The sequence below is a fragment of the Cutibacterium porci genome (assembly GCF_009696315.1).
In the GTDB taxonomy this organism is placed as follows: domain Bacteria; phylum Actinomycetota; class Actinomycetes; order Propionibacteriales; family Propionibacteriaceae; genus Cutibacterium; species Cutibacterium porci.
Window position 1 is genome coordinate 519,043 of the sequence record NZ_VUMG01000001.1, and the last position, 114,116, is coordinate 633,158.

Annotated in this window: 106 protein-coding genes, 3 tRNA genes, 1 other RNA gene and 1 pseudogene (2 of these 111 only partly in view); 75 read left to right on the forward strand and 36 right to left on the reverse strand. The window is 60.7% G+C overall.

Translation table 11 applies throughout. The features are described 5' to 3' along the window. From FYJ43_RS02105 to FYJ43_RS02115, 3 genes are all read right to left on the reverse strand, one after another. Positions 1-3,198, reverse strand: the 5' portion of a protein-coding gene (locus FYJ43_RS02105; protein WP_326833236.1) for a DUF6531 domain-containing protein. Its footprint begins 2,454 nt before the window's first position; the window shows 3,198 of its 5,652 coding nt (coding positions 1-3,198); its start codon is at positions 3,196-3,198; the stop codon falls past the left edge of the window. A 147-nt stretch (positions 3,199-3,345) separates the two neighbouring features. Continuing rightward, positions 3,346-3,430 (reverse strand) — tRNA-Ser (locus FYJ43_RS02110). Positions 3,431-3,507: 77 nt separating this feature from the next. After that, positions 3,508-3,873, reverse strand: a complete 366-nt coding sequence (locus tag FYJ43_RS02115) for an RNA-binding S4 domain-containing protein (protein ID WP_154562138.1) — start codon at positions 3,871-3,873, stop codon at positions 3,508-3,510. 127 nt (positions 3,874-4,000) lie between these two features. Here FYJ43_RS02115 and ffs point away from each other — a divergent pair. The 8 genes from ffs to FYJ43_RS02155 all read left to right on the forward strand — a co-directional run bounded on the left by ffs (position 4,001) and on the right by FYJ43_RS02155 (position 12,714). Then, positions 4,001-4,097: signal recognition particle sRNA small type (ffs, locus tag FYJ43_RS02120), an RNA gene on the forward strand. A 38-nt stretch (positions 4,098-4,135) separates the two neighbouring features. After that, positions 4,136-4,510 carry a hypothetical protein gene (locus FYJ43_RS02125; protein ID WP_154561519.1) on the forward strand — a complete coding sequence of 125 codons (375 nt, stop codon included), beginning with the start codon at positions 4,136-4,138 and terminating at the stop codon, positions 4,508-4,510. A gap of 94 nt (positions 4,511-4,604) precedes the next feature. Beyond that, positions 4,605-7,520, forward strand: coding sequence for a DNA polymerase III subunit gamma and tau (locus tag FYJ43_RS02130; RefSeq protein ID WP_154562140.1), 2,916 nt, complete (start codon positions 4,605-4,607; stop codon positions 7,518-7,520). A 105-nt stretch (positions 7,521-7,625) separates the two neighbouring features. Next, complete coding sequence (locus FYJ43_RS02135) at positions 7,626-7,949, forward strand: YbaB/EbfC family nucleoid-associated protein (RefSeq protein ID WP_154561521.1); 324 nt, start codon at positions 7,626-7,628, stop codon at positions 7,947-7,949. A 30-nt stretch (positions 7,950-7,979) separates the two neighbouring features. Next, a complete protein-coding gene (recR, locus tag FYJ43_RS02140; RefSeq protein WP_154561523.1) occupies positions 7,980-8,585 on the forward strand; it encodes a recombination mediator RecR in 606 nt (201 codons plus the stop codon). Between the two features lie 108 nt (positions 8,586-8,693). Beyond that, positions 8,694-9,269 carry a PadR family transcriptional regulator gene (locus FYJ43_RS02145; RefSeq protein WP_154561525.1) on the forward strand — a complete coding sequence of 192 codons (576 nt, stop codon included), beginning with the start codon at positions 8,694-8,696 and terminating at the stop codon, positions 9,267-9,269. Positions 9,270-9,274: 5 nt separating this feature from the next. Beyond that, positions 9,275-10,057 (forward strand): ABC transporter ATP-binding protein, encoded by a 783-nt coding sequence (locus tag FYJ43_RS02150; protein ID WP_154561527.1) that lies wholly within the window; start codon positions 9,275-9,277, stop codon positions 10,055-10,057. Between the two features lie 14 nt (positions 10,058-10,071). Then, positions 10,072-12,714: an FtsX-like permease family protein gene (locus FYJ43_RS02155; protein WP_154562142.1), complete on the forward strand. Its 2,643-nt coding sequence runs from the start codon at positions 10,072-10,074 to the stop codon at positions 12,712-12,714. Positions 12,715-12,717: 3 nt separating this feature from the next. Here the strand turns inward: FYJ43_RS02155 and FYJ43_RS02160 are convergent, their stop codons facing one another. After that, positions 12,718-14,184, reverse strand: a complete 1,467-nt coding sequence (locus FYJ43_RS02160; RefSeq protein WP_326833305.1) for a threonine/serine exporter family protein — start codon at positions 14,182-14,184, stop codon at positions 12,718-12,720. A 494-nt stretch (positions 14,185-14,678) separates the two neighbouring features. On the opposite strand from FYJ43_RS02160, the gene FYJ43_RS02165 reads away from it, so the two are divergent. The 4 genes from FYJ43_RS02165 (at position 14,679) to ileS (ending at position 19,948) form a co-directional block, all read left to right on the forward strand. Beyond that, positions 14,679-15,479 (forward strand): HAD family hydrolase, encoded by an 801-nt coding sequence (locus FYJ43_RS02165; RefSeq protein WP_326833237.1) that lies wholly within the window; start codon positions 14,679-14,681, stop codon positions 15,477-15,479. 9 nt (positions 15,480-15,488) lie between these two features. Further along, a complete protein-coding gene (locus tag FYJ43_RS02170; RefSeq protein WP_326833238.1) occupies positions 15,489-16,298 on the forward strand; it encodes a Cof-type HAD-IIB family hydrolase in 810 nt (269 codons plus the stop codon). 23 nt (positions 16,299-16,321) lie between these two features. Beyond that, positions 16,322-16,498, forward strand: coding sequence for a hypothetical protein (locus FYJ43_RS11990; RefSeq protein ID WP_195839854.1), 177 nt, complete (start codon positions 16,322-16,324; stop codon positions 16,496-16,498). A gap of 189 nt (positions 16,499-16,687) precedes the next feature. Next, positions 16,688-19,948 carry an isoleucine--tRNA ligase gene (gene ileS / locus FYJ43_RS02175; RefSeq protein ID WP_154561529.1) on the forward strand — a complete coding sequence of 1,087 codons (3,261 nt, stop codon included), beginning with the start codon at positions 16,688-16,690 and terminating at the stop codon, positions 19,946-19,948. A 69-nt stretch (positions 19,949-20,017) separates the two neighbouring features. Here ileS and FYJ43_RS02180 read toward each other — a convergent pair whose 3' ends face one another. Together FYJ43_RS02180 and FYJ43_RS02185 are read right to left on the reverse strand one after the other, a co-directional pair. After that, entirely contained in the window at positions 20,018-20,785 is a 768-nt protein-coding gene (locus FYJ43_RS02180; RefSeq protein ID WP_154561531.1) for a hypothetical protein, read from the reverse strand. Further along, the gene (locus FYJ43_RS02185; RefSeq protein ID WP_154561533.1) at positions 20,782-21,525 is read right to left on the reverse strand and encodes an ABC transporter ATP-binding protein; all 744 of its coding nucleotides are present in this window, start codon (positions 21,523-21,525) and stop codon (positions 20,782-20,784) included. Before FYJ43_RS02185 ends, FYJ43_RS02180 begins: the two co-directional genes overlap by 4 nt. 167 nt (positions 21,526-21,692) lie before the next feature. Between FYJ43_RS02185 and FYJ43_RS12445 the strand changes: the two genes are divergently transcribed. Together FYJ43_RS12445 and FYJ43_RS02195 are read left to right on the forward strand one after the other, a co-directional pair. Then, a complete protein-coding gene (locus FYJ43_RS12445; protein WP_195839855.1) occupies positions 21,693-22,949 on the forward strand; it encodes a sensor histidine kinase in 1,257 nt (418 codons plus the stop codon). Then, positions 22,943-23,593: a response regulator transcription factor gene (locus tag FYJ43_RS02195; protein ID WP_154561537.1), complete on the forward strand. Its 651-nt coding sequence runs from the start codon at positions 22,943-22,945 to the stop codon at positions 23,591-23,593. Before FYJ43_RS12445 ends, FYJ43_RS02195 begins: the two co-directional genes overlap by 7 nt. 15 nt (positions 23,594-23,608) lie before the next feature. On the opposite strand, the gene FYJ43_RS02200 is transcribed toward FYJ43_RS02195, so the two are convergent. After that, complete coding sequence (locus FYJ43_RS02200) at positions 23,609-24,631, reverse strand: Gfo/Idh/MocA family protein (RefSeq protein ID WP_154561539.1); 1,023 nt, start codon at positions 24,629-24,631, stop codon at positions 23,609-23,611. Positions 24,632-24,743: 112 nt separating this feature from the next. Here FYJ43_RS02200 and FYJ43_RS02205 point away from each other — a divergent pair, with 112 nt between their 5' ends. Genes FYJ43_RS02205 through FYJ43_RS02215 form a run of 3 tightly spaced genes read left to right on the forward strand, consistent with a single transcriptional unit; the run spans position 24,744 to position 25,665 of the window. Beyond that, positions 24,744-25,043 carry a WhiB family transcriptional regulator gene (locus FYJ43_RS02205; protein ID WP_326833239.1) on the forward strand — a complete coding sequence of 100 codons (300 nt, stop codon included), beginning with the start codon at positions 24,744-24,746 and terminating at the stop codon, positions 25,041-25,043. Next, on the forward strand, positions 25,040-25,213 hold the full coding sequence (locus FYJ43_RS02210; RefSeq protein ID WP_002549461.1) for a DUF4177 domain-containing protein: 174 nt from the start codon (positions 25,040-25,042) through the stop codon (positions 25,211-25,213). The genes FYJ43_RS02205 and FYJ43_RS02210 overlap by 4 nt, the downstream gene beginning before the upstream one ends. Continuing rightward, entirely contained in the window at positions 25,210-25,665 is a 456-nt protein-coding gene (locus FYJ43_RS02215) for a RidA family protein (protein WP_154561543.1), read from the forward strand. The genes FYJ43_RS02210 and FYJ43_RS02215 overlap by 4 nt, the downstream gene beginning before the upstream one ends. A 155-nt stretch (positions 25,666-25,820) precedes the next feature. Here FYJ43_RS02215 and FYJ43_RS02220 read toward each other — a convergent pair whose 3' ends face one another. Next, complete coding sequence (locus FYJ43_RS02220; RefSeq protein ID WP_407643721.1) at positions 25,821-26,522, reverse strand: Crp/Fnr family transcriptional regulator; 702 nt, start codon at positions 26,520-26,522, stop codon at positions 25,821-25,823. Positions 26,523-26,639: 117 nt separating this feature from the next. On the opposite strand from FYJ43_RS02220, the gene nth reads away from it, so the two are divergent. The 3 genes from nth to FYJ43_RS02235 all read left to right on the forward strand — a co-directional run bounded on the left by nth (position 26,640) and on the right by FYJ43_RS02235 (position 28,602). After that, on the forward strand, positions 26,640-27,368 hold the full coding sequence (gene nth, locus FYJ43_RS02225; RefSeq protein ID WP_154561547.1) for an endonuclease III: 729 nt from the start codon (positions 26,640-26,642) through the stop codon (positions 27,366-27,368). Continuing rightward, complete coding sequence (locus tag FYJ43_RS02230) at positions 27,365-27,958, forward strand: TlpA family protein disulfide reductase (RefSeq protein ID WP_154561549.1); 594 nt, start codon at positions 27,365-27,367, stop codon at positions 27,956-27,958. Before nth ends, FYJ43_RS02230 begins: the two co-directional genes overlap by 4 nt. Before the next feature lie 89 nt (positions 27,959-28,047). After that, the gene (locus FYJ43_RS02235) at positions 28,048-28,602 is read left to right on the forward strand and encodes an NUDIX hydrolase (protein WP_326833306.1); all 555 of its coding nucleotides are present in this window, start codon (positions 28,048-28,050) and stop codon (positions 28,600-28,602) included. 73 nt (positions 28,603-28,675) lie between these two features. Here FYJ43_RS02235 and FYJ43_RS02240 read toward each other — a convergent pair whose 3' ends face one another. From FYJ43_RS02240 to FYJ43_RS02250, 3 genes are all read right to left on the reverse strand, one after another. Beyond that, positions 28,676-29,209, reverse strand: coding sequence for a phage holin family protein (locus tag FYJ43_RS02240; RefSeq protein ID WP_154561553.1), 534 nt, complete (start codon positions 29,207-29,209; stop codon positions 28,676-28,678). Between the two features lie 93 nt (positions 29,210-29,302). Then, positions 29,303-30,559, reverse strand: a complete 1,257-nt coding sequence (nhaA, locus tag FYJ43_RS02245; protein WP_154561555.1) for a Na+/H+ antiporter NhaA — start codon at positions 30,557-30,559, stop codon at positions 29,303-29,305. Between the two features lie 185 nt (positions 30,560-30,744). Beyond that, a complete protein-coding gene (locus tag FYJ43_RS02250) occupies positions 30,745-31,416 on the reverse strand; it encodes a class I SAM-dependent methyltransferase (RefSeq protein WP_326833307.1) in 672 nt (223 codons plus the stop codon). Positions 31,417-31,646: 230 nt separating this feature from the next. On the opposite strand from FYJ43_RS02250, the gene ssd reads away from it, so the two are divergent. The 7 genes from ssd (at position 31,647) to FYJ43_RS02290 (ending at position 36,686) form a co-directional block, all read left to right on the forward strand. Beyond that, a complete protein-coding gene (ssd, locus tag FYJ43_RS02255; RefSeq protein ID WP_154561557.1) occupies positions 31,647-32,705 on the forward strand; it encodes a septum site-determining protein Ssd in 1,059 nt (352 codons plus the stop codon). Continuing rightward, positions 32,702-33,868 (forward strand): TadA family conjugal transfer-associated ATPase, encoded by a 1,167-nt coding sequence (locus tag FYJ43_RS02260; protein WP_154561559.1) that lies wholly within the window; start codon positions 32,702-32,704, stop codon positions 33,866-33,868. Before ssd ends, FYJ43_RS02260 begins: the two co-directional genes overlap by 4 nt. Beyond that, the gene (locus FYJ43_RS02265) at positions 33,865-34,635 is read left to right on the forward strand and encodes a type II secretion system F family protein (RefSeq protein WP_154561561.1); all 771 of its coding nucleotides are present in this window, start codon (positions 33,865-33,867) and stop codon (positions 34,633-34,635) included. Before FYJ43_RS02260 ends, FYJ43_RS02265 begins: the two co-directional genes overlap by 4 nt. Next, the gene (locus FYJ43_RS12450) at positions 34,632-35,381 is read left to right on the forward strand and encodes a type II secretion system F family protein (RefSeq protein WP_195839856.1); all 750 of its coding nucleotides are present in this window, start codon (positions 34,632-34,634) and stop codon (positions 35,379-35,381) included. Before FYJ43_RS02265 ends, FYJ43_RS12450 begins: the two co-directional genes overlap by 4 nt. 209 nt (positions 35,382-35,590) lie before the next feature. Beyond that, positions 35,591-35,878, forward strand: coding sequence for a DUF4244 domain-containing protein (locus FYJ43_RS02280; RefSeq protein ID WP_326833240.1), 288 nt, complete (start codon positions 35,591-35,593; stop codon positions 35,876-35,878). A gap of 89 nt (positions 35,879-35,967) precedes the next feature. Then, positions 35,968-36,285 (forward strand): TadE family type IV pilus minor pilin, encoded by a 318-nt coding sequence (locus tag FYJ43_RS02285; protein WP_154562152.1) that lies wholly within the window; start codon positions 35,968-35,970, stop codon positions 36,283-36,285. Then, entirely contained in the window at positions 36,282-36,686 is a 405-nt protein-coding gene (locus FYJ43_RS02290; RefSeq protein ID WP_154561565.1) for an Rv3654c family TadE-like protein, read from the forward strand. The genes FYJ43_RS02285 and FYJ43_RS02290 overlap by 4 nt, the downstream gene beginning before the upstream one ends. A gap of 126 nt (positions 36,687-36,812) precedes the next feature. On the opposite strand, the gene FYJ43_RS02295 is transcribed toward FYJ43_RS02290, so the two are convergent. Next, positions 36,813-39,113: a DEAD/DEAH box helicase gene (locus tag FYJ43_RS02295; RefSeq protein WP_326833241.1), complete on the reverse strand. Its 2,301-nt coding sequence runs from the start codon at positions 39,111-39,113 to the stop codon at positions 36,813-36,815. Between FYJ43_RS02295 and FYJ43_RS02300 the strand changes: the two genes are divergently transcribed. From FYJ43_RS02300 to FYJ43_RS02340, 9 genes are all read left to right on the forward strand, one after another. Next, on the forward strand, positions 39,101-40,618 hold the full coding sequence (locus tag FYJ43_RS02300) for a methyltransferase (protein WP_154561567.1): 1,518 nt from the start codon (positions 39,101-39,103) through the stop codon (positions 40,616-40,618). The two genes, FYJ43_RS02295 and FYJ43_RS02300, sit on opposite strands and share 13 nt — an antisense overlap. A 272-nt stretch (positions 40,619-40,890) precedes the next feature. After that, complete coding sequence (gene topA, locus FYJ43_RS02305; RefSeq protein ID WP_154561569.1) at positions 40,891-43,686, forward strand: type I DNA topoisomerase; 2,796 nt, start codon at positions 40,891-40,893, stop codon at positions 43,684-43,686. Between the two features lies 1 nt (position 43,687). Further along, on the forward strand, positions 43,688-45,175 hold the full coding sequence (locus FYJ43_RS02310) for a hypothetical protein (RefSeq protein WP_154561571.1): 1,488 nt from the start codon (positions 43,688-43,690) through the stop codon (positions 45,173-45,175). Then, positions 45,168-45,809: a dTMP kinase gene (gene tmk, locus FYJ43_RS02315; RefSeq protein ID WP_154561573.1), complete on the forward strand. Its 642-nt coding sequence runs from the start codon at positions 45,168-45,170 to the stop codon at positions 45,807-45,809. Before FYJ43_RS02310 ends, tmk begins: the two co-directional genes overlap by 8 nt. A 71-nt stretch (positions 45,810-45,880) precedes the next feature. After that, on the forward strand, positions 45,881-47,089 hold the full coding sequence (locus tag FYJ43_RS02320; protein ID WP_326833242.1) for a DNA polymerase III subunit delta': 1,209 nt from the start codon (positions 45,881-45,883) through the stop codon (positions 47,087-47,089). A gap of 132 nt (positions 47,090-47,221) precedes the next feature. Continuing rightward, entirely contained in the window at positions 47,222-48,019 is a 798-nt protein-coding gene (locus FYJ43_RS02325; protein WP_326833243.1) for a DoxX family protein, read from the forward strand. A gap of 86 nt (positions 48,020-48,105) precedes the next feature. Then, complete coding sequence (gene ricT / locus FYJ43_RS02330) at positions 48,106-48,756, forward strand: regulatory iron-sulfur-containing complex subunit RicT (RefSeq protein ID WP_195839884.1); 651 nt, start codon at positions 48,106-48,108, stop codon at positions 48,754-48,756. 244 nt (positions 48,757-49,000) lie between these two features. Continuing rightward, positions 49,001-50,443: an alpha/beta hydrolase gene (locus FYJ43_RS02335; RefSeq protein ID WP_195839885.1), complete on the forward strand. Its 1,443-nt coding sequence runs from the start codon at positions 49,001-49,003 to the stop codon at positions 50,441-50,443. Between the two features lie 86 nt (positions 50,444-50,529). After that, positions 50,530-50,862, forward strand: a complete 333-nt coding sequence (locus FYJ43_RS02340; protein WP_154561582.1) for a hypothetical protein — start codon at positions 50,530-50,532, stop codon at positions 50,860-50,862. A gap of 78 nt (positions 50,863-50,940) precedes the next feature. On the opposite strand, the gene FYJ43_RS02345 is transcribed toward FYJ43_RS02340, so the two are convergent. After that, positions 50,941-52,590, reverse strand: a complete 1,650-nt coding sequence (locus FYJ43_RS02345; RefSeq protein WP_154562158.1) for a DUF885 domain-containing protein — start codon at positions 52,588-52,590, stop codon at positions 50,941-50,943. A gap of 157 nt (positions 52,591-52,747) precedes the next feature. Here FYJ43_RS02345 and FYJ43_RS02350 point away from each other — a divergent pair. After that, positions 52,748-52,823 (forward strand) — tRNA-Thr (locus tag FYJ43_RS02350). Between the two features lie 94 nt (positions 52,824-52,917). On the opposite strand, the gene FYJ43_RS02355 is transcribed toward FYJ43_RS02350, so the two are convergent. Next, the gene (locus tag FYJ43_RS02355) at positions 52,918-53,358 is read right to left on the reverse strand and encodes a hypothetical protein (protein ID WP_154561584.1); all 441 of its coding nucleotides are present in this window, start codon (positions 53,356-53,358) and stop codon (positions 52,918-52,920) included. A 272-nt stretch (positions 53,359-53,630) separates the two neighbouring features. Between FYJ43_RS02355 and FYJ43_RS02360 the strand changes: the two genes are divergently transcribed. The 3 genes from FYJ43_RS02360 to FYJ43_RS02370 all read left to right on the forward strand — a co-directional run bounded on the left by FYJ43_RS02360 (position 53,631) and on the right by FYJ43_RS02370 (position 57,852). Next, positions 53,631-55,229, forward strand: coding sequence for an HsdM family class I SAM-dependent methyltransferase (locus FYJ43_RS02360; protein ID WP_195839857.1), 1,599 nt, complete (start codon positions 53,631-53,633; stop codon positions 55,227-55,229). A gap of 21 nt (positions 55,230-55,250) precedes the next feature. Then, the gene (locus tag FYJ43_RS02365; protein WP_154561588.1) at positions 55,251-55,973 is read left to right on the forward strand and encodes a PaeR7I family type II restriction endonuclease; all 723 of its coding nucleotides are present in this window, start codon (positions 55,251-55,253) and stop codon (positions 55,971-55,973) included. Positions 55,974-56,058: 85 nt separating this feature from the next. After that, positions 56,059-57,852, forward strand: coding sequence for a hypothetical protein (locus tag FYJ43_RS02370; protein ID WP_154561590.1), 1,794 nt, complete (start codon positions 56,059-56,061; stop codon positions 57,850-57,852). Between the two features lie 104 nt (positions 57,853-57,956). Here FYJ43_RS02370 and FYJ43_RS02375 read toward each other — a convergent pair whose 3' ends face one another. Together FYJ43_RS02375 and FYJ43_RS02380 are read right to left on the reverse strand one after the other, a co-directional pair. Next, the gene (locus tag FYJ43_RS02375) at positions 57,957-58,190 is read right to left on the reverse strand and encodes a hypothetical protein (protein ID WP_154561592.1); all 234 of its coding nucleotides are present in this window, start codon (positions 58,188-58,190) and stop codon (positions 57,957-57,959) included. 9 nt (positions 58,191-58,199) lie between these two features. Beyond that, on the reverse strand, positions 58,200-58,511 hold the full coding sequence (locus FYJ43_RS02380) for a hypothetical protein (protein ID WP_154561594.1): 312 nt from the start codon (positions 58,509-58,511) through the stop codon (positions 58,200-58,202). Positions 58,512-58,625: 114 nt separating this feature from the next. Between FYJ43_RS02380 and FYJ43_RS02385 the strand changes: the two genes are divergently transcribed. Further along, on the forward strand, positions 58,626-59,255 hold the full coding sequence (locus tag FYJ43_RS02385; RefSeq protein ID WP_195839858.1) for a hypothetical protein: 630 nt from the start codon (positions 58,626-58,628) through the stop codon (positions 59,253-59,255). 176 nt (positions 59,256-59,431) lie between these two features. Here the strand turns inward: FYJ43_RS02385 and FYJ43_RS02390 are convergent, their stop codons facing one another. The 5 genes from FYJ43_RS02390 to FYJ43_RS02410 form a co-directional block, all read right to left on the reverse strand. Continuing rightward, positions 59,432-61,579, reverse strand: coding sequence for a relaxase family protein (locus FYJ43_RS02390; RefSeq protein WP_154561598.1), 2,148 nt, complete (start codon positions 61,577-61,579; stop codon positions 59,432-59,434). Then, positions 61,576-62,103 (reverse strand): hypothetical protein, encoded by a 528-nt coding sequence (locus FYJ43_RS02395; RefSeq protein ID WP_154561600.1) that lies wholly within the window; start codon positions 62,101-62,103, stop codon positions 61,576-61,578. The genes FYJ43_RS02390 and FYJ43_RS02395 overlap by 4 nt, the downstream gene beginning before the upstream one ends. A 302-nt stretch (positions 62,104-62,405) precedes the next feature. Further along, on the reverse strand, positions 62,406-62,927 hold the full coding sequence (locus FYJ43_RS02400) for a hypothetical protein (protein WP_154561602.1): 522 nt from the start codon (positions 62,925-62,927) through the stop codon (positions 62,406-62,408). Between the two features lie 59 nt (positions 62,928-62,986). Further along, positions 62,987-64,387 carry a hypothetical protein gene (locus tag FYJ43_RS02405; RefSeq protein ID WP_154561604.1) on the reverse strand — a complete coding sequence of 467 codons (1,401 nt, stop codon included), beginning with the start codon at positions 64,385-64,387 and terminating at the stop codon, positions 62,987-62,989. 361 nt (positions 64,388-64,748) lie between these two features. Further along, positions 64,749-64,970 (reverse strand): helix-turn-helix transcriptional regulator, encoded by a 222-nt coding sequence (locus FYJ43_RS02410; protein ID WP_195839859.1) that lies wholly within the window; start codon positions 64,968-64,970, stop codon positions 64,749-64,751. A gap of 352 nt (positions 64,971-65,322) precedes the next feature. On the opposite strand from FYJ43_RS02410, the gene FYJ43_RS02415 reads away from it, so the two are divergent. Beyond that, positions 65,323-66,561: a tyrosine-type recombinase/integrase gene (locus tag FYJ43_RS02415; RefSeq protein WP_154561608.1), complete on the forward strand. Its 1,239-nt coding sequence runs from the start codon at positions 65,323-65,325 to the stop codon at positions 66,559-66,561. A gap of 75 nt (positions 66,562-66,636) precedes the next feature. Further along, positions 66,637-66,709: transfer RNA gene (locus FYJ43_RS02420), tRNA-Thr, on the forward strand. A 47-nt stretch (positions 66,710-66,756) separates the two neighbouring features. Here the strand turns inward: FYJ43_RS02420 and FYJ43_RS02425 are convergent. Further along, positions 66,757-68,001, reverse strand: a complete 1,245-nt coding sequence (locus FYJ43_RS02425) for an ROK family transcriptional regulator (RefSeq protein ID WP_154561610.1) — start codon at positions 67,999-68,001, stop codon at positions 66,757-66,759. Between the two features lie 294 nt (positions 68,002-68,295). Here FYJ43_RS02425 and FYJ43_RS02430 point away from each other — a divergent pair, with 294 nt between their 5' ends. The 4 genes from FYJ43_RS02430 to FYJ43_RS02445 all read left to right on the forward strand — a co-directional run bounded on the left by FYJ43_RS02430 (position 68,296) and on the right by FYJ43_RS02445 (position 72,790). Continuing rightward, complete coding sequence (locus tag FYJ43_RS02430) at positions 68,296-69,594, forward strand: extracellular solute-binding protein (RefSeq protein WP_229771566.1); 1,299 nt, start codon at positions 68,296-68,298, stop codon at positions 69,592-69,594. 111 nt (positions 69,595-69,705) lie between these two features. Continuing rightward, positions 69,706-70,635, forward strand: coding sequence for a carbohydrate ABC transporter permease (locus FYJ43_RS02435; protein ID WP_229771567.1), 930 nt, complete (start codon positions 69,706-69,708; stop codon positions 70,633-70,635). Further along, entirely contained in the window at positions 70,632-71,525 is an 894-nt protein-coding gene (locus FYJ43_RS02440) for a carbohydrate ABC transporter permease (protein WP_154561612.1), read from the forward strand. Before FYJ43_RS02435 ends, FYJ43_RS02440 begins: the two co-directional genes overlap by 4 nt. A gap of 44 nt (positions 71,526-71,569) precedes the next feature. Continuing rightward, positions 71,570-72,790 carry a family 20 glycosylhydrolase gene (locus FYJ43_RS02445; protein WP_195839860.1) on the forward strand — a complete coding sequence of 407 codons (1,221 nt, stop codon included), beginning with the start codon at positions 71,570-71,572 and terminating at the stop codon, positions 72,788-72,790. Positions 72,791-72,951: 161 nt separating this feature from the next. Here the strand turns inward: FYJ43_RS02445 and FYJ43_RS02450 are convergent, their stop codons facing one another. Then, positions 72,952-73,368 carry an iron chaperone gene (locus FYJ43_RS02450; RefSeq protein WP_154561616.1) on the reverse strand — a complete coding sequence of 139 codons (417 nt, stop codon included), beginning with the start codon at positions 73,366-73,368 and terminating at the stop codon, positions 72,952-72,954. Positions 73,369-73,431: 63 nt separating this feature from the next. Further along, positions 73,432-74,196 carry a trimeric intracellular cation channel family protein gene (locus tag FYJ43_RS02455; RefSeq protein WP_154561618.1) on the reverse strand — a complete coding sequence of 255 codons (765 nt, stop codon included), beginning with the start codon at positions 74,194-74,196 and terminating at the stop codon, positions 73,432-73,434. A 193-nt stretch (positions 74,197-74,389) separates the two neighbouring features. Here FYJ43_RS02455 and FYJ43_RS02460 point away from each other — a divergent pair, with 193 nt between their 5' ends. After that, entirely contained in the window at positions 74,390-75,739 is a 1,350-nt protein-coding gene (locus FYJ43_RS02460; protein WP_154561620.1) for a flavin monoamine oxidase family protein, read from the forward strand. A gap of 112 nt (positions 75,740-75,851) precedes the next feature. Here FYJ43_RS02460 and FYJ43_RS02465 read toward each other — a convergent pair whose 3' ends face one another. Beyond that, positions 75,852-76,190, reverse strand: coding sequence for a P-II family nitrogen regulator (locus tag FYJ43_RS02465; protein ID WP_154561622.1), 339 nt, complete (start codon positions 76,188-76,190; stop codon positions 75,852-75,854). Then, positions 76,187-77,587: an ammonium transporter gene (locus tag FYJ43_RS02470; RefSeq protein ID WP_229771568.1), complete on the reverse strand. Its 1,401-nt coding sequence runs from the start codon at positions 77,585-77,587 to the stop codon at positions 76,187-76,189. Before FYJ43_RS02470 ends, FYJ43_RS02465 begins: the two co-directional genes overlap by 4 nt. A gap of 262 nt (positions 77,588-77,849) precedes the next feature. On the opposite strand from FYJ43_RS02470, the gene FYJ43_RS02475 reads away from it, so the two are divergent. Next, entirely contained in the window at positions 77,850-78,728 is an 879-nt protein-coding gene (locus tag FYJ43_RS02475) for a hypothetical protein (protein WP_154561624.1), read from the forward strand. A 4-nt stretch (positions 78,729-78,732) separates the two neighbouring features. Here the strand turns inward: FYJ43_RS02475 and FYJ43_RS02480 are convergent, their stop codons facing one another. Continuing rightward, the gene (locus tag FYJ43_RS02480; protein ID WP_154561626.1) at positions 78,733-79,218 is read right to left on the reverse strand and encodes a SixA phosphatase family protein; all 486 of its coding nucleotides are present in this window, start codon (positions 79,216-79,218) and stop codon (positions 78,733-78,735) included. A 47-nt stretch (positions 79,219-79,265) separates the two neighbouring features. Here FYJ43_RS02480 and FYJ43_RS02485 point away from each other — a divergent pair, with 47 nt between their 5' ends. Further along, positions 79,266-80,255, forward strand: coding sequence for an acetylxylan esterase (locus FYJ43_RS02485; protein WP_154561628.1), 990 nt, complete (start codon positions 79,266-79,268; stop codon positions 80,253-80,255). A 12-nt stretch (positions 80,256-80,267) separates the two neighbouring features. Here FYJ43_RS02485 and FYJ43_RS02490 read toward each other — a convergent pair whose 3' ends face one another. Both FYJ43_RS02490 and FYJ43_RS02495 read right to left on the reverse strand, forming a co-directional pair. Continuing rightward, positions 80,268-81,281 carry a TRM11 family SAM-dependent methyltransferase gene (locus tag FYJ43_RS02490; RefSeq protein ID WP_154561630.1) on the reverse strand — a complete coding sequence of 338 codons (1,014 nt, stop codon included), beginning with the start codon at positions 81,279-81,281 and terminating at the stop codon, positions 80,268-80,270. A gap of 87 nt (positions 81,282-81,368) precedes the next feature. Continuing rightward, on the reverse strand, positions 81,369-81,923 hold the full coding sequence (locus FYJ43_RS02495) for an inorganic diphosphatase (protein WP_326833244.1): 555 nt from the start codon (positions 81,921-81,923) through the stop codon (positions 81,369-81,371). 107 nt (positions 81,924-82,030) lie between these two features. On the opposite strand from FYJ43_RS02495, the gene dacB reads away from it, so the two are divergent. From dacB to FYJ43_RS02545, 10 genes are all read left to right on the forward strand, one after another. Continuing rightward, a complete protein-coding gene (gene dacB / locus FYJ43_RS02500; protein ID WP_154562166.1) occupies positions 82,031-83,425 on the forward strand; it encodes a D-alanyl-D-alanine carboxypeptidase/D-alanyl-D-alanine endopeptidase in 1,395 nt (464 codons plus the stop codon). After that, positions 83,425-84,360 carry a tRNA lysidine(34) synthetase TilS gene (tilS, locus tag FYJ43_RS02505; RefSeq protein WP_154562168.1) on the forward strand — a complete coding sequence of 312 codons (936 nt, stop codon included), beginning with the start codon at positions 83,425-83,427 and terminating at the stop codon, positions 84,358-84,360. The genes dacB and tilS overlap by 1 nt, the downstream gene beginning before the upstream one ends. A 27-nt stretch (positions 84,361-84,387) precedes the next feature. Beyond that, positions 84,388-84,942, forward strand: a complete 555-nt coding sequence (gene hpt, locus FYJ43_RS02510; RefSeq protein WP_326833245.1) for a hypoxanthine phosphoribosyltransferase — start codon at positions 84,388-84,390, stop codon at positions 84,940-84,942. A gap of 140 nt (positions 84,943-85,082) precedes the next feature. Next, positions 85,083-87,242, forward strand: coding sequence for an ATP-dependent zinc metalloprotease FtsH (gene ftsH, locus FYJ43_RS02515; protein WP_154561632.1), 2,160 nt, complete (start codon positions 85,083-85,085; stop codon positions 87,240-87,242). A gap of 13 nt (positions 87,243-87,255) precedes the next feature. Further along, on the forward strand, positions 87,256-87,873 hold the full coding sequence (gene folE / locus FYJ43_RS02520) for a GTP cyclohydrolase I FolE (protein ID WP_154561634.1): 618 nt from the start codon (positions 87,256-87,258) through the stop codon (positions 87,871-87,873). Positions 87,874-87,908: 35 nt separating this feature from the next. Continuing rightward, positions 87,909-88,757, forward strand: coding sequence for a dihydropteroate synthase (folP, locus tag FYJ43_RS02525; protein ID WP_326833246.1), 849 nt, complete (start codon positions 87,909-87,911; stop codon positions 88,755-88,757). Between the two features lie 53 nt (positions 88,758-88,810). Next, on the forward strand, positions 88,811-89,173 hold the full coding sequence (gene folB, locus FYJ43_RS02530; RefSeq protein WP_154561636.1) for a dihydroneopterin aldolase: 363 nt from the start codon (positions 88,811-88,813) through the stop codon (positions 89,171-89,173). Continuing rightward, positions 89,170-89,727 carry a 2-amino-4-hydroxy-6-hydroxymethyldihydropteridine diphosphokinase gene (folK, locus tag FYJ43_RS02535; protein ID WP_326833247.1) on the forward strand — a complete coding sequence of 186 codons (558 nt, stop codon included), beginning with the start codon at positions 89,170-89,172 and terminating at the stop codon, positions 89,725-89,727. Before folB ends, folK begins: the two co-directional genes overlap by 4 nt. Continuing rightward, complete coding sequence (locus tag FYJ43_RS02540; RefSeq protein ID WP_154561638.1) at positions 89,724-90,263, forward strand: DUF3180 domain-containing protein; 540 nt, start codon at positions 89,724-89,726, stop codon at positions 90,261-90,263. Before folK ends, FYJ43_RS02540 begins: the two co-directional genes overlap by 4 nt. A 98-nt stretch (positions 90,264-90,361) precedes the next feature. Then, complete coding sequence (locus FYJ43_RS02545) at positions 90,362-91,039, forward strand: cell division topological specificity factor MinE (protein WP_154561640.1); 678 nt, start codon at positions 90,362-90,364, stop codon at positions 91,037-91,039. Positions 91,040-91,116: 77 nt separating this feature from the next. Here the strand turns inward: FYJ43_RS02545 and FYJ43_RS02550 are convergent, their stop codons facing one another. Continuing rightward, a complete protein-coding gene (locus tag FYJ43_RS02550) occupies positions 91,117-92,301 on the reverse strand; it encodes an NADH-quinone oxidoreductase subunit D-related protein (protein WP_154561642.1) in 1,185 nt (394 codons plus the stop codon). Between the two features lie 138 nt (positions 92,302-92,439). On the opposite strand from FYJ43_RS02550, the gene FYJ43_RS02555 reads away from it, so the two are divergent. Together FYJ43_RS02555 and FYJ43_RS02560 are read left to right on the forward strand one after the other, a co-directional pair. Next, positions 92,440-92,757 carry a histone-like nucleoid-structuring protein Lsr2 gene (locus FYJ43_RS02555; protein WP_154561644.1) on the forward strand — a complete coding sequence of 106 codons (318 nt, stop codon included), beginning with the start codon at positions 92,440-92,442 and terminating at the stop codon, positions 92,755-92,757. Positions 92,758-93,019: 262 nt separating this feature from the next. Next, positions 93,020-95,548 carry an ATP-dependent Clp protease ATP-binding subunit gene (locus FYJ43_RS02560; protein WP_154561646.1) on the forward strand — a complete coding sequence of 843 codons (2,529 nt, stop codon included), beginning with the start codon at positions 93,020-93,022 and terminating at the stop codon, positions 95,546-95,548. Between the two features lie 76 nt (positions 95,549-95,624). Here FYJ43_RS02560 and FYJ43_RS02565 read toward each other — a convergent pair whose 3' ends face one another. The 3 genes from FYJ43_RS02565 to FYJ43_RS02575 are packed head-to-tail and all read right to left on the reverse strand — an operon-like array spanning position 95,625 to position 98,388. Beyond that, on the reverse strand, positions 95,625-96,644 hold the full coding sequence (locus FYJ43_RS02565) for a DUF2891 family protein (protein WP_326833248.1): 1,020 nt from the start codon (positions 96,642-96,644) through the stop codon (positions 95,625-95,627). Beyond that, positions 96,641-97,627 carry a DUF979 domain-containing protein gene (locus FYJ43_RS02570; protein WP_154561650.1) on the reverse strand — a complete coding sequence of 329 codons (987 nt, stop codon included), beginning with the start codon at positions 97,625-97,627 and terminating at the stop codon, positions 96,641-96,643. Before FYJ43_RS02570 ends, FYJ43_RS02565 begins: the two co-directional genes overlap by 4 nt. Beyond that, entirely contained in the window at positions 97,624-98,388 is a 765-nt protein-coding gene (locus tag FYJ43_RS02575; RefSeq protein WP_154561652.1) for a DUF969 domain-containing protein, read from the reverse strand. The genes FYJ43_RS02570 and FYJ43_RS02575 overlap by 4 nt, the downstream gene beginning before the upstream one ends. Positions 98,389-98,509: 121 nt before the next feature. Here FYJ43_RS02575 and FYJ43_RS02580 point away from each other — a divergent pair, with 121 nt between their 5' ends. From FYJ43_RS02580 to FYJ43_RS02605, 6 genes are all read left to right on the forward strand, one after another. Further along, positions 98,510-99,280, forward strand: a complete 771-nt coding sequence (locus tag FYJ43_RS02580; protein ID WP_154561654.1) for a LamB/YcsF family protein — start codon at positions 98,510-98,512, stop codon at positions 99,278-99,280. Next, on the forward strand, positions 99,277-99,897 hold the full coding sequence (locus FYJ43_RS02585) for a 5-oxoprolinase subunit B family protein (protein ID WP_154561656.1): 621 nt from the start codon (positions 99,277-99,279) through the stop codon (positions 99,895-99,897). Before FYJ43_RS02580 ends, FYJ43_RS02585 begins: the two co-directional genes overlap by 4 nt. Beyond that, complete coding sequence (locus tag FYJ43_RS02590; RefSeq protein ID WP_154561658.1) at positions 99,894-100,763, forward strand: 5-oxoprolinase subunit C family protein; 870 nt, start codon at positions 99,894-99,896, stop codon at positions 100,761-100,763. The genes FYJ43_RS02585 and FYJ43_RS02590 overlap by 4 nt, the downstream gene beginning before the upstream one ends. 157 nt (positions 100,764-100,920) lie before the next feature. Next, positions 100,921-102,405, forward strand: coding sequence for a DHA2 family efflux MFS transporter permease subunit (locus FYJ43_RS02595; protein ID WP_154561660.1), 1,485 nt, complete (start codon positions 100,921-100,923; stop codon positions 102,403-102,405). 68 nt (positions 102,406-102,473) lie between these two features. Then, positions 102,474-103,373 carry a TIGR01777 family oxidoreductase gene (locus FYJ43_RS02600; protein WP_154561662.1) on the forward strand — a complete coding sequence of 300 codons (900 nt, stop codon included), beginning with the start codon at positions 102,474-102,476 and terminating at the stop codon, positions 103,371-103,373. After that, complete coding sequence (locus FYJ43_RS02605; RefSeq protein ID WP_154561664.1) at positions 103,370-104,263, forward strand: rhomboid family intramembrane serine protease; 894 nt, start codon at positions 103,370-103,372, stop codon at positions 104,261-104,263. Before FYJ43_RS02600 ends, FYJ43_RS02605 begins: the two co-directional genes overlap by 4 nt. A gap of 1 nt (position 104,264) precedes the next feature. Here FYJ43_RS02605 and FYJ43_RS12455 read toward each other — a convergent pair whose 3' ends face one another. Both FYJ43_RS12455 and FYJ43_RS02615 read right to left on the reverse strand, forming a co-directional pair. After that, entirely contained in the window at positions 104,265-104,918 is a 654-nt protein-coding gene (locus FYJ43_RS12455; protein ID WP_326833249.1) for a response regulator transcription factor, read from the reverse strand. A gap of 31 nt (positions 104,919-104,949) precedes the next feature. Beyond that, positions 104,950-106,206, reverse strand: a complete 1,257-nt coding sequence (locus tag FYJ43_RS02615; RefSeq protein WP_195839861.1) for a sensor histidine kinase — start codon at positions 106,204-106,206, stop codon at positions 104,950-104,952. Between the two features lie 151 nt (positions 106,207-106,357). Here FYJ43_RS02615 and FYJ43_RS02620 point away from each other — a divergent pair, with 151 nt between their 5' ends. Further along, the gene (locus FYJ43_RS02620) at positions 106,358-106,897 is read left to right on the forward strand and encodes an FxLYD domain-containing protein (RefSeq protein ID WP_154561668.1); all 540 of its coding nucleotides are present in this window, start codon (positions 106,358-106,360) and stop codon (positions 106,895-106,897) included. A gap of 88 nt (positions 106,898-106,985) precedes the next feature. Here the strand turns inward: FYJ43_RS02620 and FYJ43_RS02625 are convergent. Next, positions 106,986-107,411: pseudogene (locus tag FYJ43_RS02625) on the reverse strand (PRD domain-containing protein); the annotation flags it as partial. Positions 107,412-107,627: 216 nt separating this feature from the next. Between FYJ43_RS02625 and FYJ43_RS02635 the strand changes: the two are divergent. From FYJ43_RS02635 to FYJ43_RS12550, 6 genes are all read left to right on the forward strand, one after another. Further along, on the forward strand, positions 107,628-107,897 hold the full coding sequence (locus tag FYJ43_RS02635) for a hypothetical protein (RefSeq protein ID WP_195839894.1): 270 nt from the start codon (positions 107,628-107,630) through the stop codon (positions 107,895-107,897). Positions 107,898-109,099: 1,202 nt separating this feature from the next. Next, a complete protein-coding gene (locus FYJ43_RS02640) occupies positions 109,100-110,323 on the forward strand; it encodes an MFS transporter (RefSeq protein ID WP_154561676.1) in 1,224 nt (407 codons plus the stop codon). A 227-nt stretch (positions 110,324-110,550) separates the two neighbouring features. Beyond that, complete coding sequence (locus tag FYJ43_RS02645) at positions 110,551-111,567, forward strand: radical SAM protein (protein ID WP_154561678.1); 1,017 nt, start codon at positions 110,551-110,553, stop codon at positions 111,565-111,567. Continuing rightward, entirely contained in the window at positions 111,564-112,292 is a 729-nt protein-coding gene (locus FYJ43_RS12000) for a hypothetical protein (protein WP_195839862.1), read from the forward strand. The genes FYJ43_RS02645 and FYJ43_RS12000 overlap by 4 nt, the downstream gene beginning before the upstream one ends. Continuing rightward, positions 112,289-113,230, forward strand: a complete 942-nt coding sequence (locus FYJ43_RS02650) for a radical SAM protein (RefSeq protein WP_195839863.1) — start codon at positions 112,289-112,291, stop codon at positions 113,228-113,230. The genes FYJ43_RS12000 and FYJ43_RS02650 overlap by 4 nt, the downstream gene beginning before the upstream one ends. Next, positions 113,224-114,116, forward strand: partial view of a radical SAM/SPASM domain-containing protein gene (locus FYJ43_RS12550; protein WP_154561682.1) — the 5' portion only. It continues 16 nt past the right edge of the window; 893 of the gene's 909 nt are visible here — the first part of the coding sequence; the start codon lies at positions 113,224-113,226; its stop codon lies beyond the right edge, outside the window. The genes FYJ43_RS02650 and FYJ43_RS12550 overlap by 7 nt, the downstream gene beginning before the upstream one ends.

Sequence of the window (114,116 nt, forward strand, 5' to 3'; positions counted from 1 at the left end):
GAGTCGGCCACACCGGTCGTAGCCGTACTGCGAGACGCCACCAGCCGAGTTAGTCGCTGCCACCAGTTGGCCAGCAAGGTCGTAACTGAAATGACGCTGTCCATACACTAGGTCGCAACTGAACACGAGTCTGCCGCATGGGTCATATCGGTACTGGCTCACTCCCGCGCCAGGAACATGACTGAGCACAACACGTCCCATGGCGTCATACTCGTAGCGCGCGGTCTCGCCAGTTGGATCAGTTACTGTCGCCACCTGGAAATCTGAGGTGTAGGAATAGCGCGTCACGCGGCCTGCGGGATCGGTAACATCAACCATCCTCCCACACGCGTCATAGCTGTAACTCGTGCGCAGCCCGGTGGGGCTGACGAGGGCCACAATGCGGCCCGCTAGATCGCGCTCCACATGGGTCACCGCGCCAGACTCGTCCTGAAACTCAACCGGTCGGCCACACAAATCACGCGTGACGATCTGCTGGGCGCCAGTGACATCGGTGACGGCAGTAGTAAGACCGTAGGGATCGGCATCGACGCGGTGGAGTTGGTGCCCGCGACTATCCGAGGCGGTGCTGGCAGTGAGACCATCAGTAAAGACCCTGGCGAAACCGGCTGGATCAGTGACGCCGGAAAGATTGCCATCAACGTCATAGGCATACGTCCACCTGGCCTCGTCCGGTGCCACCACCTGCGTCAACCGCGATAGCGCGTCATGGATGAAGCTCCAAGCGCTGCCGTCGGGGAGCTGCATGCCCGCCAGGTTCCCCAAGTGGTCGTAGGAGTGTTCAATGACGCGCCCGAGAGGATCAATGACCCTGGAGATCTGACCGTCTGGGTGATACTCCCACTTTGTGACCCCACTATCGGGGGCAACCAACTCGATCAGATGACCGGCCACATCATAACGATGCTCCCATGTCGCGCCATCCGGTGTGACCACGGCAGCCAGGCGGCCAGCATCGTCGTAGCTGAACCGCGTCGTGGCGCCACCCGGCGAGATCGTCTCGACGATCCGTCCCGCCTCGTCACGGATGAGGCGGGAAGCCTCCCCATGGGCGTCCTCGACGCGCACCAATTCTGCATGATGGTCATAGGAAAACCTCAGGCTCACCCCGACAGGATTCGTGGCGCGCAGAAGCAATCCATCCTTCCACTCCGCAACGGTGACGCCACCGCACGGATCTGTGACGCGCACTGGATCACGCTCGGTGCCGTCATACTCGAAGGTGGTCTGGGCGCCATTGGCCAGGGTTGTGCTCACAAGCCGGTCCAGACCATCCCACGAACAGTCGATCGTGGCGCCAGTGGGAAGGTCCGTGTGCGTCAGTCTCCCTCGCTGGTCATAGCGGTGTGAGGTGACGTTTCCAGCCCGATCGACACAACGCACCATATTGCCGAAGGAATCGTAGGCCATCGAAACCTGGCCGCCATGGGCGTCGACCGCACCTGTGGTGCGACCGTGAGCATCACATATCCAGGTATTGGCATTGGTGCCATCCGCATCGCTGGCGGCGGTGACGCCCCCAGGCAGATACCTGAAATGGATAGTACGACCGTTAGCGGCTTGCTGGGACGTGATCCGGCCCCGGTCGTCGTAGCTGTTGATGCACTCCGCGTTGCCACATGCATCCACCACGGTCGTGATGAGTGTGTCATCCCACTCGTAACGCCGTGAACCGTCGGGCCTGTCCACCTGTACGAGTCGCTCTTGGTCGTCGTAGGAGTACCGGCAGCGACGGCCATCACTGGAAACAGCCGACATCACTTTGGTGCCGTCATACGACACCGAGATCCTGTAGCCCCACGACGTTTCCATCGCGGTCACGCGATCGCCTTCCCGCACGGTATGCACGACGTCTCTTTGCGAAGATCCGCTGCACACCCATGCGCCACCTTCAGTGAAAACCCATCGACCTCCCCGGTTGTCCGAGATCACCCACACCCATTTTGATGTGGCCGGATCGCGAAGGAACTCCGGAAGTTGAGAAGCAGAGACCCGACTGAGCCACAGATTCTCACCCTGAGCTCGCCACTGTTCGACAGGCTTTTCGTCTTCCTCTGCCGGATTGGGTAGCTGATTGGTCGTCGGTAGGACTGCTGTCGGTGCAGCCTCCACCGCGAAGGCGATATGCCTGCCATCCTCACGCACCCACTCGACGCACCCCGGCTTGACGAGCAGGCACTGGTCAAGGATGCTGGCCCACCCAGGGCCGAAAACCCCACCCTGTCCCCGAACAGCCTGAATAGAGTTGTACATCCTGCTGAGGGCGAGGGGGGATGACGCTGCCGCGAAGGCCAGATCGGTCTCGGGCTCGATGAAATTCCCGGTTGCCGAGTTGATGGGATCCTCAAGGTATCCAGTGCGCGGATCAATACCCGACAGCCTCGGGGATGTGATGTCGAGGTCGGTACGCCACAAAGGGGTTCCAGCAGCTCTCAAGGCAGCTCGCAGGGCAGAGTTAGGCAAGGTGATAACACCAGAGCCAGCAGCTTGAAAGGCCTTGGCTACCGCGTGCAACCACTCGACGTCTCCGTCATTGAGGTCCCGCCACCGATCCAGCTGCACGAACAGATCCCCGACCTCCACGGTGCCGTACTTGCACTGGGAGGTGAAGTCGTCGAACCAGCCCGCCAGGACTGATCCCGAGGGTACCTGTGCTGCGGCTTCCCCCAACACCTGCGCGGCACTGGTGAGATCCTTGGGGTCCGCCGCAGATATTCCACCCGATGAGCCTCGGATCGACCGATCTTGCTGACGCTGGCGTGTCAAAGGCAGGCGGAGCAGCTGGGGCGGCGGAGGCTCGGCGGGCGTGAGATTGGGCGGGACATCCACACCTGTGAAGAAATCCCGCACATGATCGCCAAAATCGTCATGCTGCGCCGCGAAGTCGCGAACCTTTTGTCGTCGCTCGTTCTCGAGTCGAGCCTGCTCGGTAAGATAGTCCACTATGTCAGCGGCGGCAGTCAATGCCTCCGACAACGCTTCGGCATCCGCCGAGCACACCTGCATGTTCTGCGCGAAGACAGTCGCGAAGAAACCTCGGGACTCTCTTGCAGCAATGGATTCGACACGAGGTGTACGCGCGTAGAAGATATTTATCCGCTGTGAAGTCCACCGTAGCTGGGACGAGAACCCCTCGGCGGTTGAGAAGTTGAATTCCACCGGATTTTGATAGTCGCCGAAAATACTGAAATCGACCACGTCATGATCCTTGCTGATCCGGAAAAGTCCTTTAGCTGATGGCGAAAGATTACCACCAGCCAAGACGAGCAGGCAGTGCGCACGCCCATCGCACCAGCCCGAAACAACACGAGCCCGCCCCTGGCGAACCGAGGGGCGGGCTAACTGCGGAGGATACGAGATTCGAACTCGTGAGGGCGTGAACCCAACCCGCTTTCCAAGCGAGCGCCATAGGCCTCTAGGCGAATCCTCCGCCGAGTAAGATACATGGGTTCGGCGCGCGGCGCCAATTTGCCTGCGAGTTGTGCTCCGGGGCCCGACGATGGACTCTTAGTAATGGGAGTCCCGACCTCGGAGCCGATCGATCTCGCGACGGTCCTTTTTGGTCGGTCGTCCAGCCCCACGGTCGCGGCGGGCGATGGGAGCAGAGAGGTATGCGGGCCGGGGGGCTGACAGATCCTCGTAGGCCTCAACTGCGAGCTTCGCACCGACGCGTTTGGCGATCGGGTTGATGACCTTGAGAATCCGGTCCCATCCGGGGGTATGGATGGTGACAGTATCTCCCGGTTTCACCTCATGGGAGGGTTTGATCGGGTCCCCATTGAGGCGAATATGGCCGCCTTTGACGGCGTCGGTGGCCAATAATCGGGACTTGTAAGCGCGCACCGACCATAGCCACACGTCGATCCTCGTCATCATGCCTCCCTTGCTGTGGAAAACGTGTCAGCAATGCTATGGCGAGCCACGCGTTGTTGCAGCCGATGATGATGCGCGCAGCATTACCACGGGTTGTTCCCTGGATAGGGCGTCGGTTAGAGTGGAACTCGGTTCCCCGTGCGGCGGCACCTGACTGAACTCCCCCAGGACCGAGAGGTAGCAAGGGTAGGTTGGCTCTACCGGGTGCGCGGGGAGCCCTTTTTCATGTCCGCAGTAACCATGCCTGACAAGGTTTCCATCGATGCCCGGGAGGAGGGCTATGGGCGATCAGCGACGCATCATTACCACCGATCGTGCCGGTGCCATCTGGGCGGGTATCACCTGGTGTTCACTGCTGCTCTTTATCATCGCGGGGATCGTCGGGATGATGGCCCAAACGATGTTGCCGGCTAATCTCGGTTACCCCCAGCTTCACGACAGTAGTGTGCCGGCCTGGCTGACGTGGACGGTCGTCGGCCTCGACGTCGTGGCCTTTTTCATCCCTCCGCTCGTGGCCACGTCGTGTGGCCGTAAAGCTAAGCGACTCGGTCACCCGGTGCGTTCTGCGGTTCAGATCGCGTGGGCCACCTTCGCCGTTGTGACGGTGATTAGCTTTTTGCTGGTTTTCTTTGGCTGAGGGTGTTCCGTCCGGAGCTGGTCGGACCGATGGGAATGTGTCGCAACTGTAAACTAGGGTTTACACCGTGGATGAGAAGGTGCCTGAACCGGGCATGGAGGACGAGGCCGTCGAGCCTGAGGTCTTCGAGCAAGGCGGTCCGGATCTTTTCGGTGACGAGGAGTCGCCACGCCCCGTCGTACTTCCTGACGAAGCCACCCCTGATGACGACCTTCCCTCGGATTCTCGCGACCCAGGGCTGCTGGACGGCCCCGAGACCCCTGATGAGCCCGATGGTCTCGAGACGGACGAGGACGTGGACGATAGTGCTGACGTCACTGAGCGGGTTCAGGAATTGATCGGGGAAGCCCCTGACAGCAACACGGATGGCGATTTCCTAGAGCCTCCACTGGCCCTGTATCGGCGTTACCGTCCCGAGACTTTTGATGAGGTTATCGGCGAGGACCACGTCATCGAGCCTCTCAAGCGCGCGATCCTCAATAACCGCGTTAACCATGCCTACTTATTCTCGGGTCCGCGTGGCTGCGGGAAGACGACGACTGCGCGCATCCTTGCCCGGGCATTGAACTGTGAGCAGGGCCCGACGCCGACCCCCTGCGGAACGTGTCAGTCGTGCCGCGATCTGGCCTGTGGTGGCCCCGGATCAATTGACGTCATCGAAATTGACGCCGCCTCCCACGGCGGAGTCGATGACGCACGTGATCTACGCGAACGCGCCTTTTTCGCCCCAGTACATTCGCGCTACAAGATCTACATCATTGACGAGGCCCACATGGTCACCCCGCAGGGCTTTAACGCCTTGCTGAAACTCGTCGAGGAGCCCCCGCCGCACGTCAAATTTATTTTTGCGACGACGGAACCAGAAAAAGTCATCGGGACGATTCGCTCCCGGACTCACCACTATCCGTTCCGGCTGGTGCCACCGAAGGTGCTCGTCGACTATCTAGCTGAGCTATGCGGTAAGGAAGGAATTGACGTCGACCACGCCGTCTTGCCGCTAGTAGTGCGCGCCGGCGGTGGGTCGGTGCGAGACAGCCTTTCGGTGCTCGACCAGCTTCTTGGTGGTGCCGCCGACGGCCACGTCAGTTACGAGCAGGCCGCAGCCCTACTCGGCTACACCCCTGAAGCCCTTCTGGACGAGATCGTTGATGCCTTCGCCGCTGGCGACGCCCACCAGGTTTTTGCCACGATCGACAAGGTGATCGAGGTGGGGCAGGATCCTCGCCGTTTCGCTGAGGACCTGCTACGTCGCATGCGCGACCTCGTCATCATCTCGGCGGTTCCCGACGCCTGCCGAACTGGACTTATCGACGTGTCACCCGAGCAGGGCATCCGGCTTACCCATCAGGTGGCCGGTTTCGGTGCCGGCGAGCTCACGCGTGCGGCTGAGGTATTGGCCACCGGGCTGACAAATATGCGTGGCACTACTGCTCCCCGGCTCCACCTGGAGCTGATGTGCTCGCGGATTCTGCTACCCGCAGCTGACACGGACGGTCGGGGCATCCATGCACGTTTAGAGCGGCTGGAGAGGAGAATTGGCGTCTCCGGGCCTGTCGATGACGCTGAACTCGCTGAGCGCGCGACCCCCGCCCAGCCAGTCTCGCGTCGTGTCGATGCACCCCAGCAGGCTGGTTCCCCTCAACACCGGCCAGCGGAGCGCCCCTCAAACCCAGAGGGTCGGTCCGCACAAACGCACCATGACGCCACGTCGGGGCAGCGTCCCTCAGGGCGTCCGCGTCCCAGCCGAAAAGGTTACCGGCCCGGCAATCAGCTGACTGAGTCGTCAAGCGGAGAACCCGGCAATATGCCGCAGGGGCCAGGGTGGTCCACTGAGCCGTCATCTAGCCAGCATCAGCCATCCCAGCAGGATTATCGCGGCGTTTCTCAACCGCAGCAATCGTCGGATCACCACGGCGGCGACGGCGCCATCGGCGCCATCGACGTCACGACGTTGCGTCGCGAGTGGCCGCAGGTCCTTGAGGCCGTCAAGGATGGTGGTCGCGTCGCATGGATGGTCCTCAGCAAGTACGCCCAGGTGCTTGAGGCTCATGGCAATCAAGCCACCCTGGGATTCTCTCATGCCGGGGCCCGAGAAAATTTCGTTGCCAGTAATTACCCAAAGATCCTGCACGACGCCGTTGTGAAGGTGCTGGGTGTGGACCTTACCTTCACGGCAGTCGTCGGAGAACCCCCGGCTGCCGTCCGCCCAGAGCCACATAGCCCAGAGCCACATCGTGCTCAGCCCCAACCCGCTGAGACCCAACCCCGTGAGCCCGACCGGCCCGAACCCCAGCCGGTTGTGCAAGAGCCACCGGACGACGACCCCTGGACGCAGGAACCATACAGTCAAGGTCCGGTTCGAGGCGATGGTCCACCGGACCCTACCGATCCCGGTCGCAATCCCCAGGACCGACCGGGTAACCGTCGTTGTGACGACACGTCAGGGCACGAACCTGACCCGTCAGCCAGTTCGCATCCCAGCGAGGATGACAGTTCGGTTCCTGATGCCACGACGGAAGACCAGTACGGAGATATCCGTGATGAGGTCGTCGAGGCGGGGCCAGTAGCTGGCGCACCAGATCCTGATAGCGGTGAGGCCGCCGACCCTGAGCCAGACCTGGTCCCAGGCGGGGACCACGTCGAGGCTGCCGAGCACGCCGAAGCCGGTGCGACTCGTCAAAGCGGTGGGTCCTCGCAGCGCACCGTCTCGGTGGCTGAAGGCAGTACCGCCTATGCAGGTGGCAATACTGGTCAGAGCGGCGATACTGGTCAGAGCGGGACGACTGGTCATGAAGGAGGCCATGCTCACCGTTGGAGTGAGCGCGCTAAAGGCAGCGTGCGCCCCCTTGAGATGGCTGCGCGACCCGTCCGGGCCGAAGAGCCGCCGAATGACGATGGGGATTGGGACGACACTGTTGTGGAGGAGTCCGCCGAAACCCCCATTGATCTCATCATGCGTGAACTAGGTGGTGTTGTCATCGACACTGGTGACGACCCAACCGTCAGATGACCCCAGGAACGTCGTACCCCACGATCCCGTCGCTGCTGGCGGCTACTGTGGGTCACGACACCGCCCCACTGGCGAGGAGCAGGGGCCATACTTACAGGAGACACTATGACCACTGGAGGATTCGACCTCGGCGGACTCGACATGGGCGCCTTGCTTGCTCAGGCCCAGTCCGTCCAGAGCCAGCTCGAGGCGGCGCAGAATCAGCTCGCGGAGAGCAGTTTTGAGGGTACTGCTGGGGGCGGTCTGGTACGCGCCACCGTCACTGGAACGGGCGAACTTGACGCACTGACAATTGCGCCGGAGGCTCTTGAAGACGCCGACGCCGAGACGCTTGCCGACCTCGTGGTGGCTGCCGTCAAGGACGCTACCGAGCAGGCCCACAGTATGCAGCAGTCCCTCATGCCTCAGATGCCCGGCCTTGGGCTGTGAGCTACCCCAGCACGCTAGACAGGAGAATTGATGTACGACGGTCCGCTGCAAGAACTTATTGACGCCCTTTCCCGCTTGCCGGGGATCGGGCCGAAAGGCGCACAGCGGATCGCTTTCCATATCCTTGACGCTCCCGCAGAGGAAGTCAATGAGCTGGCCGATGCTCTGCGTGAGGTTAAAGAGAAGGCCAAGTTCTGCAAAGTGTGTTTCAATGTGTCTTCTGATGAGGTGTGTCAGTATTGTCGCGATCCGCGCCGTGACCAGTCGATGATATGCGTTGTTGAGGAATCCAAAGATGTTATTGCGGTAGAGCGCACCCGGCAGTTCCGCGGTTTATACCACGTTCTTGGTGGAGCTATCTCACCGCTGGATGGGAAGGGCCCAGCGGACCTTCACATTCGGGAACTGTGCCAACGCTTGGCTGATGAAACGGTCACCGAGGTCATCTTGGCTACCAACCCGAACCTTGAAGGAGAGGCAACGGCAACATATCTCTCCCGTCTCATCGGTCCCATGGGCGTGACGGTATCCCGGCTGGCATCTGGCCTGCCTGTCGGCGGTGACCTAGAGTACGCCGATGAGGTCACTCTGGGGCGGGCCTTTGAGGGGCGCCTTCATGTGGGGGTCGGCGCGTGATGAGCGTCATGTCTCACTAAGTGGTCAAAAAGGTGGGTAATTTCTTGACTTAAGGATATCGCGTATGCGATAATTAAATGAGATCGAAGCACGGCATCCGGAGGTCACATGTCGATCAAGTTCGCCATCCTCGCGCTATTGGCTGAGAAGCCCCGTCATGGGTATGAGATCAAGAATGAGTTTGATCGACGTACAAATCACACGTGGCCTTTGAACATTGGACAGGTTTACACCACATTGGACCGTCTTGAACGCGATGGGTTGTGCTACCGCGGCGATGAAACTCCTGATGGCAGGGTTATTGCCACCATCAGTTCAAAGGGCCGCGAGGAGGTGCGTCAATGGTTCGCGACTCCGGTCGCCCCAGCTAACCCGCCCCGCAATGAGCTGGCCATCAAGATCGCCTTGGCAGCTACGTCGAGTGATGTTGACGTCGCTGCCCTCATTCAGGAGCAGCGTCACGCCACCATGCATCAGTTACAAGAGTTCCGACAGGCCCGCCGTGGCGTCGCTGACGATGACCTCGCTGGCCAACTACTCGTTGACGGAATGATCTTCGCGGCTGAGGCGGAAATTCGTTGGCTTGACCACTGCGAGTCTAAAGCGATACAAGCGTCTCACTCCCGCTCTTATCAGCCCGTTGAGGCAGTCGCTGAAGACTCTAAGACCGTTCAGAAGGCCTGAACCGGATGACGTCGACCCCGTCGCGCGCCGCTGACCACGTCACTTCTGCGGCGCAGCGCACCGTGCTGTCCTTAGACCACGTGAGTCGTTCTTTTGGTGCGGGTGAGCAGCGGGTCGACGCTATCGTTGACGTCAGCCTGGGTGTTAGCCCAGGCACTTTTGCGGCTGTCATGGGGCCGTCGGGGTCTGGAAAGTCTACTCTCCTTGGTTTAGCTGGCGGATTGGACCAGCCCACCTCTGGCACGGTGTCAGTGTGTGGTGAGCCCCTTAGTGGTATGTCGCGTGACGACCTCGCACGGGTGCGGCGTCGCCAACTTGGCTTCGTTTTTCAGGACTACAACCTCGTTCCTACCCTTACCGCCGTCGAAAACGTATCGCTGCCGCTGGAACTTGACGGAGTCTCGGCGACCAGAGCCCGCAAAGCTGCTGAAATCGCCCTCGAACGTGTTGGGGTTCCTGAGCTCGTTGATCGCCACATCGAGAAGATGTCGGGTGGGCAGCGTCAACGGGTAGCTATCGCGCGCGGCATCGTCGGTGACCGTCGTGTTTTGCTAGCCGATGAGCCCACTGGCGCGCTTGACTCGGCCACCGGCGACGAGATTATGAGCCTCATTCGGGCTCTCGCTGACGAGGGGGTCGCCGTCGTTTTGGTGACTCACGAGGCCCGCCACGCGGCATGGGCCGACCGGGTAATTTTCCTGCGAGACGGCAGACTCGTCGACGAGTCCCAGGTTGTCAGCGATCCTATGGAGCTGCTCAACGACAATCCGAAACGTGGCCAGTGGTGACGCCAACCCAGACAATGCCCGAAAACTCCTCGACTAGCACGGTTCGCCTTTCCGGAGACGCCATCGCCCGAGGGCGACCCCACCGTCGCCTCATCAATCGGCTGGCAGTGCGCGACGTCGGCAGGCACAAGATGCGCTCGCTGCTCATCGTGATGCTCATAGCCCTGCCGGTGGCCATCATGTCCGGGCTAGGGGTGCTGCTGCGTTCGGACGGTAGCATTTCTGCCGACCAAAGCGTCTCCAACTATGGTGACGCCGACATGGTCATTAGCCCGATGTCGAACTGGGACGGCCACTGTTTTCAGCAAGCGCCGTCTGACGCGTACTGCGCCGGCAGCGCTGAGCCAGATGCACGCCAACGAACCCAGCAGCAGGAAGCACTGGCCAATCTAGAGTTGCCGGGCCGTGAGATGCACCCGTTGAGAACCATTGAGGCAAGTGTCTCTTGGCGGCTCACCACGTTGCCAGCAACGGTCAAGGCGATGGACCTCACCACTATGCGTCCCTATCGCATGGAGCTGCCACGTGGGCCGATGCCTACTGGCAACAACATTTGGGTGACGACCGGCGCTGCGAAAGATTTCAGCTGGTCGGTGGGATCGCGGGTTACCGTCAACGGGCACCAATACGCCGTTACCGGGCTCGTCCGGGAAGGATGGTCGGGGCGTGGCCCCGTCATCTGGGTGGCCCCCAACAGCCCGTTAGCCCATGGCGGGGAGCTCAGCTACTACGTTAAAGGCGCATCTCTTACCAAGCAACAGGTCAAGAAACTCAACGCGTCGGGGGTCGGTGTGGCCGACCGTCGGGCCGACGAGAGCATTAACCAAGACGACTCCACCGAACGAATGGTATTCGCTCTATCGCTTGCTGCCGGGGTGCTCTCGGCTATCGTCGTCGCGACTATTGCAGCCGCAGCATTCGCTATTGGTGCTCGTCAGCAGCGACGGATGCTTGCCCTGCTTGGCATTACCGGTGCCGCTCGACGCGACCTCATGGGTGTGATGATTCATCAGGGATTGCTGTTGGGTCTGTCGGGAGCATTACTCGGGGTAGGCCTCGGGGTGGGCCTGGGTAATGGTGCGGTGGCGATCATTCGCACGATGAACCCCGACTACATCACCTACGGGGTTGACTGGGGATATGTCACCGTAGGATTCGTCGTCGGTTTGCTCGCCGCGCTGGCCGCCTGTTGGTTCCCGGCCCGTGACGTCGCCCGCCAAGACGTCCTCATGGGCGTCAAACATGCCGAATCCGCAGCACCGCCCGCGCGCCGACCAATCCTGGCGATCGTCATCGCCGTGATGAGTGTGCTCGCCGGAGTCGGGGGTGTCATATACAGCCATCGTGGCACGAACGGCGACGCGATGGTGCGCCTGAATATCGGCATCATCATCACGATCGTCGTGCTGTACGTGGCGGTTGTGTTCGCGTTGCCTTGGCTAGTGGACAAAATCTCCGGACGCAAATCATCGTCACTGTCGATCCGCTTCGCGTTGCGCGATCTCAACCGGAACCGGGGACGTGCCGTACCAGGGGTTGCCGCCTCCATGGCTATCGTCGTGCTGGCGTGCGCTGCCGTCACGTTATGCCAGAGCGTCGCCATCCAGGACAGAGCTCAATACCGCCCGGAACTTGGACAGCAAATTGGTGTTCTCACCGGCGAGCAAAATGACGGGCTCAGGGCCTCGGACAATCGCGTCAGCGAGGAGATACAGCGGGTCACCGCGGTCTTTGGGCCGCAGGTGAAATACCTGAGACCGGAAGTGCCGGTGACGTGCAGCCAGGACGGGAAATACTGCTACAGCAACCTAGAAGTTGCTGCCAAGGTACCTGACGCTGCCAACGAATCCACAGTGACGTCGTCTACGGTCATTATTGACGACGGCACCCTTTATGAGTTGCTGACTGGGGAGAAAGCAGACGGTCGGGTCATGAAGGCTCTCGACGAGGGAGTCATCCTGTTCTCGCCTGATGCCCCGCAAGTTTCGCAGGCTGTCATCTCCAACAACGAGGAGCCTCCCGGCACTGATACCACTGTCCTTCCAGCCATCCAGGCCCCTCGTCACGCCATGGGATATGGTATGCCCAACCTCATCAGCCGCAAGATGGCGGCGAAGGTGCTAGGGGTAAGCCCCGACAAGATGAAAACCCAATCCTCGACGGTGTGGTTGCGACTGCCGCACACTCCGACCGCACAGGAGGGCGAGCAGCTACAGCGTTCCCTTATGGACGTCACCGGGTCGCCCTCGGAATTCATGTGGGAAGTAGGTTACTCGGACGTCGCTGGGGCGGTGGTGCGCTGGGCGGCTGTGGTCGGTGCGGTGCTCGCGTTATGCGTCGGTGCTGTGGTATTGGCCTTGACATTGTCCGATTCGAGAAGTTCGCGCACCGGTATCGCAACAGTAGGCGCTTCGAAGGCGACCCTGAGGCGGATAGTGGCCGCGCAGACCCTTGTGACGACAGGGCTTGGTCAGGCCCTTGGCTTCCTTGTGGGATTCGTACCTGCCGTCGTCATGACGTGTCTCGGCTCTCATCGGCCAGCGCCAATGCCACTGCCGTGGTTGGCGCTTATCGTGCTGGTGCCCCCGGTACTGCTGTCCTTAGTGATGATGGTTGCCGTGCCAGTACCGCGACCAAAGATGCAGCGACTCGACTAACGCTTACCGTGCCCATGTTCCCGTCATAGAAGGGTCAGTCCCAGTGTTGTTGAGAGCCGGGTGGTGCGGGTCTGCGGGAGACTGAGACCGCCGCCGACGCCGCTCGCGGGGGACGGCCTGACCTGCACCCCAGGAAGCCAGGGTCGCCAATCGAGATCTCAGATCCTTCGGGAGGGTAAATGGACGTGCCAGCAGCGCACCGAAGCTGCCACCAACGGCTAGTGCGACGCCGACGAGTAGGGCCTCCAAGAAGAGAGCCCAGCCGTTATTCGAGGCACCGCCAGTGCCGTTTTGGGCATTGACGATCATGTACAGGGCCCGATACATCATGACGCCAGGCATGAGAGGGACGATGGCGATCGTCACCAAGCCAAGTTGGGGCACCTTCCAGCGTTTCGCTCCCAGCCCAGCGATGAGGCCTGCCACCGTCGCCCCGAGACCTGACGCTGCCGATACGGATGTCGTCAGTTGCATTCCCAGTAGGTATCCCGCCCAGGCGGCTGCGCCCAGGACTGCGCAGATAGCTAGGGTGCGGTACCCAGCATGGGAAGATATGCCGAAGGTTACGGCGATGACTGCGGCAGCGATCATCTGGAGGATCGGATCAGTAGAGAATCCTAACGAGGGTGATATGTACCCGGGTACTCCGAGCCTCAATCCGATCCACATCGTCGTGATAACGCCGAGGATGATGCCGCCGGTTTGGACAAACCCTTCCAGGAATCGTCCAGAACTCGTGACGACGTAGCCGTCGAGAGCGTCCTGAGAGGCTGCAACGAATGAGCCGCCAGCTAGCAGAGAGACGATTCCGGACGCGACGATGAGGGACGGGGACAGCGGCAAGGGGTGATCGGAAGCCGCCATGTACACCATGACGATCAGAGCAAAAGCGGTTGCGATGGCACCGCCAGCTGCTTGGGCGAAGAAGTTCGTGATCCGTTTGCGCGCCATCGCCTGAACAGCGGCGTCGACCATACACGTCGAAATGAAGCTCAACACACCGTCCAGCGCGGTCCCGCCGAATAGGGTGGATAGTCCCGCCCCCATAAAACCAATGTTCATCGTGACAAACCACTGACGGTACAACCTGGGGCTGCGCGTGATGGCCGCCAATCGGTCAGCCGCCCCCTCAAGCCCAACGGTCTTGTCGCAGATATCGTCGACGAGCAACTGCAGCTCACCGAGGCGCTGATAATCGCTGGTACGGGAACGAACCACCCGCAATGCCGTGATGGGATCTTCGTCCAGGCCTCGATGCTGGGTGACGATGACTGAGGTATTCGTGATGTCGATGTGGACGGTCACCCCGTACGTTGCTGTGATGCGCAGGGCCATTGCGACGGCTTCAGATGCGGATCCTCCCACCGAGATCGCCATGACCGCGATTCGGGTGACGAGGTCGACGACGCGTCGAGCCTGCATGGTTGCCATCTCGGAATTGCCCAGGTTAAGGGCCAGAGTCGGTTCCACCGGAGTCTCAGCCCGGAAGAGTTTCTCCAGCGGAACGCGTCGGGTTCGACGCGCCTTGGGTGGCCTGGAATTGCGGACTTTAGCCTTGCCGTTTTGAGCAGGGAGTGTCTGAGCAGAGATTGTCCCTGAACGAGTCAGCGGCCACGACGTCGAGGCGTTGTGTAGCGAGGCCATACGCGTCGGGCTGTCTTCTTCGACCGGGGGTTCAGGAGGGGTAGCGCTCGACCGTGGAGGGGTAGCGGGTTGGGCGGAAGCCTGGCCGGGACGAAAAATACGGGCGTCAATGCCGTCAGCAGTTCGTGGAACGGGGTCGTCGCTGCGCCAGGGCCGAGGATATGCGGGGGGCACGGACCCGCCATGAGCACCCGACCGCTTGTCCGCCATCTGACACCCTCCTTGCGCTGCACAGGAACGCCCTGCAGGACCATTGTGGTCGTCGCCGCCGACGGTACCCAAACGGCTACGGATTGTGGACTTCTCGATAGGGTGGCGGGGTGCTCATTGCGACCGATCTCGACGGAACCTTCCTCACACCCAATGCCACGGTGTCCTCGCGCAACCGGGCTGCTGTAGAGGCCGCCGAGGCCGCCGGTATTCGCGTTATCCCGGTGACAGGGCGGGCTGTTGGCGGGCTGCGCGTCATCGGCCCGGTTTTCCACCAATACGCCCTCGTATCTAACGGTGCTGTCGGGGCGGATATGTCCACCGGCGACACCCTCTTCACCGAGACGATGTCGACCCACACCGTGACGTCCTATGTCGACCAACTCACTGCCGAGTGCCCAGGGGTGGCGTTCTGTGCGGAGGTTGGGGATTCTTCAGTGTTCCTCGTCGAAGAAGGGTACGACGAGATTGTCCCCGCTTTCGAGTCCGAGAACGATCCCGCTGAACACGTCGTCGTCAGTCGTGACGAATTGTGTTCCACCGAGGCCGTCAAGCTCATGATCGTGCACCCGACGGTGTCTGCCTCAGACATTTATCAGCTATCAAGGCGTCTGCGGGTGCCCGGAGTTCACGCTACCTGGGCGGGGTTCACGGTGGCGGAAGCCGGACCGGCGGGTGTGACGAAGGCCAGTGGCTTAGAACGCATCTGCCAGCTCCTTGGGGAGGATCGTGCCAACGTTGTCGCCTTCGGTGATGGGGCCAATGACGTTGAGATGTTGCAGTGGGCTGGTGTGTCGTATGCGATGGGCGGCGCTAAGCCCGAGGCGATTGCTGCGGCGGATCGGCGTGCCCCCCGTTGTGAGGAGGATGGTTTTGCTGTTGTCGTCGAGGAGTTGCTGGCATCTCGATAACCTCGCAGTGTGCTCATCGCAACTGACCTTGACGGAACCCTCCTGACCCCTGGCGGCACGATCAGCCCTCGGACTCGTGAAGCCATTCGTGCCGCCCAGAAGGTCGGGGTGCCGGTGGTGCCAGTCACCGCGCGGCAGATTTACGGTATCGAGAAGTGGCGTGACGACTTAGGCCGCTGGGCACTGTGCTCTAACGGCGCCATTTGCTGGGACCTTCCGGCCCGCACCGTACTCTTTCGCCAACTCATGCCAAGCGCTGTGGCGAACGAGTTTGCTCACCGTCTCCTTGCTGCTGCTCCCGGCACCCGCTTCTTGACGATCAAAGACGACGGGTTCACTTTCGCCTCCCAGCGCGGTTACGCCGAGTTGACGACCTTCGCTGACCATTCCCGCGAGCCATCCGAGATGCCCGCCCTGGATCTCGACGAGGTGCTTGACGGAGATTGCCTCAAAATGGTCGCCCGGCACCCAAACCTGCCCATCGCGGAATTAATTGCTCGAGCCGAGAGCGTCGGCATGGCTGATGAGGTGCACGTCACCACGTCGGGAAAGTCGATGCTAGAAATTAGCGCTAAGGGAGTCACCAAGGATTCCGGACTGTCGATGCTGTGCGATCACCTGGGTATCGAGCAGCGCGACACCGTGGCCTTCGGTGATGGGGCCAATGACGTCGAGATGCTCGCTTGGGCGGGGGACTCCTACGCGATGGCTAATGCGGTGCCGCTGGCGGTTGCAGTGGCCCGTCACCGAGCACCGTCGAATGCCGAGGACGGGGTTGCGCGGGTCGTCGAGGAGCTGCTGCTGGCGAGAGGGATCTGAGGCGCTCCAGAGCAGGGTGCCAGATGCTGCGACCACGTCGACGTAACGAGGCTTTTTACGATGCGTGGTATTTCGGTGTGCAACGGTGGACTGTGCCATCTGCGGTGGCATGGACGGCACGCAGCGACATCATTGCCACCGTGTCCGGGGCTCCACCACTGTCCAGTTGGAGTAAGATGCTTGCGACCGCAAGGCAGTGATGGGGCGATCACCCCGGAGTCGCTGGAAGAACGGGCGAGTACATGCACCGCCTCAGTAGAACCAGCAGCGATCGACTAACCGAGAGGCCGGCGTCGTCGACGTCGCGCAAGGAGGGTGGTACCGCGGGTACCCGGAAAATCCGGTGTGCTCGTCCCTCGGTGACCCGAGACGAAGGACCACCCGCTGCGATGACCGATGTGAACCCAGTTCGCTCCGACAACTGTAGGCAGTACAACAACGTGCCGCCGCAGATTGACCTACCCGCGATGGACCACGAGATCATTGATCTGTGGGCTCGTCAGCACACTTTTGACAAGTCTTTAGAGGCCACCAAGGACGGCCAGCCGTGGACGTTTTTTGAGGGCCCACCGACCGCTAACGGACAGCCGGGCACCCACCACGTTGAAGCCCGCGTCTTCAAAGACATCTTCCCGCGTTTCAAGACCATGCAGGGGTTCCGCGTCGACCGCAAGGCAGGCTGGGACTGCCACGGTTTGCCCGTCGAACTGGCCGTCGAGAAGGAACTCGGGTTCTCCGGTAAACCCGACATCGAGAAGTACGGTGTTGAGCCTTTTAACGCCAAATGCCGCGAGTCCGTTACCCGCCACGTCGACGCCTTCACTGAGCTCACCGAGCGGATGGGTTACTGGGTCAATATGGACGAGGCGTATTGGACGATGAGCCCGTCCTACGTCGAATCAGTGTGGTGGGGCCTCAAGCGGATCTGGGACAAAGGGCTGCTTGGCGAGGACCACCGGGTGGCCCCGTACTGCCCGCGCTGCGGCACCACCTTGTCCGACCATGAGCTGGCTCAGGGCTACCAGGACGACCGTGACCCGTCGATCTATGTGCGATTCCCGGTGACGTCGGGCCCGCTAGCCGGACGCGCCAAGCTGCTGGTATGGACGACCACCCCCTGGACCCTAGTATCGAATACTGCCGTGGCCGTCCACCCCGACGTGCGATACGTCGTCGCCCACCAGGATCCGGTTCCGGAGGGATCTGACGCCGTCGCCACCGCCTCGGCAGAGGATCCGGCCTCCCAAGACCTCATCATCGCGGAGCCACTGTTTGAGAAAGTGCTGGGTGAGGGGTGGAGCCTCACCGGCGAATCCTTCCTGGGTTCGCAGATGGAGTTTTGGACATACCAGCGTCCCTACGACTTCCTGGAGTGGCCGAAAACAGAGCGGGTCACAGTTGATGGGCGTCCTACCCCTGCTGACGCCAACTTTGTCATCCTTGCCGACTACGTCACCGTCGAGGATGGCACCGGGCTGGTGCATCAGGCTCCGGCCTTTGGAGCCGACGACTTACAGACCTGCCGCCGCTACGGGTTGCCGCTAGTCAACCCAATTCGCCCTGATGGCACCTTCGAGGAGTCCGTGCCGTTGGTAGGTGGATTGTTCTTTAAGACTGCCGACAAGCCGTTGTGTGAGGACCTCGACAGACGCGGAGTTCTCTTCCGCTTGGAGATGCATTGGCACTCCTATCCGCACTGCTGGCGCTGTGACACCCACCTCATCTACTACGCCCAGCCTTCGTGGTATATCCGCACCACGAAAGTCAAGGAACAACTGCTGGCCCAGAACGAGGGCACCACATGGTACCCCGAGACCATCAAGCATGGCCGGTTTGGGGACTGGCTGGAGAACAACATCGACTGGGCCGTCAGTCGGTCGCGCTACTGGGGCACGCCGTTGCCGTTGTGGCGCAATGACGACGATCGTTCCGACGTCATCTGTGTGGAGTCGCTGGCCGAGTTGTCTCAATATGCCGGGCGCGACCTCACCGGGATGGATCCGCACCGTCCCTTCATTGACGAGGTGACTTTCACCCGAGACGGCCACACGTATCACCGGGTGCCTGAGGTGGCTGACGCCTGGCTTGATTCGGGGTCGATGCCTTTTGCCCAGTGGGGATACCCGCATGTGCCGGGGTCTAAGGAGAAGTTCGAGTCTCACTACCCTGGTGACTTCATTTGTGAGGCTATCGACCAGACCCGCGGTTGGTTCTACACCATGATGGCTGTCGGAACCCTGGTGTTTGATGAGTCCTCGTACCGCAACGTGCTGTGCCTGGGCCACATCCTCGCCGAGGATGGCCGCAAGATGAGCAAGCATCTAGGCAATATCTTGTTGCCTATTCCGCTCATGGACAAGCATGGCGCCGACGCCGTGCGCTGGTTTATGGCCGCTGATGGGTCTCCGTGGAGTGCGCGTCGCGTCGGCGATGAGACGATCCAGGAGACGGTCCGCAAGGTCCTGCTCACATACTGGAATACTGTGTCGTTCCACGCCTTATACGCGAGGGCTAATGGGTGGACGCCCGCCGGTCATACTGTTCCCCCCGCTGTGAAGGATCGCCATATCCTTGACCGGTGGTTGGCTTCTGCGACGAATGTCCTCGTGCGCGACGTCACCGCTGCGCTCAATGACTTCGACACCCAGCGGGTTGGCACCCTCATCGCTCAATTCGTTGACGAGCTGTCGAACTGGTATGTGCGCCGCTCCCGTCGTCGCTTTTGGGACGGTGACGAGGGTGCCCTGTGGACGTTGCATGAGACCCTTGAGACCCTCACCAAGCTCATGGCTCCTATGGTTCCGTTCATCACCGAGCGCGTCTGGCAGGATCTTTTCGTGGCGACGAACCCGCAGGGCCCGGAGTCAGTCCATCTGGCGAGCTGGCCGGTGGCCGATGATTCGGTTATCGACGAGGCTCTGTCGGAGTCGATGGATCTCGCCCGACGCATCGTCGAATTGGGTCGCGGTGCTCGTGCCGAGGCAAAAGCCAAGATTCGGCAACCCTTGTCGCGTGCCCTTATCTCGGGTGCAGCGTTGGCGAAATTGAGCGAAGACCTGCAGGCTGAGATCCGCTCCGAGCTCAACGTCATGGCGTTGGATTCTTTTACTGCTGCGGGTGACCTCGTCGATCACACCGCGAAGGGCAATTTCCGCGCCCTGGGGAAAAAGTTCGCCAAAGCTACTCCAAAGGTGGCTGCCGCCATCGCGGCTGCCGACCCTGAATGGCTGGCCTCTGAATTGGCTACTAGCGGGTCCGTCGAGCTGGGCGTTCCAGAGGGGGGTAAGGCCGTCGTGACCGTTGACGACGTCATCGTCTCTGAGCGTCCTCGGGAAGGCTGGAGCGTCGTCAACGAGCAGGGAGAAACGGTGGCCCTTGATCTGGAGATCACCCCCGATCTGGCTCGCGCCGGGCAAGCTCGTGAGGTTATCCGTTTCGTTCAGGACAGCCGCAAGAAGGCCGGGCTCGACGTCTCTGACCGGATTAGCCTGTCCTGGCAGGCTGATGGGGAGTTAGCCGAGGCGATTGAGGAACACCTCGACGAGATCGCCGGTGAGGTGCTCGCCACCACGGTGAACCGCGGTGAAGCCGATGACGAGTGGTTCCGTGACGGGGACCTCGGCTTGGCTGTGAAAATCGAGAGGGTTTGAGGTGACGTCTGGTCGTTGTGACTGTCAATACCCGGTCACAACGACCAGACGTCGAAGGTGTGTCTGGATTTATGGCTCGCGCACGTGTTGGCGCCAGAGCCCGATGATAATCGGCAGGGCGATCCACAGTCCGGTACTTGTGGCCAGGTGGGCCCACTCGACGCCGTGGATGGTGCCTGTAGTCAGTGGTCCTCCTGCCTGGAGATAATTGAGCCACGGGATGATGGGATGAAGTTGGTCGACGAGGGCGACCGCAGGTAGAACCGTCGTCGGGACAATGAGTATGACGGTGATCGCAGCTGGTGCATTGAGGAACGCCATACCCATGGCGAAGCCGACGAAGACATAGATGAGGTTGGCGATAGTGGAACCAAGTAACGCCTGCCAGTTGGCTCCGGTGAGGATGACGGAGTTTTTGGTGGCCGTGCTAACCAGCCCAGAAGCTGCTGCTAGGACGATAGCCAGTGCGGTGGCGATGACAGACGCGGCTGCGGCGACGATGCCTTTAGCGGCAGTCACCACGTGACGTCGTGGTGTCATGACGAATGTCATCAGTGCGGTTCGGTGGCTCCACTCGGCGGTGACCATGAGGATGGCGACAATGGGCAGCAGCGCATTGATAGGCATGACGGTAAAAGAGAACAATACTGACCAGGCGAGATCGCCTGAGATATGTGTCGTTATCGCCCGTCCGCTCACTGCAGCGACAATCAAGCTGAGGATAGCAGCGATAGACAACAGCCACACGCTTGCCCGGGTGTCAATGAATTTGCGAGATTCAGCGATTATGAGGTTTCCGAAGGATGCTTTTTCGTCAATGGTGGCGATGCCCGTCATGCTTCCTGTCCCCTCTGCCGTGAGTCTTGCGGGATTCGGCTAGCCGGCGTTGTAAGTTCAAAAAAGGTGTCTTCGAGATTTTCGTGGTGGGCAGTGAGATTGGCCAAGGTGTCGTCAGCGACGATGCGTCCCGAGCCGATCATGACGACCCGATCAGCGATGAGCTGTACCTCGTGAAGCAAGTGGGAACTCAGTAGAACAGCCCCGCCACGGTCGGCGTAGTCACGCAACAGAGTGCGTATCCAATGGATGCCCTGAGGGTCCAGACCATTGGCGGGTTCGTCAAGGATGAGGACCCTGGGGTTGCCCAGTAGGGCTACGGCGATTCCAAGGCGCTGTCTCATGCCGAGCGAGTAGGCACCGACTCGGCGCCGAGCCTCGTCCTGGGTGAGACCGACCAGGTCAAGGACTTTATCGACCCCGGTCTGGGGAGCTCCGATGACGGTTGCTGCGATGGTGAGTGTCTCGCGTCCAGTGCGGCCCGGATGCATGGCCGAGGCGTCGAGCAAAACGCCGATCTGGGACGCTGGGTTGGGTAGGGCCGCAAATGGCTGTCCTAGAACTGTGGCGGCACCTGAGGTAGGCCTTGCCAGGCCAACGATGCATTTCAGGGTGGTCGATTTGCCTGCCCCGTTCGGGCCGAGGAATCCGGTGACAGATCCGGCCGCCACATTAAAGGACACGTCATTGACGGCTGTAAACCGGCCATATTTCTTAGTGAGGTGTGAAACCGCGATCATGGTTGAAATATCACTCCGGCCATCCGGGTGAGCGCTAGTGGTGAAAGTCTGGATTCGATGGTCTTATGAGACCGCTGGCATCGACCAAGGTCGACGATGGTGATCCAAAGGTCGAAGTGCAGGACTATCGTGCTCGACTGACGGTACCGTGCCCGTAATCTGGGCTGGTGTTATCCACTCCGTTATTGCCTGATCGCCCCAATCAGGCTCTCCCTGTTGGGAAGAGGACCGAGGCCATGCCCGATGTCGGCATTCGTCTTGACACCCGTTGGCGTCCGGTTTCCCGGTGGGGGCTGACGTGCCGCTATGGGCTGTCTGTCCTTGGCTGGTTCGCTGGCTTTTCGGGTGTTTCGAGACTGCCGTGGTGGCATACAACCCTCGATTTAGTCGTGGGGGCGGGAGCCATATTCGTTATGAGGTGGAGGCGTCAGCGACCACTATTGGTGTGTTGGGCTGTCTTGGTAGCGGCGATCTGGTGTGTCTCGGTTAATGTCGTCGCTGTGTGGGCCCTGATGAGTTTGGCGACGCATCGACGCTGGCGTCAAATCGCTCTTTTCTCAGCGGTTGGAATCGTCGCTGCGCTGATCACGGGATGGGGCAGGAACGGCCAAGGGGTAATTGCTCTGATAGAGGGTCACCGGTGGAGCCACCTGTATGGATCCATCGCTTCGTTGACCCTGACGGTGGGCACCATGGTCGCGGTCGGCGTGTCGATTGGGGCGCGACGTGACCTCGTTGCCAGCCTCGAAGCGCGCGCCGAGACGGTCGAGCGAGAGCAGGAGCTGCGAGTATTGGCTGGCCAACAGGCCGAACGTGACCGTATCGCCCGCGAGATGCACGACGTCCTGGCCCATCGACTCAGCCTTATTTCCATGCATGCCGGGGCCCTGTCTTGGCGCGAAGACCTGGGCCTGGACGATACTCGACAGATCGCTGCGACGATCCGAGATAATGCCCACGAGGGTCTCGAGGAATTACGCGCCATGCTGGGCACTTTGCGCGATACAGATACCTCGGCGCGCCCCAACAAGCCGCAGCCGACCCTCGCTGATCTTCCGCAACTCATTAAGGAAGTCAGACTGGGAGGCCAACAGGTGAGAGTCCATAAAGAGGTAAACTCTTTCGACGGTTTACCGCCCACAGTAGGTAGACATGCCTACCGCGTCATTCAGGAAGGGCTTACCAACGCCCGCAAGCACGCCCCCAACTGTTGCGTCGATATCACAATCTCGGGTGGGGCGGGTCAGGGATTGGGCATCCTCGTATCGAACCCCCTCCCCTCAGTGACTCAAAACCATCCGATACCGGGTTCGGGGGCCGGACTAGAAGGATTGCGTCAGCGGGCCGAGATGGTTGCCGGACGCATCAGCGCCGGCGTCACTAGCGATAGCCGATTCGAACTGGAGGTGTGGTTCCCATGGTGAGGGTCCTCACCATCGACGACGATCCTTTGGTGCGGGCCGGATTGCGGCTCATTCTTGGTGGGTCGCCGTCTGTGCATGTTGTCGCTGAGGGGTCTGACGGGGACGAGGCTGTTGACCTGGTCAATGAACATCAGCCAGATGTCGTCCTCATGGACATCCGCATGCCTCGTGTCGATGGGCTTGAGGCGACGCAACGTCTTTTGGCTCTCCCTGAGCCGCCGAAGATCATCGTCTTAACGACTTTTGACTCTGATGATCTAGTGCTGCGGGCGTTGGCGATGGGCGCGGATGGGTTCCTCCTTAAAGACACCGCACCACGAAAGATGATTGAGGCTATCCTGCAGGTCGCCGCCGGCGAGCAGGCGCTTTCGCCGAGCGTCGTCTCCCAGGTCATCAGCCTGGCAACCCGTTCATCCACTTCTTCGCGTCAGAGGAGCGCTCGTCGGCTTCTAGAGCAACTTACCCAGCGCGAGCGTACCGTGGCCCTGGCTGTTGGCAGGGGAATGACCAACGCACAGATTGCCGAGCAGGAATACTTGTCGGTTGCGACCGTCAAAGCCCAGATCACCCGGATCCTTGGGAAACTCGGGGTGACGAACCGCGTGCAGGTGGCATTGATCATCCACGACGCTAACCTGGGGTGAGCAGGAACCCACTCGTCAGGACGGCAACTCAGTGTCGTCGTGGTTTTCCACGCCGAGTTGATCTAGCACTCGAGACATCGTCCTGGCTACCGCCAAGGTGTCGTCGAGGGGCATCGTCGAGCTCTCGGTGCGTCCAGCCCGAAGACATTCGCAAACCTCAATGAGTTCGTGAGCGTAGCCGCGTCCTAGAGCGGGGGTGTTATGGACCTCCGGGATGACCCCGCGACGGTGGATAAGGATGCGGCTGGGATGGTGGAACCGCGGTTCCACTTCTATCCAGCCGTCTGTGCCTTGAATAGTCATGCGTCCCGGGCCGTCGGAGGTAAAAGAGATAGCTAGCGTGGCGGATTTGTGTTCTGGGAAGGTCAGCAGCATTGAAGCGTCAGAATCTACCCCGTTAGGAAAATGGTTGCCACGGGCAATAACTTCGGTGGGCTCTCCAAAGAGGCGAATGGTGAAGTCGAGAGCGTAGACGCCGAGGTCGAGGGTCACACCGCCGCCTAGCGCGGGGGAGAACAGACGGTCCTCGGGGTCATAATCGCGCAGGGCGAACAAGTCTCCCTGGACGCCCGTCGGCTCGCCGATCTCGCCCCTGTTGACGGCGGCAATCATCTCAGTGACGACGGGTAAGAAGCGTGTCCACATTCCTTCCATGGCGAAGACCTTGTTGGTTCGAGCCGCCTTCGCCATTTCGGCAGCGGCATTCGCGGTTGCGGCGAAGGATTTCTCGACGAGAACGGCTTTTCCGGCTTCGATAGCGGCCAGGGCGATCGGTCGATGCTGAGGGTGTGGGGTTGCTATGTAAATGACGTCAACAGCGGGATTGGCGATCATGTCGGCATACGAATCGTGGGCGTCAGGGCGGGGACAATGGAGGCTCTGAGTCACGAGGTCAGCGAAGGCATCCGCGCGTGCAGCCGACCGCGACGCAATGGCGCTGATGCGCGCACCTGGGACGTGCGCGAAGTCATTGAGAATTGTGCGCGCGATACGTCCAGTCCCCGCTATTCCCCAACCGATAGTGGCCGTGGTGTCCATGGGATAACTCTAGACGTAACGGCAGGCGCTACCACGGTTTTGCCCACTGCGCACCCGGTTTGGGTGTTTCGTCCCTTGTCAAAAGGCATCCGTATCGCGTACCGTGTGGCTCGTGGGAAGCAACGAAGCTGACGATTGGACACTCCAGGCAAATTGCCGCGGTATGGCAGATGCCCTTTTCCCGGATGGGAAAGAGCAGCGCCGGGCGAGGCGGATTTGCGCAGATTGCCGTGTCCGTCCGGAATGCCTTGCTGAGGCCCTAGATAATCGGCTTGAGTGGGGAGTCTGGGGCGGCATGACGGAGCGTGAAAGGCGGCGCCTGCTGCGTGAGCGTCCGGACGTGACGAGTTGGCGTGACGTGTTACTTGCCGATCAGAGAACCATGTCGAAAACGGCTAGGGTGAAGTCATGACCCGATGGGAGTACTTCACGGCACCGATTTTGGTGCACGCCTCGCAACAGATCCTCAACAATTTTGGCGCCGACGGATGGGAACTTGTCCAGATCGTCCCTGGCCCGAATCCCGAGTCGCTAGTGGGCTACTTCAAACGTCCGCTGCCTGATCAGGAGCAGTCCCGATGAGTGCCACAACGAAGTGCGTCGAGTTGGGAATTACTCTTCCTCCAGTTGCAGCCCCGGTTGCCGATTACGTGCCGGCCATCCAGACAGGATCACAGATTCTTACCTCCGGTCAGCTCCCTTTCGTTGATGGAGAGTTGACTGCTATCGGAAAGGTGGGAGATACCGTCCCCGCCGAGCACGCTGCTGACGCCGCGCGTACCGCTACTCTCAACGCCATTGCAGCCGCAGCTGATGTTGCCGGTGGCTTGGACGCCATTAAGAGGGTCGTCCGGGTGGTTGTTTTCGTCAACTCCGCTCCGGATTTCACCGGTCAGGCGGGGGTTGCCAACGGCGCCTCGCAATTGCTCGGCCAGATCTTTGGCGAGCAGGGTCGTCACGCACGTAGCGCCGTCGGCGTCGCCACTCTGCCACTTGGATCGGCAGTTGAGGTTGAGTTGACCGTCGAGGTCTGATCGGGTTGATCCCAGAAGACGGCGATTTCGCGCCGCGTGTAAGAAACGACTTAGGCCAGTATTAAAAGCACGTTCGGGGCCAAGGCGTTAGCGCCCGGCCCCGAACGTGATGTTAAGCCCCGTGGTGTTAAGCCCGTTGTGCGGCTTTCGTAGCCTTAGTTAGCCCGCGCGGCCAACTTGTCCGGTTCCATAATGGTGACAACTTTGGGCCGCGCCGCGATCCATCCGCGAGCGGCAAAATCGGTCAGGGCTTTGTTGACGGTCTCCCGAGAGGAGCCGACGGCCTGGGCTAGTTCATGCTGGGTGAGGTCATGACGCACTACGATGTGCCCCGTTGCCGGGTTCGTCGTACCGAAGCGGTGTGCGAGATCGAGCAGGGTGTACGCCAATCGGCTTGGGACGTCACCAGAGACGAAGTGGGCGGTGTTGTCGTCAGCCTGGCGCAGGCGCTCCGACAGGCGTCCCAGCATTGCCAGCGCGACGTCGTGACGGCCTTCAACGAGCTCACGCATCTGCGCTCCTGGGGCTTTAAGCAAGCTACAGCGGGTGAGGGTGGTGGCTGTCGTGGATCGTGTGCCGCCATCAACGAGCGATAGCTCACCAAACATGTCACCGGGGCCCATAATCCACAGCAGGGAGTCACGGGGAGTGAGGTCTTCGGCAGTCGTGGATCGAGTGAGCTTCACTTTTCCCTCGACGACGAGGTACAAGTCATTCGCCGGGTCTCCAGCCTCGAAGAGCACCGTATTTCGTGGACAGACCGACGCCTCGCACATGGCCATAATTCGGGCAGCCGAGGCGGGCCCGAGAGTTGCGAAGAACGGTTGGGTCGCCGCCGTTGCCACCACATTTGCCATCCGAACAATCTCCCCATAAATAAGCAGCACCTGCATGGTTCGGCCGTTGGTGACCGAGCATATTTCCTATATTGTGGCAGGTGTCACATTCTGTGACGACACCGGGTCCCAATTCCTATGCTTAGATTCATGGCAGCATCCCCTACCGCACCTCAGCCTCGACGGCAGGACTGCCGAGCTTGTGCCAGCGAGGTGGCATCTCTTCTTGCCAAGGCTTATCCAGACGCGTGCTGCGAACTCAATTACGACGGCCCGTACCAGCTTCTCGTCGCCACGGTGTTATCGGCTCAAACGACGGATCGACGAGTCAACACCGTCACTCCCACGTTGTTCAACCATTGGCCTAGTCCCCAAGCCCTTGCTGGTGCCGACATCGGTGAGGTTGAAACAGTGGTGGCGTCGCTGGGTTTCGGGCCCACCCGCGCAGTACGTCTGGTGTCGATGGCAGCGAAACTCGTCGACGACTTCAACGGCGTCGTCCCTCAGGACCTTGACTCTCTTGTTACCCTGCCCGGGGTCGGCCGCAAGACTGCCAACGTCGTCTTGGGTAACGCCTTCGGTGTACCTGGAATCACCCCGGACACCCACGTCATGCGGGTATCTCGTCGCCTGGGCTGGACTGACGGGACGACTCCTGCTGCGGTGGAAGCCGACGTAGCTGAGCTGTTTGACCCGTCCGAGTGGGTGATGCTGTGTCACCGCCTGATCTGGCACGGGCGGCGGCGCTGTCATTCCCGGCGTCCTGCCTGCGGTGTGTGCCCGGTAGCTGAACGGTGCCCTTCCTTCGGAGAAGGCCCGACGGACCCTCAGATCGCCGCCGCGCTCGTCCGGGAGCCGCGCCGATGAGGGGGAAGACGATTCTCGGTGCGCTGATAGCCACCGTCATACTGGCTGGCTGCGGGGCAAACGCAGAGATGGCTCATCAGCGTGAGAGTGCCGGAATACCGGGGTGCTCGGCTCTGCCGTCGGGGCCCGGTAAAACAGGATCCGCGACGGCGACGGAAGGCCAGCCGATGCCCGATCGCGACTTGCCGTGTTTAGGTGACGAAGCGACAGTCTCCGTGGCACAAGCGACGTCGAAGGGCGTGACCGTCGTGACGATCTGGGCGTCATGGTGTCGGCCATGCCGTAGCGAGGCCCCACTCATAGCCGACGCATACCGCAGGTATCACGACCACGACCGGGTGCAATTTCTCGGCGTCGACTACGCCGAACCTGACGCATCTGAGGCCATATCGTTTGCCGGTGACACGGGTTTGATCTTTCCGCATCTTCAAGACCCTGATGGCACGATTAGAGGCGCCTGGCAGATCAGCGGGGTGCCCGTCAGCTTCATTGTGAAAAACGGAATCATTGTTACCCGCCACAGCGGCCAATGGCGCTCCCAGCAAGAGCTTAATTCGGCTATCGACAAGGCCATAGAGAGGACGTCATGAGTCACCTGACCACCCTCATTGCGACTCTCGGCCATGACGACCCTGACTTTTCTGCGCGACGACGACCCGGCGGCGGACAGCCCTCAGCGGTGTTGGCTCTTATCAGCGAGGGAGACAATGACATCGTCTTGACGCGGCGGCCACTGACCTTGCGCCACCACGCTGGCCAGGTTGCTCTGCCCGGAGGCCGCGCTGAAGACGTGGATCAGACGATCGTCGATACCGCCCTGCGAGAAGCGCGCGAGGAAGTGGGCTTAGATGAACGCCTTGTCACCGTCAGGGGAGTGCTTCCGACGGCACACGTGGCGGCCAGTAGCTCTGATGTCACCACCGTCGTCGCCACGTGGGATGGGACGGGCACAGTCGGGGTTGTCGATCCCGCCGAGGTAGCACTGGTCCAGCGGGTCAGACTAGCTGATTTGGCCAATCCAGCGGCTCGGGCCACCACGCGTCACCGGTCGGGGTATCGCGGTCCAGCCTTCGTCTTACCCAGCCTCTTTGTGTGGGGATTTACGGCCCACGTCCTCGACGCTTTGCTAGATCGCGGGGGATGGTCTCGTCCATGGGACCGGGAGCGCATAGTGGAGATTCCGGAAGGTTATGTGGGTGCTCGACGTTTGCCCGAGCGGACGGACATACCGTAAGCGGTTGACGTCTGCGTCATAGACAATGGCCCTCCCACTGTGTTGTGGGAGGGCCGCGACGTGTTACTAACTCTTAGCGAGTCGTGGCACTTCCGCTAGCGCGGCGGGGAGCAGAAGCTGTTGCGTCAGCCACCGGAGCGGCATGGGCGGGAGCGTTATTGGCGTCAATGCTGGGGGCAGTGGCGTTGTACTTGCCGCGGGCGACTGCCGACTTGACGGCTTCAAGGGTCGATTTGGCCTCGTCGACGACGCCGGTCGGGGCCTTGACCTGAGAGATCTGCCCCTTGCCGATGAGAGCGAGGATACCGGCCAGGATGAACAAGGCGACAGCCATCGTTGCAAAACCGACGACGAGCGAGAGCAGAATGCCCCAGCTGCCAATGTGCTGCCACATGAGAGAAAAGGCAAAAGCACCACACAACCACAGCAACAATGCGCCGACGATGCCGAAGTAGCCAGCGCCTCCGAACATGCCGGCGCCAATTCCGGCGTGCTTGGCGGCAGGCTTGATCTCCGCCGTCACCAAGGCCTTGGAGTCCTGGACGAACTTCTGGCCGTCCGTCTTGAGGTTGTCGATGGTATCGCCAACCGGGAGCTTGTCTGCCATGGGATGCCTCCGCGTCATAAATATGGTGATCTCAGCCTAACGGGAATAGGTTCGATCTGCTGTATCCGGGTTTGAGTTGTCGTCGAGCTGGCCTCAGTCAGTGGAACTGCCGGCAGCTACTGGAACCTCATGGGAGTGTTTAGCCTCCCATATGGCGTGTCTCTTGCCGCGATGATGCAACATGCCACCGCCAAGAATGGCCGCCAAGAAGGATGCCACGAGTACCGACGCCTTCGCTTCGTCGGCGAAGTCGTGATCAGTTGGGAAAGATAGGTCTGTCATTAGCATCGAGACGGTAAATCCAATGCCCGCCAACATAGCGACCGCGATGATGTCGCGCCACACGACGCCGCGGCCCAGCTCCGCCGAAGTGAATCGGGCAGTGAGCCAGGATCCGAGGGTAATACCGATGACCTTTCCTAGGATGAGACCGCAAATGATGCCCAGCGAAATCGGGTGAGTCCACAGGGCCAGGAAGGTGTCCGCACTGACGCTGACGCCAGCGCTCATCAAAGCGAAGAAGGGGACAACGGCACCGGCTGACCATGGCTCCACTCTGTGCTGCCAGCGATCGACAGGGTCGTTAAGGACGTCTTCTTCGGTGCGGGTCAGCAGGCCAAAGGCGACGCCGCCAATGGTGGCATGGATACCGGAGTGCAGCATGCACCACCATCCGGCGATGAAGATCGGCACGTACCACCAGCCGTTGTCGATATGGAAGTGCTGCATCACTCCCCACGCGGCGATGCAGGCGATGGCGCCGGCGAGCCACCAGATGTCCAAGCCCTCTGAGAAGAACACTGCGATCACGATGATGGAGCCGAGGTCATCGGCAATGGCCAAGGTGAGTAGGAACGCTCGTACCGCCTGCGGTAGACCCGATCCGACGATAGCGAGCACAGCTAACGCGAAGGCGATGTCAGTAGCCATCGGGATGGCCCAGCCTGCGGGATGTCCGTCACTGGCTAGCACATTAAAAAGCGTGTAGATGCCGGCGGGAAACACCATTCCACACACGGCGGCGACAATCGGGACTAACGCGTCGGCAGGCCGTGATAGTGAGCCTTCAACGAATTCGCGTTTGAGCTCTAGGCCGGCAATGAAGAAAAACACCGTCAGGAGGCCATCAGCCGCCCACTGTTCGATCGTGAGCGGACCGACAGTCAGTTCTCGGAAGACGTGGTACGAATGCGGGCCGAGATTGGCCCACAAGAGAGCTGCGACGGTGGCTGCCAGCATCATCATGCCGCCGGTGGTCTCGTTTCGGAAAATGTCGGATAGGTGAAGGGCGTTCGGGCCTGTCACCGGCCGGAGGATGCTCTTGCGAGGCCGCTCATGGGAGTCCGTCATAAATGCCTTTCGGGTACCCGCGGCATAGGCTCAGCGGGATAGGGAACAAAGTCACGCCGACCAGACTTCCCGGCACACCTAACGTAAGAGTTTACCAAATGGGTGTAACGTCACCAATCTCGTTCACGTGCTGGACAGCCTTGTCGGGGCGCGGTTGACGAGGGATGACAGCGGTTGGAGTGGCCTCAAAGAGTGATCGTCAGGCCGTCATCGACCCGACCAATAGGGCTGGTGAGCTCGTCGTGGTCGACCCAGGCGCGCCAGCATTCCAGTTGATAGGGCAGACGCAACCCGCTCGTTCCGGCAGAATCGTCGGCAAGTGCGGCAACCTTCGTGAGTAATTCGGAGCGGGCGTCAGAATCAAGGGCTCGCACTGCTGGCCGGGCCGCAGCCATCGCGATGAGAGAGTCGCGGTCGACCGGCACCCACAGGCGCTTGGTGGTGTGTTCGTCCTCTGGGAAGTATGTGCTGGAGATGAGTTCGTTTACTGACTCGGTGCCGTAGTCGCCGCTCATAGCGCTCTCGTCGACGGTACGTAGGAGTGCCGCAAGACGCTTGACCCACGGGATGGTGTCATCGCGGACGAGCCACGAGACGCCGAGGACGCTGCCTGGGCGTAGGACGCGGGCGATTTCGGGCAAGACGAGGCCGGGGGCGAGTTCGTGAAAGCCCTGGTGTACCACGACAGCGTCGAAACAGGCGGAATTGAGGGGCAGCGATTCTGGGGCACCGCAGACGGCCATAACACCGGGGATGCGGTTAAGTCTCGCAGCCGCATCAGGATCGCGATGTACGGCAAGGACGTCAGCGCCGTGAGAGGCTACGGCACGGCAATGAGTGACAGTCGGGCACAGCACAATGACTCGGTCACCCGGGTTGACACGTCCGGCAGTCAGCCAGTCGAATGTGCCGCTGGGTAGATGCGGTGTAGAGGAGACTGCCATGGCCCCAATTGTAATGGCCTCGACTGTCGAGGGAATCGTCGTCTAGGGGGTTGTCCACAGCGGGTCACCGGTGAGGTGAGGCAGTTATCCACAGATCTGAAGTGAGGTGATGGATTCCGCAGCCTCCGACGATAACTGAAGGTATGAAAACTCTTAGACAGCGACAGGACGGTGCGTCGGGTCGGCCTGCGCCCAGTGCTGCCCCGGAGGAGACAGCGGTTGTCTTGGTGACTCGGGACGGTCGTTTGGCGGAGGTCGTCGGATCAGTAGCTGCCAGTGGTGGGGTCGGCGTCGATGTTGTGGGGGACCGTGAAGCCGTCTCGCAGGCGTGGCCGAGGCATAGCCCGTTGCTGGTAGGGGCGGACATGGCTGGGTCGGTCATGGCGTGGGGTCTACCGCCACGGCCCGGCACTCACGTCGTCGGCTTCGACGCTGAGGAGGCGGCACGCTGGTCGGCTGGACTATCGGCCAGCGTCATCGTCATACCGCAAGCCAACCAGGTGCTTACCGAAATCCTTCATGACGAATTAGCGACGACGTCGAGGGCCACCGTCGTCCAGGTGAGGTCGAGCGGAGGAGGAACCGGGGTGAGCACATTGGCAGCGGGTTTGGCGTGGGCTGCTGCGAGGCTGGGGATGAGGGTCGGGCTGGTTGAACTTGATGCCAGCGTCGGTGGGATCGACCTGCTGTTAGGTATTGAGAGAAAGGACGGATGGCGTTGGCCCGAGTTGGCGTCGGCTCGCGGGGTGACGACCGATCTAGGCTCTCACTTGCCATCCCTCGACGGGGTCGAGGTTGTGAGTGCGGGCAGGGTCAATGCTTATGTGCCGCCGGCAGCTCGTAGGGCCGTGGTCGATTCCTTGGCCGGAGATCACGATCTTGTCGTCGTGGATCCGGGAGGTCTCGATGCCCCGGAGGTCACGGTAGACGTCAAGGTTGGCGTGGTGGCCGCTGACCTGAGATCGGTCATGACGGCCAGGAGGCGGGACCTTCCTGATGTGCTCGTAGCGCGTCGTGGTCCTGGGCGATCTATGCCTGACGACGACGTCGAATCGGTGTTGGGAGTCCGGCCAGACCTGACGATCAACGATGACCGCCGATTGGCTCGTGGCCACAGCGATGGGGAACCGCCATGGGTGATGGCCTCTCGACGATGGCGGCGCGGGTGCGCAGAGCTTGTCGAGCAGGTGATCGGATCATGAGCGGGGACGGGCCAGACCTCCAACTCGTCGAGCAGGTGCGACGCCAACTGGCTGGCCTTGCGCGAGACTGGACGCCGATGGATGTTGCTCACGCCATTCTCGACTGTGGCCGGGTGGCTTCAGACAAAACCGTGCTATCGGTCGTCGAAGAGCTGCGTCGCACGAGCACTGGGGCGGGACGATTAGACACCTTGCTCGTCATGGACGGGGTCACAGACGTCCTCGTTAACGGCCCCGACCAAGTGTTTATCGACCGCGGGCAAGGCTTGGAACTCACCGACGTCACCTTTAGCGGACCTGAGGAAGTGAGGGCTCTCGCTGTGCGCCTGGCCGCCGCGGTGGGGCGTCGACTCGACGACGGTAATCCGTGGGTGGATGCTCGGCTACCCGACGGTACCCGGGTTCACGCTGTCTTGGACGTGCTGGCTAGGCCGGGGACCTGCCTCAGTCTGCGAGTGCCATCACGACGCTGTCTGTCCCTGGACGACTGGGTTGCCGGGGGCTCGATGGCACCGAGATGCCGACAGATGATCGACGCGATCTTGGGTCGAAAGCTGGCCTTCTTAGTGACTGGGGGCACCGGAACCGGTAAGACGACCCTGCTTGCAGCGATGCTGACCAGCTTGCCGCCGGACCAAAGACTGGTCATCGTCGAGGACTCCCGGGAGATCTGGATCGACCATCCGCATTGGGTGTCAATGGAGGCCCGTGCAGCCAACTCTGAGGGCAAAGGCTCGGTGACACTGACCGATTTGGTCCGCCAGTGCTTGAGAATGAGGCCCGACCGAATCGTCCTTGGAGAGGTGCGAGGGGCGGAACTGCGGGACCTCCTCATGGCTCTCAACACTGGCCACGAGGGCGGCTGCGGGACGGTGCACGCCAATGGTGTAGCCGAAGTGCCGGCCCGGCTGGAAGCACTGGCGGCACTGGGAGGGCTATCTCGTGAGGCAGCATCGGCTCAAATCACGGCAGCCCTCCACGCCGTCATCCACGTGGAAAGAGGAGAGAAGGGACGACGGGTAGCAGAGATCGGGGTCTTCGCTGATGCAGGGGGCCGCGCTGTGGTTTTGCCTGCCGTGCGGTGGGACTCCGACGGAATCATGTCTTGTGGCGACGGTGCGGGCAGGTTGTCTCAGTTGCTTGGAATGGAGGTGGCGCGATGACAGTCATCGGGGCGGCTGTGCTGATGGGTTTGTCGGTATGGATGATGACGCCACCGGCTGTGAGGAACCAGGAGGAGCGGCGTCTACCAACATGGTTCGCAATCCCAGTGGGGTTTGTAGTGTCGTGGATGGTTTTTGGCGCGAGCGGCGTGGTGTGGGCCGTCATGGCGGTGGCTGTGGTCGCGACGGTGTTCGTCGTTGTGCAGCGTCAGCGTCGACGAGCTCAGATTCTTAAGGGCGGTCGCGAGGTGGCTCGGGCGACGCGGGCGCTTGCTGGACGGGTGTCGGTGGGGGAGATCCCCGCGGTGGCTTTAGAGCATGTGGCTGACGACGTCGACGTATTGGCCCAGGCTAGGCGGGCTCAGGCAGTAGGAGGAAGCGTCCCCGACGCTCTCGTGGCGACCTCTCGACAACCGGGGATGGCTGGCTTGCTGCCACTAGCCCATGCTTGGCAGTTGGCGGCGGCGACAGGTGCGCCGCTTGCCCCAGCGGCGAGATCTGTGGCGCAAGGGACAGCCCGACGAGCGCGACTGGAAGCCACCCTCGACTCCGAACTCGCGGCTGCCCGGGCGTCGGGACGGATCATGGGTCTGTTACCCCTAGTCGGCTTACTCATGGGCCATGTTGTTGGGGCGCGTCCAACGGTATTCCTTACGACCACATGGTTAGGGCGGGCCTGCCTGCTGGGATCGACTCTCCTGGCATGTATTGGGGTGTTGTGGAGTGAGTCTCTGGCCGATCGAGTGGCGAGGCAGGCGCTGCCATGACCGACATTGATGGGACGGTGACCCTCCTCACGGCAATGGTTCTAGCCGGGATGGCAGCGTGGATGGCCGTCTTACCGGCAGCGCGGGCACGCACTGACGATGAGAAGCCACCTCCGCCGTGGCTGGTCCCCCGCCCCGGTGCTCCAGCCCCGCAGCTGAGGGTGCTGGCCGGGCTGGTGGCGGCTTGTGCGATCTTTGCAGGCTTGCCATGGCCACTTCCAGTGACGGCGGGGTTATCCGCATTGGGAGGGACAGTGGTGTGGTGGGGGACTGGCCGACTTGAGTCTGCGGGACATAGACGCGTAGAACAGCGCCGCGCGGCACAACTGCCTGAGACACTCATGATGCTTGCGAGTGCGATGGAGGCTGGTCTGCCTTTGCGAGCGGCAGTAACGACCGTCGCCGACTCGTTAGAAGGGCCATGTGCTGAGGACCTGCGTCGATTGGCGTTAGCCTTGGCGGCAGGCGTCCCGGACTCAACAGCGTGGAACGATCTCGCATCGGTGACGGTGTGGCGTGATCCAGCTCAGGATGTCTCACGAGCCGTGAACTCTGGTGAAGGGATAAGTGAGCTGTTGTCAGCTCACGCTGCGCAGCTGCAAGTCGCGGCCGCAGAAAAGGCCGAGAAGAGCGCGCGCAAAGCTGGTGTCGACGCCATCGGTCCATTGGTGTGCTGTCACTTGCCGGCTTTCCTGCTAGTAGGGGTGGTACCAATTATCGCCGGGATGGTGCTGGGAGCGCTGTGACGATGCGGGCTGTGCCCTTACGGCATGGCCCGCATCATGCTGTTCGGAGGTGGTTGTCCACAAGGGACTTGGGTGGTCGCTGGCAGGTTATCCACAGAAATAAAACTGGCTGACGAATTTCGGTGGTTCCGACGACAACTGAAGGTGTGAGGCGAGGGTCTCACAAAGGTCGGGAATGGCCCGGCCGGATGAACAGACAGGAGACGACAGTGTCTGAGAACACCGATCCAACGACGGAACCCGTCATCTCTGCTAGGTCTCTCGACCTGGTCGGCGCGACCGATGCGGCACAACCCCGTTATCGACGACGTTACCGCGTAGCGCGTAACAAGATCGTTGGTCGAGGTATGGCCACCGCGGAGTACGCCGTCGGCATGCTTGCCGCCGTCGCGCTAGCCCTGGTCTTACTCAAGATCATTACCCATCAAGAGGTCTTCACAAAGTTGCTGAAGCTGGTCGTCAGCATCATTGGTAAGGCGGGAGGCATGCTGCCGTGATCCGGCTGACTCGTCGTGGCGGGCGCTCTGGGGCATCCGCCACGCTGGGTCGCTCCCCGCGGCGATCCCGGCAGTACCTGTCGCGGGGAATGGTGACGGTCGAGTTGGCTGTCAGTCTCATCGCGGCCGCCTTGGTGGTGGTAGCCAGCTGCTGGGTGGTGGGGTTAGTGGTCGTTGAGGACGCGTGCCGTACAACGGCTGCGCAGGTGGCCCGTCAGGTGGCCCGTGGAGATACGGAGTCAGCTCGACAGGCTGAAAGAAACGCACCTACTGGGGCGAAGGTGTCCACTTCCACGTCTGGTGGCTGGGTGACCGTGACTGTTCGGGTTGACCGATCGTTGGGGAGGATCGGTCCGGTACACCTGCGCGGGCAGGCTCGCTCTCCGATGGAACCGGGGCAATCATGACGAAGGTCACGTGCTTAAGAGTGCGGCCGCATGGCGCTAAGGCGGCCAGGGAACGAGGCTCGGGGACCCTACTGCTGGCGGCTGTCGGGGTGGGGTTTGTTGCGGCAGTGTGGATGTCACTGCTCGTTACCGGGTGGTGGTCAGCTGCTCATCGTGCAGAAGAGATTGCTGACATCGCCGCACTGGCCGCTGGGGGAGCCCAGGCTGTTGGGGAGCCCGGCTGCCCGGTGGCTGAACGCGCAGCCAGAGCCAATGGGGCCGAACTGGCGTCATGCGTGGTCGACAGCGGAAGCGGGTTATCCGTGACGGTTGAGGTAGAGGTGCAGGTGCACCGCGGTTGGGAGCTGCCGGGAATGCCTCGCACAGTGGTGAAGTCGTCTCGGGCCGGCCCGGTTGAGTGAGAACCTGGTGAAAGGAGGAACGACCGGTGGAAGAACATGGGTAGTCCCCAGGACGTCGGTGGTCCGTGTATTGAGGTCGTAATGAGCGAGGCGGCGGTACACGAGCGCTGTCGACGATGTGACCGGCTAAGCTAGCGGATCCATTGCAGCCGTGAGTGCGGCAGCTGCGGCCTTGTTGAGCATTTGGTTGGCGTTGCCGCACTTGGGTGAGACGACACACGCCGGGCACCCCGACTCGCAGCCGCATTGGGCAAGCCGGACGGCGGTGGCGTGCCACCACTCCTCGGCCTTGTTAAACCCTGATTCAGCAAAGCCAGCCCCACCAGCCTGACCGTCATGGACAACGATGGTGCAAGCCCCAGTGTCGGGCAGCATCACAGTCGACACGCCACCAACATCCCATCGGTCACACGGCGAGAACATCGGCAAGAGCCCGATGGCGGTGTGCTCAGCGCCGTGAGCGGCTCCGGCGAGATGAACGGCATCCAATGCAAGGTCATCGACGACGGTGTCAGGAATGACCCACCAACACGCCTGCGTGATCATGGTGTGGGTGGGCATGTCGAGAGCCGCAGAGTCCCACACATCATTGGTGATCTCGTCGCGGCGCAGGTATCCGACAACCTGCTCGGTCAATTCCACCTGCCCGAATGCCACATACCCCGGCCCAAAATCCCGACGCTTCTCCTCCTGGAGGATTCTTACCGTCGACGCCGACTGCGGCTGAGTCCAATAACCCGGCAGGTCCCGGTGTACTAGGGCGTGATGTTCAGTCGGGTTGTATTCATCCACCAGCCACTGATCCCCCTGATGCAAGTACACCGCACCTGGATGCACAGTGCGGTCCGCAGCGGCTTCGTCGACCACCCCGACGACCCTCCCGGTAGACACATCGATAATGTCAATCCCTTTGCCTGCCGCTGACCGCAGATCAATGGCGTCGACGGCCCGCTCCGGGCGGGTCCAAAACAGCCGATTTCCACGGCGTCGCAGGACGTTTTGGGCTACCAGCATCTCGCACATCCCGGTAAAGGCTGGCCCGTAAAACTCCTCGTCGGTAGGCGACAGATATGCCTCTTGCGCAGCCGCAGCTAAATGCGGGCCAAGCACATACGGATTATCGGGATGTAAGACAGTTGATTCCACTGATGAGGTGAACAACAACTCCGGATGCCCAAAAAGGTATTGATCCAGCGGATTCTCCCGGGCCATGAGCACCACCAAGGCGTCACGTCCTGACCTTCCGGCGCGGCCAGCCTGTTGCCACATGGCCGACAGTCGTCCGGGGTACCCGGCGATGACGACGGCGTCCATTCCCGATATATCCACACCTAATTCCAGGGCATTCGTCGCGACGACAGCCCGAATTGAGCCGTCCTGCAGTCTGGCCTCGATGCGTCGTCGGTCCTCGGGAAGGTACCCGGATCGATACGAGGCCACCTGGACTTCGCTGGTCACCCGATCCTGCGCATGGGCAGAGATGAGTTCTGCTAGGGAACGCGAAGCGACGAAACAGATCGTCTGCAATCCGGCGTCGGCCAGATCGGCTACCAGCCCTGTCGCATCACTGGACATCGATTCGGCAGGCTGCCACAGCACGACGTCACGGCCCGGGTGAGGGGAACAGTCTTCGTCAACGACGTTGATCTTCTCTACTCCGAGCAGACGGGCCCCGGCCTCGGCGGCGTTCGTCGAGGTCGCGCTGGATAACAGGAACACCGGATCAGCGCCATGCATCCGACAAAGCCTGCGAAGTCGGCGGATGATTTGAGCCACATGGGCGCCGAAAACCCCGCGATACCGGTGAGCTTCGTCGATGACGACATATCTCAGGCTTCCGAGCAACCCAGCCCACCGATCATGAGACGGCAGCACCGTGTGGTGCAACATGTCCGGGTTCGTGAGGACGTATCGGGCCTGCTCCCTGGCGAAGCGACGCTCAGCCTCATCAGAATCGCCATCGAGGGTCGAAACCAGCCAATCCGTTGGCCCAACCTCGCAGCAGACCCGTTCTTGGTCATGAGCCAGGGCCTTCGTGGGGGCCAGATACAGGGCAGTGTTACGGTGCAGGGAATCCCGCAGGGACGCTGGTCGGTCGGGAGTTGGCGACTGCGGCAGCACCGGGGTGGCCGATGCCGTCGCAGCCATGATCGGTAACAAATAAGCCAACGTTTTTCCCGACGCCGTCGCGGTGCACATCGCTGCATGACGGCCCGCTCTTGCCAGCTCGGCGAATCGTGCCTGGTGTTGCCATGGCCGATGGATCCCGGCTGCTTCGACAGCGCGACGACAATCCTCAGGAAACCATGACGGCCACTCGCAGCTGCGGCCTGCTGCAGCCTTGCGATGATCGAGGTAGACCACCTGAGGGCTGGCCAACAGCCGCGACACGGCGTCGCGGGTTGATGGGACAGATGGAACGATCACGCGCCAAGATTGCCACTATGGGCAGACACCTCACCGGCAACGAGATCGAACAGCTGCGCAACATTTTCACCGACATCGGGTACCTCACTGATCCCGTCATGGCTGCCATCGGAGACTCTGGGCAGCTTGGGTTGACCAGAAATAGCACCACACCAGCATCGCGGGCGCTAGCAGGGCGCACCGATGTGCTGGCCGGGGCTATTCGTCTATGGCTGTTGCAGCAGCCCGTTCCCGTTGAACAGTTAGCGCCATTGCCGCTGCAAACCCTCACCGAGGCCGGCATTGTGACTATTACAGGATCAATGGCGCGCGCCCTGGTTGAGATGCGTCCTTACGGGTCTCCCGATGACGGCGCGTCAGGCTGGACAGTTTCTGACCTCACCCCGGGCCTGGATAAGATCATTACCAAAACCCGTCCTGACTACGTACTAGGCGTCTCTCCGGCGTCAGTGTCGTTAACCCACATGGCAGTACCAACTCACGTGGGGAGCGCCCTCGACATGGGGTGCGGTTGCGGCGTTCAGTCGCTGCACCTGTCACGTCACGCTGACCACGTCGTCGCCACTGACGTTAACCCTCGCGCCCTTGAGATGGCTCGCCTTACCTGCCGCCTTTCTCACGCTGACGTGGAGATCCGGGACGGATCACTGTATGACCCGTGCGGAAGCGACATGTTCGACCTCATCGTCACCAATCCGCCTTACGTTATGGCTCCACCGAGCCGCGAGGGTCAACGACTGATTTATCGAGAAGGTGGGTTCACCGGGGATGGCTTGGTGGAGGCTGTGGTCCGAGGTGCCCCTGCCCATCTCAACGACGGCGGAATGCTTCAGGTTCTCGCCAACTGGGCTCACATCGGTCGCCAGCCATGGTCTGAGAGGATTGCCACCTGGGTTGAGGGGACCGGTTGCGATCTGTGGGTCGTTGAGCGCGAGCACCTCGACGTTTATGAGTACATCGAGACCTGGCTTACCGATGCCGGATTGGACGGGTCAGCCCAATGGCGGTCTCGCTACGACGAGTGGTTGTCTTACTTTGACGATCTCGACGTCACGGGTGTGTCCTTGGGGTGGATCATTGTGACCAAAGCGGGGCGGGATAATCCCGATCTGTGTTGCGAAGAGTGGCCCTGGCAGGTGGCCCAACCGATTGGTGAGACGATGGCGCGGCACGCCCAATCTGTGACGTGGGCGCGTCTCAACGACGAGGATCTCCTCGCCCGGCGCTGGCGCATCGCCCCTGACGTCGACAGTGAAGCGACTGGGCGTCCCGGTGCCGCTGACCCCGAGCACATCGTGTTGCGTCAACGTCGCGGGCTGTGCCGGGCTGTCGACATGACGACGGCATCTGGCGGAGTGTTGGGTGCGTGCGACGGGGAACTCACCTTGGCCCAGATCACCGATGCCGTCTGTGCGATTCTTGAGGTCGGCCGTGACGCTATGCTCAGTGAGGTGCTGCCTCTAGTTCGTAAGTGCTTGCGCTACGGCATTCTGGAAGCGGCCTAAGTTATCCTGACGCGTCCCCGCTCCACGTCGCTGCAGCATGACTTAGTCGGTGTGGCTGTGCGATCTGGTCAGTGAACTGTGGATTTTGGTTCGTCTCATGGGCCCGTTGAGGGGCGAATTGGTCGCTTCTTGGACGAGTCTGAGATGCCGGATGCGGCCGCTGTTGTTACGGTTGACGCGCGACCACCGGCGACGGTGCCGCTACATTGGGCCGCGGACCGTCCATTCCGGGCAGCCCGGCAGCCCACATCACGTCAACGGAGAAGGCAGGAATGTCACCGACCAAGAGCCTCGTCATCGTCGAGTCCCCCCATAAGGCCACGATGATTGCCGGGTACCTGGGGCCCAAGTACACCGTGCGAGCCAGCCAGGGTCACGTGCGAGACTTGCCCACGAGCGCTTCCGAGGTCCCCGCCAAGTACAAGGGGGAGTCGTGGGCGCGTACCGGAGTTAACGTCGACAACGAGTTCACCCCGATCTACGTCGTCTCCCCAGAAAAGCGGTCAACGATTCGCGAGCTCAAGAGTTTGCTGAAGGACTCTGACGAACTGTTACTCGCCACCGATGGTGACCGCGAGGGCGAGGCTATTGCGTGGCACCTGCTTGATGAACTCAAGCCAAAAGTGCCGGTACGCCGCATGGTGTTCAATGAGATCACCGAAAAAGCCATCAACGAGGCTGTTGCTCACACTCGGGATCTCGATACTGACCTTGTCGACGCCCAGGAGACCCGACGCATTCTCGACCGTCTTTACGGCTACGAGGTCTCCCCGGTGCTGTGGAAGAAGGTCCTGCCGCGGTTGTCAGCAGGCCGTGTGCAGTCGGTGGCTACCCGTCTCGTCGTCGATCGCGAGCGTGAGCGGATCGCCTTCACCAGCGCGAACTACTGGGACATGGAGGCCACCCTTGCTGCGAGCTCGGACACGTTCCAGGCTCGCTTGGTCTGCCTTGACGGCACCAAAATTGCCACTGGTCGCGACTTCGACTCCCACGGGAACCTCACCTCGGCGGTGCGACGCCTCGACGAGGCCACCGCAACCACCATTGCGAAAGCCCTTGGAAAGGCACCATTCACCGTCACCAAGGTAGAGTCGAAGCCGTACACCCGCCGCCCCTACGCCCCGTTCCGCACCACGACCCTGCAGCAGGAGGCAGGCCGCAAGCTCGGTTTCACCTCTCAACGCACGATGTCGGTGGCCCAGAATCTCTACGAGGGCGGTTACATCACCTACATGCGTACCGATTCGGTGGCGCTGTCCGAGGAGGCTATTCACGCCGCCCGCAGTCAGGCTGCCGAGCTCTACGGGGCTGACTACATTCCTGACAAGCCGCGTATCTACGCCTCTAAGGTGAAAAACGCCCAGGAGGCCCACGAGGCTATCCGTCCCGCCGGTGAACACTTCCGCACTCCCGCTGAGACTGGCCTGAGCGGCGACGAGTTCAAACTGTACGAGCTGGTCTGGATGCGAACTCTCGCTTCCCAGATGGCTGACGCTAAAGGTGAGACCCTTTCTGTGACCATTGAGGCCACCCCGGCTTCGCCGGTGAGCCTGTCTGACGGCGACGTCGCCACGGCGACTTTCACGGCGTCAGGGCGCACTATCACGTTCCATGGCTTCCTGCGAGCTTATGTTGAATCCGTCGACGAGGGAGCTTCCGACGACGCCCAGAAGCGTTTGCCGCAGCTGTCGAAGGGCCAAGATGTGGATCCGCGTGAGGTGACGCCTAACGGTCACGACACTCGTCCACCCGCTCGTTACACCGAGCCCAGTTTGGTGGCGAAGCTGGAGGAGCTCGAGATCGGTCGCCCGTCGACATACGCGTCCATCATCCGCACCATCACCAGCCGCGACTACGTTTTTAAGAGGGGCTCGGCTCTGGTGCCGACCTGGCTAGCTTTCGCCGTCACCAGGTTGTTGGAGGAGCATTTTTCCAACCTTGTCGACTACCAGTTCACCGCCGACATGGAGGAGACCCTCGATCAGATTGCTCAAGGTAATGCCGATCGGGTAGCGGTTCTTTCGGCCTTCTATTTCGGTGACGCGAAGTCCGATGACGGTGACATTCCGACCCCTACCGAGGGTCATGAGGGCCTGCACGAGCTTGTCACCGAGCTCGGTGATATTGACGCCCGGACGATCTGCACCTTCCCACTCGGTGACTCTGACATCGTCGTCCGGGTAGGTCGCTACGGCACGTACATCGAGGATTCTGAAGGCAACCGGGCCAATGTCGACGACGCCCTGCCCCCCGACGAGCTCACCGTCGATGTCGCCAAAGAGCTGCTGGCAAGCCCGAACGGTCAAGATCGTGAGCTCGGATTGGATCCGCACAGCCATCGTCCGATCGTGGCCCGCAACGGTCGCTTTGGCCCGTACGTTACCGAGGTCCTTGACGACGACGAAGCCACTGAAGTCGTGGAGACGACAACGAAGGATGGCAAGAAGCGTCGCACCAAGCGCAAGGTGAAGCCGCGCACTGCTAGCTTGTTCAGGTCGATGAGTCTTGAGACCGTCACCCTTGACGAGGCCCTCATGTTGCTCTCGCTGCCTCGGGTGGTGGGAACGGCGGCCGACGGCACCGAGATCACCGCACAGAACGGTCGCTACGGCCCGTATTTAAAGAAGGGCACCGACTCGCGTTCCTTGGGCACTGAGGACGAGATTTTCTCTATCACCTTGGAGCAGGCCGAGGCCATCTATGCCCAGCCGAAGCAGCGCGGGCGTGCTGCGGCAAAACCGCCGCTGCGTGAACTTGGCGAGGATCCGAATTCGGGGCGGCCCATCGTCGTCAAGGATGGGCGTTTCGGCCCGTATGTTACCGACGGTCAAACTAACGCGACCCTCCGTAAGGACGACTCGGTCGACGACATTACCCCGGAACGTGCCCAGGAGTTGCTGGCCGAAAAGCGAGCCAAGGGACCTACCAAGAGGAAGAGCCCGGCTCGCAAGAAGGCGATCGCTCGCACGGGCACGGCGAAGACTAAGGCCGCCGCAAAGAAGTCGACGGCGAGCGCACAGTCGTCTAAGTCGGCCAAGACGACCGCAAAGACGTCTTCAGGACGCTGAGATGACGTCGGCGTGGCGTTCGGGCAGCACCGAACCGTTGTACTTCGAGTTGGCGTGGACCGCTGCTCGACCGGCTCCCGTCGGCCTGCGTACGACCGGCGCTGTCGTTGGGGCCCGCCGAACCATCGAGTGTGACATCACCTTGCTGGACTCTCCGGATCATCGGCTGCTGAGGTCGGGAATCGTCCTTGCCCACCGGGTCGTGGATGGTCTAGGGGAGTGGTACATGGACGCTCCCGAGTGGTCCCCGTGGCTTCCGGTGGCCCGGTCAGTGGCCATCGATGCCGCTGGCGAATTGCCGCAAGACTTCACCTGCTTGGCTCGTCCTTTCCTGCGCGGAGCGACGCTGTGCCCGGTTGCGGCACTGTCGTGGGAGCGCACTGAGACAGGCTTGGAGGCCCCGGACTCCACCAAGCTGGCCCTGATCCGCGACGACCGTATTGCGGTTGTCCAGTCAGGGGTGACGACGTCTCGGGTTCGCGAGTTGACGATCAACCCACGACGGGGCCTCACCGATGGTCAACGAGAATGGCTCACTAACCGCATTTTGGCTTTGGGTGCCGTGCCGGTTACGCGGCACCCGTCGGTGTTGCGCCGACTGGGCCCGGGCGCTGGCGCGCTCACCGACTATCCTCGCCCCCATCTTCATGATGGTGCCGGGGTGCAGACGTGGGTGTCAGCTCAGCTTGCGGGGCGGCTGCGTGACGTTATCGAAGTCGATGTTGCCGCGCGTTGTCAGGGGATGGATTTAGGCCCAACTGAGACGACGCGAACCGAGCCGCGGGTACTCCCAGAGTCACCAGATCGCACTGATCTGGTGGGAATGGGATACGACCCGATGACGACGCCAGCTCCTAGCATCCACGACGGCAACCACGGGTCTATTAGGCCGCTTCAGAAAGCGATCCGGGCGCTGTCGCAGTCGCTAGACGCAATGTCGGGTCTGCTCGATCACACCTGGGTTGAGCGTGCCCAGAACTTGTGTGCGCAAGTGCTGGATTTGGATCCCCATCACATCAGCATCCACCACGTGTCTCGGGAGTATTACCAGCTGCTTGAGGAGATCACGGCGGCGGCGCGCTCCCCACGTCTGACCGTTGATCCTGATCAGCCTGCGCGCCCGACCATGAAGCGCATGCTTCGGGAATCGGTAGCTGAAGCAGTGGCGAAGTGCGATGACCTTGAGGATTCGCAGGGATGGTCGGCAGCTGAAGCTGCGGTTCGTCACGCGGCGGCAGTTGCCGAGATCCTTGACACTGGTCGGGCCGACAAGGTGGCTAAGCGACTGCGTCCAGTCGTCAAGGAGATGGTGCCTACCAGGCGCAGGGTGGGTGACGTTGTTGACGTCTGCGAGATGTCTGTTCAGGAAGCGTTTGAGGCCGGACGCGAGGTAGAACGCGCCTCGGCTGCGTTATCCGCGGCCCAGCAATCGTTTAGGGACGCGTGGCCTCAGCATCGTCGCAAGATCCTTAAGGCTATCCATGGGTGACACGGTAACCGGTCGCGATCTTGGCGGCGTATTCGTCGTTCTTGAGGGTGGCGATGGTGCAGGTAAGACGACGCAGTCGCGACTGCTTGACCAGTGGCTGACTGCTGAGGAAATTCCCCACATCATGACTTATGAGCCCGGAGATTCCTGGCTCGGTCAGCGGATACGGCAGTTAGTGTTGTCCCCTGATTCCGGCCCTATCTGCTCCCGTGCTGAAGCATTGCTGTACAACGCTGACAAGGCGCAGCACCTCGACGAGGTCGTCATTCCAGCTCTGCGAGAAGGCAAGGTCGTCGTTTGTGACCGCTACGTCGATTCGACGATCGCTTATCAAGGGGCTGGCAGGGCCCTCGATCCCGACGAGGTCGGTCAGCTCGCGCGCTGGGCGACGGCTGGGCTGGTACCTGACGTGACGGTTCTGCTCGATGTCGATCCCTGCGAAGGTACCGGCAAGATCGCCGCGAAAGATCGCTTGGAGGCTGCTGGCGACGAGTTCCACCTTCGGGTCCGTCAGCACTTCCTTGACCTCGCCGCTGCCCATCCGCAACGATACCTCGTCCTCAACGCGCGGAATACTCGCACCCAGATCAGTGAGGCTATCCGCCACCGGGTGGCTGGCTTGCTCGGTCGGTAGCAGGTCTCGATCGGTAGCCGTTCTCGATCAGTGGTAGTTGCAGTGTCGCGCTGATCTGCAACGATGGTGGTGTGGGCGATGTGTTGACCGGCGTGTGGACTGATCTCGTGGGCCAAGAGAAGGCCGTCGGGGTGCTTCGCCGTGCCGTCGAGTCGCAGCCCGGGCGCTTCTCTCACACCATGAGCCACGCATGGCTGGTAACGGGTCCTCCTGGATCGGGCCGGTCGAATGCTGCGAAGGCTTTTGCGGCTGCTCTGCAGTGCGACAATCACGGCTGTGGTCAGTGCAATGCCTGTCGAACGTCCTTGTCAGGAGCTCATCCGGACGTCACCCTTGTGCGCACTGAGACGCTGTCTATTGGCGTCGACGAGGTCCGCGAGCTGGTCCGTCGGGCAGCGCTGAATCCGGTGCATGGGCGTCACCAAGTTGTCGTCATTGAGGATGCCGATCGCATTACTGAACGCGGAGCTGACGCCTTGCTCAAAGCTATTGAGGAGCCTGCGCCGAAAACGGTCTGGTTGCTGTGCGCCCCCACCCCAGACGACGTCATCGTCACGATCAGGTCACGGTGTCGGCGTCTTCACTTGGCGACGCCGCGTGACGAGGCTGTGGCAGATCTGCTAGTCCGACGTGACGGCATTGCCCCACAAGTGGCTGCTGAAGCCGCTCGGGCTGGTCAAGGCCATATTGGGCGGGCGCGGCGGCTTGCGTGGGACGAAGAGGCCCGCGCTCGGCGCGATGCCATCGGTGACCTGCCTACTCGGTTACGGAGCCTGGGAGATTGTTTGCGGGCAGCCGAGGATCTCGTCAATCAGGCCGGTGAGGAAGCTGCCGCCGCTACTACTGAGGTTGACGCTGCTGAGCGGGCCGAGTTGGAAAAGGCTTTGGGTTTCGGTTCCTCTGGTGCTCGACCGCGCAATGCTCAAGCTGCAATCCGGGATCTAGAACGCCAGCAATCTGCGCGGTTGAAGCGGCTGCAGCGCGACGCACTGGACCGCGTTTTGACGGAATTGACGGCTTACTATCGTGACGTGCTGGCCATCCAGATCGGTGCGGTGCGCCCGGAAGAAGAGAATGCACTGCGAGGTGCTCGCCTTGTCAATGCTGGCTGGTCGGCCTCGTTGCACCGGGTGGCAGATTCGCACAGTCCTGAGCACACTGTTGCCACGATTGATGCGATCTTGGATGCGCGTCAGAGTTTGGAGCGTGGAGTCACCGCGGTGCTTGTGATGGAAACTCTCTTGATTGCGATGACGGGGGCAGACCGTGCCCGGTGGTGAATCCTCCCTGTCAAGGCATAACGAAGTAAATAACAACGGTGTGTTGCGCGGCTGTGGCAGCGAGTTTCGTGGCAAAGTGTGAATGTGCCGTGCCGTATCCTCGGTGCGGTCCCCAAATCGTGAGGATTGAGCGTGAGTAAGGCGATCAAGAGGACTACAGCGGACTCCACCGACGCCGAGACCACCCGGGTCATCCGGACGGGGGCCTCCCGCGTGGATGCCGATTCCAACCAGACTGAGGTCATCGAACCTGCGGACTCGGAGCGCACCAGCGTCATTGACGACGACGTTTTCCGTCCTGATACCGAAAGGACTCGCGTTGTCGACGACCGCGAGTTTGAGGAAGAGCGCCGCCGTCGCGAACTAGCCGAGCAGCGTGCCCGTGAACGTGCTGATCGTCAAGCCATCGAGGCTGAACGTCAACGTCGTGCTGCCCATGCCGCGCCCGAGCCGGAGCCGGTGACACAACCCGCCCCCAAGCGCACCACTGACAAGGCCATGGCATCGCTGGGTTTGTTCCTGTTCCGCCTTATTGTCGGCGGGATTGTTGGGATTCACGGATTCCAGCACCTCACCCAGCGAGACCTCACGATGCGCGCGGTTCAGGCTCTTCCGCTGCCCAGCGGGTACGCTCAGACCGGTGTGTGGGTGCTGGGTATCTGCGAGTGCATTGCCGCAGTGTGCATCATCCTTGGCCTGTTTACCCGCGTCGTGGGAGTCGGCGTCATCGCGATCATGGTGCTTGCGCTGACTTTTATCTTCTGGGGCAGTTTCGCCATCTTCAAGACGATAGGTTTCAAGGGAGAGCTGGAGCTGTTGTTAGCCGGGTGTGGCGCGTTGCTGGTCTTCCTGGGTGCCGGCGGGTGGTCCATTGACGCTGCCTATCGGCGCAGCCGTGCTGCCGCTAAGGCAGAGGAGGCCGGCTACTGAGTCGGGTCGCAGCGGTTGCTTTCCGCGAATACGGTCAACTTTTTCACCTCGACGTCGGTGGTCTCGACGTCGAGGTAGGTTCATGGCTGTTTTATCCCACCCCGGACGGGCCGCTGGTGTGCCGGTGCGTGTGGGGGCCCGAAGACGTCGATCTCGACACGACGTTGCCGATCTGCCCTGGGATAGCTGACGAGGCCGCAGTCGCCGCTGCAGCGCGTGACCGGCACACCCGGGCTGAGATTTTGGACATAGCTCGTCGCACCGTCGAGGACCTGGGCGTCGATATGGAGGTGTTGGCGATCGACCTCGTCGAGTCTGACGATGGTCGTCTCATCGCGGTGTATTTCCGTGCTCCACGGCGAGTGGAGTTTTCCACGATTGTTGGGCCCCTCGCGCGGCGGTTACACGCCCGGATCGATCTGCGTCAGCTTCGTGGCCGCGATACAGCTAGGGCCGTCGGTGGCGTCGGAGTATGTGGTCGTCCGCTGTGCTGCTCGACCTTCCTGCCTGAACCACTGCCTGTACCGAACCGTCTTGCCAGCGAGCAGTCGATGGCATCCAACCCCTTGGCAGTGACGGGCGCGTGCGGCAAACTCATGTGCTGCCTGCGGTACGAGTCACCTTATTATGTTGATTTCGAGGCTGCCCTCGGGGAGGCCAGTGTCCCGGATGGTCCGGGATGTCCGCTGGTGTCGGCATGTTCGCGCAGGCGGCACCTTGAGCACCACGACGCCTGACCCTGGGAGGGACCCCATGAGACGACGCGATTCCCGGATGATTGCGGCAACCTTGGTCGCTAGTTGCTTGCTCGCGTTCACCGCATGTACCAGCAAGAATGCTGCTCCCACCCCGTCGGTCTCTGCGACGCGTGCAACAACCGCCGGGCCGAGCGCGTCGGCGACGGCGTCGATCGCACCGGCGCGCGATAAGGCTGACGCCAACCCTCCGGTCGCGTTCTTCGATCCGAAAGCGCACGCTCTCATGGAAGGCCCACGCAGCCCCGATCGGCAGACGATGCATCCCGCTGCGGACGACGACACCCATTTTGCCAAGGCGCCGGCTGGTCAAGGAATGAAGCGCTACCTGTCGCGGAAGGTTTCGTGGCACGGTTGCGGGAAGTTCCAGTGCGCCGACATTCCGGTGCCGTTGGACTGGGACGACCCGGATGGCCCAGCAATCACGTTGGCGCTCAAGCGTAAACCGGCTGAGGGTGCTGCTAAGGCCACCCTGTTCATCAATCCCGGCGGCCCAGGCGGCTCCGGCCAGGAGATGTTAGATTCTTTCCAGTCGTCGGCCTTTGCCAACCATAACGTCATCGGGTGGGACCTGCGCGGTACTGGTGCGTCGACTCATGTCGATTGTGGCTCGGCGAAGACGATGGATGACCTATTTAATCTTGACGCTTCTCCTGACGACGAGGCCGAATGGAATGAGCTCATCCGGGGCGCTAAAGACTTTGCGCGCAGCTGCCGGGCGCACTCGGGGTCATTGCTGGATCACGTCTCAACGATCGACACCGCTCGTGATCTCGACTATTTGAGGTACCTGGTTGGGGACGAGAAACTTGATTATCTCGGCATCTCATATGGCACGTTCCTTGGTGCCACCTACGCTGAGCTATATCCGGGACGGGTCGGGCATATGGTGCTGGACTCAACGGTGAATATCACAAATCACGACACTGTCAGCCAAGTCGTCGGGTTCGACCGAGCCTTTGGTGATTTCGCCAAGTGGTGCGCTACGCAGGGAAAACAGTGTGATGTGGGAACGAGCGAGGCTGACGTTCGCACAGCGACGTTAGGCTTCTTGGACCGCCTCGACGCTCACCCCATCAAAGTTAATGGCCGAGAGTTGACGCAGAGCCTGGCGGCCACTGGTATTGCTATGTTCCTGTATTCGGGTAAACCAGCTTATACCTACTTGGCCGCCTCTCTCGTGGCAGCTATGAAAGGTGGAAATGCCAGCTATCTTTTGATGGCATCAGACCTTCTTAACGGTCGAAATAATAATGGTCAATGGCAGACGATTGCTTCAGCTTTTCCTGCGATATCCTGTCTTGACCAAGCGGATTTTGGCTTGAAATACCTGCGTCAGGAATGGCCCAAGGAAATGTCCAAAGCCCCGACTTTGGGTAAGGCTCTGGGGGCAATGCCGACATGTGAAGTGTGGACGGCCCGTCCAGCGCCACAGCTGTACATGACTGCCCAGGGCGCAGCGCCGATCCTTGTGCTGGGTGCGACCGGGGATCCCGCCACCCCCTATGAGCAGGCCACATGGATGGCCGACCAGCTCACGTCCGGTGTGTTACTGACTTGGCGAGGAACCGGTCATTCTGCGTGGGAGCTCGGTAATCAGTGCGTCAAGGACGCCGTTGAGGGGTATGTCAACGGTGGCAAGGTCCCTAAAAACGACACAGTGTGCTGACGTGTCGCTTGAGTGCCGACGAGCGCACAGGTAACGGGTAGTTTGGGAGACGTCATTACCCTTGTCTTTGTGAGGAGGGATCGCCCATGACGTTGAGCCAGCGCCACGCAATCGGCATCGTCGTGCGCGTTGTGGGCCTAGCTTTGCTCGCGGCAGCTCTACTCGCGCTGGAATGGGCGTGGCGATCCCACGCGTGGAATGATCTCAAAGCTGTGGATGGACGGTGTGTTCTCGTAGGGGCGCGGGTCGATGACGGGCGTGTCCCGACGGTGGGATGCCAAGAGGATGGTGCTCGGTACGTCAAAGACGTCGTCAAGCCGTCGTCGCAGTGTCCCGAAGGATTGACCCGGGTATCGGTGCGCCATGAGCTGAGTCACGACACGGGGTACGTCGGCGCCCTGTGTGTGCGTAACCCCTGAGCAACTCGACGCGCCTCCAGTCACCGTCGTGACTGCCAGCCAGCTTGCGACCGACTGGCGACACGACGGTAATCCTCGTCAGGAGAGCACTGCTCGACGCAGTACGTCGAGCGGTAGGGCACCCATCCGCAAAACCTTGGTGTGGTATTCCTTGAGGTCAAAGTTCGGGTTGTTGGCTTTTGCGGCCTCCCGCAATTCCAGCCAGGTACGTTCGCCGAGCTTGTACGACGGTGCCTGCCCGGGCCAACCGAAGTAGCGGTTGACCTCGTATCGGGCGGAGCCCTCGTCCATAGAGACGTGGTTGTTGAAGAAGGTCCAGGCCTTGTCCCAGGTCCATTCGCCACCGCCGACCTCTTCGGGGGCGTCGAACTGGCAGTGGAGTCCAATGTCGAGGACGACGCGGGCAGCACGCATGGACTGCCCGTCGAGCAGGCCCATGAAGTGGCCGGGATCATCCATGTAGCCGAGGTCGGCCATCAGCCATTCGGCATAAAGGGCCCAGCCTTCGCCGTAACCTGACGTCCAGTAGTTGCGTCGCCATGAGTTGAGCTCATTGCGAGCTGCGATGGCAGAGGATGTCTGCAGGTGATGGCCTGGGACGCCTTCGTGGTAGACGGTAGTCAGCTCGCGCCAGGTAGTGAAGGTATCGACGCCCTCAGGCACCGACCACCACATCCGGCCAGGACGGGAGAAGTCCTCAGAAGGAGCCGTGTAGTAGACGCCACCGTCATGGGTCGGGGCGATCATGCCCTCGATGCGCTTGGCCTTTTCGGGCACATCAAAGTGGGTACCGTCCAGGAAGGAGATTGCCTCGTCAGCGCGCTCCTGCATCCATGCTTTGAGAGCCTGAGTGCCGTCGATCTGGTAGGCGGGATCGGCGTCAAGGACAGCTATAGCCTCCTTAACACTGGCCCCCGGGCGGATGCGCTCTGCGGTCTCACGCTGCAGTTGTTCGATGCGGGCGAGCTCCTGTTTGCCCCACTCGTAGGTCTCAGCGAGGTCGACGGTGGTGCCGACAAATTGGCGGGATGCCAGCCGGTAGCGGTCGATGCCGACGGCGTCAGTCGTGGAGGCCAACGGAGCGATGTCGGTGGCAAGAACCTCGGCAGTGTGACGGAAATTGGCCTTCGCCGCGTCGATGCCTTCGGCGAGTGCTGACGTCACGGATTCAGGAAGGTCGTCGGAGGCGGTTCGCGCGAAGTAGCCGTCAAAAAATCCGCCGTCGGCGGTCCACGAGGTGATCTGCTCAACGAGGAGGTTCACTTGGCGGATGGCAGGCGTGATCCCGGCATCGATCGAGGCGCGTTGGGTTGCCAACCAGCCGTCCAGAGCAGGACCGGTGGCATGCAGTCGACGCGCGACCGTCAACACTTGGTCGGGGGTTTCTGTGGGCATAGCGTCGTAGACTTCGCGGATCTCATGGACGCCCGAGGCGATGCCGTTGAGGGTGAGGAGGTCGTACCCCTTATCGTGGGTTTCGGCCTCCAATCCGAGGCAGGAGCGCATCGCGGCGACAGTGATCTTGTCGGTATCGTCGGCAGGCATGGCTTGATCAAGGCGGTCAAGGGTGTCCATGGTGAGGCGGTATTGCGCATCCAGACCGTCGGGGGATAGATCGTCGTATTCGTCCTGGTTGAGATCCAGACCGAGGCTAGTGGCCAGAATTGGGCTGGAGGCCACCATGGCATCCCAGTGGCGGTCGGCAACCTCGTCGACCTCTGATCCCATCTGGTGAGTGGTGTGTGTGTTGTCGTTGGTCACACACGTGACGTTATCGCGAGCCACCGACAGGCGTGCGTCGAATGGTGTTCCATGACGATGCGTGTTGGTTTCACAAAGAGGACATTGTGCCGGTATAGTCGTCCGAGCCTGCCATGGCGGGCGTGCCAACTTAGCTCAGTCGGTAGAGCGACGCTCTCGTAAAGCGTAGGTCACGGGTTCGATTCCCGTAGTTGGCTCCAGTGAATGGCGTCATTGCAGGCTCAGATGACGATTCGAGGCACCTCCCAGGAGGTGCCCCGTTCGCGTGGTACGCACGGAAGTACGCATGGAGATCTACGCCGGTGTCGTCGGCCTCTTGAACTCCGGCCGACCATGCCGTTCGGTGACACGGACCGTGTGGTCCAAGATCTTGGTGCGCTTGTGTCCAAGTGCGGTCAGCCACGTGAGCTGGAACCGAATCGTGTACTCGTTTGAATCTCGCGAGCGTGAAGTGGAGCCACCATCGAGTCCTAAGGCCCCGCGGACCTTGAGCGGCTGTCTGCGGAACTCGTCCAGGATCGCGTCACGTGCCGGGGAGAGTTCGAGGGGGATATCCTCTGGTCCGGCGACCTCGTCGCAGGTGTGGGACCCCATCTGGGCTCCGTTGAACAGGATCGACACCTGAACCTGATGGGCGGTATCGGCGCTGTTGTTGCGGATGCAGGTCGGAACGTGTTCCCCATTGGTGACGATGCTCCAGGAGACCAGCGAGGGGTCGAGGGTGTCACTCTGCACGCGTTCGGCAATCTAGTTGGCCTCACGAGCAGTTCTGTTCGCTTCCATCGCGAACCTGTTCGCATCGTGAGCGAGTGCGTTCGCGTCCTCCATGGCCCGGTGCTGTTCGCTGGCCTGCTCATTCGCGTGATGAGCTTGGACCAAGCCGATGATCCCTGTAATACAGCCGATGAGACCGAAGGCGATCGCGAAGAACGAAGCAAGATCCACATGCGTAGTGTCTCAACTTCGCGATGAGCATGGTGTCACAGCTCCCCCCCTATTCTGGTGTCATGACACTCCACGCAGCGACGACACCGAAGAACGGGGCGGTCTACACCCGTCGGTGGGTGGCCGAGACGATCCTCGACTTGGTCGGGTACACGGTGGACGCGCCACTTGAGGAGTGGAGGATTGTTGAGCCGGCTGCCGGTGACGGATCATTCCTCGTGCCGATGCTTGATCGACTCATCGCGCGGGCCAGGAATCGGAACATATCCCTGAGGAGCCTCGTTGATGCTGTCTGCGCCTGGGACATCGATCCAGGCAACGCCGCCACATGCCGGCAGATCGTTGTGGATGCACTCCTGAAGGCCGGTGCCGACCAGGACGTCAGCAGCCTGATCGCCGGCACCTGGATCCAGTGCGGTGACTACCTGCTCGCAGAACCAGAACCGGCCGACGTCGTGGTTGGCAACCCCCCCTACATCAGGTGGGACGATCTCGGTGATCAGCGCGCGGCGCTGTACCGGGCAACCTGCCGGACGATCAGGGGGCGAGGCGACATCTACCTCGGGTTCTGGGAGAAGGCGCTGGAGAGCCTGCGCCCAGGGGGCCGGGCCGGCTTCATCTGTGCAGATCGGTGGATGCGGAACAGTTACGGTGCCGACTTGCGGGCCATGGTGGGAAACGGGTTCGACGTCGAGGCGGTCTGGACCATGCACGACGTCGATGCCTTCCACGAGAAGGTGATGGCCTACCCGGCGATCACCGTCATCGGGCGCGCCACCGGGAGGGCCCCCGTGGTGGTGTCGACGACCTCGGAGTTCGGGGAGGCCGAGTCCCGCCAGGCTGCCCGGTTCACCCTCGGATCTGCTGAGTCCGGGTCGGGGGAGGGCTGGCGGGGCCATCGCCTGGATCATTGGTACACGGGACGTGGCCTCTGGCCATCCGCAGCGCCCGACACGTTGGCACTGCTGGACTCACTGGCCGATCTCCCAACCCTGGAGGAGAGCGGCTGCAGGATCGGGATCGGCCTGGCCTCCGGGTGCGACGCCAGGTTCGTCGTCGACGACGTGCCGGAGGTGGAACTCGACCGCCTCCTGCCGATGACGATGGGGTCCGACCTCAACGGCACGCTGCACTGGGGTGGGCACTACCTCGTCAACCCATGGGGCCCGGACGGCCGGCTCGTCGACCTCGATGCCTATCCACTGTTGCGGAAGTGGCTGGACGTGCCGGAGGTACGTAATCGTTTCGTCTCCCGGAAGCAGCCTCAGAACTGGTTCAGGACCATCGACAAGGTCATCCCCGGGCTCACCAGCAGGGAGAAGCTCCTCATCGCCGACATGCGGCCCCGGCTGTCGCCCTATCTGGAGACCGGGGAGGCATATCCGCACCACAACGTCTACTGGATCACCAGCGATCGATGGGACCTTGAGGTGCTGGGCGGACTGCTCCTGTCGGACATCGCCAGTGCTTTCGTGGAGGCGTACTGCGTGCGCATGGCGGGGGGAACCCTCCGGCTCCAGGCCCAGTACCTCCGTACGATCCGGGTACCTCTCTCGGACACGATCTCTGGGGGCGACGCAAACGCTCTCAGGGAATCATTCCGGAGCCGTGACCGCGAGAAGGCGTCCCGGGTCGCGCACGACCTGTACGGCGTGTCATAGCTGACCGATAGTCTGAGCCTCATGACGCTTGTCTATGAGGACATCACGGAGGCGCTCAGCGCCTACTGGGGCAGAAAGCACCTGCAGAACGAGAACTCCAGGATCGCAGGTGCTGTCGGTGCCGGCACCGCAGGCTCGGTTCGCGGCGGACACCAGTTCGACCCGGTGGCCGCTGTACTGGCCAAGCCCTTCATTGAGGCGGGCTTCGCTCCGGAAGATGTGAGGATCCATGGCGGTGTCACTCTCCCCGGATACTACAGGCCGACGAAGGACTGGGATGTCGTTGTCACCCATCACAAGACCGTTGTCGCAGCGTTTGAACTGAAGGCGCTGGGCGGGCCGTCATTCGGCAACAATGCGAATAACAGAATTGAGGAAGCGCTCGGCTCCTCGACGGATATCCGCCAAGCGGCCGTGGACATGCGGTTCGGCGATGAGCTTCCTTGGCTGGGCTATCTCATCGTTGTAGAGGATCACGAGAAGTCGCGACGACCAGCCACGCCGAAGAAAGTAGCTGGAGGAACTATTGATCCTGTATGGCAAGGAAGCTCCTACCAATCCCGAATAGCGCTCGGGGTCGAACGGATGATCTCCCAACGTGTCTATGATGCCGCGTGCGTGCTGGTCAGCGATTCCGAGAGGCCGGCACCCCGAGAACCATCGTCAATGGCTGATTGGGCGCACTTCGCGGCGGCAATAGATGCACGGATCACGTACCTCAGGAGCCTGGGTATCCCTAAGTGAATAAGACGCGCCTATGGCCAATGTTCCGATAGTGAATTACGGATACTTCGGGCTGATTTGATGATATGAATGTGAGGGAAAGATAGTGGATGTCGAGGGGATGGCTGTCGCTGCTGTCAAAAGCATAATCTCTGTGTGTCCACACCTGGACTCCCAAATTGAGACTAAAGACAAAATACCATTTAATGACGGATATATTGCCTGGTATACCGACGACGGAAGGCATCGCAAAGATCACTTCTACGGGAGAGTTGACATCCAAGTCAAGGGCAGGACAAGGAAGAAGAATCGACGAACGTGGTCTTCCAAGGCGGATGTGTCCAGGGAGGACCTCGAAGGCTATAAGAAGGCGGGTGGGGTTATATATTTCTGGGTAGAGATTGACGAAAAGTCTTTGGATCGAATGGTATCCTACGTTCTACTGAGTCCGTTTCGCATACAAGGGATTTTTCAACAGGAGGGAAGCAAGAAGAAGTACCGGATTAAGGTCAAGAGGTTCCCGTCTGCAGTGGCTGACATTGAAGCACTGGTCAAGATTGCAATCAGAAAGACGCACGAGCGCCCGGACGATGGAATTGATCCGGCCCTGCTTGAGAATGCGAAGTCTCTCGCGCTGTATACTGACCAAGATATCGACTTCAGCAGGCCTGTGGTTCTTGATCAGTCCGATTTTAATTATTCCCTCAGTCTGAGCACTGGCAAGATGACTGTACCCTTAAACGGAAGAGTGGAGTTCCTGCCCGAGGCCTATGTCTCCCACTCATTGGGGGAATCGATCGTGTGTGGCGGGATCCTCTACGAGAATCCAGCTATCAAGCAGCTGGATGATTATAGATTCATGATCGAGTTGAGCCCAGCACTTTCCATGACTTTTGACAGTGAATCTGAATCGTCCACGATAAGCTCGACAATTTCGCGTAAGGGAACACTTGACGATTGCGTCAAGGCTGCTGCGTTCGTATCTTCGCTCATTCAAACGTCAACGATTCAACGAGGTGATCGGACATTCCACTTGGATTGCGCTGAAAAGAATGTGTCGGCGGGATTGAAGACCTATCTTGAGAGGAATAGAGAATATGGCGAGCTGTTCAAGGCGCTTGAGATCAATGCGACGCTGGTCGACGCCTCCAGTGTGACAGATGCTCATGAGCTTGCGCTTCAGAGGATGTACGCGGCACTGGTGATGGGGGAGGAACTGCCAATCGAGACCCACGAACCGTCAAGGATGCGGCAGTCGTTAGGTGAATGGTCGGTTTCGCTTCTGGTGCTCCATGGCTCTGATCTGAAGCATTGGAAGTCCATGGATTTCTTCGACCCGAGGATGCCACGGCAGCTCATTTGGAAACCTGACGAGAATGGCCAGGAGGCAGGGTTCAAGAGGGTTACTCCATATGATGTCGTAGGCCGAGATGAATTGTCCCGGACATTAAATCTCCATCTCGGAAACCTGGTTCCCGCATATCAGGAAGTTCGCGACTATGATCGGGGTTTCAGGCGATCAAACAGGACAGTCCTCAACTTGATTCAATCAGCGGACGATGTTGAACGGAGATCTGAAGAGTTTCTCCACGCCGCCACGATTCTCAATGAATGGGTAATTGCGGAGAACGGTGAAAAGAGCCACCACTTGGTGAACAGATGGCAAATCAAGGCGCGTGGTGGTGATCTCACTGATGACGATATGGAAATGATACGTGAGCTGAGGCGCGACGCCGGGAGGACAGACTCGGAGGATTCGGAGAAGATCGAGATCGGTTGCGCCCTTCTTCTCGGTGAGGGTCGCGAGGCAGATTTCCTTATGAAGAAGCTCTCTAAAGAGGAGTCTGAGCAGATCAAGGGTTGGCCCGTGTGGAATCTTAGAACTCGGTGTTTGAATTGAGAACGGTTGGCCTGGACATGCCTTCGTGTCTCATGGTTATGACAGAGATTGTTCGCAACCCGCGTCGTTGTTTGAAGCTCCCGCTTGGCCGGCGTTCCGTTCATTCACCGGCCCCGTCGCCGGTGCGCTGAGATCGACGTCCCCGTGATCCCGGGGATCCCCAGCTCCTCGTCCTCGTCCCCGCCGCCCGCCTCGTGGACGGCGATCCACCGGACCGCGCCCATGTCGTCGCAGAAGTCCAGGGCCGCGACCTCGGCGTCGTCCAGGACGCGGCCATCCAGTTCCTGGCGCGCCAGCTCCAGCCCGGCGTCGAGGATCCGGGACAGGGGGTCGGTCATCTCAGCTCCTCATTCGTCGTGACGGTGGGCCGCCGGGTCGTCGCCGTAGAAGAAGCCCTTGTCCTCGTCGTCTAGGGGCGGATCCAGATCATCGCCGTCGTCGAGGGCCAGGGGAGTCCAGCCGCCCAGGGCCGCCGGTGACAGGCACACCGCGCAGCACGTCATCCCGGCCTCCAGGAACTCCAGCAGGGTGTCGCGGTCGTGGCCGGCGTTGAAGTCCCCGGTCTCAGGATCCCAGCCGGGGTAGGTCCCGCAAAACGGGAGCAGGTCGTCGGCCTGCTTGTAGAGGTGGTGGATGATTTCACCGCGGATGTGAACCATGCTCAGATGATGACACAGGCCCAGGACGAGTTCTGCCTCATAAACGAGTCAGTTCGGCGACGTCGCTCAAGGGGACCCTGTGATGACGCCGTCTGGCGTGGCACGATCGCGGCCATGCAAATCGATGCTGTGGGTGTGAGTGTGGGGGAGCTGGACATGGAGGTGACGCTCCTCGGGGAGGGTGAGGAGGAGATCCGGTCTCTCCACGGAGAGCTGCGGGGATGGCCGGTCGACGATCCGACCGGCGAGTGGAAGGAGAAGAGGATCGGCGATGTGCTCGGCTGGGTGTCGCGGTCGCCCTTCAGCCCTGATCTCGTCGGTGCCGCCGACGTGCTCGACGCCGAGGCCGCTGAGATGGCCTGGGCGGCGACCGACTTGGTCGAGACCGTCGAGGACGGCGCTACCGACGTCGTGCTGGTCAGCCGGCTGAAGATCAATGGCGGCGACACGTCTGATCTTCCGGTGGAGGGGCGGCTGGAGCTCTTGCTGGGACCGACCCTGAGGGTGCTGCTGGACACTATGCAGGCCGATCCGGCCACCACGGTGCTCGTGGTGGGCACCGGCGGTCTTCTGGTCAGCCATAACGAGTTTCTCGGTGAGGATGCGGACCGGGCGGCGTGCCGTGCAGCGGACCTACAGCCCTTGGGTGACGGTCGGTGCTGGTACCTGCCGCATCCAGTCCCGGGGAGCTGGGTCTATCAGGCTGATGCCCCTTCGCTCTTCCGACGGATGCGGGGGATCTAGAACGACCGGGAGAACATCCTCTGAACCCGATGGGCGATGAGGGTGGCTGCGGCCTTCTCCAGGAGGCTGCAGCACGAGCTGGGCACGCCCGTCGGGGGACTCCCCGGTGACCCCACCACATCGTGAGGCCCTGATCCTGGCGCGAAGATTCACTTCCCACGTCTCGCTTGCCGTGGTCAACCCAGTCCGAGGTCGTAGAACTGGTCGTCGTGGTTCCTGGTCTCCTGTGTCTCGACGGTCCGGTCGCGCGTCCGGCGGGCAGTTGTCCGGTGGCGCTCTTTGAGCACCTGCGGGGACTCGATGCTCAGCTCCGGTGTGTCGGTCGCGTAGACGCCGTCGCGGATCTGGGAGTCCAGCGCCCTGACCCGGTTCTGGTGGTACTCGACCCACTCGCCGGCCTCCTTCACCCGGTCGCGGGCCTGCCAGTACCCCTCGTCCCACGTTCGGTAGCGCTTCGCATCGGTCCGGCGCTGGACCACCTCGGCCTTGCGGGTGGCCAGGGCGTCGCCGTACGCCCGTCGGACCTCCCGGAGCGACACGTAGGCCCGAAGCCGGTCGGCCACGTCGGGCGAGAACCCCGTCGCCCATCTGCCCATCATTTTCGGGCCGATGCCCCCGGCGGCGCGCAGTTCGGCCGCCCATGCCCGGCGCTCGGCGACCGAGGACTCGTCGGTCGGTACCCGGGTGTGCCAGTGCTCGTCGAGGTCGGCCAGGGCATCGCGTCGGAGCCGCATCTTCTCGGTAGTGACCCGTGCCCCGCGCAGTCGCGAGGTGTAGACGGGCTTCTCAGCGGCCGTGGGTGCCGACGGCTGGCGCAGCCGACGCAGCTCGGTCTCCAGCTCTCCGCTTCGGACGGCGCGTCGCAGGCCGAGCTCACCGTTGACCTTCACCGTCTCGGCGTGGGCGGCGGGGTGTCGGGCGCGCCAGTCGTCGATGAACGCCTTGCGCATCAGCCCCATCTGTTCTGGGTAGGCATGGGTGAGCCTCGCCATTTCGGCGTCGATTGCCCGCGCCTCGGCCATTGCCGGAACCTCCCCAGGGCCCTTGTCCGCTCCGGTCGCCTCGCGGGCACGACGGGCGCCCAGTTCCTTCTCAGCCTGGCGCTTCGCCTGCCGAGTGCGGGCGGCGGGGGAGCGTCGGGCCATCTCCTCGACGTCGTGGCGAAGACTGAGCAGGCCCTGCCGGTCGTCGGGCGTGAGCGGTTCCGTCGTGTACGGCAAGGGTTTCGCGGGCCCGGCGTGCTGGGGCCGCCTGGCCTCGATCTCCTGGCCGGCGGCCGCTAGTTCCAGCATGGCTCCGACGCCGTCGTAGGAAAACTCGGGTCCGATGGTGGCCCCTCGGGCCCTGGCCTTCCCGTCGGTGAGCCGGTAGGTGTAGTCGTGCTTCTTCGTCGCCCTGCCCCGTCGGAGTCCGGCCTCCTCGACCACGATTCCGCGGTTGGCCATCTCGGTGACGTACCGGTCGCGGTCGCCGGCGGAGGTCCTCATCGACTCCAGTGCGGCCCGGCGGATGTAGTCGTGGGAGGACTCGTTGCCACGCCTGGCCTCCCAGTAGTCCTTCTGCGACGACCGGACCTGCGCGGCGTCGTACTCGGGGGTGCCGACCCTGGCCAGGGACTGAATGAGGCCGTGCTCGGGGTGGGTGTCCAGGTACTGCTCGAACCGGGCGCGTGTCGCGTCGACGTTCGTCATGTCGCCGGCCATTTTCTGGCCCGCCCGGTACCGGTGGCCTTCGAGCGTGAAGTCCTGAAAGATCGTGGCGTTGGAGGCGACGTGGACGTGGACCAGGCCGGACTTGCCGTTGCGCTCGGCCCAGATCGACTCCTGCAGGCCGGGGTACATCTGCTGCCTGTGGGCCACCACGGCGTCGAAGAACCGCATGCTTTCCTCCGGGTTCTCGGGGTTCACCAGGTCGGCACCGGCCGCGTAGATGGTGTGGGTGGCCTCGGAGTCGCGGATCGCCATGGTGTCGTCGGGTTCAATGCGCAGGTGCGTCGGCGTCTCGCCGGGGCGGGCCGGTCGCTTGCGCCAGCGCTTGCCGTCCCAGACCCGGACGGTGTCGCCCATGGCACCACTCGGGTGCTGGCCGTCATCGTCGCACACCTCGTAGCGGGCCCGTGGCCGCCGGACTGCGCCGTCTGTGCCGTGACGTCGCCGGGTCTGGGCCCACTCGCCGATCTGAACGTGCAGGTCGTGGGAGCAGTGGCGGGTGGCGTCGTAGAGGTGCTCCTCGTCCTGGTCGTCGGTGAGGCTGTCGCGGTAGCGCTGCAGGGATACCGCCACCCGTCCCGTCAGCACCTTGACGGTGACGCCGCCGGTGGTCATCGCAGCCTCGCCGTGATCGCTGCCAGGTCATCGGCGGCACGTCGCACCCCGGCCAGTACCCGGTCATCGCCGGACTCGGCGTCGGCCTGTCGCGCCAGGTCGCTGCGGATCGCGTCCAGGCTCTCACTGATGAGACGGACATCGTCGGCGTCGATGGTCTCGCCGCGCTCGGCACGGATCCGCAGCACGTTGGCGTACTTGGCGACCTGGTTGGAGTGGACGCCGATGGACTGGCGCTGGCGGGCCCGGCTGTCCCATGCGGTCCCGGTGTCGGCCAGCGCGGCCACCAGCCGGTCGACGATGCCGGACAGCGCGCCCGCGGCCTGTGCCACCGCTTCGGCAGCGGCACTGCGCCCCTCGTCCTGTGGGCCGGGTGCGAACCGCTCGTAGACCTCGCGGAGCATCGCCGCCCTCGACAGCCCTAGCTCGGTGCGGTCGGCGTCGAGCCGCTTCATGGTCTCCGGCGACAGTCGCACGAAAACGCCGGGCGGCGCGTCGTGCGGCACCGTGCGTATCGAGACCATTGCTGCTCTTCCGGGCGAGGGGTGATACTGCCCAGAGTACTGCGTACGTACGGGCCAGGCAAGCAGTCTGACACGATATCGGGCGCAAGCGCCCTCATCGTGTCAGCCCACCCACCGCCGGTTTCGTTCCTCGCCCGCCGGTGTCTACAAGGGGGGCTGCGTCCCCCCTCGCTCGCAAGCTCGCTCACCCCTGCCGGACACGTTGGGCAGGGCCCGAGCGGTGCACCGTGAACGGTGCGGTGGTACGGAACAACCCCCCGTCACCAGCAGGTGACGGGGGTCGTGCAACATGTGCGCCGGTGCTAGGAGGCAACAGCCTCGGATCCCCACGACGGCTGCATGTCGCCAAGGTCGTCGTTGGTCTCATCCTCACCGTCGCCGGAGTAGGCGTAATGGGTGCCGTCGGGCTGGTCGTACTGCTCATCGCTCCTGGTGGCCGCCGCGGTCTTGGTCTCGCCGCGGCTCTCGACCGCGGCGGCATCGTCGGCCTTGAGCCGGGACAGCACGTCCGGGCTGCAGCGGTTCAGCTCCTCGACGACAGCGTGCACCAGCTCGACCAGGCGTCCGGTGCGGATGGCCTCGTCCTTGTCGCGCGGCTGCGTGTAGGTCTGGATCGTGCCGTCCTTCTTGGTCCTCGTCCGGGTCAGGACGGGTTCAGGGGCGACGTCGAGCAGGGCGTAGAGATCGGTGACGGCCGTGACCCGGGCGGGTCCCGCCGCAGCGATCAGCCGCATGGTCTCGCGCTCCTCATCGGCGATGGCCTTCTCCTCGGCCTTCTGCTGGCGCTTGAGCTCGGCCAGCTTGGCCTTGTGGTCGATGGTCATGGTGACTCCTGTTCGTGTGTCAGGGCTGATGATTTCGGTATCGGACAAATTCATGGGGTTCATTGGGAGTCCCTAGTCGGGGCAAAGAATTCAGAAATGGGTTGACTGATATCAGAGAACCGCGCGAGGTATTCCTCCTTGGTGATCGAATCCTCGTCGGCCATCCGCTCGGCAACACTGTCGCCAGCGGTGACAATGGGTGCGGTCTGCCGGGCCTCGATCTCGGCGACAGCCTCGGCGCGGTCGCTCTCGGGGAGAGCGCGGGCGGCCTTCACGGCGTCGGCAAGGACAAGGCGGTAGCGCTCCGACGTGACGTAGCCGTCAAGTTCACCGCGGCCCGTGGCAAATCGTGAGCTGACGTTGACGGTGAAGCCGGAGGCGTCCACCGGAACGACAATCGGCAGGCTGGCCGCCGCCTGGCCGTGAGCGTCCTTGATCACCATCGCATAGCGATACTCCAAGCTGGCGCGGAACCTCTCGAACGGCTGTGTCCCGAAGATCACAGTGTGCTTGTGAATGAGCTGAGTCTGTCCGTGTGTCGTGGTGATGCGGCACGGCTCGGGACGGGCCGACAGCATCGTGAACACGTCGGTCAAGGTGCCCATCGGCCCGGACTCCTCGAACCCAAGAGAGAAGTGCGCACCCCACAGGTCAAGATCGTCGGCGGTCATGAGGAGCACCGACTCCCCGTCGTAGCCGTCGGCCTCCTTGCCGTCGCCGAACCTGCCGTGAGTCCGAATGCGGAAGAACCGGCCGTCATCGGCCAGCGTGCGGGCCAGCGCCTCGACGAGGTTCTGCATGGAGGGATGCACCGTGTCCGGAACCTGCACGTAGAAGTTCACCCGCACCGGGGGCAGATCGGCGGGCCGGATGTCGCGGAGCGCGGCGGCCCTCAGCTGGCGGAGCTGGCGCATGTTCGACACGCCGTGGTGGAAGCCGTCCTCGGCGCTCATGCTCCCGTCGCGCACGGCGGCAAGGACAGCCGAGCGAGACGGCCTGGACCGGTCCAGGGAGCGGCGCTCACGCTCCAGGCGGCAGTTGAGAACCTCGGTCCACTCGCCGTACCAGTCCCACCCCGGCGTCGCGGAGACCTCCTCGGCGTCGTAGACGTGCTTGTGGGCTTCTGGGGGCTCGTTCTCGTGGGTGAGGTAGCCCATGGTGTCTAAGAGGCCACGGTGGCCGCCTGAGACCTTCTGGACGGGCTCACAGCCGGGGAGCCACTGGCGGAACCGGGAGGCGGGCAGCGCCTTCGTCGTGTGGAGCACGCCCTGCCAGTGGGGGGCGGTCGCCGTGGCGTCGTCCCGATCGTGGAGGATGAGGCCCCAGAGCTTGACCTGGGCGCGCGAGGTCAGGTTCTCGACCAGGGTCCGGCGCTGGTCCTCGGTGGTGCCGGTGAGCCGGGAGACGGGGATGACGAACATGATCGTTCTGGCCGTCTCGGTCGGCGTCATCTCACGCATGGGGTCTCCTCGGTGGGGGTACAAGTCGGAAGCGAATTGGCCCCTCCAGTCTGTACCCCGTGGGTACAGAAAATAAGAGTTGTACCCCCACTTGTACCCCCTTGATCACTTAGATCAGAACCAGGCTCGGGCGCGTGCGTACGGGCTGTGACAAGCAGGAATGCTGGTGCAGCGGTTCTGGACAGGGGACACTCCGGGGACCAGGGGTACAGGGGTACAGATGAATTCTCACGTGCACGCGCATGCGAGGCCAAGATTGAAAAACTTGAGAACAATGAGAACAGGGCACTCAGACCGCGCCGTGGCGCGGTCTGAGCAGTTCTCAAGGCTGAGTACAAAGCTGAGAACAGCCGGGGGATCCTCACCGGGCACCGCCGGTAACCACGCGGTTGGCGGCCACCCAGGCGTCCAGGTCTGCAATGGCGTAGACGACGCGTCGCGGCCCGAGCGTCGAGTAGGCGGGGCCCTTCCCCTGATAGCGGTACCGCTTCAAGGTCGGAACCGACAGTGCCAGATAGCGGGCCGCGTCGTCGGAGGACAGGTAGGCGGGGCGAACGTCGTCAGACGGGATGGATGAAGACATGAGAACTCCACAGGGCGTAGGGGGAGGCAACTGTGTGGAGTCCGAACGGATTGCGACTCCCTCGCGGGGCCGATGCCTCATCGCGAGCAGGGGATCTGGTGATCATCAGATCGACGTCCTACACCAAATGTAGTAGATCATGAGGCGTCACGCCACAACATGTTGCGCCGTGGAGACTATGTGGGGTCCATGCGGAGCGCCGGGATCGGAACTGTGAACCAGCGCCAGGGCAAGGACACGAACTGACCGGTACGCACACGTCGCTTAGCATCACCACGGCTCACTAGGGCGCAGTAGGGCGCGTGGCCAGCAACAGATGTTTCCGCTGGTTCGAGTCGGTTAGGATTCCCTCATGGCAACCCGCAAGGCCTCCAGCGCCAAGCTCACCGTCGGTGAGGACACCATCACCCGGGCCAACCCCCGCCTGCGCGACGGGGTGTACTGGCTCGACTGGTCGGCCCGGATCGCCGAGGACCGTCCCGTCGTCCATCGCCGGTCGAAGGGCCGCACCCAGGGTCAGGCCCGCGCCCGGGCCCGGGCCACCCTGGCCGCGCTGAAGCGCGAGGACGAGCGCCACCGCTGGAAGCCGTCGGCATCGATGAGCGACTACATCGGCCAGGTCTCCCGCCCGGCCATCGAGAACGCCGATCTGAGGCCCTCGTCACGCTCGCGGTACCTGGGAGCCCTCCAGTGGCTCGCCGACGCGTTCAAGGGGCACACCATCGCCTCGGCGACCCACTTCCGCGCCCTGGAGGACGTCCTGAAGACCATTGCCACCGAGCACAGCCCCGAGTCGGCCCATCAGGCGCGATCGGTGCTGAGCAAGTACGTCCTGAGCCAGCTGATCCGCGACGAGGTCATCACCGCCTCGCCCATCCGCGGCCAGCAGCTCGACCTCGGGAAGTCCGACCCGGTGCGCGGTGGCCGGGCACTGTCCCGCGACCAGTGGCGGGCCGTCGTCAACCACTGGCTGGCTCTGGATCCCGCCGAGGGCGTCGCGCCGCCCAAGCGGGGCATGTACACCCTGGCCGACAGGATCGCGGTACGGCGCAACGCCCTCGATATCTCTTTGCTGCAGGCCACCACCGGGCTGCGGGTCTCCGAGGCGGCCGGGATCACCTGGCTTGACGTCTCCGGCCGCGGGGAGGGGCGGATGACCGTCACCGTCACCGCGAACCTGTCGAAGACCCACAGGGCCCGGACCGTCCCCGTCCTCGACGAGCGCGTCGCCGAGCGGATCCGGGCCAGGGAGGGCGACGACCCCACCGTCCCGGTCATCGGTTCGCCGGCCAAGCCGGAGAAGATCTGGGAACAGCGCCAGCGGGCCCGGGCCATCGCCGAGCTCTACGTTCAGACCGCCGAAGCCCTGGACATCGAGCTGCTGGTCACGGCCCGCTCCCACGTGTGGCGGGCCACCCTCAACACGATCGCCATGAACCTCGGTGTTCCGGCCGATGTCAGGTCGGCCTCGTTCGGCCACACCCAGGACGAGAACCGCCAGTCCTACACCGATCTCACCGACCTCACCCCCATGACCGACGCAATGAGCGCGGCGTTGGAAGGTACGCACACGGGTACGGACGCGAACTGATACTTCACGGTCCCTGAAGATCCGTCATGACCCGGCTAGAAGCCCGCTGACCCGCTTATGTGGCGGGTTCGGGCGGCCGGTGGCGCGGATCAGCGCAAACGGCGCTCTCGTAAAGCGTAGGTCACGGGTTCGATTCCCGTAGTTGGCTCTGTGGAACCCATAGACGTGTGGTTCGTCACTCTCCCCGAGGCGGTATCAGCGGCGGGAGCCCGGTAAATTCCGCGTCATCATATGTGGGGTCTTTCCCTGGTTAGATGACCGGTTGGTGAGATCGGCGCAGATCGCCGTCATGAGCTTCGTATCTGAGCGCAGGCTCTCAGTTGCCGCCAGAGCTACCCGTTTCAGGTCACGCGAGGACTCGGCATGGCTGATTGTCAGATGTGTCGAGATGAGCGGCAGGGTGCGTTGCCGAACAGTCAGAGCGAGTTCGTCAAAAAATGGTGAATCCGCGACGCCTAGCTCCCCTCCCACGACAAGAAGGTCTGGATCGAGCAGGTTCGCCACGTTCGCGAGTGCGTTTCCAGCGATCTTGCCAGCGTCGCGCAGCAGGTTGGTGGCTTCCGGAGGCCAGGTGCCAGACGGCGTCGCGAGGAGATCTAGCAGGGCTGGGGGCCTAGCTTCCGTATTTGGCCATACGCGACGGATCCTGGTCTGAAGCGCGGGGATCGACGTGTACTGCATGAGGCACCCGTGATTGCCGCATGAACACTGCGGGCCGGACATATTCACCACGGTGTGGCCCAGTTCTCCACTGCCGCCGTGGGCTCCAGCTGCTATTTCACCGTGGACAATGTGGCTGAGGGCGACGCCATGGCTAAATCGTGCGTAGCAGGTGACCGATGAAGGGTCTGAGCCGGCAGCATCGTGTTCGCACAAACCTTCCACGCGGGCGGTGTTATTGATGCGGACAGGGCACATGAGGGCGCCTGACACACTTTCAAGAGCATTGATACCGATCCATCGGCGAGAAGCAGGTGAGGGATATACCTCTCCGGTGTCAGCGTCTGCCTGGGTGGGTACTGCAACGAGGCACTGTCGAATGTCAGGAGTGGGCTCAGACGGGTACGAGCGAGCGATGAGGTGCTGGAGCTGTTGTATGCCCGTTTGGATCCAGACTCGTGGTGAATCTGCGGGGTTGAGCGCGGCAGCAGCAGTGGCTTGACGTGACCCGTCGAGGTGGGAGATCGAGACGCCAACTTCCTTATCCGAGACGACCATCGCGGCGAGTAACCCGGCCTTCGGACTGGTTGAGAGTGGATACCTAGAGGCTGCGACCCCGGGTTTTGGCAGGTCCTCGATCAGACCGTCGTCGTGAAGAATGCGGGCGAGGTTCGACGCGCTCGTCCGCGACACGCCGATGAGGCGCGCAAGGTCGGCACGCTGGGTCGGACCATTGATTGCCAGGGCTGACAGGAATATCGGTTCGTTGGAAGTAGGCATTTCTCAGCTGGGATGTTGCAGGGGCCGTCGCGCTCGTCAGGAAGCCATTGACATGTGGAATGTGCTGACAGAACGCTCCAGAACCCTTCGGTTGGACAATGTGCCGCTGGGCCTCACGTGCTCCAGCTGCGGTTACGTGACCGCCACGCGCCCGAGTGTACCCTGATGACCTATAAACGTTAAGAAACTTGGCAAGTACGTTCAATTAGTGTCATAATAAGTCACGAGCGTGGAGCATGGTTGCTCCAGGCCTCGATCCCCCAATGATGCGGAAAGGCCCACAACATGAACGACATGAAGCGTTCAACCTTCCTGAAATTGGCGATCGCGTCGGCGGTTGCTGTTCCTACCCTGTCCGCCTGCAGTGGCTCGCGGTCGTCCTCCTCGGGTTCTGCAGCACAGGCAGAGGATGGAGAGGGGCCGGTGCGGGTCTGGTTCATGCAGGATTCCATCTCCGATGAGGCGCAGGAGTACCTCAAGAAGACGTTTGCCGAAAAGAACCCTGGTAAGAAACTGAGCATCGAGATTCAACAGTGGGACGGTATCCAGTCCAAGCTGCAGACCTCTTTGGCGTCGACCGATGAATGCCCCGACGTCGTCGAAACGGGCAACACGCAGTCGGCTGCTTACCTTTCGGTCGGTGCCTTTGCTGATTTGTCTGAACAGTACGAGTCGCTGGGCGGGAGCAAGCTGATCCCTTCATTTGTCAAGGCTGGCGAATACGAAGGCGGCAAGTATGCATTACCGCTGTACGCGGGTGCTCGCGGCATCTACTATCGCAAAGACCTGTTCAAGAAAGCTGGCATCACTGAGCCTCAGACGATCAACGAATTCCATGACGCCATCATCAAACTGACCAAGGCCAACCCGGATCACACGAAGGGATTCTCAGGCATCTACCTGGCTGCGGCAGACATTCATGCCGTAGAGTCGTACCTCTTCGCCGCCGGTGGCGACTATGCCACTGAGGCAGATGGCAAATGGACTGCGCAGATGTCCTCCAGTGCTAGCCAGGCTGCCCTCAAGCAGATCCAGGACATCTTTAAGAACGGTACGACCTTCGGTAATGATTCGCAGACGGGTCAAAAGAATTTCCAGCAGAACTTTAACAACGGTCAGGTCGGAATTCTTGTTGCTACCGGCAACATCGGTACCAAGATTGACAAGGAGCTGTGGGATGCTGGCAAGGTCGGTGTCATGGCTCTGCCGTCTAATACTCCGGGAAAGGCGGGTGCGACCTTTGCTGGCGGCTCGAACATCTCTATAGCTGCCAAGGCTCATCACCCTAAAGGGGCCGCCGCGGTTATCGACATCATCTTCTCTAAGGAATTCCAAAAGCTCATCGCCAAAAATGGCTGGACGCCTGGCAATCTGGACTACGCCGGTGACGTCCAAGGTGCCTTCGCTAAGATCTCTAAAGACGTTATTGCAGCCTCCAAGCTCACTCCAAATACCGCGAACTGGGCCAACCTCATGCCTGATACCACGCTCAAGAACTTCTACACGAAGATTGCTAGCGGCGCAGATGTGGCAGCGGAGGCTAAGCAGTTTGACGATATGTTGAATAAGGCTCTCAATCAGAAAGAGTCCTGACTCGAAAACTAGAAAACGAGCGTTCGTTAACTCGATGGTGCGCGGTTATGACGCGCTTGAGGCATCCAGGTTTATGACCGCGCACATCGCGTATACAGACAGGACCAATTCATGACTAACACGTCGTCGACGCACGGGAAGTGGGTGCGTCGTAAACGGAATATGGTGCCGTACCTCCTCATGGCTCCCGGGGTGATTGCCGTCCTGGTGGCTGTTGGGTACCCCATGGTGAAGCAGTTCATTATGTCCTTCCAGAAGTTTGGGCTGGCACAGCAATTCGGCAAGCCGGCCCCTTGGGTGGGATTGGATAACTACAAATCCATCCTCACTGACCCCTACTTCTGGCAGGTCTTTGGGCGTTCGCTAGCGTTCTGCTTCGTTACCGCTGGCCTGACGATGATCTTGTCTGTTCTTTTGGCGGTCGTTCTACTGCGCGCAGGTGGTTTCGGCCGGGGCTTCCTCAATAACTCGTTGATTATCGTGTGGGGAATGCCCCTACTGGCTTCGCTGACGGTGTGGCAGTGGCTTATTGATCCAAACTATGGTCCGGTTAATTATGTGCTGACTAAGCTCGGCGCCCATGCCGATGGTTACAACTGGCTGTCAGGATCGCCGTGGACGTTCTTCACTGTCGCTTCCCTGGTCATCATCTGGGCCTCTATTCCCCTGGCAACGATTTCCATATACGCAGCTATGGCTCAGGTGCCTAGCGAAGTCATCGAGGCCGCAGGTATGGACAGCGCCACTAATGCCCAGATCACGCGGTACGTCTTGCTGCCGTCGGCTGGCACGATTGTTGCCTTGATGACAGTTCTTGAGGTCATTTGGGACCTTCGAGTCTTCACCCAGATATACGTACTTCAGCAATCTGGCGGCGTGACGACCGAAACAAACCTGCTCGGTACCTACGTCTTCCAGATGGGTATCGCCCAGGGTAATTACGGCGTCGCGTCCGCGCTGGCGACGGTCATTCTGTTGCTGACCTTGCTGCTGTCGTCTGGATACATCCGCATGCTTTTTCGCCAAGGTGATGCCGCATGAGCACCTCGACACAACCCGCAGTCGGCGCATACGCAACGAAATCTCGAAAGCGCTCGCTGTACAAGGACAGGACGAGGCATCGTGCCAGCGCGATCGCAATTCTCGTCGCATTGGTATGGCTCATCCCGGTCTACTGGATGGTCAAATCGGCGTTCGAGGACGATAAGTCTTTATTATCGAAGCCCCCGAAATTTATCGTTACTAACGGGACCCTCAAGAACTTCCAACGGATCCTGACAGATGACTCCTTCTGGTCAGCTATGCGAATGTCGCTAACGGTGTCTTTCATCACCGTCGTCTTTGCGACACTATTCGCTCTCATGTTTTCGTTTTCGCTATCGCGGTATCGTTTTCGGGCCCGGGCAACGATGATTGTCCTTGTCCTCGTTGTACAGATGATTCCGGCTGAGGCTCTCTTCATTTCGCAGTACCGCATGCTTGACTCAATCGGGTTGCTCAACTCTGCTATTGGATTGGGCATTCTCTATGTGGGTGGCCACGTTCCTTTTATGACGTGGATCATGCGTGGATACGTAGACGCGGTGCCGGTTGATCTTGAGGAAGCTGCTCAGGTTGATGGGTGTTCGCGGCTAGGGGCATTCTTCCGAGTGACTCTGCCTCTCCTGCTGCCGGGCATTGTAGCTACCGCAGTGTTCGGTTTTCTCTTTGCGTGGAATGAATACACCTTGGCTCTCATTGTGTTGTCCAAAAATTCTGCTCACACCCTGCCAATGTGGCTTCAGACATTCCAATCAGGCAATTTGGGGTACACGGACTGGGGTGGCGTCATGGCTGGTGCGACTCTCATGGCTGTTCCCGTGGTCGTGCTGTTTAGCCTGATCCAGAACAGACTTGGCAAGACCATGACGGCTGGTGCCGTCAAGGGCTGATGTCCTGGCGATGCAGTCGGATGAGATATGACGAGGTGAGGGCTATGGCGATTCTGCGCCAAAGGCTTAACAGTCTTGGGCCATCTTTAGTGACGGGGCCGGAAGCTGCTAAGCGTTTAGGAATTGAAGACTGCGCCGCGTATCCGTGGCGCGGGTATCTGTTGGATTCTTCCCGGACGTTCTGGCCGGTTGATACCATCATTGATCTGCTCGCTTTGCTGCATCGCTACCACTTCACCCGGTTGCATTGGCACCTTACCGATAATTCTGGCTGGCGTATCCCGGTGAAGGGTTATCCGCGGGTTGCTGAGGTCGCAAGTTCTCGCAGACGCATGGATTTTGATGAATACACGAATGTAGATCGCGACCGTTTGGCGATGTATCAGCATGAGTGGTCCGGAAAGGACAATTCAGGGTGCTACACCGCTCAGGATATTCAGCGGGTGTTGGAGGTCGCTGAGGGGTATGGAATTGAAGTCATGCCGGAGGTAGATCTTCCAGGCCATGCCGAGGCTATAATTTTCGCGTATCCAGAGCTTGGGAATCCTGAAATAGCGGCAGGAACTGCACGGCTCGGAGATCTGGTGGCGGGGAAGCCGCTTCGAAATAATTTGCTGTGGCCCTCCTCGGAAGCCTTTGAGTTTGTTGACGCTGTCGTCGATTCAGTATGCGACCTTTTCCCTGCTTCGGTCATCCATATCGGTGGCGACGAATGCGATATGGAGTTCTGGAACGGTTCAACGTATGCACGGGAGTGGATGAAAGATCATGGTGTCCGTGACGGTGCCGGAATCCAGAAAGCTTTCACTGACGTTGCCAGGCGTCGGCTAAATGAACGCGGGCGGTCGTGCGCCGTGTGGGATGAGGCCGTCGCCACTGAGCTTCGAGAAAATGACGTGGTGTGCGCATGGCGTGAACACCAAGGCGTCGACGTGGCGCGTAAGAGTGGGAATCCGTGGGTGTTTTATGACGCCGACTATCTGTACCTCAATCGGGAGCCGTTTGAGGGATTCACTGAGGCACTCGGCATGGAACCCCCGGTGCCCGTCGACCGTATTCTCGACCTTCAATTCCCGACGGACCCGCAGATGGTTGGGGTTAACGTCAGTTTGTGGTGCGAGTTCATCCCCGTCGTCGAGGATGCGACGCGGCTGCTGTTCCCGAGAATCCTGGCTGCAGCTGCGCGGGCATACTGGGGTAACTCCGTGTCTCGCGACGATTTGGAGCCGCTTGTATATGAGGAGTGGGGTCGACTATCTGCGTGACGCAGCGTCACCACGATGAGCCTGCACCATATGCTGACCTCGTATGACAGCCCGCGCTCCGAGGCCGGAAACTATGAATTATCTCGCCATGGTATTCAAGGCGGGATATAACTGCGGCGGCCTTTCAGGCGATGTCGTGTTTCTTCGACCGTCGGTGTCTTTCATCGTGCCCAGAAAGTAGCGCAGTCTTTCTTTGCGTCGATTGCGTGATCGAGCATGTCGCTGATTAAGGGCCACGGGGCTGGCTGATCCCACTTTACCTGCCACATTTTCTTTGATCGGGTGTAGCCCGCATCCACGATGCGCTCAGTGAAGGTATCAAGGGTTGCCGCTTCGAAAGCCAAGGCGAGGTGCTTGGCTGAGGCGCTCCAGCTGGCGATGAAGGAACCGTGATCGGTGAGCATCGGCATATTCCACTTCCACACTAGAACGAGGCTGGGGTGGGTGCGCAGAGCCTCGTTGAGGAGCGTGGAGACGCGCTGGCGGTTGGAGTCTGAGGGGATTGCCATGAGCCAGGCATCAATGCGATCGGCGTCCTCTGGCGGTGTGGCGTGAGCTATGGCGCGGTCGAGGGTCATGGTGGTCTTTTCTGCTAGTAAGGATGTGATTCGGCAAGTAGGGCTCGGGCGCGGGCCCGACGGCTATCTGTGTGGATTCTGCGAGTTCTCGGCGTTTCCTTCCTGGCCGTCGTCGCGGTCATGCAGTTTTTCTGCACGGCGTGCAGCCCGCACGCGCAACAGCTTTTGTACCTGGGAGGACGACAACTGCAAGGTCCACTCCGAGTTTTGAGGAAGCACCCAGCGGCGTCGATGTGCTAAAGCTGTGAATCCCAATCCAACGAGGGTCGCCAGCACCATCCCAAAGGACCCAAAACCGCACTTGTGTGCCACAACCATGACGACAGCCGATGCCAGTGCCGGAGTTGCATAGAGATGGTTGCCGCCGAAGACTTGCGGGACGTTCCCAGCGCAAACGTCACGAATCATCCCGCCACCGACGGCTGTCATCAGTCCCAGCAACAAGGCCGGAATGATCCCGAAGCCTGCGGTAAGGGTCTTGAGCGCGCCGGTGGCTGCCCAACATCCCAGCACCGTGCCGTCGGCGAGAATGAGCGCAATGCGCCAGGGGCGGGAATCCAGTTTCCACAGCATCGCAATGCCGGCCCCAGCGAGGGCGACCGTCAGGTAGCGGGGATCGGTGAGGGCTACTGGGGGAGCAGCTCCCAACAGGATGTCGCGGACCATTCCTCCACCCAGGGCACTTGTGATTGCTAATACACAGAAACCCACAGCGTCGAAGCGCTTGATACGGGCCAGTCGGCCTCCCAGAATTCCGTTGAGAAGCACACCGGTCAGATCAATGGCGCGAAAGGTTTCGGGCACCAGGGCGTTGAATTGGGAGAGCATCGCCTACAAAGTACCCCAAGCACTCGCTCAATCCAGACTTGCGACCGCTCGTCCAAGACGGCCGAACCTGTGTATATAGACAGGGGCGGCGCGTAACGCCTCAGGACCGCCAGGTACGATCGAGGCACCACGATTCATACGGTCACGGCCTGGCTGTCCGGTTTGGCCATCCAGCGGAATTGCAGGGGGACGCATGTACGACAGCATCATCATCGGCGCAGGTCTTGCTGGCCTGATGGCCGCCGAAGAACTCGCATCCGCAGGACGTTCGGTGGTGGTCTTGGAGGCTCGCTCCCGAGTGGGCGGGCGCCTCGAGAACGCCGAATTGTCCGATGGCCAGGTCGTCGAGATGGGCGGTCAATGGGTCGGCGAAGGGCACGAGGAGCTTCGTTCCCTCATATCTTCCCAAGGGTTAGAGCTGATCGATGCCACTGACGGTGACGTCATCGTCAAGGCCCGGGGCAAGGTCTCTCACGTCACTAATTCGTCCAAGCCGTCTGCTCATTCCCTCAGCCCCTTCGAATTGTCTGACCTTGGTCAGGGTTTGTTGAGGTTCCGTCGGCTGGCTGACCGTGTTGCCAATAACCAGAGCTGGGCGGCTGCCAATGCTACTTGGCTCAATCAGACGCTGAGCCAATGGACGACGTCGAACGTGCGTACTGACGCTGGCCGCAACTACATCGCAAACCTCATCCGCCGAGCCTTCAACGTTTCTCCAGACGACACCACCCTTCTCGACGGTTTGGCTAAGGCTAACGCCGGTGTCGACTTAGAGTCCCTCGTCGCTGTTAACGGTGACCTCAAGCAGCAGCGTGTCAAGGGTGGGATCGTGCAAGTTGCCTGCAACCTCGCCGCGCATCTTGGCGACGATTTGAAGCTCTCCAGCCCGGTTCGATCTGTCCAGAGCGACGACGATGGCGTCACCGTCACCACGACTGAAGGCGTGCAGTACCAGGGACGCAGCGTTATCGTCACCGTGCCACCGCAGTTGCTCAAGGACATCGAGTTCGAGCCAGCACTTCCGGCCGAACGTCTCGACATGGCCGCCCGGGTCCCGGTTGGCAACGTCATCAAGGCCTTCCTCGTCTACGACAGCCCGTGGTGGCGTTCCTCTGGTGCTTCGGGCCAGATGGGTGCTGACGAGGGCGCTGTCCGCGTCATTTTCGATACCTCCGATGATGAGACCGGCAGGGGAATCCTTATGGGCTTCTTCGAGGGTGCCGAGGCTTCTGGTTACGGGAAACGTTCGATCGGTTTGCGTCAACGCGCCTTCGAGGAGGTCGTCGAGTCGGCCTTCGGACAGGCCCCGAGTTCGCCAATCGAGTACCTTGACCGTGACTGGCTCGCTGAGCGCTACACCGGCGGATGCCACGGAGCCCACTTCGCTCCCAGTGTGTGGACGACGGCAGGACCGATCCTTGCCGAGCCGCTGGGCCGAGTACTGTTCGCCGGGGCGGAGTACGCCTCGTCTTTTAACGGCTACATGGAAGGCGCGTTGCGTGCGGGTGCCCGTGCTGCCCAAGAGGCCGTCGACCTGCTCTAACCCCAGTGACTTCGGCGGCGAACCGCGCCACGAGAACGGGTGTCGAGTCGGAAGGCCCGGTGAATGCCCGCTATCTGCCGATCACGGCACATGACGATCGTTAGGTCGGCCCTCATACGGCGGCGGGACCTCGCTCTCCGGTGCGGATCCGAATGACGTCCTCGACGTTGGTAGCCCACACCTTCCCATCACCGATCTCTCCGGTTCGCGCTGCGTCGCAGATCGTCTGGACGACGTGCTCGAGCTCTTCGTCAGGGCACAGCACCTCAAGGCGAACCTTCTCAAGGAAGTCGATGGTGAACTCTGCGCCGCGGTAGACCTCCGTGTGACCTTTCTGATGAGCGAACCCGGCGGCCTCTGAGATCGTCAGTCCTGCAACTCCGGCCTGGGCGAGCGCGAGACGGACGGCGTCAAGAGCTGACGGTTGGATGATGGCGGTGACGAGTTTCATGCCGGGACCTCTTCTTTCGTGGTGACTTCCGTGGTGGCGACGCGGCGAGCGTCGTGAGTTGGGTGATCGTCACCGCGAAGGGTGTCTTCGCGGTGAGTGTGGGCTCGCGGCAGCACCAAGGAGGAGTAGCGGACGCTGGAGAAGTCATACCCGGATTCGGCGTGCTCAGCGAGGTCGATGCCGCGCAGCTCCTCAACGGTGGAGATGCGGATGCCCATGGTCTTCTTCATAACCAGGCCGATGACTCCACTGACGATAAAGGAATAGGCCATCATTGCCAGCGCGCAGATAACCTGTACGCCCAACAGTTTGCCGCTGCCGCCCAGGAAGAGCCCGGCCCCATTGGCGTCGAGGGACGCAGAGGCCCCCTCAGCCATGGCGCGTGGGTCACCGAGGAATCCGATGAGGACGGTACCCAGGAAACCTCCCACCATGTGGACGCCGACGACGTCGAGGGAGTCGTCATAGCCGAAGCGGTATTTGAGACTGACAGCCAGGGCGCACACCGCGCCGCAGACGACGCCGATGATGACGGCTCCCCACGCAGAAACCGAGGCGCAGGCTGGGGTGATGCCGACCAGACCCGCGACGATACCTGACGCGGCACCGAGAGTAGTGGGTTGACCGTCGCGGATGCGCTCGACGCTGATCCACGCGAGCATGGCAGCGGCAGGGGCAGCCAGGGTGTTGACCCACGCTAGTCCGGCGGTGTCGCTGGCTGTCAGCGCTGATCCGGCGTTGAACCCGAACCAGCCGAACCACAGACCACCCGCACCGAGCATGACAAGGGTCGTGTTATGCGGACGCATCGGCTTGGATCCGAATCCAACCCGCGGACCGAGGAGGAGCGCCAGGGCAAGAGCTGACGCTCCGGCATTGATATGGATTGCGGTGCCACCGGCGAAATCGACGGCATGCATCGTGTTGAGGATCCAGCCAGTGCCAAACACCCAGTTGGCGGCCGGGAAATACACCAGCAGCCCCCACACGATGGTAAAGACAACCCAGGCCGAGAACTTCATACGGTCTGCGACGGCGCCGCTCACCAAAGCCGTTGCGATAATGGCGAAGGCAGATTGAAAGGCGACGAAGACGAAACCGGGGATGGTGCCTACCTCGGCACCCATCACTGAGTGGAGCCCGAAGTATTGGGCGGGGTTGCCGATGAGGCCTCCCCATTGCGCGTCACCGAAAGCCATCGAATAGCCACAGATAACCCACAGCACCCCGATGGTTCCCATTGCGACCACGTTCATCATGAGCATGTTGAGCACGCCCTTAGCCCGCACCATTCCTCCGTAAAAGAAGGCCAGCATTGGTGTCATGAAGAGCACCAGGGATGCGCTCGCAAGTACCCAGGCGGTGTCGCCGGCGTTGATTTCAAGCAGTGGTGTCATGCGTTAATCGTTAACCGGTTGCGTTGCGCAACCGTGTGGTCGGCGTTACTGATGTGTGAAGAATGACCGCGTTATGTGACGACGGTGTTACGTCGCCAGCGGCACCATGACAGGGATCGTTTGGCAAGATGCCATATCCTTGAGCAGTTAGGAACGGACGGAGATGAGAATGTTTTGTGCGCGATGCGGCACCCAGGTGGGTGCGCACGATGAAGTCTGCCGCCAATGTGGGCTCGATTTGCACTTGCCTGGGGCCGTGCGCATGACTAATCCGGCGTCCTATGACCAGACACGTATTTTGCAGCCGAGGAGTGGGGAAAATGCTCCGACGCGGGAGATCCCGCGGTTGCACACCCCCTCAACGGATCGGCAGGATTTCGTGCCAACCCAGCCGTGGCAGACCCGAGACTCGACGCCAACCCAGCAGTGGCCTCCACGAGAGCAGTATCGGGATACTGGCAGCTCCCAGATGCCCGACGATTGGTTCCGTGACCCAGAGGCCGAGCGCACGCGGGAGATGGATGCTACTCCTGATAATCCCGTCTTCATTCCCCCGCCACCGCCATCGACGCCAGCAGCGGCGTCCTCGCCGCCACCTCCAGATGACTTGTCACGCTACCGCAAGGTGCTGATCGGCTTGGTGCTCGGCTTGTTGGTGCTCGTCGTTATCGGTGCTGTGCTGCTTTTCGCCGGCGGTCCCAGGCATTCGGGTGATGAACCTGCCGCGGTTGCCACTGCGTCAACGAGCTCACAGCCCACGCAGTCTGTCCCGGAGGATCCGGGTGCTACCTCGATTGACGCCACTCCGAGTTTCTTGGCCTCCTCGACCCCGTCACCGAGCGCAACGCCATCGAGTTCATTTCGACCGTCGGCGTCTCCCACGTTGAGTGCTAGCCAGGCGGTCGGCAAGCTGCCTGACGGTGACACCGTCTGTTCGTCGTCGGTCGGTGCGGTCGGCTCGACATCGTGCCCATTTGCCCTCCAGGTCGCTGACGCGGTCCCGGCAGGTGCCCAAGGCGACTTTGAGGTGCAGGCGTACAGTCCGGTGACTGGCAAGACGTACACCATGTCGTGTTCGACACGGGAGAGCTACATCACTTGCACCGGTGGGGTCGCAGCTGAGGTTCACATTTTGCGCTGAGGACTCACATCGGTCGCTGGATGCCCACAAGCCTCACCTTGTCAAAGTACTCGTCAGTGAGGTCAGCCCACTCGCCGTCAACCTCGACCTCGGTAAGGGTGGCGGGCGGATACCAGCAGCCGACTTCGTCCTCGGCTCCACCCATGGCGGCAAGCTGTGCGGCAAGTCCGGGGATCGTCGGGGCATGGGCGATGACAAGCATATTGTCGACGTCGTCACTGATTTCTCCGATGCGCTGACGCATGGTGTCGGTGCCGCAGTAGTAGAGGGCTCGCATGAATTCCACGGGGCAATCGAGGTGCAGGCAGTCCCACGTCTGGCGTGTGCGTAGGGCGTCGGAAACGAGAGCGTGCCCAACATTGCGCAAGGCCAAACGCATGCCGACCTCGCGGGCTTGACGACGACCGACGTCGGTGAGCGGACGCTCCCGGTCTCCACCTGGGGCGTGTGATGCCGGCTGTGCGTGTCTCATAAGGAACAAGGTGTGCATGGACCCATCGTTGCACCTTGTGACTGCCAAAGTCTTACGATGTTCACATGCCACTGACGGATATGGATATCGATGAGGCGCGCAATTACCGCCCGAACGTCCCTGAGCCCGAAGATTTCGACTCTTTTTGGGCCGAGACCCTCGACGAGCATGCTGGCATTCGCCACGATCTGACGGCGGAGCCTTTCGATAACCGTCAGGCTCTCATAGACACCTGGGACCTGTCGTGGACGGGGTATCAGGGCTCTCGGGTGAGGGGGTGGCTCCATGCTCCAGCCGGCGTCAAGGGCCCATTACCCCTTGTCATCGAGTTTGTTGGGTACTCAGGTTCTCGTGGAGTGCCGATTGGATCGGCCTTCGCTGCGGCTGGTTATGCCCATATCATCGTCGATCCGCGTGGTCAGGGTTGGGGCCATCCCACCTTGACGGAAAACTGTCCGGACTCCCACGATGGGTCCGGCGCCCCCGGATTCATGACCCACTCTCTGTCTGATCCCCACGGTCACTATTACCGCCGGCTATTTGTCGACGATTTCCGGTGTCTTCAGGCTGCCCGAGAAATGGAACTCATTGATCCCACCAAGATTGTTGTTCTGGGTCATTCTCAGGGTGGCGGCCAAGCTATAGCGGTATCTGGGCTGGCGGCGATGCGCGGCATCAAATTGGCTGGGGCTTTCGTCGACGCGCCGTTCCTGTGCCATATCAGGCGCAGCTGCAACATCGCTATGGAAGGCCCATACCTGGAGGTCGTCCGATATTTGAATGCTCACCCGTCGTTGTGTGCCCATGCGTTCAAGACTCTTGGGCATTTCGACGGCCTTCATTTTGCCCGCCGGGCTCGTACCGCTAGTTGGTTCTCGGTCGGGATGATGGACCAAGTTGTACCACCGTCGTCAGTATGGGCGGCGTACAACGCATGGGGCGACGGCATGGTCGCTGACAAACAAATTGTCGCCTATCCCTTCGCTGGCCATGCCGCTGGAGAAGACGTCCAGCTGTGGAACCAGCTCGGGGTCATGGCCCAGCTGTTTTCGTGACGGGTCGTCAGCTCACGCTTTGATGGCGACGATGAGGTCCCGGCGGATGGAAGAGTCGACTCGGTGACTGAACTGATGCCACATATCGTCGTCAAGGGGTGTGAGCCCAGCGGCGCACAGAAGTGCCGTGAGGTGTTCCCGCGACAATCCCAGCGTGTTCCACGACATACCTAGTGCGCCACCGTGACGCAGTTGACCGGCCCATACCGGGATGGCCTCTCGCAGCAGGTCGGTGGGGGAGCGACGCCGCGACGTGCCGCTGTGGGCACCGTGCACGACTCCGTAAGGGGCGTCAGTGACGATGGCATCGAAGGTTTTGCGTCCCCATAACGCTGCGGAATCGACGGCGTCACCAGTGAAAACGCCCATAGTCAACGGCTCAGCGTGTGGTAGGCGCACTTCAGCGTCAAATCGTTTGCCAAGGGACTGGCCGTTACGCCGCACTGGATGAGTGCCGCAGCTGTGCTTAAGGCGTTTGCGACGCAGCCATGTGGTGACGTGGGCGGCGAGTGCCTCGACTGCTTTGGGGTCTTGCTCGACGCCAAAGCCGTTGTGCCCGGCCCGCCACGCGCATTCAACAGTGGTGCCGCGCCCAGCCAGCGGATCGAGGATAGCCAGCCTCTGGCCCTCGTCGCGGCGGGCTGCGCAGCGGCCCTCCAGATTGGCGACAGTGAGGTTGAGCAGTAGCCGGGTGAACTGTTCGTTGGTTTTCCCCCGGTACTTCGGGATGGTGACGAGGTCTTCGTCCATGACGTCAACCTGCGGCATCGCGAGGGGCGCTAGCAGGTCGTCGCGGTATTCGAAACACGCTAGAGCCGCTGAGGATCGCGCCACCGCAGCCAAGTCCGTCGGCTGAAGGGGAGCATCGCTGTGAACCGATAAGTATTCGACCCCTGCCACAGTCACCGGGGTGACTGACGCGACGTTCGGGCAGGTGAGGGACAGTTCTGCCGCACACAACCGTCCTGCCTGCCCGGCATAGACGTGATTTGCCGCAGGAGCGAGCAGGACGAGGGATGTGGCCATGAACGACATTGTGTCATGGACGGCATTCGGCAACCGATGCGATTGTCGAATGCCGCCACGGGGTAAGGGGCTCAGGCTGAAAGGGGCTCAGGCGGTGTGTGGGTTCTCGTAGGAGGTACCCTTGGCGCGCTCGAAGGAAGCCTTGATCTCGGCCTCAGCTTCGTCGCGGCCGGTCCAGGTGGCTCCCTCGACTGATTTTCCGGGCTCCAGGTCCTTGTAGACGGTGAAGAAGTGCTCGATTTCCATGAGGGTCATGGTGCCAACATCGTCAAGGTCGATGAGACCGGCACGGCGCGGGTCATCGGCGGGCACACACAGCACCTTGTCGTCGCCGCCCATCTCGTCTTGCATCTGGAACATAGCCAGTGCGCGGCATTCAATGAGGCAGCCGGGAAAAGTGGGCTCAGGTAGCAAAACGAGGGCGTCCAATGGGTCGCCGTCTTCGCCGAGAGTGCCCTCAATATATCCGTAGTCATAGGGGTACTGGGTAGAGGTAAACAACGTACGATCGAGGCGGATGCGACCGGTCTCATGGTCCATCTCGTACTTGTTCTTGTTGCCACGTGGAATCTCGATCGTCACATCAAAATGCAAGCTCTCAGGCTGTTCTCCCTGGAATGGATTGGTGAAATCGTCGGTCACGAGGAGCCCCTCTTGTTGTAATGGACACGGTTGATGATCGACACTGTATCCGTTTGCAGGAAGGATTTTTCGTGCCACACCCAGATCACCCTGAGCCGAAACGAGCTATGTCGACGTCTCGGCGGCGCGTCCCGGCATGGGTACCTATTACTGTCGGCGTCGCAGTGACCGTCATTGTCGTGCTCGCGATTGTTATGACTTCTCTGCGGGGAGGTTCACCAGCGGACCTGGTTCATGAAGAATTGTTTCCCGATCGCGCCGACTCGTCAGCCCAGACAGTGCAACCGGGCCGAGGCGTCATCGCGGCAGCGGCGCCTACGACGCCGGCGGGCAAGCCGGTTGCTGCCACAGTCGCCCAGCGTGTCACGTCTGCAGGCGCAGCCCCTGGTGTGCTGGGCGCTGACATTATGGATGCGGCTACCGGCGAGACCCTGTACCAGTCGGGCCAGGATTCCTTGCTCACCCCGGCTTCAAACCTCAAAGTCCTGACGGCGATTGCGCTGCTGGATTGCACTGATGCTGGACACCGTTACACGACAAAGGTCGTCGCCCATGGTTCTGCACTGACGCTGGTCGGTGGCGGTGATCCTTACCTTCTGTCAAAACCTTCGGCCAAGTGGCCGGGATATCCGTCGATGGACGATCTAGCAAAGCGTACGGCTGCGTCTCTCACAAAGGCGGGGACGAAGACGGTTAGTGTCAGTTTCGACGACACGCTGTTTAGCGGCCCTGATTGGAATAAAGCATGGCCGGCCGATAATTACGCCGACGAGGTCACACCAGTCACGTCATTATGGGTAGACGAGGGAATGGTCAACAATAGCCCGTGGGATCGCAGTAAGACGCCTGCCCAACTTGCCGCGAATACCTTCGTCGGTTCGCTTCGTAGCGCCGGTATTGCGGTAAATGGCTCAGTTTCTCGTCACAAGGCTGACGCGTCAGCCAAGGAGATTGCGGCGGTGCAATCGCTTCCGGTAGAAGACCTCATCACGCGCACTTTGGAAGAGTCGGACAACTCTGCTGCTGAGGTCCTGAGCCGACAGATGGCTCTCGCGAGTGGCAAACCAGGATCCTTTGATGGGGGGTCTCAAGCTCTGGAGGAGCACCTCAGGAACTTGGGAGCATGGCAAGACGGTGCGGTTGTCCAAGACGGGTCGGGATTGTCGAAGGGTAATCGGATTACCGCGTCAATGCTGTCCCGCGCCTGGCACAAAGCCCTGTCAACCCCACAACTTCAGCCCGTCGCCAATGCGGTCCCGGTAGGTCGTGTCTCCGGCACCCTCCAGTATCGGTTTTCCGAGACGCAGACGGCTGCCGCCCGCGGTGTCGTCCACGCCAAGACAGGGACGCTGGATGGAGTCATTTCCATGTCGGGGTGGCTGCGTGACGCCGACGGACGAATACTGGTGGCTTCCTTTATCGTCAATAAGACTGACGCCTCAGCCCGGTCGTGGCTCGACGTCGTCTACGGCAACCTGGCCGGGTGTGGCTGCACCCGCTGATGGCACGACATGAATTAGGGCCGGCGGGTCTAGCCGTCTCGCAAGCCATCGAACGGATGGTGCGAGGAGTTGATCGTTTTGTCGTCGGGTGTTCAGGCGGTCCTGACTCGCTCGCCCTCGCGTTGGGGTCGAGGTGGGTGTCGCGTCGGTGTGGGTCTCGTGTGAGGGTTGTCATTGTTGACCATCAGTTGCAGCAGGGGTCCGACGAGGTAGCTGAACGCACCCGGCAGCTGGTGGCCAGGCGTGGCATGGAGGCCTGTGTCCGTCGTGTCGATGTCGACGCCAATGATCCCGACGGGCCCGAGGCTGCGGCCCGAACTGCTCGTCGAGCAGCATTGCTTGACGTCGCCCGGGGTGAGCCGGTGTTGCTCGGCCACACTCTTGACGACCAGGCAGAGCAAGTGTTGCTCTCGCTGGCTCGGGGATCAGGGGCGACGTCATTGGCAGGTATCCGTCCGCGGTCTGGCCAGTTTTGGCATCCGTTGCTAGAGGTGCGGCGTGCCCAAACAATGCAGGCGTGTAAGGAATGGCAGGTTGAGCCGTGGCAGGATCCTCACAACAGTGATCCACGATTCCTGCGCTCGCGGGTGCGTACGGAGCTGATGCCAGTCATGGCTCAGGTGCTTGGCCCAGGGGTGGCGCAGTCTTTGGCTCGCAGTGCGACCCTGCTGGCTGGCGAGGATGATGTTGTCGCCGGGCTGGCGCGGGCGTGGGCGGATGAACACGCAGTGAGTGCCAATGAGCTTCCCGGTCTGCGCGGGGTTGAGGTTGGTTTGGCACGCCGAGTTATCAAGGACTGGCTTCCGGAGGCGAAGATGGTGCATGTCGACGCTGTTTTGGGGTTGTTGACAGGTCCTGGCGGTGCAGGGGTGGACGTCCCAGGAGGCCGCGTCGAGGTGAGGCGAGGGGTCTTGTATCTCACCCGTCGTGTGTGAGTGCCGATGAGTCGGTAGGCTGAGGACGTGCGAGCTTCTGACATTCCTGGAGATTTCGACCACGTTTTGTACACCGAAGAGCAGGTGGCATCCCGTATCCGCGAGGTGGCTGCGCAGATCGACGCTGATTACGCCGGGCGAGAGATTCTCATGGTCGGCGTGCTCAATGGCGCTGTGATGACGATGGCGGATCTGTGCCGCGCAATGACTTCCCATATGTCTATGGATTGGATGGCTGTGTCGTCCTACGGCGCTGGGACAAAGTCGAGCGGCGTGGTACGCATCCTCAAGGACCTCACCAAGGACATTGATGGTCGCGACATCCTCATTGTTGAAGACATCATCGACACTGGGCTGACACTGAGCTATTTGGTGCAGAACCTGCGTAGCCGCAACCCGAACTCCATTGAGATCATGGCAATGTTTCGTAAGCCTGAAGCTGTCACGTGCCCGCTGGACGTCAAGTACGTCGGATTTGATATTCCCAATGAGTTTGTTGTCGGATACGGTCTCGACTACGCCGATAAATACCGGAACCTCACAGATGTGGCGACGTTGGCACCGCATGTCTATGCATCCTGAGGTCATGGCCTGAATCGGGGCGGTAACCAGGGGTGTATTTCTGCTGTGAGCTGTCCGCGGAACGTTGGAGTGCGTTGAATGTTGTCATGCGCTGGTAGGGTTGCGCTCTGAGTTCCACCCATCATGCCTCTAGGTAGTCTATGAAAAACGCGTCCCGCATCTTCAAAGGTCCTCTGATCTGGATCCTGTTATGCATCGGCTTGATCATTGTGTTCTTACAGTTCACCGGGTCAGGGAACGGGTACAAGGACATTCCGACTTCTGAGGCTGTCAGTATCATCAACAGCTCGAAGAAGCTGGATAACGTCACACTGACTGACGGCGATCAGGTCATCAAGATCACTGAGAACGACGACAAGAAGTATCGCTCGTACTGGGTTGGTAACCAGTCCGATCAGCTTGTTAACAAGCTCAACGATCGGGTCGAGGCGAAGACGCTGAAGTCGTGGCAAGGCGAAAACCCCGGGCAGAGCATCTGGAAGGCTCTGCTTATCAACTTCTTGCCGTTCGTCATTATTTTGCTGTTCTTCTTGTGGGCTATGAATGCGGCACAGGGCATGGGTGGCCGCGGCGGCGTCATGGGATTCGGTAAATCCAAAGCCAAGGTAGGCAGTAAGGACACTCCCAAATCAACCTTTGCCGACGTTGCTGGTTGCCAGGAAGCGATTGACGAGCTGCAAGAGATCCGCGAATTCCTTGCCGAGCCGGCGAAGTTTCAGCGGGTGGGAGCCAAGATCCCTAAGGGTGTATTGCTGTATGGCCCGCCTGGAACTGGCAAAACCCTGCTGGCCCGTGCAGTGGCCGGTGAGGCTGGGGTGCCGTTCTTCTCGATCTCGGGTTCGGACTTCGTTGAGATGTTCGTCGGCGTCGGCGCTTCTCGGGTGCGCGACCTTTTTGAGCAGGCTAAGGAGGCCGCTCCGGCGATTATCTTTATTGATGAGATTGACGCTGTCGGTCGTCACCGTGGTGCCGGTATGGGGGGCGGCCATGACGAGCGTGAGCAGACGTTGAACCAGTTGCTTGTCGAGATGGACGGCTTCGACGTTCACGGCGGCGTCATCCTCATCGCGGCGACGAACCGTCCCGACGTCCTTGACCCGGCTTTGCTGCGTCCTGGCCGTTTCGACCGTCAAATCGCAGTGGAGGCTCCTGACCTCGATGGTCGTCTGAAGATCCTCAAGGTTCACGCCCACGGCAAGCCGATGGCCGATAACGTCGACCTGGCGTCGATTGCCCGCCGTACCCCCGGTATGACAGGTGCCGATTTGGCCAACGTCCTCAATGAGGCCGCCTTGCTTACAGCTCGCGCCAACCTGCCGGTTATTGGTAACGCGGAGCTGGACGAGGCTATTGATCGCGTCATCGCTGGCCCGCAAAAGAAGACCCGTCTCATGAACGAGCATGAGCGCTTGGTGACGGCTTACCACGAAGGTGGTCACGCCTTGGTGGCTGCGGCCATGCCAGGCACCGACCCGGTGCAAAAGATCACGATCCTGCCGCGTGGTCGAGCGCTGGGCTACACGATGGTTATGCCTGACTCTGATAAGTACTCTCAGACGCGCGGCGAGTTGCTCGATTCGATGGCGTACATGATGGGTGGCCGTGCGGCTGAGGAACTCATCTTTCATGATCCGTCGACCGGCGCCTCCAACGACATTGAGAAGGCCACGAAGGTGGCTCGGGCTCTTGTGACTCAGTACGGTTTGTCGGCGCGCGTCGGCACCGTGCAGTTGGGGTCTGGGGATACCGAGCCCTTCCTCGGTATGACTGCTGGACAGCAGCGTGACTACTCCGACGAGACTGCCAAGATCATTGACGACGAGGTGCGTGAGCTGCTCGAAAATGCTCATCAGGAGGCATTCGACTGCCTGGACGCCAACCGTGAGGTGCTTGACGAACTTGTGCGTCAGCTGTTCGCAAAGGAGACGCTGAGTAAGGCTGAGGTCGCTGAGATTTTCAAGCCGCTAAAGCGGTGGCCTGAGCGCGGTGCGTTTACTGGGTCTGATCGGCGTATCCCGTCCAATAAACCGCCGATCACCCCGCCACAGATCGCTGGCGTAGACGAGGATGCCCCGCAGGTCGGTGCACCCCGCAGAGGCGTGATCGCCCCGCCGACTCCTGAGCCGGGTGGAGACTTGCCGGAGGGTACCCCCGGTGAGTGGAAGCCTCCGTCCGACTGGCAGCCGCCCAGCGGTGGGGGAGGAAAGCCACTTGAGCCACCGGCTCAGGGGCCAACTCAGCCTGGTGAAGGTCCGCAACCGCCGTCGGGTGGAAACCCCTGGGGTCCACCTAGGTCATGATCGGGTCTGCCGCATGTATGCGGCAGGCCGTCGTTCTAGGCTGTCGGCTGTGAGTTCCACGAAATTGTCGGTTGATCGTGAGCGAGCTGTGGCAGCTATCCGCGAGTTCCTGCTGGCGATCGGTGAAGATCCTGACCGCGATGGTCTGCGTGATACCCCGATGCGCGTGGCCAAGGCGGCTGAGGAGCTATTCGGCGGGTTGAACCAAGATCCAGGGGAGTTGCTGGCGACGACCTTCGATATCTCCCACGACGAGATGGTGGTAGTGCGCGACATTGAGATGCAGTCGATGTGTGAACACCACTTGCTGCCTTTTGTGGGGGTTGCGCACGTTGGCTATATACCGGCCAAGGACGGTCGAGTGACTGGCCTGAGCAAGATTGCCAGGTTGGTGGAGGTCTATGCGCGTCGCCCCCAGGTGCAGGAGAGGTTGACGACCCAGGTGGCCGATGCCTTGGTCGAGCACCTTGACGCCCGGGGTGTGATCGTGGTCGTTGAGGCTGAGCATATGTGCATGACGACGAGGGGGGTCCGCAAGCCGGGGGCTAGGACAGTGACCTCGGCGGTGCGTGGGGTGCTGCGCACCCCAGCGACGCGAGCCGAGGCGATGGGGCTGATCACCGGGAGGTGACGCTAGGTCCACCGAGGCGGGATTACACTGCGGTCGTGATCTCCGTGGACCCCGCAAACACCAACCCGCATCCCGCCCGCACTCTCGTCATGGGGGTCGTTAACGTCACCCCCAACTCGTTCTCTGACGGAGGTATGTGGGCCGATCCCGAAGTGGCCATCCGCCATGCCCGCGATCTCGTCGTCGATGGAGCAGACATTATTGACGTCGGTGGCGAATCCACCCGTCCGGGCACTGAGCGCACCCCTGAGGACGAGGAGTTGCGACGCGTCCTTCCCGTCGTTAAGGCCTTGGTGGCTGACGGGGTCACCGTCTCCGTCGACACCATGCGTGTCTCGGTGGCCAAGGCCGTCATCGAGGCTGGTGCTTCCATTATTAATGACGTTTCGGGGGGCAAGGCCGAACCTGACATCCTCAATGTTGTTGCCGAAGCCGACGTCGACTATGTGCTCATGCACTGGCGCGGTCAGTCCTCCACCATGCAGAGTCTCGTTGATTACAAGGACGTGGTCACCGATGTTATTAGTGAGACCTCCCAGCAGGTCGATGCCGCTATTGCTGCGGGAATCGACCGGGAGCGCATTATCGTCGACCCGGGCATTGGTTTTTCTAAGACTGCTGAGCAGAATTGGCAGCTCATCGACGCCGTTGATGCTTTCCAGCAGGGATTCGCTGATCTCCGCGTCTTGTGGGGTGTTAGCCGCAAACGGTTCCTGGGTGAGCTCCTTGCCCACAACGGCCAAGACCGTCCTGCTCTGGAACGCGATGCGAGCACCATGGCTCTGTCGACGTATTTCGCCCTTCACCGCGCCTGGTGTGTGCGTACCCACGAGGTTCGTGGCAATCGTGACGCGATGGACGTCGTCGCCCGTCTGTTCTCCTGAAGCGGGGTGTGCGCCTGGGATGCGTGATTGCGGCGAACAGGTAATCTTCCGTCATGACCGACGGACAGATCACTTTAACGGGCATTCGTGCCCACGCGAACCACGGCGTGCTTGCCAGTGAGCGTGAACTCGGCCAGACTTTCAGCGTTGACGTGAGCCTCGACGTCGACATGGATACTGTCTGTGACGACCTCACCCATGCCGTCAACTATGCGCTAGTTGCACAGCGGGTGCTCGATGTTCTCATGGGGGAGCCGGTGAACCTCATCGAAACTCTAGCTGGCAGGATCGCTGATGCCGTTCTCGCGATCAGTCCGCGAATTAGTTCCGTCCAGGTGACTGTCCACAAGCCACATGCCCCGGTCGGGGTTGCGCTTGATGACGTGGCTGTCACGTGTCGAAAGGATGCCGAGTGAAAACTGTATTTAGTCTGGGCTCCAATGTGGGAAATTCCTTTGCTCATGTGTGTGACGCTGTTCGTCTGATCGCCGAAACCCCCGGTATTGACGACGTCGTCGTCTCTCCTGTCTACGTCACCACTCCCGTCGGGGGAGTTCAGCAGGACGACTTTTTGAATCTCGTCGTCGTCGCAACGAGTGATCTTCCTCCGTCGGTCCTGCTGGAGCGTGCTCACGTCATTGAGGAGGCTCACGGGCGAGAGCGCACTGTAGTGAATGGTCCCCGCACCCTCGACGTTGACCTCATTTGTGTCGGTGACGAGACCCTCACCACCGATGAGTTGACCCTTCCGCACCCCCGTGCACACGAGCGCGCATTCGTGCTTGTACCGTGGCGCGATGCCGATCCCCAGGCCGAATTGCCGGGGTATGGCAGGGTCGCCGACCTGCTGGCCTCCTTCGATGCCGACGAGCTCGCTGACGCCGTCAAGCCTTATCCGCACCGGATTGATGTGGCTGGGGTCACGGTTGCGGAAGGATTGGGTGGCAGGAGCGACGAGGAGGATGTATGACACGAAGTCTGCCACCTGACTGGGACGATGATCGCCGACCCGACGATGGCGGTGATCCTCAGGGTAGCCTCGCTCCGACTGACTGGAAGGTCATAATTGTGGCAGCTCTATGCGGGGCTGCCTTGGGATGGTTTGCACTGAGCATTTATAAGATCAATGACGATACCGTTCCGATTCTGCCGTGGTCTTTGCCGGTAATCGTCCTTGTCGCTGCTATTGCGACGTGGGGATATGCCCGGGCTTTTCGCGCTAAGGTCGTCGATCCAGCGCGTGTAGTCGAAGCGAATCAGGGTCTCGTCTCGCTAGCACTGGGCAAGGCTATCGCCCTTTCTGGCGCTGCGCTTGTTGGCGCGTGCATCGTGTACATGTTGACCTTCGTGTGGCACCTCAACATTCCATATCCGCGTCAGCGCACCATTGTTGGAGGAGCAACGGCTATCGCATGCGCGGTTATGACGTGGGCTGGGTGGTTTTTGGAGAACGCCTGTAAGGTTCCGAAGGGTCCTGATGACGCCGATAAGCACGGCACCCCATAAATATCCCGAGGCGCGACGGCAGACGAGATTGCGACTCGCCGGTATTCAGTGCTTGACCAGAGCCTAAACGGACTGTACTTGGGGTCTCGTTGCGGGATATGATGTTGCGCGTGAGCGGCGAGCATGATCTGAAACGGGTTGAAAAGGGTACTGGCGAGCGCAAAGGCGTTCTTATTATTCTCATTGTGGCGACGGTAGTTGCCGTCGTGTGTGGTGCAATTCCTTCTATCTGGGCTGTGCGAGCTGGTGTGCTTGTGGCCCTCGTGGGCGCTTGGGTGTCTGTCTTCATGGCGTGGCGTCAGGTTGATGCCATCCGCCAGATGCACTTTGACGCCCTCAAAGATCTTCGTCACGCTGCTTCGGAGCAGGAAAAGCGCCATCATGCCGAGTCGATGGAGATCATCGACACGTTCTCGCGACGGGTTGGCTCTATTTCGAAGACGCTTGCTGATACTCGTGCCAAGCTTGATCGGGCAGAAAATGAGCTGTCGACTCTCCGTGGCGACAAGGCGGCTCTGCAGTACAAGGTCACCGCTGGCAATAAGAAGGTGGCTTCCCTTGAGATGCGTATTACCGAGCTGGAGACCGAGCTCGACGCTCTGCTGGCTGATGGTAGGTCCGGACGTTTGACTACCCTGCGTACTGTCACCGATGCCGGTGTCCCCACTGCTGAGGAGATCTGGGAGCGTGGTAACGATGCCACTATTGCTGACCTATCCCGGGTCGCCTTCCCGCGCCTGTCCGACGAGACCAGCGAGGCTCGTCGCCACGCCTGACACATAGCCCGCCCAGCGGCGTGGGGTCCAGCTAGATAGCTGGGCCCCACGCCGTTTTTCGCCTTCCCGACGCGAAGTCACTTATCGAGGTCTCCCAGCGTCCATCCCATAGAAGCAATGGTGGCTTCGACGTCGGCAACCCGGGTGCCAGGAAGTACTGCATCCAAGGCTTGAACGTTGGCGAAGGTGGGGGTGCGCAGAGCCATCCGCCACGGCGTTGTGCCGCCTCGTGACTCCAATAGGTATCCGGCGCGTCCCCACGGGGCCTCCATAGCCGTCCAGGTGCGTCCCCGGGGTACCTTGAGGGCGGTCGGTAGACGAGTCGTCAGTGGCCCATCCAGGCTTGGTAGTTGGTCGAGGATCTGATGGCACAGACTCGACGACACTGTGACGTCGTTACACAACGCTGCCAGGCGTGCGTAGGCGTCACCATCGGGGTTTGTGGCGACGTCTGGCCACGTCAGTTCCTCGTACACTGCAGCGCGTTTGCGGGTGTCGAGGTCGACCCCGCTAGCTAAGGAGACTGGTCCTGATAGGCCGTAACGGTCGACCATTTCTGCGGAAATGACGGCCACACCGTGAATGCCTGGGGCGGCGTCGAGGGCAGAACGCAACTGCGGCGTAAGGGCATCAACGTCGTCGAGCCATTCACTGAGCCGCCATTCAGCGTCGACGTCGATCTGGAGTCCGCCGATTCTAGTGATCATGGGATGGATTCGATTTCCAGACAGCTTCTGCCAGATCCTTCGGGCGTTTTCAATTGCAGTAGCTATTGCATTCTCAAGGCCGTCATCGTTGCAGTGATGGCCAACCCATGACAAAAAGGCCAGGTGCGATGTGATTCTGTTGAACTCGACAAGTAGGGTGCGTATCCATGTCACGCGAGTTGGAACAGTAATACCCATCGCTTCCTCGATGACATGGGCCGCTCCGGTCTCGCTGATGAATGGGGCTGTCCAGTCATGGCGTGACGCAAGCATCGGAATCTGTCGGTAATCGCGAACTTCGAAGAGTTTTTCATCACCGCGGTGGAGGTTGCCGATATTTATCTGTGAAGATGCGATGAGATCGCCGTCAACGGTTGTGTCTATAGTGACGAGCCCTGGCCGAGTGGGGTGAAGGCGCCCGAGATCGAGCCTGATCACATCGTATTTCCCGCCAGTATCGTCATTGGGGGATTGAGTATGATGTGTTAACGGCATGGATCCGACAACGAACAAGATCTTTCGCGTGGAACTGAGCACACCATGAGGATGCCGCATTGCACCGTCAGATGCATCTTCACGACACTGATTCGTTGATAAAAAACTGGAACCGTCTTGTGATTTTCCCGGCTATGAACATAAACTGTCTTCTGAAAGCCGGAGTTGTATCTACGGCACAAGTCTGAAAGGAATGCTATGGCACAGCGCGTGCGTGTTGATCTTGTCGACGATGTGGACGGAAGCCCGGCCGAGGAATCCGTCAATTTCGCTCTTGATGGTGTTAACTATGTGATTGATCTGTCCGCTGAGAACGCCTCGAAACTGCGTGATGATCTGTCCGCATGGGTTGATCATGCTCGTCGCACTGGTGGCCGTCGCACTCGTGGCCGTCGGCCAACTGGTGGCCCGACTGCTAATGAGGTTCGTAAGTGGGCGAAGAGCCAGGGCTACAAGGTTTCGGAGCGCGGTCGTGTATCCAATGAGATTCGTGAGGCCTACGAGCGCACTCACTGATTTCAGTCGTGTGACCGCCGGACAAGGCGTGTTAGTGGCGACGCCGGAGCGGAAAGGCTCCGGCGTCGTACTTGTTTCAGTTGGCGTTGTGCCAGCGGCGTAAGCGGGTATCTCAGATCTGTCGTTAGCGGTTATTAGACTGAGCACACAGACCGGCGGTCCAGTGTCGTCGGTTGGTTGCATGAAGGTTTCACGCGACCGCGGGTAGATTGGATTGCCGCTGTTGCCGGTGATTGGTCTACTCCACGTACAAGGAGAGTTCATGTTTGAACGGTTCACCGATCGGGCCCGTCGGGTCGTCGTCCTGGCCCAGGACGAGGCCAAGGCCCTGAACCACAATTACATTGGCACTGAGCATCTGTTGCTCGGGCTCATTAGCGAGGGCGAGGGCGTTGCTGCCAAGGCTCTCGAGTCCCTCGACATTTCACTGGAGGCTGTTCGCGCCCAGGTGGAGGAAATAATTGGTCACGGCACCTCGACGCCTACGGGCCATATTCCCTTTACTCCGCGTGCCAAGAAGGTCCTTGAGCTGAGCCTGCGCGAAGCCCTCCAGATGAATCACTCCTACATTGGCACTGAGCATATTCTGCTTGGCCTTATCCGGGAGGGGGAAGGCGTCGCTGCTCAGGTGCTGATCCGGTTGGGCGCTGACCTCAACACGGTGCGCAATAGCGTCTTGCAGTTGTTGCAGGGTTACCAAGGCGACGAGCGTCAGGCTGCCACATCTGGTGCCCCCGAGGCTGGGCCGCAACAATCATCGGCGACGGTTCTTGACCAGTTTGGTCGCAATCTCACCGACGCGGCTCGCGATGGTGAACTCGACCCTGTCATTGGCCGCGAAAGGGAGATCGAGCGGGTGATGGTGGTGCTGAGCCGGCGCACCAAGAACAACCCGGTTCTCATTGGCGAGCCTGGCGTCGGTAAATCTGCGTGTGTTGAGGGCCTGGCTCAGGCGATTGTGCGTGGAGATGTCCCTGAAACCCTGCGCGATAAGAAGATTTATTCTTTGGACCTCGGCTCGATGGTCGCCGGGTCGCGGTATCGCGGCGATTTTGAGGAGAGGATGAAGAAGGTCCTCAAGGAGATCAAGAATCGCGGCGACATCATTTTGTTCATCGACGAGATCCATACCCTTGTTGGTGCAGGTGCTGCTGAGGGAGCGATCGACGCCGCCAGCATGCTTAAGCCGATGCTGGCTCGCGGTGAGTTGCAGACGATTGGTGCGACGACCCTCGACGAGTACCGCAAGTACATTGAGAAAGACGCCGCACTGGAGCGTCGTTTCCAGCCAATTCAGGTCGACGAGCCGTCGATTCCGCTCGCTATTGAGATCCTCAAAGGCCTGCGCGATCGCTACGAGGCTCACCACAAGATCACCATTACGGACGAAGCTATTACTGCGGCAGCGAATCTCGCGTCACGCTACATTCAAGATCGCTTTTTGCCCGATAAGGCCATTGATCTCATTGATGAGGCCGGTGCGCGGATGAACATTCGCCGCATGACGGCGCCGCCAGATTTGCGCGAGTTTGACGAGCGGATCGCGCATGTGCGTGTGGAAAAGGAAGCCGCTATCGACGCTCAGGACTTCGAGCGTGCCGCCGGGCTGCGTGACGATGAGAAGAAGCTCCTTGCCGAGCGCGAGGCTAAGGAGGAGGAATGGAAGCAGGGCGACGAGTCGGCGCCAGCCGTGGTCGGCTCCGACGAGATCGCTGAGGTGCTTTCGGGGGCTACCGGGATTCCCGTCTTCAAGCTCACTGAGGAGGAATCTCAGCGTCTGCTTCACATGGAGGACGAGATCGGTAAGCGTTACGTCGGCCAGGAGGACGCCGTCAAGGCCCTGTGCCGGTCGATCCGACGCACGCGAGCTGGTCTCAAAGACCCGAAGCGCCCGGCAGGGTCATTCATTTTCGCCGGACCGTCGGGTGTCGGTAAGACTGAGCTCACCAAGGCGCTCACCGAATTCCTGTTCGGTGATGAGGACGCTCTCATCACCCTCGATATGAGCGAGTACTCCGAGAAGCACACTGCATCGCGGATGTTTGGCTCCCCGCCTGGATTCGTTGGATATGAGGAGGGCGGCCAGCTCACCGAGAAGGTGCGTCGCAAGCCGTTCAGCGTCATTCTTTTTGACGAGATTGAGAAGGCCCACCCCGATATCTTCAACTCCCTGTTGCAGATTCTTGACGAGGGACGTCTCACAGACGCTCAGGGCCGTGTGGTGGATTTCAAGAACACCGTCATCGTGCTCACCACCAACCTCGGTACTCGCGACATTTCGAAGTCCGTCAACCTCGGTTTCTCCAAGGCTGACGACGTCGAGTCCAGCTACGAGAAGATGAAGGCCAAGGTTACCGAGGAACTTAAAGGACACTTCCGCCCCGAGTTCCTCAACCGTCTTGACGAAATCATTGTGTTCCACCAGCTCACCCAGCCTGACATTCTGCGGATTGTTGACCTGATGGTGGGTCAGTTGGAGGGTCGACTGGCCGATAAAGATATGGGCATCGAGGTCACCCCGGCTGCTAAGGAACTGTTGTCTAAGCGCGGCTTCGATCCGCTGCTGGGTGCTCGCCCGTTGCGTCGAACCATTCAGCGCGACATTGAGGACGTTCTTGCTGAGAAGATCCTCTTTGGCGAGGTCAAGCCCGGACAGATCGTGGTTGTCGACGCAGCCCCGGAGGGTTCCGACGAGCCGTTCGTATTTAAGGGAACGGAGCGTTCTGAGCTGCCCGATGAAGTGCCTGCCGAGCTGACCTCCTCAGCGGGGGAGAATAACGACGGTCAGTAAGACGGATTGACGGTTGTGGCCCGGCGCGTTGAGCGTCGGGCCACACGTGTGTTAGTGGCAGGGCCGGAGCATCGTTTTACGCCATCACCGCTTGCAGGGCGAAGGACACCAGCCAGTGGGTGGCCATGAAGTCGCCGTCTGTGATCTGTGCGGCCACCTTACTGATCTGACGTTGGGTGGCGGTTTCGATGCGACGGCGCGCGTCATCGTCAAGCCACGTCGTTAATGCGCGCAGTTGCCAGGCACGCGACAGACTTAGTCCATACAGGTGGGCGAGTTTGCCGTCTGTACCATCGGTGACCTCTGGCACGTCGAGGAGGGTGTCGTCAGCGTGCCCTAGGTGTGGCAGGAATGCGTGAAGCCACGCCCCGAACTCGTCAGAGCGGCCCTCGGCGTCATATACCCGAGCCATGAGGTGAGCTTCACTCAGTGCTGCTGATAGGAAATCATTTCCGCTCGGTTCCCACGACGATGGGTAATTGACGTCGGCGTCGAAAAAGCGATGGGAATGCTCAATGATGGCCTCAACGATGTCGCGACGCTCCAGCGACCGCGCCGCGTCGAGGCACAAGCCGATACCGAAGGCGGTGTTGTCATGGGTGCCAGTGCGCACGGGGAACGTCATCGTCGGTAGCCAGGTAAGGAGATTATCGAAGACTTGACGGCCAATGATGGCGGTAGCTGAGGCCCACTCTAAATGACGTGTCGAGACGGTTGATGCAGCACATGTAGCGGAAAGGAGAGCAGCCCACCCCCAACCATACGGGCGCTCATACCCACGATGGGTTCGTAGGTATTCGGCTTCCACGTGAGCATTGGCATCGGTCAGACGCGCATCGAGAATACCCGTGAGCTCGTCGATCGTTGCGCGGTCGATTGCCTGGTGTGCGCGTTCGATGAGAGTCAGAGCAGACCACTGCATATGGGCTGAGGAATGCCAGTCCAGACAACCATGAAAACACGGGTGGAGACGCCACGGCGTGACGTCGACGTCGTCAGGCCCTGAAGACTGGTGGGCAGACCCCCACGGGAAAGGACGGTTAAGTCCGTCAATGATGGTTCTCGCCCAAGATTGGGCATAGTCGTCGAGAATCACAGTAAACCTCCTGGAAAACAGAACAGATACATAATGAGAATGTTGCAGGCTAGTAGTGGAATAGCGGTGGGGATCTGTGCCTTAATTGGACCATAACTGTCATCAAGTTCAAGGAGTGCAGCCGGAACCAGATTGAAATTCGCGGCCATTGGCGTGCAGAGCGTGCCACAGAACCCTGCCAACATGCCCATGGCGAAGATCGCGGCCATATTGCCTTGGAAGTGTTGCACGAGCAGCGGCCACCCGACGGCAGCAGTCATCACCGGAAACGCGGCGAAGGCGTTACCCATGATGAGGGTGAATAGCGCCATCCCGAGGCAGTAGACGCATACCGCCGCAAAGAGGTTCCCTGATGGAAGGATCCACGAGGTGATGTGTCCGACTGCATCCCCGACGCCAGCATTATTGAAAAGGGTGCCGAGGGTCGCTAAGAACTGCGGCAGGATCGCTGCCCACCCGATGTGGCCAAGCAACCGGTCGCCCTCTTTGAAGGCCACCATCGGCGAGCGCTCCTTGAACATAATCATGGCTGCAATCAGGGCGATAAGTGATGCTGCACCCAGGCCAATGATTGTCGCCATACCGGTTTCTAGCAACGGAGTACCGCTCACCGACACGTTACGCATACCAGCCACTGCGAAAATGGCTGCCACGATCGGAATGATAAGGGCAAGGATAAAGAGTTTATTGCCGAACTTCGTTGCTGACTTTTCTCGTTCGGCGTCGCTCGTGGTTTCGGTAGAACCCCGACCTGGGAATCCGCATGCGGCCAGCACGACAAGGATGAGTACCGCAATGCCCTCGACGAGGGCAGGGGCAGTTTTGTTGACGACGAAACTTCCGTAGCCAAATGAAAATGCCAAAATCGCCCAAAATGCGGCGGATCCGAAACGCTTGCTGTCGTCGCGGTCTCGCAGTCGGACGACTGCGATGACGAGAAAAAGGAGACCACATAGCCAGTAGAACCATTCAACCTTGATCATTGATTGTCCTCCTGCTCCGGGTTTCCACCTGAGGGCAGGCTAACGGTGTGGCCAGGCTCCAACGTGGTGTCGACGTCGACGTCGTCGCCTCCCTCGGCGGCCATTTTCGCGAGCTTACGATCTAGCAACCACAGCCGTGGCGCGTGGATGAGGAAGGCGCAAATAGCGGTCGGGATTGCCCATAAAGCAATTTGCAGAGCTTCGAGCTTGAGGTTATAGGTAGCGTCAACGAATCCTGTAATAAGCAGAATCGACCCGATGGCAATGAAGACGTCTTCACCAAAAAATAGCCCAATTGTGTCTGCTGAGGATGCGTAAGAGCGCAACCTTTCGCGCATTTTGTGGGTGTATCGCGGGTGGGTGCGTTGGGCGGCGGCTTCAGCCATCGGCACGACGAGGGGGCGCACTGCCTGGGCTGGTCCACCGATGGATGACAGCCCCAGCGCGGCTGTGATCTGGCGAACAGCAAGGTAGACGGTAAGGAGTTTTCCGGCCGTCATGGACTTCATCTTTGACATGAGACGACCGGCTTGTTGCATGAGGCCATGGCGCTCCAGCAATCCGATAACGGGTAACACGACGATGAAAACCGTCACGGAACGCGAGCTGGCGAATCCGGTACCGAAAGTCTCGATGATTTTGACCGGTGACATTCCGGCAATGAGGCCAGCAGCGATTCCGGCGGCGGCTACCACGAGCATGGCATTGAGCCGCAGGGCAAAGCCGATGACGACGATCGCCACGGCGAGCAAGACCCACATAACGTGCTCCTTTCTGGGGATGCTGTGGCGTCACTTTAGAAGCGATCGGGCGATCGTGTACCACATCGCGGCCAAGAGGCAACGTGTTGACCGGGAAAGATCTCAAGGCCACCCTTGTGCCATGGCAACTGTTGATCTCAATGCGGACATGGGGGAATCTTTCGGGTCGTGGCAGATGGGCGACGATGAGGCCCTGCTGGGAATTGTCACCTCCGCGAATGTGGCTTGCGGATTTCACGCCGGCGACGCTGTCGTCATGGGGCGGACGTGCACAGCAGCTGTAGAACATGGGGTTTGCATTGGCGCACACGTGTCGTATCGGGACCTCGCCGGTTTCGGTCGCAATTTCGTGGACGTCGATCCCGGGCGGCTGCGTGATGAGGTCATTTACCAGCTATCGGCGCTTCGCGGAGTTGCTGAGGTGCACGGTGCCGAAGTGCGCTACGTCAAGCCTCACGGTGCCTTGTACAACACGATTGTTCACCACGAGGTGCAGGCCAAAGCAGTTGTCGAGGCCATCAGTGCGGTGAATGCTGCTTCGAGCACCGACCTGGCTCTTCTCGGCCTGCCAGGTGCCCTTGTTCTCGATCTCGCGGAGCAGCAGGGCATCCGTACCCTGCGCGAGGCGTTCGCTGATCGGGCCTACAATCCCGACGGCACGTTAGTGCCGCGTCGGCACGAGGGGTCGGTGCTGCACAACCCTGACGAGGTCGCTGAGCGGGTCGTGACTTTGGTGACTCGCGGCGTGGTGTCGGCCATCGACGGTACCGAGGTGGCTATTAAGGCCGATTCGGTATGTGTCCACGGTGATACTCCGGGCGCTGTTTCCATGGCTGCGGCAGTGCGTGACCGCCTCGCTGCCGCTGGAGTCGAGTTGCAGGCTGCGGCATGAAACTGCTGCCAGCTGGCCGAACGGCGGTGCTCATCGAGCTAGACGATGCTGGTCAACGTCGACGCCTGCACCGGACTTTGAGGGAGCATCCGGCAGTGGGAACGGTCAATCTCATCCCGGCCCAAACGACGGTGCTTATCGAGGTTGAGTCCCCCGATCAGCTACCGGCAGCCGTGACCCACGTTCGGGACGTGATCGCTCAGGGGCTGGACGACATCGAGCAGAGTAAGCAGGAGGCCGTCGTGGTGCCGGTTCGGTACGACGGACTGGATCTATCTGACGTAGCAGACCTGCTCAACATGACCACCGACGAGCTGGTACGACGCCACAGCAGTCAACCGTGGACGGTCGAGTTCGCCGGGTTCATGCCCGGATTCGGGTATATGTCCGGAGCTGATTGGCCTTACCGGATTCCACGTCGCGATAGCCCTCGAACCAGGATTCCACCGGGCAGTATCGCCCTGGCTGACGGATTCACCGGCGCCTACCCGCAAGCTTCCCCCGGTGGTTGGCAGATCATTGCCACGACCGACGCCGTCTTGTGGGACGAGAATGCGGATCCACCAGCTCTCCTGCTGCCGGGAGCTGTCATTACATTCGAGGTGGTGAATTCATGACCTACTTTGTGGTGGAGGCAGCCGGGCCGAGAACACTCATTGAGGACGCTGGACGTCGCGGCTGGGCGGATCTAGGGATCAGCGGTTGCGGTGCATGGGATCGGCAGGCTTATCTGGATGGTGCCCGGCTCGTCGGCAATGGCGCTGGGCTGGGGTGTCTAGAGGTTCTCCTTGGACCGGTGCGCTTGAGATGCGTTGGTGGGCCGGTCCTTGTTGCGGTGACGGGAACCGATGCCCAGGTACATCTCGATGGAACACCCCGCCCTAACGGTGGGGGCTTTCTCGTGAAAGGTGGTCAGACCGTCAGTATTTCCGCGCCGGAACACGGCCTGCGCAGCTACGTATCTGTGAGTGGAGGAATTGACGCAACACCTACTTTTTCCAGCGTTTCAGCTGATCCGACCCGTGGAATCGGTCCGGCACCGCTCACGCCAGGCGACTGCGTTAACGTCGGTCATGGCCGCGCTGGCGTCATCTCGACAACCCTCGTCGACGCGCCCCAGCCGTCACGGGAACTCGTCCTTCATGGAGTATGGGGCCCTCGCGACGATTGGTTTACTGATGCGTCGCGGCACCGCCTTGAACAGGCGCCCTGGCGAGTCGGGGATGCCAGCGACCGCGTCGGAACCCGACTTGAGGGGCCATCCTTAGAAAGGGCGGTGACTGGAGAATTGACCAGTGAGCCAGTGATACGAGGGGCGATCCAAGTACCTACCTCTGGGGTGCCGCTCATTTTTGGGCCAGACCATCCGACGACTGGGGGATACCCGGTAATTGGGGTGGTTGATCCTGAGGATGCGGATCGTCTTGCGCAAGCTCGGGCTGGGGTCGTGGTCAGGTTCGCGATGACATCCCATGACTGGTGACGGGTTCACGATCTCATCTATAAGCATAATGCCTAGTGAAGTCCTTGTTCGTGAGGGTGCAGAGGTGGAGGGCGACGTGACGTGACGTCTACCCCGACCGACCCACAGGGGTACGATCACTTCCTGGCCCGATCTCTTTTTGTCCCTAGGAGACCTCTTGTCGTCTGAGCAATCGTCCGTTAATCCCGAGCGCCTTGCTCGGGACCGGGATGGGCACATCATCACGGAGGAGCAGGCCTGGAGCGCACTGTGGGCTCTGCTCATCGGCTTCTTCATGATCCTCGTCGACACGTCGATCGTCACAACTGCTTTGCCAGCAACCATCCGCGCCCTCAACGCTAACCTCAATCAAGGCGTGTGGATTACGAGCGCTTACCTGCTTACCTACGCTGTGCCGCTGCTGATTACCGGGCGTATGGGAGATCGCTGGGGACCGCACCGCATGTACATCATCGGTATGGTCGTTTTTGGGGTATCTTCATTAGCATGTGGGCTATCCCCGACAATTGGTGCCCTTATCGCGGCCAGAGCTGTTCAGGGTATCGGCGCTGCCCTCATGACCCCGCAGTCACTGTCGATGATTACTCGGCTCTTCCCGCCGGGAAAGCGCGGTGCTGCTATGGGCATATGGGGAGCCACTGCTGGTGTTGCTAGTTTCGTCGGTCCTGTCCTCGGCGGCATTCTCGTCGATACCCTGGGCTGGGAGTGGATCTTTTTCGTCAACGTCCCGGTTGCCATTATCGGTTTGTGGTTGGCTATCCGAAATGTGCCTGCTCTCGAGACCCACGGCCACGCCTTTGACTGGCTCGGCGTCGTGCTATCGGGTATTGGCATGACCCTCCTGGTATTCGGGATTCAGGAGGGAGAGCAGTACAACTGGGGAACGATTACCGGCGTCATCTCGGTGCCACTCCTCATCGTCCTCGGCGTGGTCTTTATGACTCTCTTCGTCTTGTCGCAGACGCAGTGGGCGCAGCTGCGCCTGCACCCCCGTTCGACCACTATTGAGCCGTTGGTTCCGCTGCGACTGTTCACTAAACGAAATTTCACCCTCGCCAATATCGCGATCTTCTTGGTGGGCATTCTTGTGACGTCCTATTTCTTGCCCACCGCTGTCTACCTGCAAAACGTGCGCGGAAAATCCCCAACTGTAGCCGCCCTGCTGCTCATCCCAACCGCCGTCGTGTCTGGGGTGCTGTCTCCTCTGATCGGACGAGTTCTCCAGCGCCGCCGGTCGGGTCGGTTGGCTGCCATTGGCGTCGCGCTCTATGTGATCTCCTCGCTCGGATGGTGGCTGTTGACGGTGCCGTCGACGAGTTTGTGGGTATTTCCGGTGCTGGCTGCCATTACCGGTGTCGGTTCGGCTCTTACCTGGAGCCCCATTTCTCTGGTTGGCACCGATGACCTTGGTCAGGCCGACGCTGGAGCTGGTTCGGGAGTCTATAACGCCACCCGTCAGGTCGGGTCCGCTTTAGGATCGGCTTTCATCGCAATGATGATGGATGCCCGAATCATGGCTCGTCACGATCTAGGGCGAGGCCTTGGCGAATCCATGTTCATTACGATTATCGCTGGAACAATGTGCGCGATCGTCTGTGCATTTTTTGCGGACTTTCAGCGCTCGCCGCAGCGAAAGTCGTGAGTACATCCGTGCTGTGAGGACGATGGACGGTGCGGGGACGCTCTTCGTCAGCCCCGTAGGATGACCACATGAGGATTGCCATCGGAGGATTTGCCGGTCTCATCGGCACAGCGCTAGTTCAGCGGCTGCGCAAGGAAGGCCATGACGTCGTCACATTGACTCGTCATGAACCCCTCCAGCCCTCTGATCGCCGATGGGATCTAGACACGCTCTCCATCGCGCCGCCGTTCCTTGACGACGTTGACGCGGTGGTCAACTTAGCTGGAGCGCCGATCGCTGGCGGGAGATGGACCGATGAGCGCAAGACTCGCATCCTCGCATCTCGCATCGATTCGACGCGCCTTATCGTCCGTGCTTTGGCGTCTTCGCCGCGCTGCCGTGTTTTCCTCAACGGTTCCGCAGCCGGATATTACGGTCCGCACGGTGATGAATGGCTTGACGAACATGATCCTGCAGGCGCGGGATTCCTGGCCGAGGTGTGCCAACGCTGGGAGGCAGCCGCGAATTCCGCCCCTGACGGGGTGCGGGTAGCAACCCTGCGAACCGGTCAAGTCATGAGTTCCTTCGGCGGCATGCTGGGTAAGGAGCGACCGCTCTTCCAGTGCGGGCTGGGTGGAAGAATCCGTGACGGCGGTCAATATATGTCGTGGATCAGTCTGCAGGATCACGTGTCGGCAATGATAAAGATCCTTACTGACGATTCCATAAGTGGGCCGGTGAACCTCGTTGGCCCCAAGCCGTGTACGAATGCTGAGTTCACGAAAGCGCTGGCGAAGGCGATGCACCGTCCAGCTGTGATGCCATTTCCGGTTCCGGCAGCGAAGATGATCTTCGGGTCTCAGCTGGTCGAGGAGACGCTGTGTGCCGGGCAGCGGGTCAGGCCTACCAAACTCCTTGAGCACGGATTCGAGTTCCGTGACACTTCTATTACCGAGTCAATCACGTCAGCACTTGCAGGACGCCGATGAGCTACAACACCCAACGCCCCGACAGCTTTTCCCGCCCCGACGAGTGGGGATCGTGGCCGGAGGAACCACAACAGAGCCACGGCGATGCCGCACCGTCCGCCCGACACGCCCAGCGAGGAGTCACGGCTCCACCCCCAACCTCCGATCCGGAAGGTGTAGATCCGACCTGGGCGCCTCCCTCGGGGTCATATCAACAGGCGGCCCCCCAACCCGTTGCTCGAGCAAAGCGTCGCAATGACGTCCCGATCGTCACATGGATCCTCATCGGTATCTGTTTCCTGGTATGGGTGGGGGAGTGGTTAAGCTTTCCGGTGCGTGAGGCTGTTGTGTTGATTCCACGGCTGGGATTTACCGAGCCATGGCGATTCGTGACATCAATGTTCGGGCACGCACTGAGCATCTTTCATATCGGCTTTAATATGTACGCGTTGTGGGCTTTAGGGCGATCTTTGGAACCGTTTCTCGGGCGCGCTAGATTCCTTGCGGCATACTTCGTATCTGGCCTAGGTGGGGGAGTGTTGTTCTGCCTGATGGCCAGTGATCATGGCGACGGTACGATTCTGCCGAACCTTGACAACGGTGTCGTCGGGGCTTCAGGTGCAATTTTTGGCCTCTTCGGCGTGCTGCTCATTGTGCAGCAACGGCTTGGAGCGTCGACACGGGATTTATGGATCGTGCTGGCCATCAACGCGGCACTCTTGTTCTTCATCTCCGGGATCGCATGGCAGGCCCATCTCGGCGGATTCATCGTCGGACTGGCATGCGGCGTCATTTTCTTCGACGATCCCAAACGCGTTCAGGCCGGTAAGTCACCCCAGACCTGGCCGAGGATGGCGATGGTGTTGGGCGTGCTCGTGGCCTTGATGGTGCTGAAGTACTACATGCTATGAGCTAATCGAGTAGGCCGGCTCGCTCTACCAGGACGGCTACTTGCACCCTGTTCGACATGCCGAGCTTGGTTTGGATGTTTGCCAGGTGGGACTTGACGGTTCCGGCCGCAAGGTAGAGGCGTTCGCCGATCTCCGCGTTCGACAATCCTTTGGCCGCTTCGATAGCGATGTCGCGCTCCCGTTCGGTGAGCTGGGAGAGCTGCTTGGCGGCCGTACGACGCCGACGACGGGAAGGATCGGTGCGTACGGTGTCGAGAAGTTGCTTGGTGCTTCGCGGTGACAGCACAGCATCCCCGGCAGCGGCTGCCTTGATGGCTGTGGTGATCTCCTGTGGCGCCGCGGACTTGAGGAGAAATCCTGAGGCCCCGGCGTTGATGGACGACATGACTGCGTCGTCAACGTCCCATGTCGTCAGGACGACAACCTGAGGTGGCTGCGGTTCGGCTCGCAGCGTTGCCGTGGCTGTCACGCCGTCCATTTCGGGCATACGAAGATCCATGAGGACGACGTCTGGTCGCAATTCACGTGCCATGCGGACAGCCGATTCGCCGTCTCCAGCTTGCCCCACGATCGTAATGGCGTCGTCGTGTCCGACGATTGTCGCCACAGCAGTGCGTGCCAACGGATCGTCGTCGACGAGGAGAACGGTTACCACTCAACGCATGGTATCCGTAGGGGCTTCCGCGTCAGGAGGTGCGGTCCCGAGAGATGCTGCGCCACGGAATGAAAACGGTGATTGAAAACACCCCGTTTTCCGCAGTCCAGTGCACAGTGCCGCCGAGCAGCTTGACCCTTTCCGTGATGCCTGGCAGCCCACGCCTTGACCCCTCTGACTGCCCGCTTTCGACGATCGGGTTGGAGCATTCAATGCGGACTCCGTCGTCGGGTGAAGCGCGGACCTTGAGAGCGGCAGTTGTCCCGGGCGCGTGTTTGGCAGCGTTGGTCAGCAGCTCCTGGACGGTTCGGTACACTGCCCGAGAGAGGGCAGGATCAGCAGAGTCTCCCTCAGAGACGTAAATCGATGCCGTGATCGGCTGACCGGCGCCAAACGTGTCCTCCACGACTTCTGCAAGCTTCGACAACGGAAGATTCGGCGCCGACGACATGGGTTCGGCGAGCAAAGAGAGCAAGGACCTCAGCTCAGACATCGCCTTGCCCGCTGATTCGCGCAGTGCCTTGGCGCTGTCGGCGTGGTCGGTGCCGTCAAGCTCGGTCTCCAAGGATGCGGCCTGCAGTGAGATCAGCGATAGCGAATGCCCCAGGGAGTCGTGTACCTCTTGAGCGATCTTCTCCCGCTCTTGACGGCGTGAAACCTCGTCATCGAGCCGGGCCATGCGTTGGTGAGCGGCAGACAGGTCCCGACCCTTCACGACGGCTTCACGACGCGAACTGCGGATGAGACCGGCTCCTATCCCGATGGCCAGGAATGTCGCCGTAAGGAGCAGGGCCGTCAGGATAGACGTCGTGTTGCGTGCCTGTGGTGACGTGGTTGCCTGAAATAGCGATGCCGTGAGCGACACCCCGACGGGCTGGGCTTGACTGTCAGCAATGACGTCGATGGCAGTCGTCACAGCGACCAGACCGGTGCACCACCATGTTGCAGGACCGCGCCGTCGGCCGAGCAAGGCTGCCAGGGCAATGAGAGCAGGTACCGACCCAACGGGCAGGGCAGCGGCACTGAGCGCAGCGGCGATCGTCAATCCGAAGGGGAAGCGGTGACGCCAGACCAAAGCCGTTGCCAGGGCGATGTCCAGGATCACCGAGACGACGATCACTGCGGCGTCAATGTCGGTTCCGGCCGGAGTCCCAGCCCGAAACCCCGCGGGTGAGTACACGATGCTGAACAGGCCAGCAAAGGCACTGACCAAGGCTAGAAGGATGGTCCGCCATACCGCTGGACGGCTGTCGCGGCCGATCTTCTGAAACGCGAACACGGCAGTCATGTTACGGAGTCGACCTGTACCTGGGGCACCGCCGTTCGGGAGGCGTGGTGTGGCCGATCGGCAGATGTGGTTCTGACCATCTGGGCGATGTGGAGAAGGGGCGTGCGGCGGTGGACTTGATACATCAATCGAGAACAACCCAGGAGTAGTCATGACTCAGAACGATTGGCAGAGCCAGCCCCAGCAGCAACCGCAGGCCCCTCAGCCCAAGCCAAAGAAGCCGATCTATAAGCGCGTGTGGTTCTGGTTGCTCGCCGTCGTCGTGCTTGTTGTCGCTATTGGCGCGCTGGGAAATAACGGCGACGGCACCGATACCAAGACGAATACGACCGCGTCTAGTGAAGCCAAGACCAACGACAAGGCAGCCAAGAAGGCGGAAAGTAAGAAGGCAGCCGATAAACCTGCCGAGGAGACGAAGCCGACTGAGCGTCTCGTTCTGGAGAAGGACTACACGTTTAAGAAGGACGAGTTCAGTCCGATGGTGACGGGTACAGTTTCAAACAACTCAGACAAGCCGGTGAAGCTTCTCGTGACGATTACCTTCAACGCCTACGACGAGTCGGGGGCCAATGTTGGAACCTGCACGGATACGACAGAGAGCATTGACGCCAACGGTAAATGGAAATTCAAGGCGTATTGCCTCGACGGGGACGTCGCAAAGGTGAAGTTCAAGGAGTTGTCGGGATTCTGATTCCGTCATTGTGGTTCTGGTGGCGGCCTCTCGAATGAGAGACCGCCACACCCATGCCCTCAAGTCCACAACGACATTGGGCAGGAGGTCAATCGTCCGCGTCCATCACCTCGCTGTAGAGACGGGTGGTGTGTAGTGCGATGTAGTTGATCTCGGCCTTCGTCAGCTCGTCGCCGATTGCCGTCGAGATACTCTTGGCGACCTCAAGAGCGGCCGAAGTGGCCTCCGGGCAGCGATTCGCCATGAGACCTATGATGTCCAGGTCGATGTGGGAGAGCTGCTTGTTATCCGCAGCCCGAGCAAATAGATAACGAAGATGCGTGACGAATCGTGAGGCGCTCATGGATGACCGGTTGATCTCGACATGCCAGAGATCCTCGAGCTTGGTGAAAACCTCCGAGATCGCCTGAGTCATCGTCACGGTGCGCGACACACTCTTGCCATCCCACTGCTGGTTGATGAAATGCAGCGCGAATGCCACCCACTCCTCGGATTGCAGGTGGATGCCGAGAGCTCTTCACAATCGAGGGTGTAGTTGGGGCCTGAAGCCGCCGGCTTCCAGGAGGGATCTGGCGATGTAGTGGGTCAGGTTGCGGAAGCCTAGACGGTGTGGGTGACCCCGGGGCGGGGGTGAGGGGCTGGTGGGCCGGGGCCTTGCCGCGCAACGATTCGTGGGTTGCCGGGCAGGGTGGGCCTGTCTGGCCTTTCCGACATGTGTGGGAGGCCCCGGTTGTTTACCGAGCGTACGAGTGTTGGTCTGGATGTGCATGCCCGCAGTGTGGTGGGGTATGCAATGGACGTCCAGACCGGAGAAGTCTTCAAAGCCCGGCTCTGTCCCGATCCTTTGGAGGTGACGGCGTGGGTCAAGGCCTTGCCCGGGCCAGCGGCGATCTACGAGGCTGGCCCGACCGGATATGGCCTGGCCCGAACCCTCCTGTTGCACGACATCAGGACAGTTGTAGTTGCGTATGACGTTGCTGACGCTTGCGGGGAGTCGTGATGCGGGTGGCTGGTCTCGGCAGGCGGTGTAGGGTCGATGATAGTTGTCGTGGATGTTCCAGACAGCGACGGCCTGGGCTCGTTCAGCTCGTGGCGCTCGAAGATGGCTGCCAGGTCGATGGCGGCGATGGTGTCGCGACGTCGGGGCTCTTGGGCACCTGGGGGACCGCCGGTGGTGTGATCATGGATCGTGGTGATCGCGGCGGGGCACCCGCCGCGCACGGGCGCGCGTGGCTGGGTTTCTTCGCTGACGCGACCACCGTGTCTGGAATCTCGTCATGGGGATCGTCTAGATCATGGTGAACGAAACTTACAGAGGTTCTTCGGCCTGTCCCTCGTCCTGATCGGCGTTGGACTCGCGGCCGTTCGACCAGTCCCGGGTGTCCGGGTCGCAGGGCATGTCGGGGTCGAACCAGACTCGCGCGGCCCGCCCTGGGCAACGACTGGATGGACAGAACCCCGGTGTGGTCCAGGTGGGCGCGCACCACCCTGGACCGGATCGAGTAGCATCCCACGTCCCCGGCGGCCTGGGCCACCGGAGCGCAGGTCCATCGGCCCGATCCCGCAGTGGCCCTCCATGCCAGCCGGTGACGCACCTACATCGCAGCATCAGCAGCGGTGCGTTCCATCACCGCCCCCGATCACTTGGCGGGGCAACTGCTCCCAGCCCTCGTCGAGCCGGTCGGACTCTGCCAGCTGGTAGGGCGGCACCGAGGTCAGCTGGGCCAGCCACCTCACGGACCGCCCGCTGGACCTGCTTGGTCCACGCCGACTCTGACAGATGATCCCCTCACACCGGCGAGCCAAAGTCTTATGGAGAACGGCGAACCAGCCCTGCCACAACGGCCGGGTCACTAGCCAGCCGCCCCCACAGCCACACCGCCTGGGCCGACAGCCCCGACACTGCGCTCACTGACTCCCGAGAATCAACCATCTAGACGTCAATCGATGAGGATGTGGGGCAGTGTCGGCGTCAGGGCAGGTTGAGGAAGGTGTCTCGCTTTGTGAGATTCAGTCCCCTGGTCACACTCACCCAAACCGACAGAAGAGCCCAACAAAATCCCAGAGATTCGTTGACAGTTTGAAATCGCCTGAGTACGCTCTTAGCAGAACTTCTTGACAGAGTTATGCTGCCTGCGGCGTCGGCATAACCTCCTGCGAGTTGGTATGTGAAGCAGAGCCGCCGCCCAGCAGAGAGCGCTGATGATGCCGTTGTCACGTCGCACCAAGAACCTGTTGCTCACCGCCGCAGCGTTCCAGGGCGCTGGGGATTTCATGTTCGGCGCCGTGTACGTCATCTTCCTACGCTCGATCCCTCTCGACGGGCGGGCCATCGGCTTTGTGCTGGCGCTCGCTACGGGTGTGTCCTTGGTCGTCGAAGCCCCCAGTGGAGCCATGGCCGACCGCTACGGTCACAGACGGATACTCCTGGCAGGGCTGTTGTCGTGGGCGGTGGGCCTGATAGCCCTATCCTTCGCATCCTCGGCCCTGGCTGCCGGTGGTGCGCTGCTGTTGTGGACGATCGGCATGGCCCTGCAATCGGGAACAGTCTGGCCGATTCTTCTCGGAACGGTCACCGAGGAGGACAAGCAGGATGCCATTGCGCAGTACTCCCGGCAATCCCAGTCGGTGCACTGGATGGCCTCGTTCCTGGGCGCCATGGCGGTGCTCGTCCTCGGGGCACGTTGCGACATGCGCTTCATCCTTCGTACTGCGGCCGGGCTGCTCGTGCTCGCCCTCGTGGTGTGCCTGTGGTTGCCCAAGGATGTCCGGCCAAGCGAGCGGCAGCCCGTGCTGGCGGTGCTCAGGTCGTCCTTCGGCTGGTGCGCGAGCCGGACGATTCTCCCGCTCGTCGTCGCGTCCGGGTTGTCGACGGTGTGCATGACCGGGCTGGTCGTCACGTGGCAGCCGAGGTTGGCGGCAGCCGGTGTTCCCCTGGAAGCGAACGGGGCGGTGTTGGGCGCACTGACGATCGCTGCGGCGGTGGGTTCTTTCTGCACCAAGTTCGTGAAGGTTTCCAGGCCACAAGGCGCTTTTTCGGCCATGGCTGGGATTTCGGCGTGTTTCTTGGTCGTGGCTCTGGCCGGAGGAACTCTCTGGGTCGCCCTCGCGGGCTATGTCGTCGCGGAGTTCTTCCTGGGGGGCATGTTCGTCGAGCTGGGAGCGTGGCAGCAGGAGATGTTGCCCGATGACATTCGCAATGGCGGCTTCTCGGCGCTTTCGACCATCAGCCTCGTTGTGGCCGTGGTCGTTAACGCCGGAATGGGTGAGGTGTGGCAGCGGTTCGGCCTAGCAGTCACCATCGGCTGCGTGGCCTTGGTCATCGTAGTGGTGATCCTGGTCACCGTCTTAGTCAGATCAGCCTTTCGCGACTCCGACGCCCTCCTGAACCCTCATCGATTCAACTCGAAAAAGGAGATACCGTGACTGCCACTCACATGCATACCATTACGGATGAATCCGCAGGTGAACTAATCGTGTTCGACTCGCTGACCTTGGACTGTGTGAGTGTTCCGGCCACATCTGTGGAGCAGGCATACGCTCAAGACGTAGAGTTTGCGTCTTGGTGGTCCTCACATGAGGCCGCAGACCGGGCTTAGCAAAAGCGACGTATCTATGCCCGTAAGCCCTGTCGGATCAACAACTTCCGCATTCTGCTAACAGAGAAGTGTAACTTCCAGTGCACTTATTGCTTTGAGAGCGGTCTCATGGACATCGCACCACATATGACGCTGGAGGTGCTAGAGGGCACCGTCAAGGCGATCATCGAGGCGAGTCCATGTGAGCGGGTTTCCATTCAATGGTTTGGTGGCGAACCCTTACTGCGCTGGAACCTTATCGCTCACGGTATGGACTTGTTTGAAGATGCCGTAGCAGAAAAACGGATTAGCGGTGTCAACTATAGCCTGACCACCAATGGAAGTCTAGCGACCCCCGCAATAGCTGAGCGTATGGCGCGTGAATCCATCCAAGTTTTCGTAAGCGTCGATGGTCCTCAAGATGTAAATGACCTGTCCAGAATAGATCGATTAGGGCGAGGTACCTATGATCGAGCGATTCAAGGATACCGAACCCTTGCCGATCATGGAGTGGACGTTGGGCTTCTCGTGACAGTTTCCCCGGAAACGCTCTCTGGACTCAGTTCATCCATCGCCCACCTGATTGAATCGGAAGGCCTCAGGAGAATCGGAATTAATACACCACAGCCGACGGAGAATGGCTGGGATGTCGATGGAGCGCTCTTGGCTAGTGAGATAGTAAAAATTATCCGGTTTTGCGATGAGCGCGGCGTTAAGCTTATTGCGCCTGGTATGCGTGCTCTCCGTGGCCTTGGTACTAAAACTCCGCATGTTGACGACTGTAGGGCGCCTGGCGGCGAAATGGCTGTCAGCGTTGACACCTTCGGACGTATGAGTGGCTGCATTGTCTCCTGGGTGGAGGGGCGCCCATGGAATAAGGATGAAATCACCCACCAATCGCTGGCTAGGTTCGAGATGCAGAAGTCAGCGAGTACTGTCCAGGACGTTTGTGATGGCTGTATCGCGGAGGCGATCTGCGGTGGGCCGTGCCATTTAGAATTGGCACTCCGTGGCCTGAATCCTGAGCGCTGTGCCTTCTATCAGACACTGATGTACGAATCTCTGATGAGTCTGCGGCGGTTTAACTCATGAGTCGCCTTACCATTCCACCTGCAGAGAGCAATTGGGAAGCCGATATCCCCGTTAGCTCCTTGGTGCAACTCCTGCCTGCGGAGTTCTTAGTGAACCATCATGTCGAAGTTGTCCGCGTGGTCCAGCCGCCGGACCGTCAGAAGGTCTCGGCCGCCAGGTTTCTTCGGGACAGCCTTGACTATGCGACCTACGTGCAGGATCTCATCACCGCTGGCGTACCCGTGGTGATCTGTCCTGTGGGAGAACTTCCTTGTAGGGCCAGCGCAATAGAGAGCTCCCGTCTCCGGAAGCTAGCAGCCAGCGTGTTGCAAGTGTCTTGGCCGGAGTGGCTTAGAAGGCTCATCGCCATCTTCGAGAAAAATGCTTCACGTAAGCTCGAGGATGGATCGATGCTGGTCGATGGCAGCCTCCAACTGCCTTATGGAGAGCTCTGGTGGGACGGGGCCGTTCCATTTACCGGAACACTGCCGACCGCAGCTGGTCAACTCTCTTTGAGAGACGGATACATAATTAGCGCCCCTGCTGGCTTGGATCACCTGCTCTATCAGCCCATCGTTGAACTGGGGGTTGGGCTGAACCCCCGTGCGCCATTGATTGGCCCATCCCTAGAGAAGCGATGGGGTTTCTGGCATATAGGTCTCGGTGCGAGTTCCCCAATTCACTTACTGCCACCAAATGTCCACCACGATGTCTCGCTGATATTGGACAAGGAACCGATCCCATGATGAACAAGAGAACTATTTCCTACGCTTACCTCGAAGTAACGCGCGCCTGCAACGAGGCATGCCTTTACTGCTACAACGATTCTGGCAAGGCATTGAAAGGTGAGCTGTCCACTGAGGGCTGGTTGACAGCTATTCGCAACTTTACAGAACAGGGTGGCAACAGCGTTATGTTCACCGGCGGCGAGTGCCTTCGAAGGAGGGATATAGACGAGCTAGTTGCAGGAGCAAATGAGGCGGGTGTCACTTCTATTGGCATGAGCACTAATGGCCTTCTGATCCACACAAAAAGAGCAGAAGCATGTATGCCGTACCTAGACGAAATAGACATAAGTTTGGATGGGTTTCGAGAACATCATGACCGAATACGCGGTGTGAGGAGTTGGGATCGTACTGTCGAAGCAATTAGAACGGTGAAGGAAATCGGTATTCCTGTCATCCATGTGAACGGTTGTCTGACAGCGGATTGGTTTGACCAATTAGAGGATTATTTGGAGCTTCTCGTCTCTCTTGGTGTCACCGGAGTTAAACTCGCCACGATCGGAGCAATTGGTAGGGCTGGGGAGGAGCTTGAGCTTAAGAATCAGACTTCACAGCCGCGTCGAGTGGCCGACCAGCTCGCAGCCTTGGCGAGGCGGTATCAGGGCCGTATCAACGTCTCGACCTCGTTCAGCACCGTGGCTCAGCCCATCACACTGGAACGCTTCGGTGCTGTAATCGATCCATGCGGCAAACTTTATCCGCAGCTGGGAAAGCTGGATGATTGCTGGTGCATCGGCTCAGCTGTGCCCGTGTGGGGTCTCAATGAGACGGCCCTGCTTCGTTATGAGACATGCATGCATGGCGTAGAGGAGGATGGCGTGCATCGAATTCTACAGGGCGAACAGGTCGAGTGGTGGGCGCTGATCCGATCGGCGATGGAAGCTGCTGAAGCATGCTAGGAACTCTTTCCGTTGTCGTGGGTACAGCTTGCCCTCTTAAGTGTACTTATTGCTTCAACATGACGAATTTAGACTCACCGGTCTTGCAGGCTAAAAAAGAATCGGAACGGACCTTGGCAGGGCGCTGGACGCGACAGCGGATAAAACGTCTCGTTTGTGAAGCCAAGGAAGTGGGTTACCGGCGCATCATGTTGACTGGGGGTGAGCCGCTCATATATCCGTCGACAAAAATGTGGATTGAGTCATGCGGGGACTTGAATCTTAAGACGGTAATTGTGACCAGTCTTCTCTTGATATCACGGTCCCTTGAGGAGTGCTTGAGAGATCACGTATCGAATATTGAAATGCGAGTCAGTGTTGGTGGTTATAATCAAGCAACACATGACCGGTATCGTGGCGGCTGGGAGCAATTGATAAAGGGCCTAGAATTGTTGCGTAGGATCGGCATGTCTACGCACATAACCGTTGTTCTCACGAGACGAATTCTTGGTGAAATGTCTCTGTTTCAAGCCTTCTGTGACGAGTGGGGAGGCGTTCCGAACGTCGCCGCGCTATCGCCAGGCGAGAGCTCGAGGGTCGACCCTGCTGATTTCCTAGAAACGGCTGCCAGATCAGAATGGGATGCCGCGCTGACTGTGGTTTCATCGAGGCTTAGGGCGCAACTGACGTTGCTCCGTGAGTTCTATACTGGAGGTCTTAAGCCGAAGTATTGTGCTATGAACGATACCTCACACGTGATCCTTCCGGATGGCACGCTCACGGGCTGTTTTCATCGGACCGATCTTTTGAGAGGTAATATTTTTAATCATAGTCTTGCGACGTTATTGAATTCTAATGCCGCAGGTGAGCCAAAGCCGCCGGAGTGCTTTGGTCCGAACTGTTATAC

What these genes read in the sequence shown, in the direction of transcription:
- FYJ43_RS02115 (WP_154562138.1), bottom strand. Translation starts at nt 3,873, where the DNA reads ATGACGAGGATCGACGTGTGGCTATGGTCGGTGCGCGCTTACAAGTCC.
- FYJ43_RS02125 (WP_154561519.1), top strand. Translation starts at nt 4,136, where the DNA reads ATGCCCGGGAGGAGGGCTATGGGCGATCAGCGACGCATCATTACCACC.
- FYJ43_RS02130 (WP_154562140.1), top strand. Translation starts at nt 4,605, where the DNA reads ATGGAGGACGAGGCCGTCGAGCCTGAGGTCTTCGAGCAAGGCGGTCCG.
- FYJ43_RS02135 (WP_154561521.1), top strand. Translation starts at nt 7,626, where the DNA reads ATGACCACTGGAGGATTCGACCTCGGCGGACTCGACATGGGCGCCTTG.
- recR (WP_154561523.1), top strand. Translation starts at nt 7,980, where the DNA reads ATGTACGACGGTCCGCTGCAAGAACTTATTGACGCCCTTTCCCGCTTG.
- FYJ43_RS02145 (WP_154561525.1), top strand. Translation starts at nt 8,694, where the DNA reads ATGTCGATCAAGTTCGCCATCCTCGCGCTATTGGCTGAGAAGCCCCGT.
- FYJ43_RS02150 (WP_154561527.1), top strand. Translation starts at nt 9,275, where the DNA reads ATGACGTCGACCCCGTCGCGCGCCGCTGACCACGTCACTTCTGCGGCG.
- FYJ43_RS02155 (WP_154562142.1), top strand. Translation starts at nt 10,072, where the DNA reads ATGCCCGAAAACTCCTCGACTAGCACGGTTCGCCTTTCCGGAGACGCC.
- FYJ43_RS11990 (WP_195839854.1), top strand. Translation starts at nt 16,322, where the DNA reads ATGCTGCGACCACGTCGACGTAACGAGGCTTTTTACGATGCGTGGTAT.
- ileS (WP_154561529.1), top strand. Translation starts at nt 16,688, where the DNA reads ATGACCGATGTGAACCCAGTTCGCTCCGACAACTGTAGGCAGTACAAC.
- FYJ43_RS02180 (WP_154561531.1), bottom strand. Translation starts at nt 20,785, where the DNA reads ATGACGGGCATCGCCACCATTGACGAAAAAGCATCCTTCGGAAACCTC.
- FYJ43_RS02185 (WP_154561533.1), bottom strand. Translation starts at nt 21,525, where the DNA reads ATGATCGCGGTTTCACACCTCACTAAGAAATATGGCCGGTTTACAGCC.
- FYJ43_RS02195 (WP_154561537.1), top strand. Translation starts at nt 22,943, where the DNA reads ATGGTGAGGGTCCTCACCATCGACGACGATCCTTTGGTGCGGGCCGGA.
- FYJ43_RS02200 (WP_154561539.1), bottom strand. Translation starts at nt 24,631, where the DNA reads ATGGACACCACGGCCACTATCGGTTGGGGAATAGCGGGGACTGGACGT.
- FYJ43_RS02210 (WP_002549461.1), top strand. Translation starts at nt 25,040, where the DNA reads ATGACCCGATGGGAGTACTTCACGGCACCGATTTTGGTGCACGCCTCG.
- FYJ43_RS02215 (WP_154561543.1), top strand. Translation starts at nt 25,210, where the DNA reads ATGAGTGCCACAACGAAGTGCGTCGAGTTGGGAATTACTCTTCCTCCA.
- FYJ43_RS02220 (WP_407643721.1), bottom strand. Translation starts at nt 26,522, where the DNA reads ATGGCAAATGTGGTGGCAACGGCGGCGACCCAACCGTTCTTCGCAACT.
- nth (WP_154561547.1), top strand. Translation starts at nt 26,640, where the DNA reads ATGCTTAGATTCATGGCAGCATCCCCTACCGCACCTCAGCCTCGACGG.
- FYJ43_RS02230 (WP_154561549.1), top strand. Translation starts at nt 27,365, where the DNA reads ATGAGGGGGAAGACGATTCTCGGTGCGCTGATAGCCACCGTCATACTG.
- FYJ43_RS02240 (WP_154561553.1), bottom strand. Translation starts at nt 29,209, where the DNA reads ATGGCAGACAAGCTCCCGGTTGGCGATACCATCGACAACCTCAAGACG.
- nhaA (WP_154561555.1), bottom strand. Translation starts at nt 30,559, where the DNA reads ATGACGGACTCCCATGAGCGGCCTCGCAAGAGCATCCTCCGGCCGGTG.
- ssd (WP_154561557.1), top strand. Translation starts at nt 31,647, where the DNA reads ATGAAAACTCTTAGACAGCGACAGGACGGTGCGTCGGGTCGGCCTGCG.
- FYJ43_RS02260 (WP_154561559.1), top strand. Translation starts at nt 32,702, where the DNA reads ATGAGCGGGGACGGGCCAGACCTCCAACTCGTCGAGCAGGTGCGACGC.
- FYJ43_RS02265 (WP_154561561.1), top strand. Translation starts at nt 33,865, where the DNA reads ATGACAGTCATCGGGGCGGCTGTGCTGATGGGTTTGTCGGTATGGATG.
- FYJ43_RS12450 (WP_195839856.1), top strand. Translation starts at nt 34,632, where the DNA reads ATGACCGACATTGATGGGACGGTGACCCTCCTCACGGCAATGGTTCTA.
- FYJ43_RS02285 (WP_154562152.1), top strand. Translation starts at nt 35,968, where the DNA reads ATGGTGACGGTCGAGTTGGCTGTCAGTCTCATCGCGGCCGCCTTGGTG.
- FYJ43_RS02290 (WP_154561565.1), top strand. Translation starts at nt 36,282, where the DNA reads ATGACGAAGGTCACGTGCTTAAGAGTGCGGCCGCATGGCGCTAAGGCG.
- FYJ43_RS02300 (WP_154561567.1), top strand. Translation starts at nt 39,101, where the DNA reads ATGGAACGATCACGCGCCAAGATTGCCACTATGGGCAGACACCTCACC.
- topA (WP_154561569.1), top strand. Translation starts at nt 40,891, where the DNA reads ATGTCACCGACCAAGAGCCTCGTCATCGTCGAGTCCCCCCATAAGGCC.
- FYJ43_RS02310 (WP_154561571.1), top strand. Translation starts at nt 43,688, where the DNA reads ATGACGTCGGCGTGGCGTTCGGGCAGCACCGAACCGTTGTACTTCGAG.
- tmk (WP_154561573.1), top strand. Translation starts at nt 45,168, where the DNA reads ATGGGTGACACGGTAACCGGTCGCGATCTTGGCGGCGTATTCGTCGTT.
- FYJ43_RS02335 (WP_195839885.1), top strand. Translation starts at nt 49,001, where the DNA reads ATGGAAGGCCCACGCAGCCCCGATCGGCAGACGATGCATCCCGCTGCG.
- FYJ43_RS02340 (WP_154561582.1), top strand. Translation starts at nt 50,530, where the DNA reads ATGACGTTGAGCCAGCGCCACGCAATCGGCATCGTCGTGCGCGTTGTG.
- FYJ43_RS02345 (WP_154562158.1), bottom strand. Translation starts at nt 52,590, where the DNA reads ATGGGATCAGAGGTCGACGAGGTTGCCGACCGCCACTGGGATGCCATG.
- FYJ43_RS02360 (WP_195839857.1), top strand. Translation starts at nt 53,631, where the DNA reads ATGACACTCCACGCAGCGACGACACCGAAGAACGGGGCGGTCTACACC.
- FYJ43_RS02365 (WP_154561588.1), top strand. Translation starts at nt 55,251, where the DNA reads ATGACGCTTGTCTATGAGGACATCACGGAGGCGCTCAGCGCCTACTGG.
- FYJ43_RS02375 (WP_154561592.1), bottom strand. Translation starts at nt 58,190, where the DNA reads ATGACCGACCCCCTGTCCCGGATCCTCGACGCCGGGCTGGAGCTGGCG.
- FYJ43_RS02380 (WP_154561594.1), bottom strand. Translation starts at nt 58,511, where the DNA reads ATGGTTCACATCCGCGGTGAAATCATCCACCACCTCTACAAGCAGGCC.
- FYJ43_RS02385 (WP_195839858.1), top strand. Translation starts at nt 58,626, where the DNA reads ATGCAAATCGATGCTGTGGGTGTGAGTGTGGGGGAGCTGGACATGGAG.
- FYJ43_RS02390 (WP_154561598.1), bottom strand. Translation starts at nt 61,579, where the DNA reads ATGACCACCGGCGGCGTCACCGTCAAGGTGCTGACGGGACGGGTGGCG.
- FYJ43_RS02395 (WP_154561600.1), bottom strand. Translation starts at nt 62,103, where the DNA reads ATGGTCTCGATACGCACGGTGCCGCACGACGCGCCGCCCGGCGTTTTC.
- FYJ43_RS02400 (WP_154561602.1), bottom strand. Translation starts at nt 62,927, where the DNA reads ATGACCATCGACCACAAGGCCAAGCTGGCCGAGCTCAAGCGCCAGCAG.
- FYJ43_RS02405 (WP_154561604.1), bottom strand. Translation starts at nt 64,387, where the DNA reads ATGCGTGAGATGACGCCGACCGAGACGGCCAGAACGATCATGTTCGTC.
- FYJ43_RS02410 (WP_195839859.1), bottom strand. Translation starts at nt 64,970, where the DNA reads ATGTCTTCATCCATCCCGTCTGACGACGTTCGCCCCGCCTACCTGTCC.
- FYJ43_RS02415 (WP_154561608.1), top strand. Translation starts at nt 65,323, where the DNA reads ATGGCAACCCGCAAGGCCTCCAGCGCCAAGCTCACCGTCGGTGAGGAC.
- FYJ43_RS02425 (WP_154561610.1), bottom strand. Translation starts at nt 68,001, where the DNA reads ATGCCTACTTCCAACGAACCGATATTCCTGTCAGCCCTGGCAATCAAT.
- FYJ43_RS02430 (WP_229771566.1), top strand. Translation starts at nt 68,296, where the DNA reads ATGAAGCGTTCAACCTTCCTGAAATTGGCGATCGCGTCGGCGGTTGCT.
- FYJ43_RS02435 (WP_229771567.1), top strand. Translation starts at nt 69,706, where the DNA reads ATGACTAACACGTCGTCGACGCACGGGAAGTGGGTGCGTCGTAAACGG.
- FYJ43_RS02440 (WP_154561612.1), top strand. Translation starts at nt 70,632, where the DNA reads ATGAGCACCTCGACACAACCCGCAGTCGGCGCATACGCAACGAAATCT.
- FYJ43_RS02445 (WP_195839860.1), top strand. Translation starts at nt 71,570, where the DNA reads ATGGCGATTCTGCGCCAAAGGCTTAACAGTCTTGGGCCATCTTTAGTG.
- FYJ43_RS02450 (WP_154561616.1), bottom strand. Translation starts at nt 73,368, where the DNA reads ATGACCCTCGACCGCGCCATAGCTCACGCCACACCGCCAGAGGACGCC.
- FYJ43_RS02455 (WP_154561618.1), bottom strand. Translation starts at nt 74,196, where the DNA reads ATGCTCTCCCAATTCAACGCCCTGGTGCCCGAAACCTTTCGCGCCATT.
- FYJ43_RS02460 (WP_154561620.1), top strand. Translation starts at nt 74,390, where the DNA reads ATGTACGACAGCATCATCATCGGCGCAGGTCTTGCTGGCCTGATGGCC.
- FYJ43_RS02465 (WP_154561622.1), bottom strand. Translation starts at nt 76,190, where the DNA reads ATGAAACTCGTCACCGCCATCATCCAACCGTCAGCTCTTGACGCCGTC.
- FYJ43_RS02470 (WP_229771568.1), bottom strand. Translation starts at nt 77,587, where the DNA reads ATGACACCACTGCTTGAAATCAACGCCGGCGACACCGCCTGGGTACTT.
- FYJ43_RS02475 (WP_154561624.1), top strand. Translation starts at nt 77,850, where the DNA reads ATGACTAATCCGGCGTCCTATGACCAGACACGTATTTTGCAGCCGAGG.
- FYJ43_RS02480 (WP_154561626.1), bottom strand. Translation starts at nt 79,218, where the DNA reads ATGCACACCTTGTTCCTTATGAGACACGCACAGCCGGCATCACACGCC.
- FYJ43_RS02485 (WP_154561628.1), top strand. Translation starts at nt 79,266, where the DNA reads ATGCCACTGACGGATATGGATATCGATGAGGCGCGCAATTACCGCCCG.
- FYJ43_RS02490 (WP_154561630.1), bottom strand. Translation starts at nt 81,281, where the DNA reads ATGGCCACATCCCTCGTCCTGCTCGCTCCTGCGGCAAATCACGTCTAT.
- dacB (WP_154562166.1), top strand. Translation starts at nt 82,031, where the DNA reads ATGTCGACGTCTCGGCGGCGCGTCCCGGCATGGGTACCTATTACTGTC.
- tilS (WP_154562168.1), top strand. Translation starts at nt 83,425, where the DNA reads ATGGCACGACATGAATTAGGGCCGGCGGGTCTAGCCGTCTCGCAAGCC.
- ftsH (WP_154561632.1), top strand. Translation starts at nt 85,083, where the DNA reads ATGAAAAACGCGTCCCGCATCTTCAAAGGTCCTCTGATCTGGATCCTG.
- folE (WP_154561634.1), top strand. Translation starts at nt 87,256, where the DNA reads ATGTATGCGGCAGGCCGTCGTTCTAGGCTGTCGGCTGTGAGTTCCACG.
- folB (WP_154561636.1), top strand. Translation starts at nt 88,811, where the DNA reads ATGACCGACGGACAGATCACTTTAACGGGCATTCGTGCCCACGCGAAC.
- FYJ43_RS02540 (WP_154561638.1), top strand. Translation starts at nt 89,724, where the DNA reads ATGACACGAAGTCTGCCACCTGACTGGGACGATGATCGCCGACCCGAC.
- FYJ43_RS02545 (WP_154561640.1), top strand. Translation starts at nt 90,362, where the DNA reads ATGATGTTGCGCGTGAGCGGCGAGCATGATCTGAAACGGGTTGAAAAG.
- FYJ43_RS02550 (WP_154561642.1), bottom strand. Translation starts at nt 92,301, where the DNA reads ATGCGGCATCCTCATGGTGTGCTCAGTTCCACGCGAAAGATCTTGTTC.
- FYJ43_RS02555 (WP_154561644.1), top strand. Translation starts at nt 92,440, where the DNA reads ATGGCACAGCGCGTGCGTGTTGATCTTGTCGACGATGTGGACGGAAGC.
- FYJ43_RS02560 (WP_154561646.1), top strand. Translation starts at nt 93,020, where the DNA reads ATGTTTGAACGGTTCACCGATCGGGCCCGTCGGGTCGTCGTCCTGGCC.
- FYJ43_RS02570 (WP_154561650.1), bottom strand. Translation starts at nt 97,627, where the DNA reads ATGATCAAGGTTGAATGGTTCTACTGGCTATGTGGTCTCCTTTTTCTC.
- FYJ43_RS02575 (WP_154561652.1), bottom strand. Translation starts at nt 98,388, where the DNA reads ATGTGGGTCTTGCTCGCCGTGGCGATCGTCGTCATCGGCTTTGCCCTG.
- FYJ43_RS02580 (WP_154561654.1), top strand. Translation starts at nt 98,510, where the DNA reads ATGGCAACTGTTGATCTCAATGCGGACATGGGGGAATCTTTCGGGTCG.
- FYJ43_RS02585 (WP_154561656.1), top strand. Translation starts at nt 99,277, where the DNA reads ATGAAACTGCTGCCAGCTGGCCGAACGGCGGTGCTCATCGAGCTAGAC.
- FYJ43_RS02590 (WP_154561658.1), top strand. Translation starts at nt 99,894, where the DNA reads ATGACCTACTTTGTGGTGGAGGCAGCCGGGCCGAGAACACTCATTGAG.
- FYJ43_RS02600 (WP_154561662.1), top strand. Translation starts at nt 102,474, where the DNA reads ATGAGGATTGCCATCGGAGGATTTGCCGGTCTCATCGGCACAGCGCTA.
- FYJ43_RS02605 (WP_154561664.1), top strand. Translation starts at nt 103,370, where the DNA reads ATGAGCTACAACACCCAACGCCCCGACAGCTTTTCCCGCCCCGACGAG.
- FYJ43_RS02615 (WP_195839861.1), bottom strand. Translation starts at nt 106,206, where the DNA reads ATGACTGCCGTGTTCGCGTTTCAGAAGATCGGCCGCGACAGCCGTCCA.
- FYJ43_RS02620 (WP_154561668.1), top strand. Translation starts at nt 106,358, where the DNA reads ATGACTCAGAACGATTGGCAGAGCCAGCCCCAGCAGCAACCGCAGGCC.
- FYJ43_RS02640 (WP_154561676.1), top strand. Translation starts at nt 109,100, where the DNA reads ATGATGCCGTTGTCACGTCGCACCAAGAACCTGTTGCTCACCGCCGCA.
- FYJ43_RS12000 (WP_195839862.1), top strand. Translation starts at nt 111,564, where the DNA reads ATGAGTCGCCTTACCATTCCACCTGCAGAGAGCAATTGGGAAGCCGAT.
- FYJ43_RS02650 (WP_195839863.1), top strand. Translation starts at nt 112,289, where the DNA reads ATGATGAACAAGAGAACTATTTCCTACGCTTACCTCGAAGTAACGCGC.